The sequence below is a fragment of the Enterococcus sp. AZ091 genome, from assembly GCF_051714805.1.
GTDB classification, from domain to species: domain Bacteria; phylum Bacillota; class Bacilli; order Lactobacillales; family Enterococcaceae; genus Enterococcus_D; species Enterococcus_D gallinarum.
Window position 1 is genome coordinate 435,001 of record NZ_JBIOSO010000001.1, and the last position, 115,343, is coordinate 550,343.

The 115,343-nt window shown below is 38.5% G+C and carries 99 protein-coding genes, 1 tRNA gene, 2 rRNA genes and 2 other annotated features (2 of these 104 only partly in view); of the genes, 66 read left to right on the forward strand and 36 right to left on the reverse strand.

Going from position 1 to position 115,343, the window contains the following annotated elements:
- From IGJ28_RS02305 to IGJ28_RS02315, 3 genes are all read right to left on the reverse strand, one after another.
- A 23S ribosomal RNA gene (locus IGJ28_RS02305) occupies positions 1 to 1,098 on the reverse strand (it extends 1,817 nt beyond the left edge of the window).
- Between the two features lie 172 nt (positions 1,099 to 1,270).
- Positions 1,271 to 1,343 (reverse strand) — tRNA-Ala (locus IGJ28_RS02310).
- A 78-nt stretch (positions 1,344 to 1,421) separates the two neighbouring features.
- A 16S ribosomal RNA gene (locus IGJ28_RS02315) occupies positions 1,422 to 2,981 on the reverse strand.
- The 16S and 23S rRNA genes sit together here with 1 tRNA gene alongside, the layout of an rRNA operon.
- A 717-nt stretch (positions 2,982 to 3,698) precedes the next feature.
- Here IGJ28_RS02315 and IGJ28_RS02320 point away from each other — a divergent pair.
- The 4 genes from IGJ28_RS02320 (at position 3,699) to IGJ28_RS02335 (ending at position 8,813) form a co-directional block, all read left to right on the forward strand.
- A complete protein-coding gene (locus IGJ28_RS02320; protein WP_003129151.1) occupies positions 3,699 to 4,388 on the forward strand; it encodes a response regulator transcription factor in 690 nt (229 codons plus the stop codon).
- Positions 4,378 to 5,562 carry a sensor histidine kinase gene (locus tag IGJ28_RS02325; RefSeq protein WP_003129153.1) on the forward strand — a complete coding sequence of 395 codons (1,185 nt, stop codon included), beginning with the start codon at positions 4,378 to 4,380 and terminating at the stop codon, positions 5,560 to 5,562. Before IGJ28_RS02320 ends, IGJ28_RS02325 begins: the two co-directional genes overlap by 11 nt.
- Positions 5,563 to 5,603: 41 nt before the next feature.
- Positions 5,604 to 5,801: a binding site (T-box leader), on the forward strand.
- Positions 5,802 to 5,850: 49 nt separating this feature from the next.
- Positions 5,851 to 7,128, forward strand: a complete 1,278-nt coding sequence (gene serS / locus IGJ28_RS02330; protein ID WP_005473111.1) for a serine--tRNA ligase — start codon at positions 5,851 to 5,853, stop codon at positions 7,126 to 7,128.
- A 134-nt stretch (positions 7,129 to 7,262) separates the two neighbouring features.
- The gene (locus IGJ28_RS02335) at positions 7,263 to 8,813 is read left to right on the forward strand and encodes a polysaccharide deacetylase family protein (RefSeq protein ID WP_438845109.1); all 1,551 of its coding nucleotides are present in this window, start codon (positions 7,263 to 7,265) and stop codon (positions 8,811 to 8,813) included.
- 34 nt (positions 8,814 to 8,847) lie between these two features.
- On the opposite strand, the gene IGJ28_RS02340 is transcribed toward IGJ28_RS02335, so the two are convergent.
- Positions 8,848 to 9,396: a TetR/AcrR family transcriptional regulator gene (locus IGJ28_RS02340; protein ID WP_003129161.1), complete on the reverse strand. Its 549-nt coding sequence runs from the start codon at positions 9,394 to 9,396 to the stop codon at positions 8,848 to 8,850.
- Positions 9,397 to 9,542: 146 nt separating this feature from the next.
- Here IGJ28_RS02340 and IGJ28_RS02345 point away from each other — a divergent pair, with 146 nt between their 5' ends.
- On the forward strand, positions 9,543 to 10,244 hold the full coding sequence (locus IGJ28_RS02345; RefSeq protein WP_005473109.1) for an ABC transporter ATP-binding protein: 702 nt from the start codon (positions 9,543 to 9,545) through the stop codon (positions 10,242 to 10,244).
- Positions 10,245 to 10,254: 10 nt separating this feature from the next.
- On the forward strand, positions 10,255 to 12,957 hold the full coding sequence (locus tag IGJ28_RS02350) for an FtsX-like permease family protein (protein ID WP_308052721.1): 2,703 nt from the start codon (positions 10,255 to 10,257) through the stop codon (positions 12,955 to 12,957).
- An 85-nt stretch (positions 12,958 to 13,042) separates the two neighbouring features.
- Here IGJ28_RS02350 and guaB read toward each other — a convergent pair whose 3' ends face one another.
- The 11 genes from guaB to IGJ28_RS02405 form a co-directional block, all read right to left on the reverse strand.
- Positions 13,043 to 14,527, reverse strand: a complete 1,485-nt coding sequence (gene guaB, locus IGJ28_RS02355) for an IMP dehydrogenase (protein WP_003129164.1) — start codon at positions 14,525 to 14,527, stop codon at positions 13,043 to 13,045.
- A gap of 207 nt (positions 14,528 to 14,734) precedes the next feature.
- Positions 14,735 to 15,427 (reverse strand): DUF1129 domain-containing protein, encoded by a 693-nt coding sequence (locus IGJ28_RS02360; protein ID WP_003129165.1) that lies wholly within the window; start codon positions 15,425 to 15,427, stop codon positions 14,735 to 14,737.
- A 73-nt stretch (positions 15,428 to 15,500) separates the two neighbouring features.
- Positions 15,501 to 16,601, reverse strand: a complete 1,101-nt coding sequence (gene ychF, locus IGJ28_RS02365) for a redox-regulated ATPase YchF (protein WP_003129166.1) — start codon at positions 16,599 to 16,601, stop codon at positions 15,501 to 15,503.
- 8 nt (positions 16,602 to 16,609) lie between these two features.
- Positions 16,610 to 16,798, reverse strand: coding sequence for a DUF951 domain-containing protein (locus IGJ28_RS02370; protein ID WP_021148890.1), 189 nt, complete (start codon positions 16,796 to 16,798; stop codon positions 16,610 to 16,612).
- A gap of 10 nt (positions 16,799 to 16,808) precedes the next feature.
- The gene (locus tag IGJ28_RS02375) at positions 16,809 to 17,699 is read right to left on the reverse strand and encodes a ParB/RepB/Spo0J family partition protein (protein ID WP_003129168.1); all 891 of its coding nucleotides are present in this window, start codon (positions 17,697 to 17,699) and stop codon (positions 16,809 to 16,811) included.
- Positions 17,689 to 18,453, reverse strand: coding sequence for a ParA family protein (locus tag IGJ28_RS02380; RefSeq protein ID WP_003129169.1), 765 nt, complete (start codon positions 18,451 to 18,453; stop codon positions 17,689 to 17,691). Before IGJ28_RS02380 ends, IGJ28_RS02375 begins: the two co-directional genes overlap by 11 nt.
- Positions 18,454 to 18,464: 11 nt before the next feature.
- Positions 18,465 to 19,178 carry a 16S rRNA (guanine(527)-N(7))-methyltransferase RsmG gene (rsmG, locus tag IGJ28_RS02385; protein ID WP_003129171.1) on the reverse strand — a complete coding sequence of 238 codons (714 nt, stop codon included), beginning with the start codon at positions 19,176 to 19,178 and terminating at the stop codon, positions 18,465 to 18,467.
- A 443-nt stretch (positions 19,179 to 19,621) separates the two neighbouring features.
- Entirely contained in the window at positions 19,622 to 20,350 is a 729-nt protein-coding gene (locus IGJ28_RS02390; protein ID WP_005473101.1) for an Asp23/Gls24 family envelope stress response protein, read from the reverse strand.
- A 19-nt stretch (positions 20,351 to 20,369) separates the two neighbouring features.
- The gene (locus IGJ28_RS02395; protein WP_003129173.1) at positions 20,370 to 20,555 is read right to left on the reverse strand and encodes a DUF2273 domain-containing protein; all 186 of its coding nucleotides are present in this window, start codon (positions 20,553 to 20,555) and stop codon (positions 20,370 to 20,372) included.
- A gap of 11 nt (positions 20,556 to 20,566) precedes the next feature.
- Positions 20,567 to 21,136, reverse strand: coding sequence for an alkaline shock response membrane anchor protein AmaP (amaP, locus tag IGJ28_RS02400; RefSeq protein WP_257602814.1), 570 nt, complete (start codon positions 21,134 to 21,136; stop codon positions 20,567 to 20,569).
- A 28-nt stretch (positions 21,137 to 21,164) separates the two neighbouring features.
- On the reverse strand, positions 21,165 to 22,058 hold the full coding sequence (locus IGJ28_RS02405; RefSeq protein WP_003129177.1) for an SDR family oxidoreductase: 894 nt from the start codon (positions 22,056 to 22,058) through the stop codon (positions 21,165 to 21,167).
- A gap of 248 nt (positions 22,059 to 22,306) precedes the next feature.
- Between IGJ28_RS02405 and IGJ28_RS02410 the strand changes: the two genes are divergently transcribed.
- Entirely contained in the window at positions 22,307 to 22,759 is a 453-nt protein-coding gene (locus IGJ28_RS02410) for a DUF2188 domain-containing protein (RefSeq protein ID WP_308052719.1), read from the forward strand.
- Between the two features lie 14 nt (positions 22,760 to 22,773).
- Here the strand turns inward: IGJ28_RS02410 and mnmG are convergent, their stop codons facing one another.
- Positions 22,774 to 24,675, reverse strand: a complete 1,902-nt coding sequence (mnmG, locus tag IGJ28_RS02415; protein WP_308052718.1) for a tRNA uridine-5-carboxymethylaminomethyl(34) synthesis enzyme MnmG — start codon at positions 24,673 to 24,675, stop codon at positions 22,774 to 22,776.
- A 20-nt stretch (positions 24,676 to 24,695) separates the two neighbouring features.
- The gene (gene mnmE, locus IGJ28_RS02420; protein WP_003129182.1) at positions 24,696 to 26,093 is read right to left on the reverse strand and encodes a tRNA uridine-5-carboxymethylaminomethyl(34) synthesis GTPase MnmE; all 1,398 of its coding nucleotides are present in this window, start codon (positions 26,091 to 26,093) and stop codon (positions 24,696 to 24,698) included.
- 223 nt (positions 26,094 to 26,316) lie between these two features.
- Between mnmE and IGJ28_RS02425 the strand changes: the two genes are divergently transcribed.
- Entirely contained in the window at positions 26,317 to 26,646 is a 330-nt protein-coding gene (locus IGJ28_RS02425) for a heavy metal-binding domain-containing protein (RefSeq protein ID WP_003129184.1), read from the forward strand.
- 228 nt (positions 26,647 to 26,874) lie between these two features.
- Here the strand turns inward: IGJ28_RS02425 and jag are convergent, their stop codons facing one another.
- The 4 genes from jag to rpmH form a co-directional block, all read right to left on the reverse strand.
- Entirely contained in the window at positions 26,875 to 27,639 is a 765-nt protein-coding gene (jag, locus tag IGJ28_RS02430; protein ID WP_003129185.1) for an RNA-binding cell elongation regulator Jag/EloR, read from the reverse strand.
- A gap of 16 nt (positions 27,640 to 27,655) precedes the next feature.
- On the reverse strand, positions 27,656 to 28,480 hold the full coding sequence (locus IGJ28_RS02435) for a membrane protein insertase YidC (RefSeq protein WP_003129186.1): 825 nt from the start codon (positions 28,478 to 28,480) through the stop codon (positions 27,656 to 27,658).
- Between the two features lie 18 nt (positions 28,481 to 28,498).
- On the reverse strand, positions 28,499 to 28,834 hold the full coding sequence (gene rnpA, locus IGJ28_RS02440; RefSeq protein WP_003129188.1) for a ribonuclease P protein component: 336 nt from the start codon (positions 28,832 to 28,834) through the stop codon (positions 28,499 to 28,501).
- A 144-nt stretch (positions 28,835 to 28,978) separates the two neighbouring features.
- Positions 28,979 to 29,113 carry a 50S ribosomal protein L34 gene (gene rpmH, locus IGJ28_RS02445; RefSeq protein ID WP_002356012.1) on the reverse strand — a complete coding sequence of 45 codons (135 nt, stop codon included), beginning with the start codon at positions 29,111 to 29,113 and terminating at the stop codon, positions 28,979 to 28,981.
- A gap of 509 nt (positions 29,114 to 29,622) precedes the next feature.
- Here rpmH and dnaA point away from each other — a divergent pair.
- From dnaA to IGJ28_RS02515, 14 genes are all read left to right on the forward strand, one after another.
- Positions 29,623 to 30,960 (forward strand): chromosomal replication initiator protein DnaA, encoded by a 1,338-nt coding sequence (gene dnaA, locus IGJ28_RS02450; RefSeq protein WP_003129244.1) that lies wholly within the window; start codon positions 29,623 to 29,625, stop codon positions 30,958 to 30,960.
- A 159-nt stretch (positions 30,961 to 31,119) separates the two neighbouring features.
- On the forward strand, positions 31,120 to 32,250 hold the full coding sequence (gene dnaN, locus IGJ28_RS02455) for a DNA polymerase III subunit beta (protein WP_003129245.1): 1,131 nt from the start codon (positions 31,120 to 31,122) through the stop codon (positions 32,248 to 32,250).
- Positions 32,251 to 32,474: 224 nt separating this feature from the next.
- A complete protein-coding gene (gene yaaA, locus IGJ28_RS02460) occupies positions 32,475 to 32,714 on the forward strand; it encodes a S4 domain-containing protein YaaA (protein ID WP_003129246.1) in 240 nt (79 codons plus the stop codon).
- Positions 32,701 to 33,813, forward strand: coding sequence for a DNA replication/repair protein RecF (gene recF / locus IGJ28_RS02465; protein WP_003129248.1), 1,113 nt, complete (start codon positions 32,701 to 32,703; stop codon positions 33,811 to 33,813). The genes yaaA and recF overlap by 14 nt, the downstream gene beginning before the upstream one ends.
- Positions 33,814 to 33,818: 5 nt before the next feature.
- A complete protein-coding gene (gyrB, locus tag IGJ28_RS02470; protein WP_003129249.1) occupies positions 33,819 to 35,768 on the forward strand; it encodes a DNA topoisomerase (ATP-hydrolyzing) subunit B in 1,950 nt (649 codons plus the stop codon).
- A 23-nt stretch (positions 35,769 to 35,791) separates the two neighbouring features.
- Positions 35,792 to 38,269, forward strand: coding sequence for a DNA gyrase subunit A (gene gyrA / locus IGJ28_RS02475; protein ID WP_308052716.1), 2,478 nt, complete (start codon positions 35,792 to 35,794; stop codon positions 38,267 to 38,269).
- A 223-nt stretch (positions 38,270 to 38,492) separates the two neighbouring features.
- Positions 38,493 to 38,795 (forward strand): 30S ribosomal protein S6, encoded by a 303-nt coding sequence (rpsF, locus tag IGJ28_RS02480; RefSeq protein ID WP_438845110.1) that lies wholly within the window; start codon positions 38,493 to 38,495, stop codon positions 38,793 to 38,795.
- Between the two features lie 42 nt (positions 38,796 to 38,837).
- Positions 38,838 to 39,356 carry a single-stranded DNA-binding protein gene (gene ssb, locus IGJ28_RS02485; RefSeq protein WP_003129252.1) on the forward strand — a complete coding sequence of 173 codons (519 nt, stop codon included), beginning with the start codon at positions 38,838 to 38,840 and terminating at the stop codon, positions 39,354 to 39,356.
- A 23-nt stretch (positions 39,357 to 39,379) separates the two neighbouring features.
- Positions 39,380 to 39,616, forward strand: coding sequence for a 30S ribosomal protein S18 (gene rpsR, locus IGJ28_RS02490; RefSeq protein ID WP_003129253.1), 237 nt, complete (start codon positions 39,380 to 39,382; stop codon positions 39,614 to 39,616).
- Between the two features lie 258 nt (positions 39,617 to 39,874).
- On the forward strand, positions 39,875 to 41,326 hold the full coding sequence (locus IGJ28_RS02495) for a DHH family phosphoesterase (protein WP_003129254.1): 1,452 nt from the start codon (positions 39,875 to 39,877) through the stop codon (positions 41,324 to 41,326).
- Positions 41,327 to 41,339: 13 nt separating this feature from the next.
- Entirely contained in the window at positions 41,340 to 41,792 is a 453-nt protein-coding gene (gene rplI / locus IGJ28_RS02500) for a 50S ribosomal protein L9 (protein ID WP_003129255.1), read from the forward strand.
- Positions 41,793 to 41,913: 121 nt separating this feature from the next.
- Positions 41,914 to 43,284, forward strand: coding sequence for a replicative DNA helicase (dnaB, locus tag IGJ28_RS02505; RefSeq protein WP_003129256.1), 1,371 nt, complete (start codon positions 41,914 to 41,916; stop codon positions 43,282 to 43,284).
- Positions 43,285 to 43,486: 202 nt separating this feature from the next.
- Complete coding sequence (locus IGJ28_RS02510) at positions 43,487 to 44,779, forward strand: adenylosuccinate synthase (RefSeq protein WP_021148909.1); 1,293 nt, start codon at positions 43,487 to 43,489, stop codon at positions 44,777 to 44,779.
- A 152-nt stretch (positions 44,780 to 44,931) separates the two neighbouring features.
- Positions 44,932 to 45,807, forward strand: coding sequence for a DegV family protein (locus IGJ28_RS02515; RefSeq protein WP_060813749.1), 876 nt, complete (start codon positions 44,932 to 44,934; stop codon positions 45,805 to 45,807).
- Between the two features lie 62 nt (positions 45,808 to 45,869).
- Here IGJ28_RS02515 and IGJ28_RS02520 read toward each other — a convergent pair whose 3' ends face one another.
- Positions 45,870 to 47,492: an ABC-F family ATP-binding cassette domain-containing protein gene (locus IGJ28_RS02520; RefSeq protein WP_003129260.1), complete on the reverse strand. Its 1,623-nt coding sequence runs from the start codon at positions 47,490 to 47,492 to the stop codon at positions 45,870 to 45,872.
- 197 nt (positions 47,493 to 47,689) lie between these two features.
- On the opposite strand from IGJ28_RS02520, the gene IGJ28_RS02525 reads away from it, so the two are divergent.
- Positions 47,690 to 48,508, forward strand: coding sequence for a ZIP family metal transporter (locus IGJ28_RS02525; protein WP_003129261.1), 819 nt, complete (start codon positions 47,690 to 47,692; stop codon positions 48,506 to 48,508).
- 41 nt (positions 48,509 to 48,549) lie between these two features.
- Here IGJ28_RS02525 and IGJ28_RS02530 read toward each other — a convergent pair whose 3' ends face one another.
- Positions 48,550 to 48,753 carry a hypothetical protein gene (locus IGJ28_RS02530; RefSeq protein ID WP_003129262.1) on the reverse strand — a complete coding sequence of 68 codons (204 nt, stop codon included), beginning with the start codon at positions 48,751 to 48,753 and terminating at the stop codon, positions 48,550 to 48,552.
- Between the two features lie 144 nt (positions 48,754 to 48,897).
- Between IGJ28_RS02530 and IGJ28_RS02535 the strand changes: the two genes are divergently transcribed.
- The gene (locus IGJ28_RS02535; RefSeq protein ID WP_003129263.1) at positions 48,898 to 49,293 is read left to right on the forward strand and encodes a DUF4809 family protein; all 396 of its coding nucleotides are present in this window, start codon (positions 48,898 to 48,900) and stop codon (positions 49,291 to 49,293) included.
- Between the two features lie 88 nt (positions 49,294 to 49,381).
- Here IGJ28_RS02535 and IGJ28_RS02540 read toward each other — a convergent pair whose 3' ends face one another.
- Entirely contained in the window at positions 49,382 to 50,626 is a 1,245-nt protein-coding gene (locus IGJ28_RS02540; RefSeq protein ID WP_081131861.1) for a glutamate-5-semialdehyde dehydrogenase, read from the reverse strand.
- Complete coding sequence (gene proB / locus IGJ28_RS02545) at positions 50,623 to 51,432, reverse strand: glutamate 5-kinase (RefSeq protein WP_005473069.1); 810 nt, start codon at positions 51,430 to 51,432, stop codon at positions 50,623 to 50,625. The genes IGJ28_RS02540 and proB overlap by 4 nt, the downstream gene beginning before the upstream one ends.
- Positions 51,433 to 51,643: 211 nt before the next feature.
- On the opposite strand from proB, the gene IGJ28_RS02550 reads away from it, so the two are divergent.
- The 12 genes from IGJ28_RS02550 to IGJ28_RS02605 all read left to right on the forward strand — a co-directional run bounded on the left by IGJ28_RS02550 (position 51,644) and on the right by IGJ28_RS02605 (position 61,963).
- Complete coding sequence (locus IGJ28_RS02550; protein WP_005473067.1) at positions 51,644 to 52,153, forward strand: dUTP diphosphatase; 510 nt, start codon at positions 51,644 to 51,646, stop codon at positions 52,151 to 52,153.
- 52 nt (positions 52,154 to 52,205) lie between these two features.
- Positions 52,206 to 53,576 carry a DNA repair protein RadA gene (gene radA / locus IGJ28_RS02555; protein ID WP_003129268.1) on the forward strand — a complete coding sequence of 457 codons (1,371 nt, stop codon included), beginning with the start codon at positions 52,206 to 52,208 and terminating at the stop codon, positions 53,574 to 53,576.
- Between the two features lie 201 nt (positions 53,577 to 53,777).
- Positions 53,778 to 54,905 carry a PIN/TRAM domain-containing protein gene (locus IGJ28_RS02560; protein ID WP_103300719.1) on the forward strand — a complete coding sequence of 376 codons (1,128 nt, stop codon included), beginning with the start codon at positions 53,778 to 53,780 and terminating at the stop codon, positions 54,903 to 54,905.
- A 177-nt stretch (positions 54,906 to 55,082) separates the two neighbouring features.
- Positions 55,083 to 56,540 (forward strand): glutamate--tRNA ligase, encoded by a 1,458-nt coding sequence (gltX, locus tag IGJ28_RS02565; RefSeq protein ID WP_081131859.1) that lies wholly within the window; start codon positions 55,083 to 55,085, stop codon positions 56,538 to 56,540.
- Positions 56,537 to 56,732 (forward strand) — a binding site (T-box leader). It overlaps the preceding gene by 4 nt.
- A gap of 67 nt (positions 56,733 to 56,799) precedes the next feature.
- The gene (gene epsC / locus IGJ28_RS02570; protein WP_003129273.1) at positions 56,800 to 57,345 is read left to right on the forward strand and encodes a serine O-acetyltransferase EpsC; all 546 of its coding nucleotides are present in this window, start codon (positions 56,800 to 56,802) and stop codon (positions 57,343 to 57,345) included.
- Positions 57,329 to 58,738 carry a cysteine--tRNA ligase gene (cysS, locus tag IGJ28_RS02575; protein ID WP_103300717.1) on the forward strand — a complete coding sequence of 470 codons (1,410 nt, stop codon included), beginning with the start codon at positions 57,329 to 57,331 and terminating at the stop codon, positions 58,736 to 58,738. Before epsC ends, cysS begins: the two co-directional genes overlap by 17 nt.
- Positions 58,735 to 59,175 carry a Mini-ribonuclease 3 gene (locus IGJ28_RS02580; RefSeq protein WP_003129275.1) on the forward strand — a complete coding sequence of 147 codons (441 nt, stop codon included), beginning with the start codon at positions 58,735 to 58,737 and terminating at the stop codon, positions 59,173 to 59,175. The genes cysS and IGJ28_RS02580 overlap by 4 nt, the downstream gene beginning before the upstream one ends.
- Entirely contained in the window at positions 59,123 to 59,950 is an 828-nt protein-coding gene (gene rlmB, locus IGJ28_RS02585; protein WP_003129276.1) for a 23S rRNA (guanosine(2251)-2'-O)-methyltransferase RlmB, read from the forward strand. The genes IGJ28_RS02580 and rlmB overlap by 53 nt, the downstream gene beginning before the upstream one ends.
- Complete coding sequence (locus IGJ28_RS02590; RefSeq protein WP_005473058.1) at positions 59,947 to 60,465, forward strand: NYN domain-containing protein; 519 nt, start codon at positions 59,947 to 59,949, stop codon at positions 60,463 to 60,465. The genes rlmB and IGJ28_RS02590 overlap by 4 nt, the downstream gene beginning before the upstream one ends.
- Positions 60,466 to 60,559: 94 nt before the next feature.
- Complete coding sequence (locus tag IGJ28_RS02595) at positions 60,560 to 61,120, forward strand: sigma-70 family RNA polymerase sigma factor (protein WP_003128971.1); 561 nt, start codon at positions 60,560 to 60,562, stop codon at positions 61,118 to 61,120.
- An 87-nt stretch (positions 61,121 to 61,207) separates the two neighbouring features.
- The gene (locus IGJ28_RS02600; RefSeq protein ID WP_003128972.1) at positions 61,208 to 61,453 is read left to right on the forward strand and encodes a Veg family protein; all 246 of its coding nucleotides are present in this window, start codon (positions 61,208 to 61,210) and stop codon (positions 61,451 to 61,453) included.
- Positions 61,454 to 61,525: 72 nt separating this feature from the next.
- On the forward strand, positions 61,526 to 61,963 hold the full coding sequence (locus tag IGJ28_RS02605) for a GNAT family N-acetyltransferase (protein ID WP_003128973.1): 438 nt from the start codon (positions 61,526 to 61,528) through the stop codon (positions 61,961 to 61,963).
- Positions 61,964 to 62,092: 129 nt separating this feature from the next.
- Here the strand turns inward: IGJ28_RS02605 and mscL are convergent, their stop codons facing one another.
- Positions 62,093 to 62,536: a large conductance mechanosensitive channel protein MscL gene (mscL, locus tag IGJ28_RS02610; protein WP_005473052.1), complete on the reverse strand. Its 444-nt coding sequence runs from the start codon at positions 62,534 to 62,536 to the stop codon at positions 62,093 to 62,095.
- A gap of 149 nt (positions 62,537 to 62,685) precedes the next feature.
- Here mscL and yfmF point away from each other — a divergent pair, with 149 nt between their 5' ends.
- The 7 genes from yfmF (at position 62,686) to rny (ending at position 71,473) form a co-directional block, all read left to right on the forward strand.
- Positions 62,686 to 63,954 carry an EF-P 5-aminopentanol modification-associated protein YfmF gene (yfmF, locus tag IGJ28_RS02615; protein ID WP_003128975.1) on the forward strand — a complete coding sequence of 423 codons (1,269 nt, stop codon included), beginning with the start codon at positions 62,686 to 62,688 and terminating at the stop codon, positions 63,952 to 63,954.
- Positions 63,947 to 65,245 carry an EF-P 5-aminopentanol modification-associated protein YfmH gene (gene yfmH, locus IGJ28_RS02620; RefSeq protein WP_438845111.1) on the forward strand — a complete coding sequence of 433 codons (1,299 nt, stop codon included), beginning with the start codon at positions 63,947 to 63,949 and terminating at the stop codon, positions 65,243 to 65,245. The genes yfmF and yfmH overlap by 8 nt, the downstream gene beginning before the upstream one ends.
- A gap of 332 nt (positions 65,246 to 65,577) precedes the next feature.
- Positions 65,578 to 66,483 carry a helix-turn-helix domain-containing protein gene (locus IGJ28_RS02625; protein ID WP_003128979.1) on the forward strand — a complete coding sequence of 302 codons (906 nt, stop codon included), beginning with the start codon at positions 65,578 to 65,580 and terminating at the stop codon, positions 66,481 to 66,483.
- Positions 66,484 to 66,594: 111 nt separating this feature from the next.
- Positions 66,595 to 67,176: a CDP-diacylglycerol--glycerol-3-phosphate 3-phosphatidyltransferase gene (pgsA, locus tag IGJ28_RS02630; protein ID WP_156248273.1), complete on the forward strand. Its 582-nt coding sequence runs from the start codon at positions 66,595 to 66,597 to the stop codon at positions 67,174 to 67,176.
- An 82-nt stretch (positions 67,177 to 67,258) separates the two neighbouring features.
- The gene (locus tag IGJ28_RS02635) at positions 67,259 to 68,497 is read left to right on the forward strand and encodes a competence/damage-inducible protein A (protein WP_003128983.1); all 1,239 of its coding nucleotides are present in this window, start codon (positions 67,259 to 67,261) and stop codon (positions 68,495 to 68,497) included.
- Between the two features lie 103 nt (positions 68,498 to 68,600).
- A complete protein-coding gene (gene recA, locus IGJ28_RS02640) occupies positions 68,601 to 69,647 on the forward strand; it encodes a recombinase RecA (protein WP_003128984.1) in 1,047 nt (348 codons plus the stop codon).
- Between the two features lie 251 nt (positions 69,648 to 69,898).
- On the forward strand, positions 69,899 to 71,473 hold the full coding sequence (gene rny, locus IGJ28_RS02645; protein WP_029487351.1) for a ribonuclease Y: 1,575 nt from the start codon (positions 69,899 to 69,901) through the stop codon (positions 71,471 to 71,473).
- A 108-nt stretch (positions 71,474 to 71,581) separates the two neighbouring features.
- On the opposite strand, the gene treR is transcribed toward rny, so the two are convergent.
- From treR to IGJ28_RS02660, 3 genes are read right to left on the reverse strand one after another with little or no spacing between them, the layout of a single operon-like run.
- Complete coding sequence (treR, locus tag IGJ28_RS02650; RefSeq protein WP_003128986.1) at positions 71,582 to 72,298, reverse strand: trehalose operon repressor; 717 nt, start codon at positions 72,296 to 72,298, stop codon at positions 71,582 to 71,584.
- Between the two features lie 53 nt (positions 72,299 to 72,351).
- Positions 72,352 to 73,002 (reverse strand): beta-phosphoglucomutase, encoded by a 651-nt coding sequence (gene pgmB, locus IGJ28_RS02655; protein ID WP_438845112.1) that lies wholly within the window; start codon positions 73,000 to 73,002, stop codon positions 72,352 to 72,354.
- Positions 73,003 to 73,016: 14 nt separating this feature from the next.
- A complete protein-coding gene (locus IGJ28_RS02660) occupies positions 73,017 to 75,644 on the reverse strand; it encodes a glycoside hydrolase family 65 protein (protein WP_438845113.1) in 2,628 nt (875 codons plus the stop codon).
- Positions 75,645 to 75,975: 331 nt separating this feature from the next.
- On the opposite strand from IGJ28_RS02660, the gene treP reads away from it, so the two are divergent.
- Positions 75,976 to 77,955 (forward strand): PTS system trehalose-specific EIIBC component, encoded by a 1,980-nt coding sequence (treP, locus tag IGJ28_RS02665; protein ID WP_438845114.1) that lies wholly within the window; start codon positions 75,976 to 75,978, stop codon positions 77,953 to 77,955.
- Positions 77,956 to 78,035: 80 nt separating this feature from the next.
- On the opposite strand, the gene IGJ28_RS02670 is transcribed toward treP, so the two are convergent.
- Complete coding sequence (locus tag IGJ28_RS02670; RefSeq protein ID WP_029487350.1) at positions 78,036 to 79,406, reverse strand: MFS transporter; 1,371 nt, start codon at positions 79,404 to 79,406, stop codon at positions 78,036 to 78,038.
- A gap of 260 nt (positions 79,407 to 79,666) precedes the next feature.
- Here IGJ28_RS02670 and IGJ28_RS02675 point away from each other — a divergent pair, with 260 nt between their 5' ends.
- The gene (locus IGJ28_RS02675; RefSeq protein WP_103300712.1) at positions 79,667 to 80,140 is read left to right on the forward strand and encodes a DUF2798 domain-containing protein; all 474 of its coding nucleotides are present in this window, start codon (positions 79,667 to 79,669) and stop codon (positions 80,138 to 80,140) included.
- 381 nt (positions 80,141 to 80,521) lie between these two features.
- Here IGJ28_RS02675 and IGJ28_RS02680 read toward each other — a convergent pair whose 3' ends face one another.
- Together IGJ28_RS02680 and IGJ28_RS02685 are read right to left on the reverse strand one after the other, a co-directional pair.
- A complete protein-coding gene (locus IGJ28_RS02680; protein ID WP_005473031.1) occupies positions 80,522 to 81,112 on the reverse strand; it encodes a DUF1700 domain-containing protein in 591 nt (196 codons plus the stop codon).
- Position 81,113: 1 nt separating this feature from the next.
- A complete protein-coding gene (locus IGJ28_RS02685; protein WP_003128996.1) occupies positions 81,114 to 81,425 on the reverse strand; it encodes a PadR family transcriptional regulator in 312 nt (103 codons plus the stop codon).
- Between the two features lie 355 nt (positions 81,426 to 81,780).
- On the opposite strand from IGJ28_RS02685, the gene IGJ28_RS02690 reads away from it, so the two are divergent.
- The 7 genes from IGJ28_RS02690 to cydC all read left to right on the forward strand — a co-directional run bounded on the left by IGJ28_RS02690 (position 81,781) and on the right by cydC (position 93,044).
- On the forward strand, positions 81,781 to 82,380 hold the full coding sequence (locus tag IGJ28_RS02690) for a TetR/AcrR family transcriptional regulator (protein WP_003128997.1): 600 nt from the start codon (positions 81,781 to 81,783) through the stop codon (positions 82,378 to 82,380).
- A gap of 199 nt (positions 82,381 to 82,579) precedes the next feature.
- Entirely contained in the window at positions 82,580 to 84,589 is a 2,010-nt protein-coding gene (gene pulA, locus IGJ28_RS02695) for a type I pullulanase (protein WP_438845115.1), read from the forward strand.
- 409 nt (positions 84,590 to 84,998) lie between these two features.
- Entirely contained in the window at positions 84,999 to 86,441 is a 1,443-nt protein-coding gene (locus IGJ28_RS02700) for a glycoside hydrolase family 1 protein (protein ID WP_103300709.1), read from the forward strand.
- A gap of 712 nt (positions 86,442 to 87,153) precedes the next feature.
- On the forward strand, positions 87,154 to 88,572 hold the full coding sequence (locus tag IGJ28_RS02705; RefSeq protein ID WP_003129000.1) for a cytochrome ubiquinol oxidase subunit I: 1,419 nt from the start codon (positions 87,154 to 87,156) through the stop codon (positions 88,570 to 88,572).
- Positions 88,569 to 89,585 carry a cytochrome d ubiquinol oxidase subunit II gene (cydB, locus tag IGJ28_RS02710; protein ID WP_003129001.1) on the forward strand — a complete coding sequence of 339 codons (1,017 nt, stop codon included), beginning with the start codon at positions 88,569 to 88,571 and terminating at the stop codon, positions 89,583 to 89,585. The genes IGJ28_RS02705 and cydB overlap by 4 nt, the downstream gene beginning before the upstream one ends.
- Entirely contained in the window at positions 89,585 to 91,306 is a 1,722-nt protein-coding gene (gene cydD, locus IGJ28_RS02715) for a thiol reductant ABC exporter subunit CydD (RefSeq protein ID WP_003129002.1), read from the forward strand. The genes cydB and cydD overlap by 1 nt, the downstream gene beginning before the upstream one ends.
- Positions 91,299 to 93,044: a thiol reductant ABC exporter subunit CydC gene (gene cydC, locus IGJ28_RS02720; protein ID WP_438845116.1), complete on the forward strand. Its 1,746-nt coding sequence runs from the start codon at positions 91,299 to 91,301 to the stop codon at positions 93,042 to 93,044. The genes cydD and cydC overlap by 8 nt, the downstream gene beginning before the upstream one ends.
- Before the next feature lie 168 nt (positions 93,045 to 93,212).
- On the opposite strand, the gene IGJ28_RS02725 is transcribed toward cydC, so the two are convergent.
- Positions 93,213 to 94,193, reverse strand: coding sequence for a polyprenyl synthetase family protein (locus IGJ28_RS02725; RefSeq protein ID WP_003129005.1), 981 nt, complete (start codon positions 94,191 to 94,193; stop codon positions 93,213 to 93,215).
- A gap of 94 nt (positions 94,194 to 94,287) precedes the next feature.
- Here IGJ28_RS02725 and IGJ28_RS02730 point away from each other — a divergent pair, with 94 nt between their 5' ends.
- The 12 genes from IGJ28_RS02730 to IGJ28_RS02785 all read left to right on the forward strand — a co-directional run bounded on the left by IGJ28_RS02730 (position 94,288) and on the right by IGJ28_RS02785 (position 107,038).
- On the forward strand, positions 94,288 to 95,190 hold the full coding sequence (locus tag IGJ28_RS02730) for a prenyltransferase (protein WP_003129007.1): 903 nt from the start codon (positions 94,288 to 94,290) through the stop codon (positions 95,188 to 95,190).
- 31 nt (positions 95,191 to 95,221) lie between these two features.
- Positions 95,222 to 96,430, forward strand: coding sequence for an NAD(P)/FAD-dependent oxidoreductase (locus IGJ28_RS02735; protein ID WP_103300706.1), 1,209 nt, complete (start codon positions 95,222 to 95,224; stop codon positions 96,428 to 96,430).
- A gap of 290 nt (positions 96,431 to 96,720) precedes the next feature.
- Complete coding sequence (locus IGJ28_RS02740; RefSeq protein ID WP_311810984.1) at positions 96,721 to 98,808, forward strand: SH3 domain-containing protein; 2,088 nt, start codon at positions 96,721 to 96,723, stop codon at positions 98,806 to 98,808.
- 254 nt (positions 98,809 to 99,062) lie between these two features.
- Complete coding sequence (locus tag IGJ28_RS02745) at positions 99,063 to 99,944, forward strand: AraC family transcriptional regulator (protein ID WP_103300704.1); 882 nt, start codon at positions 99,063 to 99,065, stop codon at positions 99,942 to 99,944.
- Between the two features lie 210 nt (positions 99,945 to 100,154).
- The gene (locus IGJ28_RS02750) at positions 100,155 to 101,486 is read left to right on the forward strand and encodes an ABC transporter substrate-binding protein (protein ID WP_171917819.1); all 1,332 of its coding nucleotides are present in this window, start codon (positions 100,155 to 100,157) and stop codon (positions 101,484 to 101,486) included.
- Between the two features lie 141 nt (positions 101,487 to 101,627).
- Positions 101,628 to 102,518, forward strand: coding sequence for a carbohydrate ABC transporter permease (locus tag IGJ28_RS02755; RefSeq protein ID WP_176333591.1), 891 nt, complete (start codon positions 101,628 to 101,630; stop codon positions 102,516 to 102,518).
- A gap of 12 nt (positions 102,519 to 102,530) precedes the next feature.
- Positions 102,531 to 103,388 (forward strand): carbohydrate ABC transporter permease, encoded by an 858-nt coding sequence (locus tag IGJ28_RS02760; RefSeq protein WP_172461408.1) that lies wholly within the window; start codon positions 102,531 to 102,533, stop codon positions 103,386 to 103,388.
- 4 nt (positions 103,389 to 103,392) lie between these two features.
- Complete coding sequence (locus tag IGJ28_RS02765; protein WP_021148958.1) at positions 103,393 to 103,806, forward strand: RDD family protein; 414 nt, start codon at positions 103,393 to 103,395, stop codon at positions 103,804 to 103,806.
- Positions 103,794 to 104,948 carry a glycoside hydrolase family 88/105 protein gene (locus IGJ28_RS02770; RefSeq protein ID WP_438845117.1) on the forward strand — a complete coding sequence of 385 codons (1,155 nt, stop codon included), beginning with the start codon at positions 103,794 to 103,796 and terminating at the stop codon, positions 104,946 to 104,948. Before IGJ28_RS02765 ends, IGJ28_RS02770 begins: the two co-directional genes overlap by 13 nt.
- A 158-nt stretch (positions 104,949 to 105,106) precedes the next feature.
- The gene (locus IGJ28_RS02775; protein WP_438845118.1) at positions 105,107 to 105,607 is read left to right on the forward strand and encodes a general stress protein; all 501 of its coding nucleotides are present in this window, start codon (positions 105,107 to 105,109) and stop codon (positions 105,605 to 105,607) included.
- A 227-nt stretch (positions 105,608 to 105,834) separates the two neighbouring features.
- Positions 105,835 to 106,452, forward strand: coding sequence for a hypothetical protein (locus IGJ28_RS02780; RefSeq protein WP_005473007.1), 618 nt, complete (start codon positions 105,835 to 105,837; stop codon positions 106,450 to 106,452).
- Between the two features lie 172 nt (positions 106,453 to 106,624).
- Entirely contained in the window at positions 106,625 to 107,038 is a 414-nt protein-coding gene (locus IGJ28_RS02785; protein ID WP_081131849.1) for a phosphate-starvation-inducible PsiE family protein, read from the forward strand.
- Between the two features lie 58 nt (positions 107,039 to 107,096).
- On the opposite strand, the gene IGJ28_RS02790 is transcribed toward IGJ28_RS02785, so the two are convergent.
- The 3 genes from IGJ28_RS02790 to IGJ28_RS02800 are packed head-to-tail and all read right to left on the reverse strand — an operon-like array spanning position 107,097 to position 110,421.
- Positions 107,097 to 108,971, reverse strand: coding sequence for a fructose-1,6-bisphosphatase (locus IGJ28_RS02790; RefSeq protein WP_103300703.1), 1,875 nt, complete (start codon positions 108,969 to 108,971; stop codon positions 107,097 to 107,099).
- Positions 108,955 to 109,773 carry a pyruvate, water dikinase regulatory protein gene (locus IGJ28_RS02795; protein ID WP_003129026.1) on the reverse strand — a complete coding sequence of 273 codons (819 nt, stop codon included), beginning with the start codon at positions 109,771 to 109,773 and terminating at the stop codon, positions 108,955 to 108,957. Before IGJ28_RS02795 ends, IGJ28_RS02790 begins: the two co-directional genes overlap by 17 nt.
- Positions 109,774 to 109,785: 12 nt before the next feature.
- A complete protein-coding gene (locus IGJ28_RS02800; RefSeq protein WP_438845119.1) occupies positions 109,786 to 110,421 on the reverse strand; it encodes a helix-turn-helix transcriptional regulator in 636 nt (211 codons plus the stop codon).
- A 180-nt stretch (positions 110,422 to 110,601) separates the two neighbouring features.
- Here IGJ28_RS02800 and ppdK point away from each other — a divergent pair, with 180 nt between their 5' ends.
- Together ppdK and IGJ28_RS02810 are read left to right on the forward strand one after the other, a co-directional pair.
- Entirely contained in the window at positions 110,602 to 113,214 is a 2,613-nt protein-coding gene (gene ppdK, locus IGJ28_RS02805) for a pyruvate, phosphate dikinase (protein ID WP_438845120.1), read from the forward strand.
- 354 nt (positions 113,215 to 113,568) lie between these two features.
- Positions 113,569 to 115,343 carry the 5' portion of a methyl-accepting chemotaxis protein gene (locus IGJ28_RS02810; RefSeq protein ID WP_438845121.1) on the forward strand. Its footprint extends 268 nt past the window's final position, so 1,775 of the gene's 2,043 nt are visible here — the first part of the coding sequence; the start codon lies at positions 113,569 to 113,571; the stop codon falls past the right edge of the window.

Sequence of the window (115,343 nt, forward strand, 5' to 3'; positions counted from 1 at the left end):
CATCCTAGTTGTCTGTGCAACCCCACATCCTTTTCCACTTAATAGTTATTTGGGGACCTTAGCTGGTGGTCTGGGCTGTTTCCCTTTCGACTATGGATCTTATCACTCACAGTCTGACTCCCGGATATGAATGAATGGCATTCGGAGTTTATCTGAATTCGGTAACCCGAGATGGGCCCCTAGTCCAAACAGTGCTCTACCTCCATCATTCTCAATTCCGAGGCTAGCCCTAAAGCTATTTCGGAGAGAACCAGCTATCTCCAAGTTCGTTTGGAATTTCTCCGCTACCCACACCTCATCCCCGCACTTTTCAACGTACGTGGGTTCGGTCCTCCAGTGCGTTTTACCGCACCTTCAACCTGGACATGGGTAGATCACATGGTTTCGGGTCTACGACAACATACTCATTCGCCCTATTCAGACTCGCTTTCGCTGCGGCTCCGTCTCTTCAACTTAACCTCGCATGCTATCGTAACTCGCCGGTTCATTCTACAAAAGGCACGCTATCACCCATTAACGGGCTCTAACTTGTTGTAGGCACACGGTTTCAGGATCTATTTCACTCCCCTTCCGGGGTGCTTTTCACCTTTCCCTCACGGTACTGGTTCACTATCGGTCACTAGGGAGTATTTAGCCTTGGGAGATGGTCCTCCCGGATTCCGACGGAATTCCTCGTGTTCCGCCGTACTCAGGATCCTCCTAGGTGTGAGCCAGATTTCATCTACGGGGTTTTTACCCTCTTTGACATACTTTTCCAAGTATTTCGACTATCTGTTTCAACTACCATATCGGAGTCCTACAACCCCAACAAGCAAGCTTGTTGGTTTGGGCTTTTCCCGTTTCGCTCGCCGCTACTCAGGGAATCGAATTTTCTTTCTCTTCCTGCAGGTACTTAGATGTTTCAGTTCTCTGCGTCTACCTCACAGCTGCTATGTATTCACAACTGTGTAACATCCTATAAAAGATGCTGGGTTCCCCCATTCGGAAATCTCTGGATCATAGCTTACTTACAGCTCCCCAAAGCATATCGGTGTTAGTCCCGTCCTTCATCGGCTCCTAGTGCCAAGGCATCCACCGTGCGCCCTTATTCACTTAACCTTTGACCTTACGGTCGATGAGTACTTCTTCTAGCGATAGAAGGTTGCTCAAGAAAATAAGCGTTGAACTTATTAAAAAACTCTTTAACTTGTCAACTCGGTGTGTGTTACTTGTTTTGATTTTCTTCGATATCCAGTTTTCAATGAACAAACTTAACGACCTCTGTCGTTAATGGAGCCTAGCGGGATCGAACCGCTGACCTCCTGCGTGCAAAGCAGGCGCTCTCCCAGCTGAGCTAAGGCCCCGGGTATTTATCTTTGAGAGTAAACCTCTCAAAACTGAACAAAGGCAAACGATGTGTAGTCTTCCGTACTATTCCTTAGAAAGGAGGTGATCCAGCCGCACCTTCCGATACGGCTACCTTGTTACGACTTCACCCCAATCATCTATCCCACCTTAGGCGGCTGGCTCCAAAAAGGTTACCTCACCGACTTCGGGTGTTACAAACTCTCGTGGTGTGACGGGCGGTGTGTACAAGGCCCGGGAACGTATTCACCGCGGCGTGCTGATCCGCGATTACTAGCGATTCCGGCTTCATGTAGGCGAGTTGCAGCCTACAATCCGAACTGAGAGAAGCTTTAAGAGATTAGCTTAGCCTCGCGACTTCGCAACTCGTTGTACTTCCCATTGTAGCACGTGTGTAGCCCAGGTCATAAGGGGCATGATGATTTGACGTCATCCCCACCTTCCTCCGGTTTGTCACCGGCAGTCTCGCTAGAGTGCCCAACTAAATGATGGCAACTAACAATAAGGGTTGCGCTCGTTGCGGGACTTAACCCAACATCTCACGACACGAGCTGACGACAACCATGCACCACCTGTCACTTTGCCCCCGAAGGGGAAGCTCTATCTCTAGAGTGGTCAAAGGATGTCAAGACCTGGTAAGGTTCTTCGCGTTGCTTCGAATTAAACCACATGCTCCACCGCTTGTGCGGGCCCCCGTCAATTCCTTTGAGTTTCAACCTTGCGGTCGTACTCCCCAGGCGGAGTGCTTAATGCGTTTGCTGCAGCACTGAAGGGCGGAAACCCTCCAACACTTAGCACTCATCGTTTACGGCGTGGACTACCAGGGTATCTAATCCTGTTCGCTCCCCACGCTTTCGAGCCTCAGCGTCAGTTACAGACCAGAGAGCCGCCTTCGCCACTGGTGTTCCTCCATATATCTACGCATTTCACCGCTACACATGGAATTCCACTCTCCTCTTCTGCACTCAAGTCTCCCAGTTTCCAATGACCCTCCCCGGTTGAGCCGGGGGCTTTCACATCAGACTTAAGAAACCGCCTGCGCTCGCTTTACGCCCAATAAATCCGGACAACGCTTGCCACCTACGTATTACCGCGGCTGCTGGCACGTAGTTAGCCGTGGCTTTCTGGTTAGATACCGTCAAGGGATGAACGTTCTACTCTCATCCTTGTTCTTCTCTAACAACAGAGTTTTACGATCCGAAAACCTTCTTCACTCACGCGGCGTTGCTCGGTCAGACTTTCGTCCATTGCCGAAGATTCCCTACTGCTGCCTCCCGTAGGAGTCTGGGCCGTGTCTCAGTCCCAGTGTGGCCGATCACCCTCTCAGGTCGGCTATGCATCGTGGCCTTGGTGAGCCGTTACCTCACCAACTAGCTAATGCACCGCGGGTCCATCCATCAGTGACGCAAAAGCGCCTTTCAACTTTCTTCCATGCGGAAAATAGTGTTATACGGTATTAGCACCTGTTTCCAAGTGTTATCCCCTTCTGATGGGCAGGTTACCCACGTGTTACTCACCCGTTCGCCACTCTTTTTCTTTCGATGGAGCAAGCTCCGGTGAAAGAAAAAGCGTTCGACTTGCATGTATTAGGCACGCCGCCAGCGTTCGTCCTGAGCCAGGATCAAACTCTCATAATGATTTGTTTGAACGATCCATAGGATCGTTAAGCTCAAATAAAATTAACTTTGCTAGCTATTGCTTGCATGTATTTTGCTTCATATAATGAAGCGCCCTACACATTGGTTCGTTTGCTTGCTTTGTTCAGTTTTCAAAGGTCTACTGCGCTGCGTTAGCAACTTTTAAATCATATCAGACCGACAAGTGAATGTCAACTCTTTTTTAAAAGTTTTTTTCGAAAATGTTTATTCAACAACTTCCTGTGCGTCATCAGCGACTCAATTAGAATAACAAATGGATTGTTATTTGTCAACAACTTTTTTCAATCTTTTTTGTTGCTGCATCAGCATCAAATTGATTTCTTAAATTTGCGACTTCGTTATAATATCATCTGTTGGTTCTGGCGTCAACAACTTTTTTCATTTTCTTTTAGAAATGATTTTTGTCATTTGGCACATGTAATAATATAGCAACTATCTTGCCATTCGTCAACAGTAAAATCATTGATATTTCAACGTTTCTAAATACTGCGGTTCCATCATATATTTTAGTTAATTCTATGGAATAATCTCTCCATTTGGAAACTATGATGATTATTTGAATTCTCAATGTTCGGTTTTTATTCTTGTTGTAAGTATTATTTCCTATCATTCTTATAAATTTAAGTATGATTTTATCAATTTCCTAGAATATTTGCTAAAATAGGAGAAAAGAATATTGTTCCTAGGAGGATTTATATGAAAATACTTGTTGCTGATGATGATAAAGAGATTGTTGAACTATTAAGTATCTATCTTCATAATGAAGGTTATGAAGCCGTCAAAGCTTATGATGGTAAAGAAGCTTTAACAAAAATTAGAACTACTCCAGATATTGAATTACTGATCTTGGATATCATGATGCCTGAAATGGATGGCATGCAGGTTGTAAAAGAGTTGCGAAAAGAATCTCAAATTCCAATCATCATGCTAACTGCTAAGACTACTGATATGGATAAAATACGAGGTCTAGTTGCTGGTGCAGACGACTATGTAACAAAACCATTCAATCCTTTGGAAGTGATGGCTCGCGTCAAGTCTCTGCTCCGTCGAACAAAAATGCAAGCTCCCTCTAATCAGCCAGATATCTTAGAAGTTAGCTCATTGATCATTAATCGTGATTCTCATGAAGTAAAAACAATCACCGGAAATGAGATCCAATTGACCGCTCTTGAATTTGGTATTCTCTACCTATTAGCATCCCATCCGAATCGTGTATTTAGTGCTGATGAAATTTTTGAGCGTGTGTGGAAGCAAGAGAGTGTCGTGTCAGCCAAAACCGTAATGGTTCATGTGAGTCATCTGCGTGATAAGATAGAAGAAGCAACTGATGGCGAGAAAGTCATTCAAACAGTGTGGGGAGTTGGCTATAAAATAGATGCGAAGTAATCCAATAGAAAAAAAGAAACGTATCACCCTCACTTCTAAAGAAATCAGTGAATTATTTGCAGAAGGAATCGTTACTGTAATCCTTTTACTTCTATTAAATGTCGCGATTTTAGTCATTTTGACTTCTATAAGAGAGAATTCACCGTTGTTAGTGGAGGCGATCTATGAGTCAAAAAACGCTTTTACTTCTGCTTTTGACACGGATATTTTTCAAAGTGGCCGCAATTTCATTATCCCTTTGTTCTTTTTATTAGATGTGATTGTTTTGTATTGGCGTTTGATTCGTCGATACCGTCAAATGCAGCTACGGCATATTATTAGTGAGCTTCATTATATTGCAGAGGGAAATTATGATCATCGTATTCCATTTGAACTGCGTGGTGACCTCAATCGGATTGTTTCAAATATTAACGGCTTGGTAGATAGTACCGTCGCCGCCATTGAAGATGAACGAAGGATCGAACAGTCGAAGGATGAATTAATTACAAATGTTAGTCACGATATCCGAACCCCTTTAACTTCTATTATTGGTTATCTAGGCCTGATTGAAGATCGTCAGTATCATTCTGAAGAAGAGTTATTGAAATATACTCATACCGCTTATGTCAAAGCAAAGCAAATGAAATCTTTAGTAGACGATCTTTTCGAATACACAAAAGTAAGACAGCCTAGCGTCCCAATAAATGTCATTTCTTTTGATATGGCGCAATTAGTCGAACAACTAGCTGCAGATTTTGAATTAGAAGCATCTCGTAAAGGAATAAAGATTGAGACTCACACTCGCCCAGAGCACATTATTATGGACGGTGATACTGAGAAGCTTGTACGAGTTTTCAATAATTTATTGTCTAATGCTTTAAAGTATGGAAAAGGCGCTGACAAAATCGTAATGGAAGTGGAAAAAGTAGGAACAGAAGCCATTCTAACAGTTAAGAACAATGGACAAATGATTCCCAAACATTCATTAGACTCCTTATTTGACCGCTTCTATCGAGTGGAGGAATCACGTTCGCAGGAAACTGGGGGAACTGGACTTGGTCTTGCCATTGCTCAAAGCATCGTTGCCTTGCATGGTGGCTACATTTTTGCAAAATCTACTCCGGATTGGACCTCCTTTATTATCCATCTCCCATTAAAGAGAAATGATTTATCAAATACCCAAAACTATGGTTGACGAACTAACGCTTTTTCGCTATTCTAGAGAAAATACTTACTAATAAAGCATAGAACCTAGTACATTTTTTACTTTTTCAGAGAACTGATGGTTGGTGAGAATCAGTAATGGAAAGAATGGAATCCAGTTCATTAAAAGTGTATCTTTTGAAAGAAAGATCGTGTGCTCACGTTACGGGCAACAAGGGCAGCGTTATGCTGAACTCGGGTGGTACCGCGAAAGATCTTTTCGTCCCAAGAATAGGGATGAAAAGGTCTTTTTTTATATGAAAAACAAGGGGGAAGAATTATGTTAGATATTAAAATGATTCGGCAAAATTTTGACAAAGTCCAAACAAAATTACAGACTCGCGGAGTAAAAAAAGAAGTATTAGAAGAATTCTTAAAGTTAGATGAAAGGAGACGACAACTCCTAGTAGAGACAGAAGAATTAAAAAAAGTTCGAAATGAAGTTTCTGCAGAAATAGCTCAACTAAAACGAGCAAAAAAAGCAGCAGATGATAAAATTACTGAGATGAAAGAAGTCGGTACTAAAATCAAGTCTCTTGATGACGAGATTGCAAAAATTGATTCAGAAATCAAATTGATCGCAACGACATTACCTAATCTGCCTCATGACTCTGTCCCAGTTGGAAAAGACGAAGATGACAATGTTGAAGTAAGACGCTGGGCTACACCAAAAGAATTTGATTTCGAAGCAAAGCCTCATTGGGATATTGCCGAAAACCTAGGAATATTAGATTTTGAACGAGGTGCAAAGGTAGCCGGTAGCCGGTTTGTCTACTATAAAGGATTAGGTGCCCGTCTTGAACGAGCTTTATATAACTTTATGCTAGACCAACATGTTTATGAACATGGGTACACTGAGATGATTACTCCATATATTGTTAATAGCGATGCAATGTTTGGAACTGGACAGTTTCCTAAATTCAAAGAAGATGTTTTCCAATTAGCGGAAACAGATCTTACCTTGATTCCTACTGCTGAGGTTCCTTTAACGAATTATTATAATGGAGAAATATTGGATCTTGACCAACTACCGGTTTACTTCACAGCATTAAGTCCTTCTTTCCGCTCAGAAGCTGGAAGTGCTGGTCGTGATACTCGCGGATTAATTCGATTACATCAATTCAACAAAGTTGAAATGGTCAAACTAAGTGAAGCAGCACACTCTTATGAAGAATTAGAAAAAATGACTGCAAATGCAGAAGACATTTTACAAAAATTACAACTTCCTTATCGAGTAATGGCATTGTCTACAGGTGACATGGGCTTCTCTGCTGCTAAAACGTATGATTTAGAAGTATGGATTCCAGCACAAGAAACATATCGAGAAATCAGTTCGTGTTCTAATTGTGAAGATTTTCAAGCACGTCGAGCAATGATCCGTTATAGAGATAACGATGGCAAGATTCATTACATGCATACATTAAATGGTTCAGGACTAGCAGTCGGTAGAACTGTTGCTGCCGTATTAGAAAACTATCAAAATGAAGATGGTAGTGTGACTATACCAGAAGTACTAGTTCCTTATATGGGTGGAGTTACCCGAATTGAAAAAAATTGAAGAACAAGATAGGATGAGAATTCCTACCTTTTTTCTTTAAATATTCTAAGAAATACCCCCCTATTGTTGAAACTATATTACAGTTATGTTACGTTTATTTTACTTTATGATGATAAATGGAGGGATAAAGTCATATGTCTGACAAAAATACCTATGCACGTCGTAGCCAACGTCACAAACAAGAACCTGATACCTGTGAAAATACAAATCAATTGAATGAAGCTGTAAAGCCCAAAACCGGAAACGAAAACAAACAACCAAAAATACCGAAGAAAAAATCTAATTATAGCAAGTATATATTCGCATTGTTTACCGCACTTATTCTAGTAATTGTCGCTACTGGCGGCTATATTGTTTATACATTAAAACAGCAAGAAGCAGAAGCTCAAGCCAAATATGAAACTGCTGCAAAAAATCTCATGGCTTCAATCCAAGAAGAGCAAGACCAAAGTGGAATTTCAACGAAAATAGATACTATAAATGACGGAGAAAATAAGTGCCTTGTTTACCGTCCAGTTGATGAAAATACTGTTCCTTTCAAAAATGCAAACCAGCTCTTAGACGAGCTTGCTCAAAAGCAACAAAAAAAGCATCGTGAAAAAGAAGTGCTTACAGTTGCCAGAATAAAAGCAACAGCAATATCTTCTAAAATTGGTCAGTATAGAATTGAAGCAGATAGTTTTATCTGGGATCGCAGTAAGGAAAATTTTAAAAAGCCAGACAGTATTTCTGAGAAAGCCATTTATGTTTCCGAAAAAACTGGCAAAGAAATCACAAATAAGGATTTGATTCCAGATGAAGGAAGTCTCTTAGGTATTCAACAGGTGATTCAGCAATCCTTACTTGATCAAGCTAAAGAACCTGAAAAAATCATTGATGCTGTATTAACAATGGATAGAATTTCTTATGATAGTAAAATGACTTATACACCTGATGAATTGACTATCGTCTTACCAAAAAATTCAACTGGAACTTCTAAAGTCACTCTAAAATATAAAGATATTGCGCCATTCATTGATACAGATATGGTTTCGCAAGAAAGTATAAAAGATACATTACCTGCATTAGATGAAAATAAAAAGTACGTCGCTCTTACTTTTGATGATGGTCCAAATAATAGCTCAACACTTGATTTGTTGAATATACTAAAAACAGATAACGTGAAAGCTACTTTTTTCATGTTAGGACAGATGGTGGATCAAAATCCAGATGTTGCAAAACAAGTCCACGACGAGGGTCATGAGGTAGCAAGTCACTCGTATTCTCATCCACAATTGAATACACTTTCGACAGATGAATTACAAAGTGAAATAAATAAAACCAACAAAGCTATTTTCAAGGCTACAGGCGTCTTGCCTCGCAATATCCGTCCCCCTTATGGCGCTATTGATAAAAAAAGTGCTGAAACAATTGGCATGCCAATTATTCAATGGGATATTGACTCACAGGATTGGAAATCAAAAAATCCTGGAACAATCAATAATATTGTTGAACAAAATATCTATAGTGGAGGAATCATCTTGATCCACGACATCCATCCTGAATCAGTCAAAGCTGTACCAGGATTGATCACAATGTTAAAAAATAAAGGATATGAATTTGTGACGATCGATCAACTATTGTCAGGAAAACAAAAACCATTGCATCAATATTTTGGTATGAATGATGAACGACTAGTAGAATAAAAGAAAAGCGAACGTATTGGCGTTCGCTTTTCTTTTATTCATAAACATTTGTAGTAAATATTTGAATAAGTAAATGAGAAACTGCTTTAGGCTGCATCTCAGAAAAATCTTTTAGCCAGCGTTCAATCAACCCGATCGAGCCACAGACAAAATAACTCAAACATAACTCTAATTCTTCTCTTGTTGCATCTTCGAAATAAATAGTAAAGCGTTTAAACGTTTCCGGTCTGATTTTTTCCAATAACAAATCTAATAAATGACTGTTATTAAGCAGAATCAAATGACTTACACTAGGATTTTCTTGCAGTATAAGTAATAATTTTTCTAGCCATAGATCTAATGGGAGATTTTCTTGTTGCAAATTATCTGCAATTTGTTCAACGATTTCTTTCTCAATCTCCTCTAAAAGGTCTGCAGTATCTTTGTAATACTTATAAAAAGTTCCTCGATTGATATCAGCACGCTGGGCAATCTCTGTAATTGTGATTTTTTCAAATTCTTTTTCCATCAAAATCTCTTGAAATGCTTTTCGAATCACTTTTTTTGTATATTGTGTTCGGCGATTTCCAACTATTCCTACCATAACTTCAATCCTTTCTATACAAAAATAACTTAAATGTTTATTTAATAACAGATGAATAAGATTTGAGGATTGCCCCTTTTTTTCTTTCTTAGTATACTAACGCTATGTGATTAAATCAACAGGTGTTCAAAATATGGAGGCGTTATATGAGTTATGTAGAAGTAAAAAATACGTATAAAAGATATAAAATGGGCGAAACCACGATTACCGCTAATGAAGACCTATCCTTTTCAATTGAAGAAGGAGAACTAGTCGTTATTTTAGGTCCAAGCGGAGCTGGAAAATCGACTATTCTAAATATATTAGGTGGGATGGATTCACCTGATGAAGGTCAAATCATTATCGATAATATTGATATTGCACAATTTTCGGATAAACAACTTACAGAATATCGGCGCAAAGATGTAGGCTTCGTTTTTCAATTTTATAATTTAGTCCCAAATCTAACAGCAAAAGAAAATATCGAGTTAGCAACAGAGATATCACCGAACGCACTTGACCCAGATGCTGTGCTTAAGCAAGTAGGATTAGAAAATAGGTCCAATAACTTTCCTTCTCAATTATCAGGTGGCGAACAGCAACGAGTGTCCATTGCCCGAGCGCTAGCAAAAAATCCGAAATTACTTCTTTGTGACGAACCAACAGGAGCATTAGATTTTGAAACCGGTAAACAAGTATTGAAGCTGTTGCAAAGCGCAAGTCGTCAAGCTGGAAATACTGTTTTAATCATTACGCACAACAGTGCCATTGCTCCCATTGCTGATCGCGTGATTCGTATTAATGATGCTACAGTGCGCTCTGTAGAAATTAATGAATCCCCTATTTCAATCGATGAGATCGTTTGGTAGGAGGAAACAAATGAAAAATAAGACGTATTTAAAAGCAAGCTTACGAGAAATCAAACAGTCTAAAGGAAGATTTATCGCTATTGTTTTAATCATCTTTCTAGGTACTTTTTTGTATGTAGGTGTCAAAGCAACTGGGCCTATTTTGAATCATTCTGCAAGTACTTATGTTGATGAACATAACTTAGCTGATATGCAGGTTACATCAACACTAGGTATCACCGATCAAGATCTTAAAGTAGCTAAAGAGTCAGGGATTCAAGTGGAATCAGGCTACCAATTTTATTATGTAGCAGAAGCAGATGAAGTTGTCCAAATCAATTCTTACAACAAAAACCAAAAACAAAACGCATTAATCCTTGAAGAAGGCCATTTACCAAAGAATAGCAATGAAATTGTCTTAGATACACAAGCGAAAGAATATGGCTATCAGTTAAACGATACTTATACTATCGACTCGCAGGATACTATAAAGGATAAAAACTTCAAAATCGTTGGTTTTGCCAACTCGCCCCTATTTATCAGTAAAGCTGAACGAGGCTATGCGAATGTTGGCAGTGGTACAGTAACATATTTTGCTTACCTTCCCGAAAATCAATTTCTGAGTGATGTACAATCGGTGCTCTATCTGTCTTTTGATAATGTGAAAGATTTAGAAACTTATTCTGATTCCTATCAAGAAAAAATGGAAAAGAATCAAGAAAAAGTAGAAACGCTTTTTGCTGATCGTCCACAAGAACGTGTAGCAGAAATCAAACATGACGCAATGGAAGAATTGAAACCTGCTAAGGAAAAAATTGAAACTGGAAAAGCACAGCTATTAGATGCACAAACAGAATTAGATGCTGCTAAAGCTCAGATTGAACAACAAAAAAGTGCAACCCTTCTGTTACCGTCTCAACAACAAGCTGGTGCTATTGAACAGCTGAAAACTGCTGAATCGACATTGACTAAACAACAAAATCAAATCAATGAAGAAAAAGAGAAGTTAGCTGATGCAGAGTCTACATTACAAAAAAAAGAAAATGAAATAAATGAAATGAAAGAGCCTACTTATTTATTTAATCTAAGAAAAGATAATCCTGGGTTTCAAGAATACGGCGGTTTATCTGATCGTATAGCGGCAATTGCAAATGTCTTTCCAGTATTCTTCTTTTTTATAGCAGCTTTAATAACTTTTACCACCATGACTAGAATGGTAGAAGAAAATCGAAAAGAAATTGGCACATTAAAGGCTTTGGGATATGCAAAAAGAGAGATAGCTCGAAAATATATCATCTATGCTCTTTTATCATCTAGTATAGGAATTCTCTTAGGAGCTGTACTAGGTATCGAATTTCTACCTCGATTAATCTATTTTCTTTCTAGTGAACGGTATCTTTTAGGTGGTGTCCGGGTTTACTATGTTTGGGGGCCAATCATTCAAGCTACAGTCGCCTTTATTCTTGCTACTTTAGGTGCAGCCCTTGTTGTCCTCTATCGTGATTTGCGAGAAAAACCAGCGCAACTATTGCAGGCACGTGCACCAAAGCCAGGGAAAAGAATTTTTCTAGAATACATTCAACCACTTTGGTCACGCTTGAGCTTTAATCAAAAAATCAGTTACCGAAACATTTTTCGCTATAAATCACGAATGATTATGGCAATAATTGGGATCGCAGGATGTGCAGGACTTATGGTCGCTGGAGTGGGTCTAAAAGATTCATTAAGTGCTGTTTCGCAAAAACAATTTGGTCCTATCACTGATTATCAAGCAATCGTCACATTAAAAGATAGTAAAACAAACAATACCGAAGTTTTTGAAATATTAGAAGAAGATCCAACAATTCAACAATCCCTGCTTGTACTGAATGAAACAATAGAGTTACGGTCCAAAGAACAAGGAAAGCAAAGTCTGTCTTTAGTGGTACCTTCTGATACTGACTCATTCTCGAACTATATGCATCTACACTCTACCGATGGAAAAAAAATGTCACTAGATGATGGGGCCATCCTAACGATGAAATATGCGGAGCTTTTTGATATTCACATTGGAGATGAGCTAACCTTTTATGATAAGGATCAAACAGCTGTAACAGTGAAGATAGCTGGTATCGCTGAAAATTATTTAGGTAACTCACTTTATCTTTCTAGAAACGACTATGAAAAAGCAACAAATACGAACTATCAGCCTACATCGCTTCTTATCAAGAGTAAAAAGATGGAACAAAAGCAAGAAGACGCATTAGCTAAAGAACTATTGAAAACAGACCAAGTTCAGAATACTACCTTCCTGTCTAGTCAAATCAAAGCGCAAAATGAGTCCATGGGGAATCTGAATTCCATTGTTCTTATCTTGGTCATTTTATCTGGCGCCTTGGCATTTGTTGTTCTATACAATTTAACAAACATTAATGTATCGGAAAGGATTCGGGAACTCTCTACAATTAAAGTTTTAGGTTTTTACGACAAAGAAGTTACAATGTATATTGTTCGTGAGAATGTTGTCTTTACTTTGCTAGGGATACTAGCTGGTTATGGAGTCGGATACTTACTGACTGATTTTATTCTCCGACAGGCATCGATGGAAAACATGGTTTTTCCATTAGTGATTAGTTGGGCTGCTTATGCGTTAGCCGGCGGCATGACCATTTTATTTACAATCATTGTTATGTTGGTTACTCATTATAAATTGAAGCATGTTGATATGATCGACGCATTGAAATCAAATGAATAATTTTCTCATACAAAAAATGGCGGTCAGTGTCTTATTAAGACTACTGGCCGCCATTTTTATTTAATGTTTTCACGTGAAACAATTTCTAAGACTTCACAGAATAGTTTGGTGCTTCTTTAGTAATTTGCACATCGTGAGGGTGAGATTCTTTCAACCCATTTCCGCTCATTTGGATAAACTGTGCTTCATCTCTTAGTTGTTTTAAGTTCGCTGCTCCAACATATCCCATCCCTGATTTTAGACCGCCGATCATTTGGAATAAAATATCTGCAACACTGCCTTTATAAGCCACTCGGCCTTCAATTCCTTCTGGAACAAGTTTATTTGCTTCATTAACTCCACCTTGGAAATAACGATCACTTGAACCTTTTTCCATAGCTCCTAGTGACCCCATTCCCCGATAGGTTTTGAAACGTCGACCTTGATAAATTTCAAATTCCCCTGGAGATTCATCCGTTCCTGCCAACATACTTCCTAGCATAACTGCATGTCCGCCAGCAGCCAAAGCTTTGACAATATCACCAGAATATTTGATACCACCATCTGCAATAATGGCTTTTCCATATTGTCGAGCCACTGAGGCAGCATCATAAATAGCCGTTAACTGAGGGACACCTACACCAGCGACAACACGTGTCGTACAGATGGAACCAGGACCAATACCAACTTTAACGACATCTACACCAGCGTCGTATAGAGCTTTTGTTCCCTCAGCAGTTGCGACATTCCCTGCAATTAATGTTGCTTCAGGAAAATGTGCTCTGATTTCAGAAATTTTACGCAGTACGCCTGCACTATGTCCATGAGCAGTATCGATTACGATCGCATCTGCTCCAGCATCTAACAATGCTTGTGCTCTTTCAAAGGTATCACTGGTCACACCTACAGCTGCCGCTACTAATAAACGGCCATGAGTGTCTTTAGCCGCGTTGGGGAATTCAATGACTTTTTCAATATCTTTGATCGTAATCAATCCACTTAAAATACCTTCATCATCAACGATCGGTAATTTTTCGATCTTATGTTTTTGCAAGATTTTCTCTGCATCTTTCAAAGAAGTACCAACCGGTGCCGTAACTAATTTTTCTTTGGTCATTACATCAGAAATTGCGATTGAATAATCCGTAACAAAACGCATATCTCGATTCGTGATGATTCCAACTAGTTTACGATTCTCCATTGTTTCAACAATAGGGACACCGCTGATTCGGTATTTACTCATAAGGTGTTCTGCATCTGCTACTAGATGACTAGGTGTTAAGAAGAACGGATCAATGATTACGCCACTTTCAGAACGTTTTACTTTCCGCACTTCATCTGCTTGGGCAGCAATACTCATATTTTTATGAATGACCCCTAATCCACCTTGACGAGCCATTGATATTGCCATTTTACTATCAGTTACTGTATCCATACTGGCACTCATGATCGGTATATTTAACGTAATATTTTTTGCAAGCTGCACATGCATATCCACATCATTTGGCAACACATGACTTTCTGCAGGTATCAATAATACATCATCAAACGTTAACCCTTTTTTTACAAATTTGGTTTCCCAGTTGGACATTTTTGTAACCACTCCTTAAAGTTAATATGTATTTTTAAAAAAATAGCAAATATTTTTTCATAAGTCAACTATTCGGAAAGCTTTCTTATTTATTCCTGTGTAATCTGAGAAAACAGCCAGAATCACAAAAGATTTCTATTTTCTCCCTCTTGTATGACACATAATAAAAAAGACCCACACGCATGAATGACATGTGGGAACTTATTATTATCCTCTAGGAACAGATAAGCTACTAATAATATTGTATTTCTTCTTCAAGTAATATTTAGCTGCTAGTGCCACAGCCCCAATCACAATTTCGATTAATGGGTCGACCTGTGGATTAAGTGGTGGTTGAAGCATAGCAGAAAGTGAGATAGTCACGATCCATACTAAGAAAGCTCCAACTAAAATCAAAATAATTTTCCACATTTTCGGACGTTTACTTTTATCTGCGCCTGGACGTTCATATTGATACATGTACTTGTACATTAAGTAGAAGACCCAACCAGCTAACATGGCCATTAAGAAGAGGGTCAACAATCCGTAAGGCTGTGCTTGACCTTTTGTAAATACCCCCATCACGCCGAGCATTAATCCAAAAATACCTAAAATAAGCAACGTATTGTCTAACCACATCAAGAATGGACCTGATTCTTTTTGTTCAACTGGCTTCGTGATGATTGCTTCCGTACGTTCAGAGACTGTCCCAAAAAGTTGTCTAGCGGTTTTACCACCTTTTTGTTCTTGAACAAGAATCGGTAACATCTCATGTAATGCGACAGTTTTTTCTTCTTCAGAAAGATTAGCTGCCTCCAAAGATTTTTTTAAATCAAAAATATATTGTTGGTTACGTTTTGTTAGTTGTTTTTCTAATTCACGATTTTCGGAAACATACGAGCGCAGAGTTTCTGGTTCCATAAATCATTTCTCCCTTCTGCGTGATTTCTTCACAAAGGACATTTTACCATATTTTTTTTTGGAAGAAAGCCTTTTATACATTAAAACGGAATAACATAACATCGCCGTCTTGAACGACGTATTCTTTTCCTTCTAAACGAACACGCCCAGCTTCTTTTGCTGCATGCATATTGCCATACTTATCCAAATCTTCAAAGGAAACAGTTTCTGCACGTATAAACCCTCGCTCGAAATCTGTATGAATAATTCCTGCAGCTTGAGGCGCTTTGATTCCTTTTCGGAAAGTCCATGCACGAACCTCTTGTTCCCCAGCTGTAAAGTAAGTGGCTAATCCTAATAAATCATAGGCCGCACGAATCAGTTGATCTAAACCAGATTCTTCAATGCCTAAAGCTTCCAAAAATTCTGCTTTATCTTCATCATCCAATTCAGCGATTTCTTCTTCTGCTCGAGCACTAATGACGATCACTTCCGCATGTTCACTCTCGGCAAATTCTTTCACACTTTTAACATATGGATTCTCTTCTGCATTTGCCACATCATCTTCTGCAACGTTTGCTACATATAGAACAGGTTTTGTTGTCAGCAAAAACAATCCTCTAACGATTTTTTGTTCTTCTTCAGTAAATTCGATAGAACGTGCGGATAGACCTTCTTCTAAAACAGGTTTAATTTTATCTAAAACTGCTAATTCAGCTACAGCATCTTTATCTTTTGTTTTCGCAACTTTAGCAACACGTGCATAACGTTTATTGATAGATTCTAAATCAGCCAAGACTAATTCTAAATTGATAGTATCGATATCTGCTAGTGGGTCTACCCGTCCTTCAACGTGCGTAATATTGTCATCATCAAAACAACGGACTACATGGCAAATAGCATCTACCTGACGGATATGACTTAGAAATTGATTTCCTAGTCCTTCTCCTTTACTAGCTCCGCGAACGATTCCTGCGATATCCGTAAATTCAAATGTTGTCGGTACAGTTTTTTTAGGATGTACTAATTCCGTCAAACGTTGTAAACGCCAATCAGGGACTTCCACCATCCCTACATTTGGATCGATCGTAGCAAAAGGATAGTTTGCTGCTTCCGCTCCAGCTTTCGTTATAGCATTAAATAAAGTAGATTTACCTACATTAGGTAGTCCAACGATTCCAGCAGTTAAAGCCATTTATTATTTCACTCTTTCTCTTTTTTTTCTAGGATTTTTTTCATTTTTTTGTCGAACTCACGGCGAGTAAGCATAACAATATGGCCACAGTTCGTACATTTTATTTTGATGTCCGCACCCATACGGATAATTTCCCAACGGTTTGCTTTACATGCATGGGGTTTTTTCATTTCAACAATGTCACCAAGATCATACATATTTATCACCTCAAGCTTCATCAAATTGAATATTCAATAAATCAAGGATTCGTGTCAAATCTTTCTGTGAAAGGTACTCAATCTCTATTTTCCCCTTACCTTCCTTTTCATGGATTTCAACATTTGTCCCAAACTTGTCCATTAGTCGTTCTTCACTTTCCCGCAAATAATAGGGTTTTTCACGAATCAAACGAGGAATTTTCTTCTTCTCATTTTTAGCATCATTCATTTCAGACACTAATTGTTCTAATTGGCGAACAGTAAGATTTTCTTTCACACATCGATTGGCTAATTTTAAAATCAGATCTTTGTTTTTTAACCCTAGCAGTGTGCGCGCCTGTCCCATTGATAAGCGTTCATCTTGTACCATCTCTTTTACCAACTTTGGCAATGATAATAGACGAAGATAATTTGCAATATAAGGACGACTTTTGCCTAATCGTGTTGCCACTTCTGCTTGTGTTAATTTAAGATTTTTCATCAGCATTTCATACGCTTCAGCTTCTTCTAAAGGATTTAAATCTTCTCTTTGCAGATTCTCTAGAACAGCTACTTGCATCATTGCTTCTTCATCAAAATCACGGATAATTGCAGGTATCGTTTCTTTTTTTGCTAACTTGGATGCACGAAAACGTCGTTCACCAGCAATGATTTCATAGCCCTTTACAGTAGATTTTCTAACAATAATCGGCTGAAAAACACCTGCGTGTTGAATTGAATTAGCTAGTTCTTGAAGTGAGACTTCATCGAAGGTTTTACGTGGCTGGTAAGGGTTTGGTCTTAATTCATTTAAAGGGAGCTCAACCACTTCCTCTGTTTTGATATCTACTTCTTCTAAGCCTTGAAGATCTTGAAATAGTGCATCGATCCCCCGTCCTAAACCTTTCCCTTTATTTTTCACGAGTTAACACTTCCTTTGCTAATGTCTGATATACTTCAGCACCCTTTGAACGTGGATCATAATCAATAATAGATAGACCATGACTTGGGGCTTCTGATAAGCGTACATTACGTGGAATAATTGTCTCATAAACTTTTTCTTGGAAATAACGACGAACTTCTTCTACTACTTCAGCACCTAGATTTGTCCGTGCATCGTACATTGTCAACAAAACACCTTCAATTTCTAATTCAGGATTAAAGTGCTTTTGAACTAGACGCACGGTATTCAATAACTGACTTAGTCCTTCCAATGCGTAATATTCACATTGAACGGGTATTAAAATAGAGTCGCTGGCTGTAAATGCGTTGATCGTCAAATGTCCAAGAGAGGGGGGGCAATCAATAAATATATAGTCATATTGATCTTTAATTTCATTCAATGCCGATTTCAAACGAGATTCCCGAGCCATCATTGAAGTTAATTCAATTTCAGCACCAGCTAATTGAATCGTCGCAGGAACAATATCTAAATTCTCACGACTACTTGGCAATATTGCCTCTACGATTGGTGTTTCATTCACCAATACATCGTAGATATCTTTATCAACATCTGGTTTACGAATCCCTACTCCACTTGTGGCGTTTCCTTGAGCATCAATATCTACTAGTAAGACTTTTTTTCCTACATAGGCCAAACAAGCACCCAGGTTAACTGTAGTTGTTGTTTTGCCTACGCCGCCTTTTTGATTTGCCACTGAAATAATACGTGCCATTCTGCTTCCTCCTACTTGATTGGTTGTTTCGCCGGCAAACCAGGTTTGCGCGGGTATTTTTTTGGCGTTTCTTTCGTTTTTTTGATGATCAAAAGATGCCGTTCATCATTACTAACAGGCAATGTCAATTTTTTTTCTTCAATAAACTTACCACCAAGTAATGCGATTGCTGATTTTGCTTCTATTAATTCTTCTTCGCTTTTTGCTGCTTTTAAGGCAAAGAAATACCCGTTCTTTTTAACGAGAGGCAAGCATAGTTCCGTTAAAATATTTAAACGAGCTACTGCTCGAGCAGTGACATAATCAAAGGATTCTCGGAACTCTTTTTGACCAAATGTTTCTGCTCGATCGTGAAACAAGTAAACATCTTTTAAACCTAAATCTGCCACTAAAGTTTGTAGAAAAGTAATCCGTTTATTCAGTGAATCAACGATTGTTATCTTTAGTTGTGGGAAGATGATTTTCAATGGAATACTAGGAAAACCTGCTCCAGAACCGACATCACATAAATGTGCATCTTCTTTGAATGCTGTCACAAAAGCTAAAGAAATCGAATCATAAAAGTGTTTCAAATATACTTCTTTTTGATCGGTAATTGCAGTGAGGTTCATTTTTTGATTCCATTCAATCAACCGATCATAGTAAGTAGCAAATTGCTTGAGCTGTTCAGATGACAACTCAATTCCTTGAATAGATAATTGTTTTTGAAATTCTTCTGGCAGCATAATGAATCCTTTCTATTTTTGTGAAACAGAAAAATGTTTCACAGACTAATTCCTACTTTAACGCAAAAAGTTTTGAGATGCAATAGGAATACATTGCTTTCAAAGAGATTTTAATTTTTCCACGACGGTTTTTATTTAATTGTTTGTGGTTAGTTTATGGCAAAAATTTGAACTTGTACTCAGACAAAAAAATGCATCATTTTCCATGACCGGTAAATACTAACTCACTAGACTTAAAAAATACAATTACAAAATTGTATCTGTATTCTGATGAAATTGTTACTTGTATGAATAGTCAGTAAGCAGCTGTAAAAGTGTATTATCAGTTCTATCAATTTTTTAGTTAAATAATATAGAAAGAATCTATTTTTCAAAAAAATTGATCGATAAAATAAGAGCTACCCTTCAACATGAAGGATAGCTCTTATTTTTTCTATTATTAATTAATGAACGCGAGGTTCATTATTTTCTTGCATACGATCAGATGTTCGTTCTACTGCACCTTTAGCTTTTTCTGTTTGTCGAGAAGCAAAATCTCCTGTTTTTGATGCCGCGTTGGAGACTTTATCTTGAACTGTCTCGCTATCTTCTTGATACTCAGCTTCTGACTTAATGTCGACCACATTGATATTGACTTCAATTACATCTAGTTGAGTCATATTGGCTACTTCTCTATGAATCACTTCTTTAACTCTCTCAGCAACTTCTGGAATATTTCGTCCGTACTCTACCACAATATCCATATCAACAGCGACTTGTTTTTTGCCAACTTCAGTATTGATCCCAGAGGTTACATTATCTGTATTTACTAATTTCTCTGCAATATTTGAGAAAAACCCTCCATCAACTGTTAACAGACCATCAACATCTTCCAGAGCGATACCAATAATTTTTTGAATAACTTTATCATCATAGGTCAAAGAACCATTTACGGATGTTTCTCCAGTAGGACCTTGAAATCCACTAGGTTTTTCTGTCTGATTATGATGTTGGTTTCCAACTGTTGCTTGGTGCTGTTCAACCGCTTCTTGCGCATGAGGTACAACTGGGTCTGGTGCTTCTGTCATCGGAATATCGTTTTCTTTTGTCGTATGATCCGTGTTTGGTACGACTGGATCTGGATGTGCACTTACTGGTTTTTCATTTTTTAATTCGTTTTTTTCGTTATTCATTTAAATTCCTCCTGAGTTCTTATTGTTTTAGAAATTGATCTAACATTCCCGTTCTCTGTACGTACATCCCTAGGGCAAAGCCTAATCCTGTGAGCACAATGATCAGTAGTGTTTTGAAAAAGCCAATGCTGACAAATAGTAAAGCTAACACTAATCCAATCGCTCCAAAGATAATAGGGATCTTATATTGTTCAAGCTCTTTCATTGATAGACCTCCTATTCTACACGTGGATTTTCTGTAGTGTTCTGTTCTTCGTAGTTCGTATAAGAAACATCGACTTTGACTTTTTCACTTGATCCTAACGTTCTCTGCAAATCTTGCTGGATCTCAGTCATCAAATTCTCTGTTTTACCTACCAATGCAGAAGTACGTTTTAATTTTCCTTTGATTTTTACGCTGATTCGATTTTTAGTTGCTTTAACATTCACTTTAGGTCCATCAACGAATTCTTTTTCACTAACCTTTGTTCGTACTAAACCTTCAATTGCTTTTTTATCGATCGACAATGTTCCTTTATCCTCTTTCAAAACAAAAGTAGCTTTTGTTCTAGGATAGAAGATAATAACTAGAATGATACAAAGGAAAAAGATAATTAGAACTGCTGCTGCCCAAAAAAGATATTGTTGTAGGAAATAATTCGTGAAAAAGAAGGAAATAAATCTTTCTTTTCGATCTAAGCCAAACGGTAAACTAAAATAAGGATTGCCCAATAATAATATTGGCAATAACACAGTAATAAAAATCAATGAAACTACAATCGCTAAAGTTTTCCATCCTTTATTCATAAGACACCTCCTAATATTTGATCACTTCTTATAGATTGATTGCTTCTCCACCAGTTACTCCATAAATTTGAGCTGTTACATAGCTTGCTTTGTTCGACGCCAGAAAAACATACACAGGTGCTAACTCGGCTGGTTGTCCTGCACGTTGTAACAACGAATTTTGGCCAAATTCAGGTAACTGATCCTGTGGTTGTCCATGATCCAACTGTAGAGGTGTCCAAATTGGGCCTGGTGCTACACCGTTTACTCTAATTCCCTTTTCAGCAAACTGTTTTGCCAAACTAACTGTGAAACTAGCAATAGCAGCCTTAGTTGCAGCATAATCCATTAAATGAGCACTTGGACTAAAAGCTTGAACAGAAGTCGTTGTCACAATGGCCCCACCTGCTGGGAGATGAGGTTCTGCAGCTTTAACTAAAGCAAACATGGATAATATATTCACCATGAACGTATCTTTTACTTGCTCAAAGGGTAATTCTGAAATAGAGGGACGTGTGATTTGTTGAGCAGCGTTCAAAACAAGCGTATCCAAACCGCCTAGCCCTTTTACTGCTTTTTCAACGATTTCTTGAGGAGCTGCTTCATCTCTCAGATCATATGGTAATAGGATAGCTTTACGTCCAGCTTGTTCGATATAGTGAGCAACTTCCTCGGCATCTTTTTCTTCTCCTGGAAAAAAATGTAAGGCGATATCGGCCCCTTCTCGTGCAAAAGCAATGGCTGCCGCTCGACCAATTCCTGAATCTCCACCCGTAATCAGTACCCGTCGATTTTCTAATTGATTTGTTCCTTCATACGTTTCTTCTCCACAATCCGGCTCAGGCATCATTTCTTCTTGCAAAGCAGGAGTATCTTGATCCTGTTTTTTAAATTTACCTGTTTGATAAAGTTCGCGCGGATCATTCAAAATAGGTTCACTCATCTTACATCCTCCTTTTGTCTATAACAAAATTCTAAACCATTAAATTTTTTTTTGGAAATATAACGCTTATTTAATTTTAAAATCAAAAATAATTTCAATAAAAAATGAGCAAAGAAAGCGCACGCAAAGAGGGTTTTAATAAGGATATAGAAGGTAAAATAATTTATTACTCTTTCCGTACTGAAATTCAATTTTTTCCATATTTTGGCAAAAGTGGGTAAACTAAAAGAAAAAAGGAGGAGTACAAAATGCCTTGGAATATGAAAGATTATCCTGCTTCAATGAAAAACTTGGATCCGTTGGTTCGAAAAAAAGCAATTGATATTGCAAATGCTTTGTTGAATGATGGCTATACAGACGATCGGGCAATTCCTATTGCTACTAGCCAAGCGGAAAAATGGCTAGAAAATGCCAGTGAAGAAGAAAAGAAAGAATTTCGTAAGGAAAAAAATCCTCAAAAAGATGATCCGCATACCAAAAATAAAAATGCAAAAAAGCTTCTGACAGCCAATGTTCAAGTAAAATTTGAAGAAGATAAATGGGTTGTTTTATCTGAAGGCGCTAAACGAGCTAGTGATCATTTTAATATTAAAGAAGATGCCATTGCTCGGGCAAAAGAAATCGCTGAAAATAAAAAAACTGGTGTAGAAGTATTTAAAAAAGACGGTAGTCACCAAAAAGATTACGACTTTTCCGAATAAAAAAACCAGCCTCTTTAGGCTGGTTCAGTTATTTTCGTAATCTTTCCTTGTTCGATATAAACCATCAATATACTTATGTCGGCTGGATTTACGCCACTAATTCGGCTGGCCTGAGCGATGGTTTCTGGTTGTATTTTTTTTAGTTTTTGTTTTGCTTCAGTTGCAAGACCATTGATTGCTTCATAATCAATGTTTTCAGGAATCCGTTTTGCTTCCATGCGTTTTAGTTTTTCCACTTTTTCAAGGGCTTTTTTGATATATCCTTCATATTTGATCTGAATCTCTACTTGCTCAATTTCCTTCGGCTTTAATGCAGGGTTTGCTTCGATAAACTGCAAGAGTTCTTGATAATTTACTTCTGGACGGCGTAGAAATTCATTTGCTAGAACACCATCTTTTAATGGAGCGGTTCCTTTCTCTTTGAGGAAAGTTTGAACAGATGGTGTTGGTTTGATACGTACTTTTTTTAGACGTTGGATTTCCTCTTCTACAGCTGTTTTTTTCGTTAGATAGGCCTGGTATTGTGGCTCTTCCACTAAGCCAATTTGGTGTCCGACTTCTGTTAGACGAAGATCCGCATTATCGTGACGCAGCAACAACCGATATTCTGCTCTCGATGTCAATAGACGGTATGGCTCATTAGTCCCTTTTGTTACTAGATCATCGATCATTACTCCGATGTATCCATCACTACGTTTCATAATAAAAGGCTCTTTTCCTTGAATCTTAAGAGCAGCATTTATGCCAGCAATCAATCCTTGACCCGCTGCTTCTTCATATCCGCTCGTTCCATTTGTTTGTCCTGCTGTAAAAAGGTTAGCGATGACTTTTGTTTCTAACGTTGGTCGTAACTGATGTGGTACTACAACATCATATTCAATAGCATAACCCGTACGCATCATCTCAACTTTTTCAAGCCCGGCAATCGAATGGAGCATATTGACTTGGACGTCTTCTGGAAGAGAAGTTGAAAGTCCTTGGACATACACTTCTTCGGTATCTAAACCTTCTGGCTCTAAAAATAATTGGTGGCGTGATTTATCGGCAAAACGTACGATTTTGTCCTCGATCGAAGGGCAGTACCTTGCTCCAACCCCTTCAACGATTCCAGTAAACATTGGTGCACGATGAAGATTATCATTAATGATTTGATGTGTATGTTCATTGGTATAGGTTAACCAGCAAGGTTCTTGATTGGTTTTGTATTGGCTATCAGGTGTACTGTAACTAAAGTGATTAGGGGCTTCGTCACCGGGTTGGATCTCAGTTACATCATAGTTGATGGTACTTGACTTCACACGTGGCGGCGTACCAGTTTTGAAGCGCGCAATTTCTAAACCTAACTCTTTTAAATGATCAGCAAGTCCAATGGATGGTTGAGAATTATTAGGTCCCGAAGAATATTTTAGTTCACCAATAATAATTTCCCCACGTAGCGCAGTTCCAGCAGTAATGATCACCGATTTTGCTTGGTAACGAGCTCCAGTTGCAGTAACAACGCCTTTACAAATACCATCCTCAACAATCAATTTCTCTACAATACCCTGGCGTAATGTCAAATTTTGCTCCATTTCAATGGTTTTTTTCATTTCAGAAGCATAGGCATGTTTATCTGCTTGTGCACGCAATGCACGCACAGCCGGTCCTTTACCTGTATTCAACATTCTCATTTGAATGTATGTTTTGTCGATGTTCTTCCCCATTTCGCCCCCGAGAGCATCAATCTCTCTAACAACTACACCTTTAGCAGGACCTCCTACTGATGGATTACAAGGCATAAATGCAACCATATCTAAATTGATGGTTAACAATAATGTTTTACACCCCATACGGCTAGCTGCAAGAGCAGCCTCTGATCCAGCATGACCTGCACCAACTACTATGACTTCATATTCTTCTGCTTGATATTCTTGCATCGTATTCTCCTTTGGTAATTTTATTTTCCTAAACAAAATTGACTAAATAACTGCGTAATTAATTCATCTTGAACACTATCTCCAACAATTTCGCCTAAATAATCCCAGCAACGAGTCATGTCGATTTGCACAAGATCAACAGGCATCCCACTTTCAATTCCTTGAATCACTTCTGCTAATGAATGTTCTGCTTTTTCCAATAATGCAATATGACGAGTGTTTGAGAGATAAGAGGCATCTTTATCTCCTGTATTTCCACCAAAAAACAAGTCAGCTATTGCTTGTTCAAGTTGATCCAATCCTTCACTCGTTAATACCGAAATAGGAAGAGCAGGCTCATTCTCTAAATAGGGCACTAAATCTTCTTGATTGATTCTTGAAGGTAAATCTGTTTTATTTAGCAAAATGATTCGTTTATTTCCAGATGTAATATCCAATAATTGTTTATCTTCTGTCGTGAGTGACTCACTTTGATTTAGTACTAATAAAATCAAATCCGCTTCACTGAGTGCTTTGCGACTACGTTCAACACCAATTTTCTCAACGATATCTTCTGTTTCACGAATTCCTGCGGTATCAACTAACTTTAAAGGCACACCACGTACGTTTACATACTCTTCAATAACATCTCTAGTAGTACCTGCAATATCTGTTACAATTGCTTTCTCTTCCCGTAATAAGTGATTTAGCAGACTTGACTTGCCTACGTTTGGCCGACCAATAATTGCTGTACTGAGACCTTCTCGTAAAATTTTTCCTTGCTGTGCTGTCTGTAAAAGAGCTTGTATCTGTTTCTGGACTTGATTTGCCTTTTCTAATAATAAACGTGTTGTCAATTCTTCGACATCATCATATTCTGGATAATCGATATTTACTTCTACCTGTGCCAATGTCTCTAAGATCTCTTGCCGTAGTTGTCGGATCAATCTTGAGAGGTTACCATCTAATTGGTTGATAGCGAGATTCATTGCTTTATCAGTTTTTGCACGAATCAAATCCATCACTGCTTCAGCTTGAGATAAATCAACACGCCCATTAAGAAAAGCACGCTTTGTAAACTCTCCCGGTTCAGCCAACCGTGCTCCTTGACGCAAAACTAATTGCAAAATTTGATTAACGACAACAATCCCGCCGTGACAATTGATTTCTACTATATCTTCTCTAGTAAAAGTTTTTGGTTTTCTCATGATCGATACCATAACTTCATCCATCATTTGATACTTCTCAGGGTCAAAAATATGGCCATAATGTATCGTGTGGCTACTCACATCTATTAGTTTTTTCTTTCCTGATTGAAAGACAGCATCTGCTATGGAAATTGCTTGTTCACCACTTAATCGAACAATACTGATTGCTCCTTCACCAGGGGGCGTAGATATTGCTGCAATCGTATCAAATTCCTGCGTAATACTCACCATACTAAAGCTCCTCCTAATTTTTCGCATAAAAAAAGCGCCCACTCCACCCGTCAAACTCATAACGGATAGACTTAGCACTTTGACTGCTTGTCATATAAAATTCTGGGAATAGATTAGCATACTTTTTATTTTGTCGCAAGTCTACTTGGTAAACTTTTAATCTTTTGCATCAAACACTAAAAACATTTAAAATAAAGGAAACAATAAGAAATGAGGGATTTTTATGGATACGTCCAAAAAAATAGATACTTCTTCTCGCATCAAGGAAATCATTCTTTCTACCGGAAATGTCAATCGGCCATACATTGTTCGCGATATTGTCTTTGCCGCAGATAAAATTGAAGTAGATTTATTTGATCCTGAAATCGATTTGAATGCGCTTCTCTCTGATGTTGCTTTTCGTCTGAAAGAAAAAGCGCACAGTTATGGTGCTAATGCTGTAATCAACTGCCATTTTGAACATGATCGAATCGTAGAAAACGGGAAAACTTTTTTAGAAATTTTTGCTTATGGAACAGTTGTACAGTTTACACAATCTACAATCGGCGGCTAATTTCCCTCAACAGTAAACTGCTAAACCTCGATACTACCAATACAATTAATATAAAAAAAGAGTCCGTGGCAAACGGACTCTTTTTTTCACCAAAGTAAGAACTACTCATCGTATGTTTACTTTGATAAGAATGATTTCTAATCAAGAATACTTGGTTTCAAATATCTTGTCAATTCCTTTTTCTCCACGATAAAAGGAATGACCTGAAATCAGGTCATTCCTTTAGACTTAAAAGTTTTTTTTCGCTGGTTCAACCACCAAGTACCGATAAGGCTCGTCACCTTCAGAGTGTGTTTGTATTTGGGCATCCTTACTTAATGCAGAATGGATTTGCTTTCTTTCAAAAGCTGGCATAGGTTCTAAAAAGACTGGTCTACCTGTGCGTTTAACTTTTTCTGCTGTTCTATTGGCCAGACGCTCTAAAATTGCCTGACGCTTTTCACGATAATCACCTACATTAACAACCACAGATAGCTTATTTGCTGCGATTCGATGAATATATACTTGTGCCAGATATTGTAAAGCATTTAGTGTTTTTCCATGTTTTCCAATCAGGAGTCCTTGCTTTTGTGTATCTAGATGAAAAACGATCAAGCCATCTTCTCGTGCTGTTTTTACAAGGGCTGGTGCATTCAATGCTTTAGAAATGTTAGTCAAATATAAAGCAAGATGAGTAAGTGCTTCATCATCAGAAAGATCCTTTGCGTTAGGTTTTTCTTCCGTATCTGCTTGCGATTTTGCAGTAAGCACTGATTCCTCAAGTTCAGGTTCTAAGATTTCTTCAATTATTTCAGTTACTGATTCTGTGATGATTTTTGATTCATCCGCAGCACTTCTTTCAATTGATACGCGGGCATTCTTTTTACCAATACCCAAAAAACCTTTTTTCCCCTCATCCAAAACATCGATCACTGCTTGATCCTTGTTTAAACCTAAAGCATGCAATCCTTCTTGGATAGCTTCATCTACTGTAAGACCTTCATAAATCGGCATTATCTGCAACCTCCTTTTATTTCTTACGTTTTTTCTTAGGACTCATTGCTTTCTTCAGCGCTCTTTCTCGTTCTCTTTCTTTTCGAGCAGCTTCTTCTCTTTCTTGACGAATCTTGAATGGATTATTCAAAATCAACGTTTGTACTACTTGGAATGCATTGGATACAACCCAGTATAAAGATAAACCACTAGCGATATTGATCCCCATCAATAAAATCATCAATGGCATTGCAAAATTCATTATCTTTAAACTAGCATTTGATTCTATTTGACTCATACTAGACAAATAAGTACTTGCAAATGTAAATAGTGCAGCTAATATAGGTAAAATAAAGTAAGGATCTCGGTCCCCTAATTGTAACCACAAAAATTTTCCTTCTTGTAAAGCTGGAACCCGCGAAATCGATTGCCATAATGCCATCAAAATTGGCATTTGGACAAGTAGCGGCAAACATCCGGCATAAGGATTCACATTATTTTCTGCATAAAGCCGTTGCGTTTCTGCACGTAATTTATTTTGTGTTTCACTATCTTTCGATGCATATTGTTGTTGCAGAGCTTTTAATTTTGGCTGCAATTCTTGAGTTTTTCGCATACTCTTTGTTTGAAAATGCATTAAAGGCATGAGAATAATCCGAATGATCAAAGTAAATAGAATGATCCCAATCCCAGCATTGCCAAAAGATAGCATCTTGATCGCTTCAGCAAAGTAATAAACGATATAACGATCCCATAATCCTGAACTTTGCGCATTCACTTCCCCAGTTGCGCTACAGGCAGACAAGACAACTACCAATGAGACGATCCCCAAAAATAGTAAGATACGTTTTCCTTTTTTCACTTAAATAATTCCTTTCCGTTAGTTAATGATTTTAGCAAGCTTTAACACATGCTCTAAATTCGAGTATACTTCTTGAGAAGAGCAATTCGAAACACTTGGACGAGCAATTACGATGAAATCGAGTGTAGGTTTGATTCTAGGTTGCATATCCGTGAGACTTGCTCTGATTTTTCGTTTGATCTCATTTCGTTTAACAGCATTTCCTACTTTTTTTCCTACAGATAATCCGACACGAAAATGTGGCTGATCTTTCTGCAGAACATAGACAACAAATTTACGGTTTGCAAAAGACTTTCCTTTCTGAAAAACCTTTTGAAAGTCTTGTTCTGTTTTTACGCGGTATGCCTTTCTCATCTTGGTTCCTTCATTTCTTTCTACTTTGGTTACTCACCTGTTTCTACTTTGGTTACTCACCTGTCAATAATACCATATTTAGTAAAAGGGATTCACTATATTCCTTAAAAAACGGCATAAAAAAAACCACTGGCATTCAGTGGCTTATGCAGAAATAACCTTTCTGCCTTTACGACGACGACTTGCTAAAACACGACGTCCATTTTTTGTACTCATACGTTTACGGAATCCGTGAACTTTTTGACGTTTACGTTTATTTGGTTGATAAGTTCTTTTCATTTAGTGACACCTCCATCAAAATAATGATTATGCGCATAGACATACTTTGATAGTATAACGAGTCAGACAGTGTTTTGTCAATATAAAATTCACCCACTTTACTGTCTTGTTTTCCACATAAACGAAATGAACTGTGTGTTACTTGTGGATTTTGCATTTTTGTGGATAACTTATTTCCACAAGTTTTTCCTGCTTTTTCCACAAATAAACACCCTTCTAAAAAGTTATCCACATACACTTTTCTGGCTGTGCATAAATCAGGAAAATGCTTTTACATCAACGTATTTGATTAACAGTTACTTGTGGATAAACAAGAGATTATTGTAACAATCCACAAACACTCCTCCTCTGTGGATAACCGTAAATTTGATAAGTTAATTTCTCCTGTTCTTTTTTTCATAAATGTGGAAAAGTATTTTTTTCTAACCTTTTTTATTATAATCTGTGGAAAACTTCTTCCATCCGTGCTAAATTAGTATTATCTATTCTTAGCTATAGGAGGACAATTTATGTCATCTGCTGATTCCATTTGGCGAGATCTTCAGAAATCTTTTAAAGAAGAACTTAATCCAGCAAGTTACAGTGCTTGGATCGAAACAGCCAACATATTATCTTTTGAAAAAAATCAGTTATTGATTGAAGTACCCAGTGATCTTCATAAATCTTATTGGGAAAAAAATCTAGCTGCAAAAATTGTTGAGATGGGCTTCATGAAGACCGGTGAAGAACTAATTCCTAGTTTTGTCACTGCTGAAGAAGCAGAAGCTCTGCAAAAATCGCCTTCTGTTGAACAAACAGTTACTGAAAAAGCAGAAAAAAAAGGAAAAACTATTCTAAACGAAAAATATACTTTTGATACATTTGTTATAGGTAAAGGAAATCAGATGGCTCATGCTGCAGCTTTAGTTGTAGCTGAAGATCCCGGTTCTATCTATAATCCGTTATTCTTCTATGGTGGTGTGGGTCTAGGAAAAACTCACTTGATGCATGCTATCGGACATCAAATGCTGTTAAAAAGACCAAATGCAAAAATCAAATATGTGAGCAGTGAGAACTTCACTAATGATTTTATTACTTCGATCCAAAAGAATAAAATGGAAGATTTTCGGAATGAATACCGAAATGTTGATCTCTTACTTGTTGATGATATTCAGTTTTTGGTCAATAAAGAAGGGACACAAGAAGAATTCTTTAATACATTTGAAGAGCTTTATCGAAATAACAAGCAGATCGTTTTGACAAGTGATCGCTTACCAAATGAAATACCCACGTTACCTGAACGATTGGTTTCACGTTTCGCATGGGGGTTATCTGTAGATATTACACCTCCAGATCTAGAAACTAGAACAGCGATTTTAAGAAAAAAAGCAGAAGCTGAACGCCTCGAAATCCCTGACGATACACTGAGTTATATCGCAGGACAAATTGATTCGAATATTCGGGAATTAGAAGGCGCATTAGTGCGTGTACAAGCATTTGCAACTATGCAAAATTCGGATATTACAACAAGCTTAGCTGCAGAAGCAATCAAAGCATTAAAGTCAAGTCATGGAAGCACTCAAGTTTCTATATTGCAAATCCAAGAGGAAGTTGCAAAATACTACCATATCCATATAAATGATCTCAAAGGAAAAAAACGTGTCAAAGGAATTGTCGTACCTCGGCAAATCGCCATGTTTCTTTCTCGTGAACTAACGGATAACTCTTTACCTAAAATTGGAGCTGAATTCGGAGGTAAAGATCATACTACAGTCATTCATGCTCATGAAAAAATCCAACATCTCTCAGAAACGGATCCTACCATTAAGAATGAAATTTCAGAAATCAAAAACATTCTCTTTAGTTGAGTTGTGGATAAAGCAAAAACATGCCAAAAAGTTATGCACAGGTTATACACAGGCGTTTTCGTTGACGTCTCAATGATATTTTCTAGTTATCCACAATACTAACAAGCCTATTACTACTATTACTTTATTTAATAACTATAAATAAAAGGAGTGCTCCTAATGAAAGTAACTTTAAATCGAACAGAGTTCATGCAAGAATTACAAACCGTTCAACGTGCCATTTCATCAAAAACAACCATACCGATCCTTACAGGTGTTAAATTAGTTCTAACTGATAAAGGTTTAACTCTGACAGGAAGTAATGCTGATATTTCAATTGAGACTTTTTTAAGCGTAGAGAAAGAAAAAGTTCAAATGAAAATTGAACAAACAGGAGCAATTGTTTTACAAGCACGATTTTTTAGTGAAATCATTCGTCGCTTACCGGATAATACTGTTACGCTGGAAGTGATAGAAAATAACCAAGTAGCAATAACTTCAGGGAAAGCTAACTTTACTGTAAATGGATTAGATGCTGATAGTTATCCACATTTACCAGTTGTCGAAAGTCAAGATCGCATCGAAGTTCCTGCTCACATTCTAAATAAAATTGTTAACGAAACAGTTTTTGCTGTTTCACAGCACGAAAGTCGTCCAATTCTAACCGGTGTTCATTTTGTTCTTGAAAATAAGAAATTATTAGCTGTAGCTACAGATTCCCATCGATTAAGTCAACGAGTAATTCCATTAGAAAGTGGGGAAGCGAATTTCAACATCGTTATTCCTGGGAAAAGTTTGACTGAATTGTCCCGTTCTTTAACAGATGAAGAAGAAGCTATTCAAATCAGTATCATGGATAATCAAGTATTGTTCCAAACCAATACAATGAAGTTCTATTCACGCCTATTAGAAGGGACTTACCCAGATACAAATCGATTGATACCATCAAGCTTTAACACAGAAATTGAATTTTCAGTTCCAGAATTGTTGTCAGCCATCGAACGCGCATCTTTACTTTCACATGAAGGAAGAAATAACATCGTTCGTTTGTCAATAAATGAAGATTCTGTTATTTTATATGGGAATTCTCCTGAGATTGGTAAAGTAGAAGAAGATCTATCCTACGAGCAAGTTTCAGGAGAACCATTGGAAATCTCTTTCAATCCTGATTACATGAAGGCGGCTCTAAGAGCTTTTGGAGATACAAGCATCACGATTCGCTTTATTTCTGCTATCAGACCATTCACTTTGGAACCAACTGAAAGTCAAGGAAGCTTTATTCAATTGATTACACCAGTCCGCACAAATTAGAATTTTTCATGTTTATTGTAAATGCATGAAACAAACGTCTGAAAATACAAAAATAGTTTAGAAGGGCTTAAAATCGATTTTAAGCCCTTCTTTTTGTTTTTGCTTATTTTTTATCTAAAACAATCAAAACTTCTCAGAATGAAAATTATACGGATAAATTTGTTTTATTCCTTAAAAAAGAGTATAATAATGGTATACGTTCTTCTATAGAATCGAGGGATAATATGAAAATGCAAATACCTTTAGAAACTGAATATATGACGTTAGGACAAATGTTGAAAGAAGTCAGCGTAATCAGCAGTGGAGGACAAGCAAAATGGTTCCTAGCTGAACATACGGTACTTGTAGACGGAGAGCCAGAGAATAGACGAGGCCGCAAATTATATGCGGGAATGAGGATTGAGATACCTGATGAGGGTACTTTTTTTATGGTAAAGAAGGAAGCCTCAGATGCGTCTGAATAATCTTCAGCTAAATAATTATCGCAACTATGAATCTTTGGAGTTATCTTTCGATAAAAATCTTGTCATTTTTTTAGGCGAGAATGCTCAAGGAAAAACCAACGTTTTAGAAAGTATTTATGTTTTAGCGATGACAAAAAGTCATCGAACTACAAGTGAACAAGAGTTGATTCGTTGGGATACAGCTGGGGCTCAAGTTAGCGGAGCTGTGTCTCGAGGGCATTCTACCATACCATTAGAATTATTTTTAACTAAAAAAGGTCGTAAAACGAAAGTCAATCATATTGAGCAAAAAAAACTTAGTAGTTACATAGGGCAATTGAATGTAATTCTTTTTGCCCCCGAAGATCTTTCACTTGTTAAAGGAAGTCCTCAAGTAAGAAGAAAATTTATCGATATGGAAATTGGACAGATTGATCCGATTTATTTGTATGATCTTGTGCAATATCAAAGTGTTTTGAAACAGCGAAATCAGTATTTGAAGCAATTATTTGAAAAAAAGCAAAATGATGAGCTCTATCTCACTGTGTTGACTGAACAATTGATTGAATTTGGCAGCAAGATCATTTTTGCACGACAACGTTTTGTAAAACGATTAGCATTTTGGGCCAATCAACTCCATCAAAAAATAAGTGATGAAAAAGAAGTTTTACAAATAGAATACTTGTCTAGTGTTGGTACTGTAAGTGCATCTCTAGAACAAGTTCAACAACAATTCAAAGATGCACTGGATCAAGTGAAAACACGTGAAAAAATGAGACAGATTTCTCTAGTGGGTCCACACCGAGATGATCTCAACTTTTTAATCAATGATAGGAATGTTCAAACATTCGGATCCCAAGGTCAACAGCGAACCACTGCATTAAGTGTAAAATTGGCAGAGATTGATTTGATGAAAGAAGAAACGGGAGAATATCCGGTTCTTTTGTTAGATGATGTCATGAGTGAATTAGACGATTCTCGTCAGTTACACTTACTAGAAACAATTGAAGGAAAAGTACAAACATTTATTACTACAACCACACTTGAACATGTAAAAGATAAAATGTCTGTTGAAGCAGAGATTTTTTACGTAGACAAAGGACACATAAAAGGAGAATAGACTGAATGACAGAAGAAGAAAAAAGTTTAGTTGAACGTGCCAAAGAATATGACGCCAGTCAGATTCAAGTCTTAGAAGGTTTAGAAGCGGTACGCAAGCGTCCAGGAATGTATATCGGATCGACCAGTTCAGAAGGGCTCCATCACCTTGTGTGGGAAATCGTAGATAATTCGATTGATGAAGCACTTGCTGGTTTTGCTACAGCGATTCAAGTAATTATCGAAGAAGACAATAGTATTACTGTTGTCGATGACGGTCGGGGAATTCCTGTAGATATTCAAGCAAAAACTGGCAGACCTGCTGTTGAAACCGTATTTACTATTCTTCATGCAGGAGGAAAATTTGGCGGTGGCGGATATAAAGTTTCAGGAGGCTTGCATGGGGTAGGTTCTTCAGTGGTAAACGCATTATCTACCACATTAGATGTTAAAGTATTCAAAGAAGGCAAAGTTTATTATCAAGAATACCATCGGGGAGCTGTTGTCGAAGATCTAAAAGTGATTGGTGAAACAGATCGTCATGGGACCACTGTTCACTTTGTACCGGATCCTGAAATATTTACAGAAACTACTGTTTTTAACTTTGATAAGTTGGCTACACGTGTTCGAGAATTAGCTTTTCTGAATCGCGGCTTAAAAATTTCAATTGAAGATAAACGAGAAGAACATCCTGTTCTGAAGGAATATCATTATGACGGCGGAATTAAAAGCTACGTTGAACACTTAAATGCAAGTAAGACAGTTATTTTTCCTGAACCAATCTATCTTGAAGGGGAACAACAGGGCATCACGGTTGAAGTTTCTCTACAATACACAGATAGCTATCATAACAATTTGCTAAGTTTTGCTAATAATATTCATACGTATGAAGGTGGTACACATGAGTCTGGATTCAAGACAGCTTTGACTCGGGTTATCAATGACTATGCACGTAAATCTAAGCTAATGAAAGAAAATGATGAGAATCTAACAGGTGAAGATGTTCGAGAAGGTCTTACAGCGGTTATTTCCATCAAACATCCAGATCCTCAGTTTGAAGGACAAACAAAAACAAAATTAGGGAACTCAGAAGTGCGGACTGTAACTGATCGTTTATTTTCAGAACATTTCACAAAATTTTTGATGGAGAATCCAGCAGTTGGGCGCCAAGTAGTTGAAAAAGGACTGCTAGCCTCTAAAGCACGTCAAGCAGCTAAGCGTGCGCGTGAGATGACTCGACGTAAAGGTGCTCTTGAAATTAGTAATCTGCCAGGTAAGCTAGCAGATTGTTCAAGTAATGATCCTGAGAAATGCGAATTATTTATTGTCGAAGGAGACTCAGCTGGAGGATCAGCTAAACAAGGACGAAGTCGTGAATTCCAAGCGATTCTGCCTATTCGAGGGAAAATTTTAAATGTCGAAAAAGCAAGCATGGATAAAATTTTGGCAAATGAAGAAATCCGTTCACTATTTACAGCGATGGGCACAGGATTTGGAGCAGACTTTGATGTTTCTAAGGCACGTTATCATAAATTAGTAATTATGACTGATGCCGACGTTGATGGCGCACATATCCGAACATTGCTATTAACTTTATTCTATCGCTATATGCGACCAATTGTTGAAGCTGGATATGTTTATATTGCTCAACCACCACTTTATGGGGTAAAACAAGGAAAAAATATCCATTATATCCAACCAGGCAAAAACGCAGAACAAGATTTGAAGAATACAATCGAGTCATTGCCTGCAACGCCTAAACCAAGTGTTCAACGATACAAAGGTTTAGGTGAGATGGATGACCATCAGCTTTGGGAAACAACAATGGATCCGGAAAACCGGATGATGCTCCGTGTAAGTGTAGACGATGCAATTGAAGCAGATCAAATTTTTGAAATGCTAATGGGCGATCGTGTAGAACCAAGGCGTGCCTTTATTGAAGAGAATGCACATTATGTTAAAAATCTTGATATCTAGCCAATCGTAAAGGAGGAAATAGCTTGAGTGAAGCAAAACAAAATATTCATGATGTCAATCTGACAAGTGAAATGCGTGAGTCCTTTATCGATTATGCGATGAGTGTTATTGTTGCAAGGGCCTTGCCAGATGTTCGAGATGGACTAAAACCAGTTCATCGTAGAATTTTATATGGAATGAATGAATTAGGGGTTACACCAGACAAACCTCATAAAAAATCAGCCCGTATCGTCGGTGATGTAATGGGTAAATATCACCCTCATGGTGATAGTGCGATTTACGAATCAATGGTGCGGATGGCGCAACCGTTTAGTTATCGTTATATGTTAGTGGATGGTCATGGTAACTTTGGTTCAGTCGATGGTGATGGTGCTGCCGCGATGCGGTATACTGAAGCCCGCATGAGCAAATTAGCAATGGAAATGCTAAGAGACATTAATAAAGATACCGTCGATTTTCAAAGTAATTACGACGATACTGAAAGAGAACCTGCAGTATTGCCTGCTCGTTTTCCTAATCTCTTAGTCAATGGTACAACAGGTATTGCGGTAGGTATGGCAACGAACATTCCACCACATAATTTGAATGAAGTAATTGCGGCTATTGAGCTGCTAATGGAAAATCCTGAAGTAACAACGAATGAATTGATGGAAGTTTTGCCCGGACCTGATTTTCCAACGGGCGGCCTAGTTATGGGTAAATCAGGTATTCGACGGGCCTATGAGACAGGTAAAGGGTCCATTACGGTACGAGGAAAAGTTGAAGTTACTGAGATGCCTAATGGTAAAGAAAGAATTCTAGTCACCGAATTGCCGTACATGGTCAATAAAGCAAAATTAATTGAGCGGATTTCAGAACTTCATCGAGACAAACGAATCGAAGGTATTACGGACTTGCGCGATGAATCTTCTCGAGAAGGTATGCGTATTGTGATCGATGTTCGTCGTGACGTTAGTGCTTCAGTTATTTTGAACAACCTTTATAAAATGACGGCTCTTCAATCATCTTTTGGCTTTAATATGCTGGCGATTGAAAAAGGCGTACCAAAAATTTTAAGTTTGAAACGAATTTTAGAAAATTATATCGAGCATCAACAAGAGGTAGTAACGCGTCGTACTCAATTTGATAAAAACAAAGCAGAAGCACGTGCTCACATCTTGGAAGGATTACGGATTGCTCTTGATCATATTGATGAAATCATTGCATTGATTAGAGCATCTAATTCAGATGATGAAGCAAAAAACACAATGATGGAACGTTTCAGTCTATCAGATCGACAAGCGCAAGCGATTCTAGATATGCGTTTGCGACGTTTAACAGGATTAGAAAGAGACAAGATTGAAAATGAATATCAAAGTTTGTTGGAATTGATTGCTGACTTAAAAGATATTTTAGCTAATCCTCAGCGAGTTTTAGAAATTATCCAAACAGAATTGCAAGAATTAGGTCAACGCTTTGGTGATGAGCGCCGAACAGAATTACTTGTTGGAGAAGTATTGAGTCTTGAAGATGAAGATTTGATTGAAGAAGAAGAAATTGTCATTACGCTGACAAATAATGGGTATATCAAACGAGTAGCAAATTCTGAATTTCGGGCTCAACGTCGTGGAGGTCGTGGTGTTCAAGGCATGGGGATTCACGATGAAGACTTTGTTAAAACGTTGATTTCTTGTTCAACTCATGATACTTTACTTTTCTTTACTAACATGGGGAAAGTTTATAAAGCTAAAGGATACGAAATTCCTGAATACGGACGAGCTGCTAAAGGTATTCCTGTGATCAATCTTTTAGGTATTGATTCAAACGAACGCATCGAAGCGATTATCTCTGCTTCTGGAGGACCTCAAGAAGGACGTTATCTGTTCTTCACGACACGGCTAGGTATAGTAAAACGTACATCAGTTACTGCTTTCTCCAATATTCGGGCCAATGGATTGATTGCTATTGGGTTACGCGAAAATGATGAATTAGTTAATGTAGTAGAAACCAATGGGCAAGATGTGATGATTATTGGTACACACAATGGCTATTCAGTTACATTTAAAGAAGAGCTGGTTCGAGATATGGGACGAACTGCTGCAGGCGTTCGAGGCATCCGTTTAAGAGAAGATGACTATGTTGTCGGCGCTTCTGTGATCAAAGAAGATAGAGAAGTATTAGTTATCACAGAGAATGGCTACGGAAAACGTACAAAAGGTTCAGAATACCCAATAAAAGGGCGTGGTGGTAAAGGAATAAAAACTGCGAATATTACTGCGAAAAATGGACCGTTAGCTGGATTGACTACAGTTTCAGGCAAAGAAGATATCATGCTAATTACAGACAAAGGTGTCATTATCCGATTTAACGTTGAAACAGTATCTCAAACTGGACGTGCAACTTTAGGCGTTCGCTTAATGAAGATGGAAAACGGAGCGAAAGTAGTCACGATGGCCACTGTAGATCCGGAAGTTTCTGAAACAGAAGAAGAAATATCTTCTGAAAGTCAGAATGATGAATAGTAATGTAACTCCAACACGATGTTGTTGGAGTTTTTTTAATAAATGAAAATATTTTGTGCGTACTTATTGATGCAAGCAATTTTACTGTCAAAAGTCAAAAAATTAATCTTGTATTATGGATGAAAAAAATGTATAATTGGTATTTGTGAGTAGTCTAATCAGGCGACTCTCTCTGCTCCTAGAATATACTAGGGGCCTAAGACCACAGGGAGGTGAATAATCAATGGAAAATACGAAATATGAGATCTTATACATCATTCGTCCAAACATTGATGAAGAAGCAAAATCTGCATTGATCGCACGTTTTGACACGATCTTGACAGATAACGGAGCTGAAGTTATCGAGTCTAAAGATTGGCAAAAACGCCGTCTAGCGTATGAAATGGATGGATTCCGTGAGGGTATCTATCACATCGTTAAAGTTTCTTCTCCATCAAATGCAAGTGCAATCAATGAATTTGACCGTCTTGCTAAAATCAATGACGATATTATCCGTCACATGATTGTCAAAGAAGAAGAAGAATAAAATTGTTTCACATGAAACAAAGCGATGAGGAGATGATGAACTTTGATTAATAATGTTGTATTAGTAGGAAGATTAACCAAAGATCCTGATTTACGATACACTGCTAACGGCACTGGCGTCGCGTCTTTTACATTGGCTGTAAATCGTAATTTTACAAACCAAAGTGGAGAACGTGAAGCTGATTTCATCAATTGTGTGATTTGGAGAAAACCTGCAGAAACACTGGCTAATTATGCTCGTAAGGGTACATTACTTGGTGTGACTGGAAGAATCCAAACACGTTCTTATGACAATCAACAAGGACAACGTGTATATGTAACTGAAGTTGTAGCAGACAATTTTCAATTGTTAGAATCTCGAAATGCTTCTGAACAACGACGCACTACCGAAAGCGGTGGAAATACTTCGTATAATACTAGTGGTTCTTCTGGATTCGGAAATAATAGCACAAATCAAAATCAATCCTCTCAACCATCAGGAATGCCTAACTTTGATCGAGATAATTCTGATCCATTCGGAAACTCGTCAATTGACATTTCAGACGATGATTTACCATTCTAATAAATTGATAGGAGGGAAATAGAATGGCACAACAAAGAAGAGGCGGACGTAAACGTCGCAAAGTAGACTATATTGCTGCAAATCATATCGAACACATCGATTATAAAGATACAGAATTGTTAAAACGTTTCATTTCTGAACGTGGAAAAATTTTGCCACGTCGTGTAACAGGTACAGGGGCTAAAAACCAACGTAAACTAACTGTTGCAATTAAACGCGCACGTATCATGGGATTACTTCCATTTGTAGGCGAAGAATAATTTTTACTATTCAAAAGTTGACAACTGTTTTTGACAGTTGTCAACTTTTTTTGTATATACTATTGCTAAAAAATTTAGTATATTCGTTATTTAATTCTATCTTTAAATAACGAAAAAATCTTTGCTGGTATTTGATTTGTGGTTTCCTAAATAAAGTTTCACGTGAAACTTTATTTAGGAAATCGCTTATTCGTATAAGATGTGGTAAAATATAAAAGTGTTTAATATTTCTATAGCAGTTTATTGAGGAGTTAAATTATGTCAGCAATCGGACTTATTTCAATTGATAACTATGATGATCTAATTGACAAAAAAGATGACAAACAAATATCCTACTTGAACTCTTTGATCACGACGCTGATTTCAGATTGGGCCAGTGAAAATCATATCTTTTATAAGCGGATTAATTCTGAACGCTTTCTTTTTGTTGCCAAGATTGAAGATATTGAGAAGATGAAAAAAGGGAATTTTGAATTTTTGACACGTGTTCGTAATATTGCTGAAAAGAATGACTTAGCCTTAACCATTAGTATGGGAATCTCTTACGGAGAAGAATCGCTAGAGACAATAGGCGAAGTAGCTCAAAATAATTTAGATATCGCCTTGGTACGTGGTGGGGATCAAGTGGTACTGAAGAAAGCTGATGAAGAAGCAAAACCACAGTTTTTTGGGGGGAATACAGATGGTACGCCTAAGAGAACTCGTGTTCGCTCTCGGGCTATGAGTACTACATTAAAAAAAATATTTGCTGATAATAAAAAGGTATTTATCATGGGACACAGGTACCCTGATATGGATGCTTTAGGTGCAGCCTTTGGAGTTGCTTATATGGCAATGATGAGTGAACGTGAATGTTACATCATTTTAAATCCTAAAGAAATTACTGCGGATATTGAACGGGTATTAGAAGAATTGAAGAAATATCCTGATTTAGAACGAATTGTTATTTCAGGTGAGGAAGCTGTAACTTTATCCAATGAGGAAAGTGTCTTAGTAATGGTTGATTATCATAAACCGTCTATGTCAATCTCACAAAAAGTTTATGATGTATTTGATAAAATTGCTGTAATTGATCATCACCGTCGCGGAGATGAGTTTCCAGATAAGCCGTTATTGACTTATATTGAATCAACAGCATCTTCGGCATCAGAGTTAGTCGCTGAGTTGATACAATATCGTTCTACTCGCAAAACACAAATTCCCAAATTTATCACTACTTCTTTATTGGCGGGAATTTATGTCGATACAAAGAATTTCTCTGTTCGAACAACTGGTAGAACTTTTGATATAGCTGGATACCTCAAAAATCAAGGTGCGGATACTTCGCTTGTTCAATATATGCTTAGTACGGATTTAGATTCCTATTTAATGATTAGTGAACTAGTTTCTAAAAGCAAACATTACAAAGAAGATATCGTTATCGCAGTAGCTGATGATAAACGAGTATATGACAGTGTGACAGTCGCTAAGGCAGCGGATACGCTTTTATCAATCAATGGGATTCATGCTGCTTTTGTGATCACAAGGCAGCCTAGTAAGTTGATCGGTATTAGTGCTCGAAGCACTGGCAAAATCAACGTGCAAGTTTTAATGGAAGCACTTGGTGGAGGAGGCCACTTCACAAATGCAGCTACTCAAATCAAGGATAAAAGCTTGGATGAAGTCAAAAAAATGTTAATTCAAGAACTTAACAAGTTAGAAAGAGAATGAGGAGTGACCACAGATGAAAGTTATTTTCTTGCAAGATGTTAAAGGAAAAGGAAAAAAAGGAGATATTAAGGATGTACCAAATGGGTATGCACAAAACTTCTTAATTAAAAACAACTTAGCTAAACCAGCTAATAATGAAAGCATGGCCGAATTAAAAGGAAAACAAAAAGCACAAGAAAAACATGAAGCGGAATTACTGGCGGAGGCTGAAGAACTAAAAACAGTCCTTGAAAAGGAAGAAACAGTTGTTAGAATTAAAGCGAAAGCAGGAGAAGATGGTCGATTGTTTGGTTCTATTCCATCAAAACAAATTGCTGATGCTTTGAACAAACAATATAGTATAAAATTGGACAAGCGGAAAATTGAGTTAGAACAACCCATTCGGGCATTAGGTTATACAAAGGTGCCCGTCAAATTACATTCTAAAGTAACTGCTACAATTACCGTCCAAACGGTACAAGAATAAAAAGTTTCCCAACAGTAAAATGTTGGGATTTTTTAAGCGGATATTTTTGTAATCGAGGTTCTCTTGTGCTTTGATTTGATATCCTGTAGAATAAATGAACACTAGATTAGGAGCGAAAGTCATGAATGAAGTATGGCAAAATCAAATTCCGCCTCAAGACATTGAAGCTGAGCAAGCGGTTTTAGGAGCAATCTTTTTAGACGCGGATTCAATTATTGATGCGATGGAAATTATTGAACCACAAGATTTTTATCGGCGCAGCCATCAGATTATCTTTCAAGCGATGATTCAACTCAATGATCGTAATGAATCCATCGACCTAATCACATTGAAAGCAGAAATAGAAAAAAGTAATAGTCTGGAAGATATCGGCGGGCTTACTTATTTAACAGAACTTAGCCAAGCTTCTCCTTCGGCCGCTAGTATTGCTTATTATGCAAAAATCGTGGACGACAAAGCGACTTTACGCAACTTGATTCAAACCGCTAGTCGTATCGTGACAAAGGGGTTTGAACAAGATGAAGATGTTCAATCGATTGTCGATCAAGCAGAGAAAAGCATTTTAGAGGTTTCAGAAAAAAGAAATAGCAACGGATTTCAGTCTATTGCTGATGTGTTAAATCGAACAATTGAAAATATTGATCAGTTAGCGCAAAATAACGAAGAAATTACCGGATTGCCTACTGGCTATGCAGCTTTAGATAAAATGACAGCTGGACTTCAAAAAGAAGAGCTAATTATTTTAGCAGCACGTCCTGCTGTTGGTAAAACAGCTTTTGCACTAAATATAGCACAAAATGTAGGAACAAAAACAGATCGTTCTGTCGCCATCTTCAGCTTAGAGATGGGTGCAGAATCATTAGTCAATCGAATGCTATGTGCGGAAGGATCTATTGAAGCCAGCCATTTACGGACCGGTCAACTGTCAGAAGAAGAGTGGCGCAATTTGATCGTGGCCATGGGAAGTTTATCGAATGCTAGTATTTATATTGATGATACACCTGGAATCAAAATTTCCGAGATTCGAGCACGTTGTCGTAAATTAGCACAGGAAAAAGGGAATTTGGGTTTGATATTGATTGATTATTTGCAATTGATTGAAGGTACAGGAAGAGAAAACCGTCAACAAGAGGTCTCTGAGATTTCTCGGCAATTGAAGAAATTAGCCAAAGAATTAAAAGTTCCAGTTATTGCGCTTTCTCAATTATCACGAGGGGTGGAACAACGCCAAGATAAACGTCCAGTTTTAAGTGATATTCGTGAATCTGGATCTATTGAGCAAGATGCAGACATTGTTGCATTTCTCTATCGAGACGATTACTATCAACGTGAAGGTGACGAAGAGGATGGCGGTGAAGAGCCGCAAAACAATAATGTCATTGAAGTGATTATTGAAAAGAACAGAAGTGGAGCACGGGGAACAGTTGAATTATTGTTTATCAAGGAATACAATAAGTTTTCCTCTCTATCTCCAAGAGTTGAGTTTGCATAGGATAGGTTGCGACTGGTACTATTGCCGGTCGCTTTTTTTATTCGTATTTAGCTTTGTATAAAAAAAATAAATAAAATATAGTTCGTTTTTTTCTGCTTTTTTTCATTTTAATCGATTCAATCATTCGATTTTAGATTGAATCCATGATCGAATACTGGTACAATACTTATGGAGTGCAATATATAAAGAAAGAGGTCATTAAATGTCATCTGTAGTAGTAGTAGGTACCCAATGGGGCGATGAAGGAAAAGGGAAGATTACCGACTTTTTGAGTGAAAATGCGGAAGTGATTGCACGTTATCAAGGTGGAGACAATGCAGGACATACTATTAAGTTTGATGGAGTGACATATAAATTACACTTGATTCCATCCGGTATTTTTTATAAAGATAAAATTAGCGTGATCGGAAATGGCGTAGTTGTGAATCCAAAATCTCTTGTTAAGGAACTTGCCTATCTAAAAGAGAATAATATAATAACAGATAATTTGAAAATTTCTGACCGTGCCCATGTTATTTTACCGTATCATATCAAATTAGATCAGTTACAAGAAGATGCTAAAGGTGACAATAAAATCGGAACAACGATCAAAGGGATTGGTCCAGCTTATATGGATAAAGCCGCTCGTGTAGGTATTCGAATTGCTGATCTTCTTGATAAAGAAATTTTTGAAGAAAGATTACGTATCAATCTTGAAGAAAAAAATCGTCAATTTGTTAAAATGTTTGATGATGAGCCGATTGCTTTTGAAGATATTTTTGAAGAGTATTATGAATATGGTCAACAAATCAAGAAATATGTAACGGATACTTCAGTTATTCTAAACGATGCGCTAGATCAAGGAAAACGCGTACTGTTTGAAGGTGCTCAAGGAGTTATGCTAGATATTGATCAAGGAACATATCCGTTCGTAACATCCTCAAATCCAGTAGCTGGTGGAGTAACCATTGGTAGTGGAGTGGGTCCTTCTAAAATCAATAAAGTAGTTGGTGTTTGTAAAGCATATACTTCAAGAGTTGGTGATGGCCCATTCCCAACAGAACTTTTTGATGAAACAGGCAATCAAATTCGTGAAGTTGGCCGTGAATATGGTACGACAACTGGTCGTCCACGTCGTGTTGGTTGGTTTGACTCTGTTGTCATGCGTCATTCAAAACGTGTTTCTGGTATCACGAATCTGTCTCTAAATTCAATTGATGTTTTGAGCGGCTTGGAAACTGTAAAAATTTGTACTGCTTATGAATTAGATGGAGAATTGATTTATCATTATCCTGCAAGTCTAAAAGAATTGAATCGTTGTAAACCAGTCTATGAAGAGTTACCAGGCTGGTCAGAAGATATTACTGGATGCAAAACATTAGCTGATCTTCCTGAAAATGCACGTAACTATGTACATCGTATCTCTGAATTAGTTGGGGTTCGTATCTCAACATTTTCAGTAGGGCCAGATCGTAATCAAACGAATATATTAGAGAGTGTTTGGGCACAAATCTAATCAGTGGGTAGAATTAATTAGTAGAATTGAATAGTAGAAAGAACAAGGCAGAGTATTTTAGAAGAAAATCGATGATTTTCCCGTCTTCAAGTATGATTTCTTCTGCCTTGTTCTTTTTTTGCTATAATAAGGTTATCAAAGGGGGTGTACCTATGTATCAAATCATTACAGATTCATGTTGTGATCTACCAGCAAAAAGATTAGCTGAATTGGGTGTTCAATATATATCTATGACAATTGAACTTGAAGGAAAAGAATATATCGATGATATGGGTGAACAATTTGATGCCAAGTGGTTTTTAGAAAAATTAAAAGAAAATGCACAACCGACAACTTCTCAAATCAACGTCGGACGTTATGTTGAATTTTTTCGTCCATATGTAGAATCGCACACACCGATACTTTATCTAGGTTTTTCGTCTGGAATGAGCGGTTCTTTTCAAAGCGCTGTTCAAGCTGTTGCTATTCTTAAAGAAGAATACCCTCATGCTGAAATCACACTCATTGATACAAAATCTGCTAGTTTGGGAGAGGGTTTTTTAGTAGCGGAAGCAGCAAAAAGACAAAGTGAAGGTTGGTCTCTTCATGAGGTCAGCCAGTGGGTAGAAGAACATAAATTATCTCTAGATTCTTGGGTGACAGTTGATGATCTTCGACATCTTGAAAGAGGCGGTAGAATATCTAAAACAGCAGCGGCCATTGGCGGACTATTAAATGTTAAACCAATTATTACTGTAGATACAGAAGGAAAGTTGAAAAATGTCGATAAAGTGAGAGGTCGAAATAAATCAATTCAAAAAATTGTTGATAAAACAGTAGCGAATCTGCGTGAATCTCAAATAGAGACGGTTTATCTTGCAAATGCAGGTGATGACGAAGCAGCAGAAAAAGTGTTAAGACTCTTGAAAGAGCAATTTCCAGCATTAATTATTTATCATTATCCTTTAGGACCAACAATTGCCAGCCATACAGGATATGGTTGTTTGGCACTTTTTTCATTCGGAAAAACACGTTTGATCAGTGATTGATTTTCTCTTAAATATAAAAGCCAAATGCAAGAGTTCTTGCATTTGGCTTTTTCATTTGGAGATCAATTATATAATTCTTGAATTCTTTGTTGTACATCTTTGTTGTCTAAGAACTCATCGTAGGTAGTCTCTGCACGATCAACAACACCTTTATTTGAAACGGCGATAATTCGATTTGCGAGCGTTTGAATAAATTGATGATCATGAGAGGCAAAAAGTAAAGAGCCAGTAAAAGCCATAAGGCCATCATTCAATGCAGTGATCGATTCTAAATCTAAGTGATTTGTTGGATCGTCTAAGACAAGAACATTAGCTTTTGATAGCATTAGTTTTGATAACATACAACGAACTTTTTCGCCACCCGATAGAACATTGACTGGTTTTAAGACTTCATCACCTGAAAACAGCATCCTACCTAAGAAACTACGTAAGAATGTATTATCATCCTCTTCTTTACTAGCATACTGACGCAACCAATCAACAATTGGTGTATCCGTATCAAATTCACCAGTAGTATCTTTTGGCAAGTAAGCGTGTTGTGTTGTAACACCCCAGCGTACACTACCAGTATCTGGCACGATCTCGCCCATAATAACTTTGAATAGTGTAGTCGTTGTGATGTCGTTGTTGGCAATAAAAGCAACTTTGTCATCTTTATTCAAAGTGAATGAGATATTATCTAAAATCTTTTTACCGTCAATAGTCACACTGACATTATCTACTTGCAACAAGTCATTCCCAATTTCCCGTTCTGGTTTAAATCCTACAAAAGGATAGCGGCGTGAAGAAGGTTGAATATCATCAAGTGTGATTTTATCCAACATTTTCTTTCGAGAAGTGGCTTGCTTTGATTTTGACGCGTTTGCACTAAAGCGGGCAATAAATTCTTGCAGTTCTTTGATTTGTTCTTCTTTTTTCGCATTTGATTGTGATTGCAATTTTGCTGCTAATTGACTTGATTCTAACCAAAAATCATAGTTTCCGACGTACAGTTTGATCTTCCCAAAATCTAGATCTGCCATATGGGTACATACTTTATTTAAGAAGTGACGGTCATGGGAAACTACGATAACGGTATTATCAAAGTTGATTAAAAATTCTTCTAACCAGTTAATAGATTGGATATCCAATCCATTAGTCGGCTCATCCAAGAGCAAGACGTCTGGTTTTCCGAAAAGAGCTTGTGCTAACAACACTTTCACACGTTGACCAGCTGTTAATTCTTTCATTTGGACATGGTGTAATTCATCAGGGATATTCAACCCTTGTAAGAGAACTGCGGCTTCAGGTTCAGCTTCCCAACCATCCAGTTCAGCAAACTCTCCTTCTAGTTCAGCAGCACGGATACCATCTTCGTCACTAAAGTCTTCTTTCATGTAGATCGCATCTTTTTCTTTCATTACGTCGTATAATCGTTTGTGACCCATGATAACAGTTTCAATAACTGGGTATTCTTCGAAGTCAAAATGATTTTGTTTCAAAACAGCCATTCGTTCATCGGGTCCTAATGAAACATTTCCTGTAGATGGTTGGATTTCTCCAGATAATATTTTTAAGAAAGTTGATTTACCAGCACCATTTGCACCAATCAAACCATAGCAATTGCCAGGCGTAAACTTAATATTAACATCGTCGAACAGTTTGCGATCTGAAAAATGCAAACTTACATCACTTACTGTAATCAATTCTTTTCCTCACTTTATATATATTGACATTGAGTCTCCTAGCATTATAGCGATGAATGTTGAAAGTTTCAAGTAAACTCAAGGATTTCCCTACAATCAAACAAGGAGCTTAGAATTATTTTGAGTAAAACAAAAGGCTAGAATCAAGCGTTTTCCTATGCTAGAGTAAAGGGAGAAGATAGGAGGAGAGAAATGTTTTGGTTGAATGGTTAATGCAACTGTCCCCGTGGCAGCAGGCTTTGGCTGGTACTTTATTTACATACGCCATGACTGCTCTAGGTGCGGCACTTGTTTATTTTTTTAAGGATATCAATAAAAATGTTCTTAATACGATGTTGGGATTCGCTTCCGGTGTAATGATTGCTGCGAGTTTTTGGTCATTACTAGACCCTGCTATCGCTCGTGCGGAAGAAAATGGGGATATCCCATGGCTTGTGGTTAGTATTGGTTTTGGATTGGGTGGACTATTTTTATATGCTGCAGACAAAACATTACCGCATATGCACTTTGGTCCTAACCATGAAACAGAAGGCTTTCCAAGCCATTTAAAACGAACGATTCTGTTGGTCTTCTCCATCACATTACACAATATTCCTGAAGGCTTGGCAGTTGGTGTGGCTTTTGGAGCAGCCGCCAGCTCGGAAGATCCTCGGGCAGCAGTTTTGGCAGCTATTTCAGTAGCTATAGGTATTGGGATCCAAAATTTTCCCGAAGGAGCTGCTGTATCCATTCCTTTAAGACAGGAAGGATTGAGTCGTAATAAGGCCTTTGTCTATGGACAAGCTTCTGGGATCGTTGAACCGATTGCCGGTGTTATAGGCGCTTTGCTGGTAACAAGTATGACAGCCGTTTTGCCATATGCTTTAGCATTTGCAGCGGGAGCGATGATTTATGTAGTGGTAGAGGAACTAATACCTGAAGCACAACAAACAGCTAGTAGTCGACGGCATTTTGCAGTTTTTGGTGTTATGACAGGCTTCATTCTGATGATGGTTTTGGATGTTGCTTTAGGATAATCAAAAAAGACTTGGAACAGATAATGCTCCAAGTCTTTTTGTTAGTTATAGTATTTTTTTGGTCGTTGTCGAACGTTTGTCAGCCACCGAACAATTAGAACAGCTAACAATAAAGGAATACCAAAACGAAAAATTAAACCAATCAATCCGCCAATTAATCCTAAGACGAGAGATAAGAGCAATGAAGCCAGAACTAAAACTGCTACAACAGTTACGATTTTACCTAACAAACTTTGTGTATTCATAATAAATCCTCCTATACCTTTTTCTTAAATTTATTTTATCAAGAAAGAAGAGGTGGAACATCCATCTTAAGGCGGAATTTTTTCTCCGTCGGTAGTCAAAGAGATGTTAGTGAGGTAAACTGGTAAAAAAAAGCAGGTGAGAACATGAAAGCAATTATCAAAAGTAAACATTTTATTACGGAAGGAGGGTGCAATGCTTGCCAGGCCTTTGAGTTAGAAACGTTTACGATGCACTTAGAGAATGGTAAAGAAGTTTCTGTAGAAAATCTGGACGTAGCATCTTTAGTAATGCCACTTATCCAAAATGAGCATTGGCAGACAGCGCTATTATTAGACGAAGAAGAGGGCTACATTTTTCGAAAAGAGAATCAAGAAGTGAAATTTGTGGATAATGATGCTACACAAGTATTTGTTTCAAAAGAACAAAGAATTGTTTGTCAGAAAAAAGCCTGTGATCAGGAATTGTTTACAGAAGCAAATGCAGTTTTACAGCAACTCTTCGCTATGGAACCAGTTGAATTTGTAATTGAACAAGCATAATCAATCAGAAAAGCAGCTTGAAAAAGAAACTTTCAATCAAAAGTGAAAATCACTTAAAGATTGAAGTCTCCGGAATCAAGCAGCTTTTTTATTTACGTATTTGACCTTCTCCATAGATAATATATTTGGTGGAAGTCAGAGCTTCAAGTCCCATTGGGCCTCTAGCATGCAATTTCTGAGTTGAAATGCCGATTTCTGCTCCAAAACCAAAAACAAACCCATCCGTGAATCGTGTAGATGCATTGACATATACTGCAGCAGCATCTACTTCTTGTAAGAATTTCTGAGAGGCAAAGTAGTTATCCGTGACGATAGCTTCAGAATGCTTAGTGTTGTAATGATTGATGTGGGCAATTGCTTCATCGATGGAATCTACAACTTTGATGGCTACAATATAATCTAGAAATTCGGTTTGCCAATCTTCTTCAGTAGCAGGTTGCGCATTTATTAAATAGTTACGCGCGTTAGTATCAGCACGCAACTCTACTTTATTTTTCAGTTCTTTTTCTAGTAAAGGTAGAAATTCTGCTGCACAACTTTTATGAACGAGGATCGTTTCGATTGCATTGCAAACAGAAGGTCGCTGAGTTTTGGCATTGACAACAATGTCGACAGCCATCGGAAGCTGTGCATCTTTGTCAATAAAGATATGGTTGTTACCTGTTCCTGTTTCAATGACAGGAACTGTTGCTGTTTCTTTGACACGACGAATGAGGTTAGCACCGCCTCGTGGAATCAGTACATCCAAGTACTTGTTCAAGCGCATCATTTGATCAGCCACTGCATGACTGGTGTCATCAACAAATTGAATAGAATAGGGTGAATATCCATTGGCGCTTAATGTTTCTTGCAAAAGATTTACAAGGATTTGATTTGAGTAGAAGGCTTCTTTACCTCCTCGCAAAATGACAGCATTCCCAGATTTGAAACATAGACCGGCAGCATCTGTTGTAACATTGGGTCTTGCTTCATAAATAATTCCCACAACACCTAATGGTACACGTTGTTTACCAATTAAGAGATTATCACTATTGCGCCACATTTTGTCCACGATTCCAAGTGGATCAGGGAGCTGAACGATTTTTCGAATACCAGTTGCCATCTCCTTGATTCGTTCATCAGTTAATTCTAGGCGATCAATTAAAGTTGAATTTAATGCATTTTTTTTTGCAGCAGCAAGGTCTTTTTTATTTTCTGTTAAAATTCGTGAACGATTTCTTTCAAGTGTATCGGCCATAGCTGATAGTAAGTGATTTTTCTCAGTAGCGGTTAGTAAGCTAAGTGAGGCCGCACTTTTTTTTGCTTGCTTTCCCAATTGCATTAAATCGATCATAATGTTTCCTCCTTGTAAAAGTAAGTGCCAACCTTTTTGCCAGCTAAGATATCAAAAATGATTTTAGGCTGTTTCCCATTCGCCAAGATCATTGTGGCATCTGTTTTGAGAATACGATCCGCAGCTTTTAATTTGCTTGACATGCCACCAGTTCCATACGGACTTCCTTTTCCGGTTGCTTGTTTCATTAAATCAGGTGTAATCTCAGTAATTTCATCATAAAGTTTAGCAGTTTTATGATGTAGCGGATTAGCAGTATAAAACCCATCGATGTCGGATAGCATAATCAACAGATCCGCATGGACTAACTGCGCTACAATTGCAGATAATTGATCATTATCACCAAATTTAGTAAGATGGTCCAACTCATCTATGGCAACTGTATCATTCTCGTTGATTATTGGGATAATTCCCATCGCTAAGAGCTGCTCCAATGTATTACATACATTTTCTCGACTTTGAGGAAACTCAATAATATCTCGAGTCAACAATAATTGAGCAGTTTTTTGATTGTAAACTTGAAAACGGTGATTGTAAATATTCATTAATTCGGCTTGCCCCACGGCTGCAACAGCTTGTTGCTGGGGGATTTCTACAGGACGTTGTGGAATGTTTAGTTTATTCATCCCTACACCAATAGCACCAGAAGAAACGAGAATAATCTCTTTGTTTTGATTCTTTAGATCGGACAGAACAAAAGCCAGTTCATCAATACTCGAGAAGTTGATATTTCCATTGGGATAGACGAGGGAACTGGTCCCAATTTTGATAACGACTCGATTCGCTTTTTTTAGTTTCTCTCGCATGGATGTAACCACCTCTTCTGAATTCAGTAAATAATATTTTTTCTATTGTACTAGCAAAATAGCCTTTCGTCATGTCCTTTTTCTATTTTCTTCGTTTTTTTGACTGCGGAAGCGAAGAAAATATAAAGAGTTTCTGATAATTTTGTTTTCATTAAAGAAAACAAGGGTTACTATGCTAAAATGACTATATGTTTATTAATTGGAGGAAAAGATGAAGACACGTGGATTTGAGATTGTTTCAACATATGCAGATAAGGATATAGCTCTTCCGCAACGCGCAACACACCATGCGGCAGGGTATGATTTTGAAGCGGCAGAAGAAGTCGTAATACCTAGTATATGGAAAGCGGGGTTGATGAATGGCATCCAAGCGTTGACAGCTAAAGATGTTCAAAAAGCAATCAAACCGACACTGGTTCCGACTGGAATCAAATCATATATGGGAAAAGAAGAGTATTTACAATTAACGAATCGTTCGAGCAATCCTCTCAAACGTTTTTTGTTACTAACAAATGGTGTCGGAGTAATTGACAGTGATTATTACAATAATTCTGATAATGAAGGGCATATCATGTTTCAATTTACGAATTTTGGTCCCAGTGATTTAACCATCAAAAAAGGTGAACGAATTGGTCAAGGGATCTTCTTGCCGTTTTTAAAAGCGGATCAAGATGTAACCAGTCAATCACGCTCTGGAGGATTTGGTTCCTCAGATCTGTGATTGTTCGATATACGCATGCAGTCAGTCCTAGATAACGAATTGGAGGTTTGCAATGGCTAAGAAAGCAAAGAGTCAGTTTGTCTGCCAAAATTGCGGATATTCTTCACCAAAGTATTTAGGGAAGTGCCCTAATTGTGGTAGTTGGAATTCGATGGTAGAAGAAGTGATTCAAGAAACAACGGATCGGCGAGTACGGACCACTCTTACGGGACAACGGATGCAACCAACAAAAATTGCTGATGTCATACCAAAGAAAGAACCACGAGTACAGACCAAACTAGCAGAGCTAAACCGAGTTTTGGGTGGTGGTGTTGTTCCGGGATCATTGATTTTGATTGGTGGTGATCCAGGGATCGGCAAGTCGACTCTTTTACTGCAAGTCTCACAGCAGCTTGCAGCTATTGGCGGCAAAGTATTGTATGTTTCGGGTGAGGAAAGTGCAGAGCAGATAAAAATGCGTGCCCAGCGTTTAGGAGCCATTGATACGGAATTTTATTTATATCCAGAAACGGATATGTCTGAGATAAGCAAGGCAATCGAAAATCTAACACCGGATTATGTCATCATAGATTCGATACAAACGATGACACAACCAGATATCACTAGTGTGGCAGGAAGCGTGAGTCAGGTTCGAGAAACGACTGCCGAACTTCTAAAACTGGCTAAAACCAACGGGATTGCTATTTTTATTGTGGGACATGTAACCAAAGAAGGTTCAATTGCTGGTCCACGAATGCTAGAGCACATGGTGGACACCGTTTTATATTTTGAAGGTGAAAAGCATCACAGCTTCCGTATTTTGCGTGCCGTCAAAAATCGATTTGGTTCGACAAATGAGATTGGGATTTTTGAAATGGAAGCAGGCGGATTGAAAGAAGTAGCCAACCCCTCTCAAGTCTTTCTTGAGGAGCGATTAGAAGGCGCTACGGGTTCTGCCATCGTTGTTGCAATGGAAGGCAGTCGACCGATTTTAGTAGAGATCCAAGCTTTGGTGACACCAACTATGTTTGGTAACGCTAAACGAACGACTACCGGATTGGATTTTAATCGTGTTTCATTAATCATGGCGGTCCTTGAAAAACGGGCTGGGTTGCTTCTACAGAATCAAGATGCTTATTTAAAAGCAGCTGGTGGTGTAAAATTAAATGAACCTGCAATCGATTTAGCAATTGCAGTCAGCATAGCCTCAAGTTATAAGGAAAAAGGTACGAGTCCTACGGAATGTTTTATCGGTGAAATTGGGTTGACTGGTGAGATTCGACGTGTCAATGCGATCGAACAACGGGTAAAAGAAGTGCAAAAATTAGGATTTACTAAAGTATATTTACCTAAAAATAATCTTACTGGGTGGCAACCGCCCAAAGGTATCGAAGTAGAAGGTGTGTCAACTTTATCGGAAACTCTACGAAAAGTTTTTCGTTAATTCTGATAAGGTGTTAGTTAAAAAAAGAATAAATTCGAAGATGAGACGAAAATAACGAAATTATCAGAACAAGAATGAATGAAGACTGTTTATTGAGAACTATTTGCATCAGAAGGTGCTATCTTTGTCCAGCTCTTTCTAAAAAAGATTTTTTCGTTTATGAGTCTCAGCTTCGTACTAAATTAGTTTGGAGGAACGTGTATGCAGAAACGAGTCATTACTGCGCTAATGGTTCTTGCTGGAGCAAGTTTAGGTATCTCATTAATGCCTGTTGCATGGCAAACCATTGGTCAATCAAAAAATGAATGGCTGAACAATAATATCACTAATAGCTTGCTTGGAGCCCTTATTTTCTTTTTATTATCTTTGCTATTAGCGAAATATATTGCAGCTGGAATTCGTAAAATTGAAGAAAAATTGAGTGAATTGAGTCTAACTTATTTATTATTTGGAGCAATCGGATCAATTATTGGTTTAATGATCGGGGTCATTGTATCGATTCCTTTTTATAATTGGGATATTCCTTTTATTAACGGAATCGCGCCTATTTTAGTAATGGCGTTGTTGGGATATCTTGGCTTTCAAATTGGCACGACTCGAATCGAAGAATGGAAAAAAATCTTTTCTTCTAAAAGCAAGAAAACAGAACCTGTTGAAGAACAACAGATGCTTGATCGTAAAATAGCTGATCATTTTCATAAGTATAAAATTCTCGATACGAGTGTTATCATCGATGGACGTATCTACGACATTGCTAAGACAGGTTTTCTTGAAGGGGTCCTATTAATTCCCAATTTTGTTTTATATGAATTACAATATATTGCAGATTCAGGAGACAGCTTGAAACGTGTACGAGGTCGACGTGGATTAGATATTTTGAATGCTTTGCAAAAAGAAGAAGGTATCGCTGTTGAAATGTATGAGGGTGACTTCGATGATATTTCTGAGGTCGACAGCAAATTGATCAAATTAGCAAAGATCCTTGATGGTATTGTGGTTACAAATGACTATAATTTAAACAAAGTTTCAGAATTTCAAAATGTTCCTGTGTTAAATATCAACGCTCTTGCGAATGCAGTTAAACCAGTAGTGATTCCTGGAGAAACAATGAATGTACTTGTTGTAAAAGCTGGAACGGAAAGACAACAAGGTGTCGCTTATTTGGATGACGGAACGATGGTTGTTGTTGAAGATGGACAGCATTACATGAATGAACATATCCAAGTAGTTGTTACGAGCGCACTGCAGACAGCTGCGGGACGAATGATATTTGCTAAACCGGCTCATTCAAGTCGTGGAATCGATAATCAGGAAGACACAAAAAATTAGCAATAATCAATGGCAATTGGCGGATTTTACGCCGGTTGCCTTTACTATTTTGCTTAATGATTGTACAATTCTAGCTGAGCGAACTATTTTATTATCGGAGATTTTCCCTATAAGCTAGAAGGTAAGAACCGAACAGCAAAGGATTGTTTGCAAATCAGATGAAGGAAGAGGAAAAAGATGACTAAAGTGCGAGTACGTTATGCTCCAAGTCCAACTGGACATCTACACATCGGAAATGCCCGAACAGCATTGTTTAATTATTTATTTGCACGTCATAACGATGGCGAATTTATTATCCGTATTGAGGATACGGATCAAAAAAGAAACATTGAAGATGGTGAGAAGAGCCAGCTAGAGAATCTCGCTTGGTTGGGTATTGATTGGGATGAATCCCCTGCAAACCCTGGAGAGTACGGACCGTACCGCCAATCAGAACGCGGTGAGCTGTACCAACCATTGATTGATCAGTTGCTAGCAAGCAATCGTGCCTATAAGTGTTATTGTACAGAAGAAGAGCTAGAAGCAGAGCGTGAAGAACAACGCGAACGTGGCGAAATGCCTCATTATGGCGGAAAATGCGCTAATCTAACACCAGAGGAGCAATCGGAAAAAGAAGCACAAGGCATCCAACCAGTTATTCGTTTCCGAGTTCCTAGAAATACAGAGTATAAGTTTCATGATATGGTAAAAGGTGAGATCGTTTTTGAGTCAGATAATGTAGGCGGCGATTTTGTCATTCAAAAGCGCGATGGGATGCCAACATATAACTTTGCAGTGGCAGTTGATGATCATCATATGAAAATCACACATGTATTGCGGGGCGATGACCATATTGCTAATACACCAAAACAATTGATGATCTATGAAGCATTTGGTTGGCAAGCGCCACAATTTGGACACATGACACTGATCATCAACAGCGAAACTGGTAAAAAGCTAAGTAAACGCGATGAATCAATTTTACAATTTATTGAGCAGTATCGTGAATTAGGATACTTACCAGAAGCAATGTTCAATTTTATCGCATTGTTGGGTTGGTCCCCAGTAGGAGAAGATGAGTTATTTTCTCAATCTGAATTGATCCAAATGTTTGATCCAGAACGCTTGAGCAAATCACCAGCGGCTTTTGATGCCAAAAAATTGGAGTGGGTCAACAACCACTATATGCGTCAAATGGACCTGGATCAGTTGACAGAAATGTGTTTGCCATATTTAATCAAAGCAGGTCGAATTGAAGAAGAGCCTTCCGCAGAAAAAAGAGAATGGCTGAAAAAAATCGTCTCACTATATCAACCACAAATGAGTTATGCTGCACAAATTGTGGAAGTTTCTGAGTTATTCTTTAATGAACATCCTGAATTGGATGCTGCTGCGCAAGAAGTCTTGGCGGGTGAAACTGTTCCAACTGTACTCAATGCCTTTAAAGAAAAATTGACTGCAATGACTACCGTTGACGCACCAACAGTAAAAGCTGCAATCAAAGAGATCCAAAAAGAAACAGGGATCAAAGGTAAAAACTTGTTTATGCCAATTCGTGTTGCTGTCTCAGGACAAACGCACGGACCAGAATTACCAGATACAGTAGAATTACTAGGAAAAGAAAAAGCACTTGATCATTTAAATAATGTATTATAAACACGAAGAATAGACGAAGTACTTACCTTTTTTTTGAAGAGAGATCACGGGTGGTGAGAGTGATTAAAAAAAGTAAGGAAATGCACCTAGGAGTGGTTTTGGCGCAAGTCAAAAACGGCAGCAGACGTTACCTGCACCAAGGCAGAAAATTCTGTGAACAAAAGTGGAACCACGTGGTTGAGCGTCTTTTGAATAAGGAAACTTATTTGAAAGATGCTTTTTTGTATGTAAGTAATCAATAGGGGAAGCAGGTGAGAAGATGACTTGGACCCAAAAAGCAATTGCAGCAGCGAAAAAAAATGACCCTTCAGCTCGATCAACGCTGGAAATCGTATTGTCTTATCCGGGCTTTCACGCATTGTTTTGGCATCGCTGGTCGCATTTTTTATTTCAAAAAAAACTCTTTCTTCTAGCTAGACTCACATCCCAGTTTTGGCGTTTTCTGACAGGCATCGAGATTCATCCTGGTGCTCAGATTGGCGAAGGGGTATTTATCGATCACGGGATGGGTGTTGTAATTGGAGAAACAGCTATTATTGAAGATGACGTCGTATTATTTCACGGTGTAACACTAGGCGGGACAGGTAAAGAAAAAGGGAAACGCCACCCGACCATAAAAAAAGGGGCATTCATTTCAGCTCATGCACAAATTCTTGGCCCTGTCACAATAGGGGAAAGCGCCAGAATCGGTGCTAGTGCAGTGGTTCTTAGTGATATCCCAAATGAAGCGACTGCTGTAGGAATACCAGCCAAAGTCGTAAGAATCAAAGGAAAGAAGGTTAGCCAAGATGATCAAAATTTATAATACGTTAACACGTAAAAAAGAAGTTTTCCAACCTCTCGAACAAGGTAGGGTGAAAATGTATGTTTGCGGGCCAACAGTTTACAATTATATCCACGTCGGCAACGGACGTAGTGTAGTATCTTTTGACACGATTCGCAGATACTTAGAATATAGAGGGTATGAAGTCGATTACGTAATGAACTTCACCGATGTTGACGACAAAATTATTCGGACCGCCAAAGAATTGAAAACTTCTGCTCCAGAAATAGCAGATCGTTTTATCGAAGCATTCAATAAAGATACTGCGGCTTTAAATGTTCAACCAGCTACATTAAATCCGCGAGTAATGGATCACATCGAAGACATTATTGCGTTTATTCAAGTATTAGTAGATAAAGGATACGCCTATATGGCAAATAATGATGTGTATTACCGTACACGTAAATTCAAGCACTATGGTCAGTTAAGTGATCAATCAATTGATGAATTAGAAGTTGGGGCCAGTCAACGAACGGGTGAAGAACAAAAGATCAAAGAAGATCCGTTAGATTTTGCTTTGTGGAAAGCGGCTAAGGAAAACGAAATCGCTTGGGATTCACCATGGGGACTAGGACGTCCCGGTTGGCACATCGAGTGCTCCGTTATGGCAACCAAACATTTAGGAGAAACAATAGATATTCATGGAGGTGGACAGGACCTGACTTTCCCTCATCATGAAAATGAAATTGCACAGAGTGAAGCGAAAACGGGTAAGACGTTTGCTAATTATTGGATGCACAATGGTTATGTCACGATTGGTGAAGAAGAAGAAAAAATGAGTAAATCTTTGGGCAATTTCGTTACTGTCCATGAAATGGTTCAAAAAATTGATCCTCAAGTTTTGCGCTTCTTTTTGGCTACTACCCAATATCGGCGTCCAATCAAATACAGTGAAACGACATTGAAAGAGGCAGAAACAAATCTGCAAAAATTGAGAACAGCCTTAGAAAATGCACAATTTCGTTTGCAAAATAGTAAAGAAGGATCCCCAGAAGGAACCGACCATGCCATCTTAGCAGAATTTGAACAGCGTTTTGTACAAGAAATGGATGACGATTTTAATGCAGCAAATGGTATCACAGTAGTATATGAACTTGCAAAATGGTTGAACACTTACAGCGAAAGTGCTTCAATCGATATAGAATTATTGACTGCTGCAGTTGAAAAATTCAAGGAATGGCTAGCCATCTTTGGGATTTACTTTGTGGGTGAGGAACTTTTAGATGAAGAGATCGAACAACTAATCGAAGAACGTATCCAAGCAAGACAAGCAAGAGATTTTGCCCGAAGCGATGAAATCCGGGATGTGCTAAAAGAAAAAGGGATTATCTTGGAAGACACAGCGCAAGGTACCCGGTGGAGAAGAGACGCATGAGAGATTACAAACAGTTGAACGGACTAGCGTTAGCCTATATTGGGGACGCGGTCTATGAAGTATACATTCGGGACTATTTGATTGAACAAGGACAAACAAGACCTAATCAGCTTCATCATATGGCGACACACTATGTATCAGCAAAAGCTCAGGCGGCATTGATCCAAAAGATGCTTGATGAAGAAATAATGACTGAAGAAGAATATGATTTTTACCGTCGTGGACGAAATAGTAAAAGCCATACCAGTGCAAAAAATGCTGATGTAACCACCTATCGCATTGCTACAGGCTTTGAATCCTTAATTGGGTATCTACACTTAACAAAGCAACAGGATCGTTTAGACACGCTCGTAGCTTGGTGTATCAAGAAAGTAGGGGAAGAAGATGAGGGAAAAGAAACAAAGAAAACCGTCGCGTCAAAACACGGTAAAAAATAAACAGCACACTAGAAAGAATTTTCGTGAAGAAACAACTGAATTGATAGATGAGAATTTTGTATTCGGTTATCATGCGGTAATTGAAGCGTTGAAAGAAGGACGCGGGAATAAATTATTTATGGCAGAGGATGCCAGAGGGGAAAAAATCGATGGGTTAAAAGAAGCTGCTCGCGCACAGTCTGTCCCAGTCAAGTGGGTGCCAAAACAAAAGCTCGATCAAATGAGCAATCAAGGCGTCCATCAAAGTGTGATTTTAGCGATCACCCCTTATGAATACCTATCTCTGGATGAATTATTGGCACAAACAAAAGAGCAGTCATTCTATTTGATTTTAGACAATTTAGAGGATCCACATAATTTTGGTTCAATCCTGAGAACAGCGGATGCTAGTGGGGTAGACGGAATCATTATTCCGAAACACCGTGCAGTAGGAATCACTCCTGTAGTCGTGAAGACTTCTACTGGTGCTGTAGAACATATTCCGATTGCTCGTGTCACCAATTTAAGCCAAGCGATTCAACAACTAAAACAAGCTGGTTTTTGGATTTTTGGAACGGATATGAAAGGAACTGATTACCGTTTGTGGAATGCTCAAGGGGCAGCGGGATTGATTATCGGCAATGAAGGTCGAGGAATGAGTGAAGGATTGAAAAAAGATGTTGATGAGATGTTGACTATTCCGATGACTGGTCATGTACAAAGTTTGAATGCTAGTGTGGCAGCTGGGTTATTAATGTATCAAGCTTTTACTAGTCGAAATGGGGCGCCGCAATGAAAACGCCCCTGCTAATCGTCGATGGCTATAATATGATTGGTGCTTGGCCTGAATTAGTCTTATTAAAAAACCAAGATCGTTTAGAAGATGCAAGAGAGGCGTTATTGCATCGATTATCCAATTATTCAAAATACGAAGGATTAAAGATTATTGTTGTATTTGATGCGCAATTGGTTCCCGGTGTTACTCAAAGCTATAGTAAATATCAGTTACAAGTCATCTTTACTGAAGAAGGTGAAACTGCTGACAGCTATATCGAACGCATCGCTGGAGAATTGAATGACCGTTTGACTCAAGTAACAGTTGCAACGAGTGACTTAGCAGAACAATGGGTTGTGTTTTCTCAAGGTGCGTTGCGAACTTCTGCTCGAGAGCTTTATAAAAGTATTGAAAAAACAGAAGAAGCAATCCATCAGCATCAAACAGACATCAAATTTGAAAATTTTCGCAGAAACTCTCCTTGGACGCCTGAACAATTAGCTGAATTAGAAAAAAAACTGCATGATTTGAGTTAGGGACAAAGATGGTTCGTTAAATGAGAAACTAATGAACAAGAATATGTTACGCTCTTTTTGTACCAAAAATTAAGCATAAAAGGAGCGTAACAAAATGAAATCAAACGAATCAATCAGTAGGAGTTCAGAAGAATTTGAAGCAATGTTTTTCAAGTATCGCCCTATCGTCGAGATTATGTACAAAAAATATTATCTCAAAGATTATGATTTAGATGATTGGATGCAAGAAGGCCGTATTGTTTTTAACAAATGTCTGCAAGCTTATGATGAAAACCGTGGAACAACACTAGGAGTTTTGTTCAAACGCTCGTTTGAAAATCGCGTCTGCAGTTTATTACGGTTGCAACAAGCACAAAAAAGAAAAGCACAATTAAATTCTTCTTCTCTTGAAGAAAAAATTTCTCATGAAGGACCAAATTTTCTCTCCGATCAAAATGAACAAACTGAAAAAGCGGAGAAGTATTTAATGCTTCAAGAAACTATGAATAAATACGATTCGCCATTTTCGAAGTTAGAGCAAATCGTTATAATGAATTACTTGAAAGGATTAGAACTTGAACAAATTGCAGAACAAACAGAACTTCCACTGCAACAAATTAAAAGCGCTTACAACCGCGGCAAAAAGAAATTGAGAGCGCTTCTTATGAACCCTTAGAGAAAATCTTATTGAAAGAATAATTATTTTATGGTAAACTTGAAATTTTCTGTAAATTATAGTATACTGTTGCTTGAGGTGAATGCGATGCCAACAACTTTAGCAACAATCAAAAAAGATTTAGAAGGTCGTATAGGCAGTGAAATCATGCTAGTTGCTCAAACTGGGCGTAAACGTCAAACGGAACGCCGTGGTGTTTTGACAGAAACATACCCTTCTGTGTTTGTCGTGGATTTAGATCCAAACGAAAATTCGTTCGAACGTGTTTCCTATAGTTATTCGGATATTCTTACTCGAACGGTTGAGATTGAATTTTTAACAAAAGCTGTTTGATCAGAAAAGGGCTGACAAAATGTTAGCTCTTTTTTTGTATTTTTTATTATTGATTAGTTAGGAGATAGTAGAATGATTGTTATGATAAAAGAGTTGCATGAGATGACCGGATTAGAATTTCACCAAATCGCTGCTTTACGTACTCAAGTGTTTGTCGTAGAACAAAATTGCCCCTATCAAGAAGTAGATGCAATTGATTTGATTGCTAAACATCTTTGTATTTTTGATGAACAGCAACAACTTGTTTCTTATGCAAGGATATATTTTATCGAAGGTACGGTTCATTTTGGTCGAGTTTTAGTAAATCCTCTGTTCCGTGGACAAGGGCATGGGGATCAATTGCTACAAGAAATCATCAAACAACTAAATCGTTTCTATCCAAATGCTCCGATTGAAATCGAAGCTCAAGCGCATTTGCAGAAATTTTACGGGAAATATAATTTTGTCACTGTTTCCGATCCTTTTGATGAAGATGGAATTTTACATGTGGTTATGAGAAAAGAGAAATAAAAGCAGTCATTACTTATAAAAAAAAAGATGAACAAATCATGAATAACTCTCTGCTCTGACATGTATTTGCCAGAGCTTTTCTGATTTCAAGAGCTATCCATTATTGTTCGAATCATTCTAAAAAACTATCTAGTTAAAAGGATCACGGTTTATATCATTAGTTGTGATATTGGTGCGGGATTCTGTTTGTACTTTCAATAAGTCACGAATTTCTTGAAGATAGTCTTCGGCAGTAACTTCTGGTTCTTCTTCTTCAACTGGTTTTTGATGAAGATTGCGCAATTTATTCACAGCTTTAACGATTAAGAATAGAACAAAAGCAGTAATCAAGAATGTAATAATTGCAGTAATCACTTGACCGAAATTAAAGACGACATTTTTTTTAGGCTCCCAAACAAGCCCTGAAAATGCATCTTCGCTGCCGAAAAATGAAAATACCAGCGAAACTAATGGTGTTAAAAGACCTTCTACCAAACTGGTGACAATCGCTGTGAAGGCACTCCCGATGACAACCCCAACAGCTAAGTCAATCACATTTCCGCGCAAAATAAATTCTTTAAATTCCTTGATCATAAACAAACCTCCTTTAAATTTATTCTTAGTATAACGAATAAACGATGATTTATAAAAATATACGCCCGTAAAATGAGTAATTTTTCTGGAAAAATTCTGCATTATGCTATAATTGAAGAGATGATTTTTGAGAGGATAAGAGGTGCATTATGGCAATTGAACTAAAAAAAAATGTTCGACTTACGGTTTTGCCGACTAAAAAATATAAAACAATCCGTGTTTTTATTCGATTTACTTCGCAATTAGCGGCTGAAACGGCTGCGAAACGCACATTATTGACGAGTTTATTAGAGACAACTAGTTTGCGTTATCCCACTCAAACAGCCTTTAGTACGCAACTGGCAGAATTGTATGGAGCAAGCTTTGGCATGAATGTTAATAAAAAAGGGGATCTTCATCAAGTCAATGCAGCAATGTCGTTCGTCAACGGAAAATATGTTGCTGATGAAGAACTATTTACCCAAGCTGTTTCTTTTTTGAAAGAAGTGCTTTTTTTCCCAAATATTGTTCAAGATGAATTTGAATCAAAAAATTTTACGATCGAAAAAAGCAATTTGATTGCTTATATGAGAAGTATTGCTGAGGATAAACAGGCGTTTGCTTCATTAAGCTTACAAGAATTATTTTTTTCAAAAAGTGACAATCAAAAATTTCCAAGTTTTGGTCGTCCTGAAGATTTGGAAGATGTGACGGCAAAAGAACTAACAGAAACATATAGTTCTATGATTAAAGAAGATGCTGTAGATATTTTTGTGATTGGGGATGTCGAAGAAGATCAAGTAATTGAAGTTATGAAGGATCTCCCCTTTGAAAATCGTCCTGAAAAAGATCTTTCTGTTTTTTATCGTCAAGATTTGGAAAATATTATCCGCGAGAAAATCGTCAGAGAGCCTGTGACTCAGGCAAAACTGAACTTAGGTTATCGTACGGGTGTTTATTATAATCAACCGGAACGTTTCTCTCTCATGGTTTTTAATGGATTATTTGGCGGATTTCCTCATTCAAAACTATTTATGAATGTTAGAGAAAAAGAGAGCTTAGCTTACTATGCATCAAGTAATGTGGATACATTTCGAGGTTATTTATCTGTTCAAACAGGAATTGATGGCAGTAACCGGGATCAAGTCTTTACTTTGATTGAACAACAACTTCAAAGTTTACAAAGAGGAGAAATTACAGAGGCTGAATTGGCACAGACAAAAGCTATGCTTAAAAATCAGTTTTTGTTATCGTTGGATAGTCCACAGTCTTTGATTGAAACAGAATATCTTAATCAGTGGGTACCGAATACTAAAATGAGTGAAGAGCAATTTATACAGCGTTTGGAAGAGGTATCGGTCACAGATGTTCAAAAAATTGCTCAAAAGATCGAACTTCAAGCCGTATTCTTTTTAGATAAGGAGCTTGATCATGAATAAAAAACATTATAATCAAATAAATGAAGTCTTGTATAAAGAGATATTACCCAATGGATTAACAGTTTATTTATTACCTAAAGAAGGGTTTCATAAAACATACGGTCTTTTTAGTACAGATTATGGTTCTATCGATAATCATTTTGGTTATGCGAATGAAACGATGCATACTGTACCAGATGGTATTGCCCATTTCTTAGAGCATAAACTTTTTGAAAAAGAAGACGGTGATGTCTTTCAAAAATTTGGGCAACATGGAGCATCAGCCAATGCATTTACTAGCTTCACAAAAACGAGTTATCTTTTTTCGGCTACCAATCAAATTCAAAAAAATTTAGAAACCCTTTTAGATTTTGTACAGATGCCTTATTTTACGAAAGAAACGGTTGAGAAAGAGAAAGGGATCATTGGGCAAGAAATTCAGATGTATGATGATGATCCTAACTGGCAACAATTTTTTGGTGTCATTAAGAATCTATATCCAAAGCATCCGCTTCACATTGATATTGCTGGGACTGTTGAAAGTATAGCAGCCATCACAGCAGAAGATCTTTATCTGTGCTACCATACATTCTACCACCCAAGCAATATGACTTTGTTCATAGTTGGAAACATCGATCCAGAAGAGACAATGAACTGGATCAGAGAAAACCAGGCAGAAAAAACTTTTTCTGCAGCAAAAGAAATTAAGCGTCAATTTCCGGAAGAAACCGTTCAAGAAATTATTCCAGAAAGTATTATGAGGATGCCCGTTACGCGACCAAAAGGTGTTTTGGGTATCAAAGGGAATATGGAGAAACGTCCGACGGAAGGTCGGGAGTTGCTACGATATAAACAATCTTTGAATTTATTGTTCCAATTACTTTTAGGTAATACTTCAGCTAATTACTTAAGGTTGTATGATCAAGGAATTATTGATGATACGTTTGGTTTCGAAGTAAGTTTGGATCGAAGTTTTTACTTTGCTGATTTTTCTGGAGATGCAGAAAACCCTGAAGAGATGCTTCAAGCGATTGAAGAAATTTTATTGAACTATGAAAATGATCCTGAAATGAACGAGAAGAATCTTGAGTTACTTAAGAAAAAAATGCTGGGTAAATATTTTCAATCTCTCAATTCATTAGAATTTATTGCTAATCAATTTACACAAAGCTTATTTGGCGAAACAACACTCTTTGATTTGCCAGATGTTATACGTTCAATCACGCTCAATGATGTTCGATCTGCTGCTAAAGTATTCATTGATCAAAAAGCATTCAGTCGGTTTTACTTGCTACCAACTAAAACTAACTGATTAATCGTCATTGTGTAAGATGCCGTCTATGCATTTTCTGATAGATGGCTCTTGTTTTTGTAGAAGAATGAGTAATGAGATCAAAAAGTATTAAATTTTGTTTGCGACTTGTTTGAATGTTATCCTCAGTCAATTTTTTTTATGGTATTCTTTAAATGATACTGATTGAACAATTTTCATTTATGATGAAAAATCAAGAGTAAAAATGTTATATTTAATAAACAACCTATCAATTAAGCAATCCAAGGATGACAAGGAGAAACGAAGTGGATTTCCGATCCAAGTGTTTGCCTTCCATAAAATGAATAGTAAAGACTGGAGTAGATGATCGAGTGGCCAACGAAACTACGATTGGAGCAAAATTACGGCAAGCCCGTTTAGATAAACATATTTCATTAGATGAATTACAGCAAATGACAAAAGTTCAAAAAAGGTATTTGGAGGCAATCGAAGCCGATCGTTTTGAACAATTACCAGGAACTTTTTATGTTCGTGCATTTATTCGTCAATATGCCGCCGCTGTAGGTGAGGACGGAGATAAGTTAGTTTCTGTATTTGATGGAAAAGATACATTGGCAGAACCACTGCCTAAAAGACCTCAACCTGAGACCGTAAGCGGATCGAGAAAAGCTTTGCATGTAGAGGAAAAAGGCGGAACGTTTTTATCCCGCTACTTACCAATGATTTTATTAGGATTAGTAGCAGTCACTATTATCTGTATTGTTGGGTATATGGCTTGGCAAGACAGACATTCAACCCCTATGATTCAAGGTAGTTCGGCACCGGTGGTTGAGAATTCAGCCTATACATCAACCTCAAGCACGGTGGAATCGACAGCAAGCAAAGAAACGAGCGAGTCAGAGACTCAATCTTCTAGCAGCACAGAATCTAGTGAGAAAGAAATGACTATGACCAAAGGGGAATCTTCCCAATCAGATATCAGCATTTCAATTAAAGATGCGACGAATCCAATTAAATTAGAGTTAACTGGATTAGATGCCTCGTGTTGGGTAGGCATTCTTGTAGACAATGCGTATGTCTACCAATATACTTTACAAGCGGGCGAAGTCCAATCGACGACATTGCCAGAAAATGCAACCAATGCAACCATTGTACTTGGTGCAAGTCAAAATATCCAGATTGCGGCAAACGGGCAAAAAATTGATTTCGATGATCCTCAGTATAAATTGCTCCAAAAAAATGTGCATTTAGCGATTGAGTATCAAGAAACAAACTGATCAGAAGAACGATTAATTAGTTAGAAAGATAACATTGTTCCTATGGCAAGTGCTGTAGTAGCATGGTTTCCGTTTTTTTCGTACAATATTTGTCAGAGAGGAGCAAATTTTTTGAATTTACCTAATCAATTAACTGTATTACGCATCATAATGATTCCTATATTTATTTTAGTTTTGGCGTTGCCAATCGATTTAGGAACATTGGACGTTGGAGGCGTCGATTTACTCACAACACATCTGATAGCAGCCATTCTATTTGCTGCTGCAAGCATTACGGATTGGCTGGATGGTAAGATTGCTCGTTCCAGAGGATTGGTTACCAATTTTGGGAAATTTGCCGATCCCTTAGCGGACAAAATGCTGGTAATGACTGCATTTATTATGTTAGTCGAATTGGATAAGGCTCCAGCTTGGGTAGTCTCTATCATCATTTGTCGAGAGTTAGCAGTCACCGGTTTAAGGCTCTTGTTAGTAGAGCATCATGGTGAAGTTCTTGCTGCTGCTTGGCCTGGTAAAATCAAAACAGCAACACAAATGGTTGCCATTGTTTTCTTATTTATTAACAATCTTCCTTTTTCACTCATAGGCATTCCATTGGATCAAATCATGTTGTATGTATGTTTGATCTTTACAATTTATTCTGGAATCGATTATTTCATTAAAAATGCCAGTGTTTTTAAAGGTTCAATGTAATTTCTAAAAGTTCAGAGGAATTCTGAACTTTTTTTGTAAAAAAAATCAATTACAACGTAGTTGATAATGAAGGAGTAATGAAATGAAGGCAGAGATTATTGCAGTAGGGACCGAATTGCTTTTGGGACAGGTGGTGAATACCAATGCAACTTTCTTATCAGAAGAATTAGCTAGTTTAGGAATCGAAGTTTACTATCATAGTGTTGTAGGGGACAATCCAAAGCGTTTGGAAGAGCTAGTAACACTTGCCGAGAATCGCAGTGACTTGATCGTATTTTGCGGTGGTCTCGGACCTACAGAAGATGATTTAACCAAACAAATCGTTGCACAGCATGTCGGTCAAGAGCTCGTTCGTGACGAAGCAGGGTATGAGCAAATGCTGACCTTTTTCAAAAATGGTCAGCGTTTTATGACAGAAAATAATTTGAGGCAGACGTTGGTATTCAAAGATGGTACAGCGTTACCTAATGCAACTGGGTTAGCAATCGGTATCTTCTACCGAACAGCTACAGCGGCATATCTCCTGTTGCCTGGACCACCAAGTGAACTGAAACCTATGTTTATCCAACAAGCCCGTCCAATTTTGCAGACAGAGTTTTCATCAGAAGAACAGTTGATTTCTCGAGTATTGCGATTTTATGGAATTGGAGAATCCGCACTAGTAACTGAACTTGCCGATCTAATTGATTCTCAGAAGAACCCAACGGTCGCACCGTATGCTAAACCCAATGAAGTAACCTTGCGTTTGACGGTGAAAACTACGGATGAATCGGCAGGACAAGCCAAACTAGATGAATTAGAACAACAAATCCAAGCAAGAGTGGGCGAATATTTTTATGGATATGGAGAGCATACTTCATTAGCTGAAGTAGTCGTTGATATGTTGAAAGAAAAGAAAAAAACCGTGACGGCTGCGGAGAGTTTGACAGCGGGACTCTTTCAAGCGACGCTGGGAGACATCTCAGGCGTGTCCCGTGTATTTTCTGGTGGTTATGTGACTTATGCTAAAGAGACAAAAAGTAAGATGCTAGGAATCAATGAAGACTTGCTAACAGCTTATGGAACTGTCAGCAAGGAATGTGCAGAAGCGATGGCGCTTGCTGCCCAAGCCAAAGAAAAAGCGGATTACGCCCTTTCTTTTACCGGGGTAGCTGGACCAGATGAGCTTGAGAATCAACGCCCAGGAACGGTCTGGATTGCTTTAGCAACCAATGAAGGTGTGAAAAGCAAGTGCTATCATTTTTCCAGAGATCGTGCATACGTTCGTCATAGTGCAGTAATGGCAGGATTAGATCTATTACGTAAGGAATTGTTAAGATAATGCGAATGTTTGTTCGTTTTTTCTTGCATTTTTTTAAAAGAAGGACTATTATTAACATAGTAATTGACACACGAAAGTGAAGAAAATAAGGGGGATTATCCGTTTGGCAGATGATCGTAAAGCAGCTTTAGATGCTGCACTGAAAAAGATTGAAAAGAACTATGGTAAAGGTGCCATTATGAAACTTGGTGAGAAAGTCGATCAACAAATTTCGACGATTCCAAGTGGTTCATTGGCTTTGGATGTTGCTTTAGGTGTGGGTGGTTATCCACGTGGACGTATTGTTGAAGTATATGGACCAGAAAGTTCTGGTAAAACGACAGTTGCTTTACACGCAATCGCTGAAGTTCAAAAAGGTGGCGGAACAGCAGCCTTTATTGATGCAGAACATGCATTAGATCCTCAATATGCACAAAAATTGGGTGTAAATATCGATGATTTGCTGCTATCTCAGCCCGATACAGGTGAGCAAGGTCTTGAGATCGCTGATGCTTTAGTATCAAGTGGAGCTGTCGATATTGTTGTTATCGACTCGGTTGCCGCTTTGGTACCAAGAGCTGAGATCGATGGTGAGATGGGTGATACCCACGTTGGTCTTCAAGCCCGGTTGATGTCTCAAGCATTGCGTAAATTATCTGGATCAATCAATAAGACCAAAACAATTGCGATTTTTATCAATCAAATTCGTGAAAAAGTTGGGATCATGTTCGGTAATCCTGAAACAACTCCTGGTGGACGTGCGCTTAAATTCTATTCGACGATTCGATTAGAGGTACGACGTGCAGAACAATTAAAATCCGGGACAGACATTATCGGAAACCGGACAAAAATCAAAGTTGTCAAAAATAAAGTAGCGCCACCTTTTAAAGTTGCTGAAGTAGACATGATGTATGGACAAGGAATCTCTCAAGAGGGAGAGTTGCTTGATATGGCAGTAGAGCAAGACATTGTTGATAAGAGCGGTGCTTGGTATGCTTATAAAGGAGATCGCATTGGTCAGGGGCGGGAAAACGCGAAAAACTATATGCGTGAACATCAAGAAATGATGATGGAAGTTTCTGCTCGTGTTCGCGATGCGTACGGCATTGGTACCGGAGAAACGGTCATTGAAACAGAAGATGCGCAAGAAGAACTACCATTAGACGAATAAGATCGTTTAACGATAAAGAAGAAGCCAAACATTCAAGTGTTTGGCTTTTTTTGTACAGTAATAACAGATCTGCTCATAAAAACTGCACGTTAAAATGAAACCTACATGAGGTGATATACATAGGATTTAAAGTTGACACTCTTGTGTACAAACATTAGAATAAACTTATGTGGGTTTCCACATAGCAGTAGGCAACTTGATAATTTATTTTAATTTGTTTATCAAAACTACAAAATATTGTAAAAGATAGTATGGAGGTGGATTCATTGGAACTACTTTACATTCTCCTCGCTATCATCGGTTTAATTGTCGGTCTTGGATTAGGAGTTTTTGTGACCAAATCTCGTCACGAAAAAGAGATCAATGGCGCGCAAAATTCTGCAACTGGAATTATCGAAAGCGCTAAAAAAGAAGCAGAAACTCTAAAAAAAGAAGCATTGTTAGAAGCTAAGGAAGAAAATCAGCGTTATCGGTCAGAGATTGAAAGTGAGTTGAAAGAAAGCAAACTTGATTTAAAATCACAAGAAAATCGCTTGCTCCAAAGAGAACAAGTACTTGATCGCAAAGATGATTCTTTGGAAAAACGAGAGCACTCACTGGAAGAAAAAGAAAACAGACTTAGTGAGAAACAACAATTAATTGACGAGCGAGAAAAAGAAGTAGAAAAACTAATCGATGGGCAACAGCAAGAATTAGAGCGTATTGCGGCTTTGTCTAGAGAGGAAGCCAAAGAGTTGATCATGAAATCAACGGAAGAAGAATTGAATCATGAATTAACGATTATGGTAAAAGAATCAGAGCAACGTGCAAAAGAAGAAGCAGATCGTAAAGCGAAAAACTTATTGTCACTAGCAATTCAACGTTGTGCTGCAGATCAAGTATCAGAAACAACAGTATCTGTCGTATCATTACCAAATGACGAGATGAAAGGTCGAATCATTGGACGAGAAGGACGCAATATTCGGACATTGGAAACATTGACCGGTATTGATCTGATTATCGATGACACACCAGAAGCAGTTGTACTATCAGGATTCGATCCAATCCGTCGAGAGATTGCACGAATGACATTAGAGAAACTGATCCAAGATGGAAGGATCCATCCTGCACGTATTGAAGAGATGGTTGAGAAATCCCGCAAAGAAATGGATGAACACATCCGTGAATATGGGGAACAAGCAGCCTTTGAAGTCGGTGCACATACCCTACATCCTGATTTGATCAAGATATTGGGACGTTTACGCTTTAGAACCAGTTATGGACAAAACGTATTGAATCACTCAATTGAAGTGGCAAAACTTTCGGGTGTTCTAGCTGCTGAATTAGGTGAAGACATTCAGTTAGCAAAACGTGCTGGACTGCTGCATGATATTGGGAAAGCACTTGATCATGAAATTGAAGGCTCACACGTTGAGATTGGTGCTGAACTTGCTGCCAAATATAAAGAAAATCCTGTAGTCATTAACGCAATTGCATCCCACCATGGAGACGTAGAAGCTACTTCAGTTATCTCTGTGCTGGTAGCTGCAGCAGATGCTTTATCCGCTGCTAGACCAGGTGCACGTAGCGAATCGTTGGAAAACTATATCCGTCGTTTACAAAACTTAGAAAATATTGCGAATGGCTTCAAAGGTGTAGATTCAAGTTTTGCTGTACAAGCAGGTCGAGAAGTACGAGTTATGGTTAAGCCAGAAGAGATCTCCGATTTAGATGCGGTTCGTCTAGTACGTGATATCCGTAAAAAAATTGAAGATGATCTTGATTATCCAGGACATATCAAAGTAACGGTTATTCGTGAAACGCGAGCAACTGATTACGCTAAATAGCATAAAAAAGAACCTTGGCTTTTAAAGCCAAGGTTCTTTTTTATCAAATAGTTTAGCCCTCGTTAGCAGGATTAAAATTAATCAAAGCCGCCTAGTACTTAAGAGAGGTTAGATTTTTCTTCTGCGCGCAAAGTCTACAAATCGAAACTTATCTAAGCGATGTATCGATTCAGTGTATTCAAAACAGCGTGTGTCTTCAAGATAAACCAAACTACGTACAGTAACAACATGTTGATCATCAGGATGAAGGTCCATTAAATCTCTTAATTCTTTATTGACTGGATCCACGGTAATTTCTTTTTGTGCATAGGCAATTTCAAGTCCAAGATCATTTTCAAAGTAATCATAGATCGAGTCTTGTGCTCGACGTTCAGGCAATTCTTCAATAATCGAAGCATCTAAATAATCTTTATCTAGAATGACAACTTCACCATCAATCTTTCTTTGACGTACCAATTTCCAAGCTTCAGAAGCAACTGGCCAATCAGTAATACCATGTAATTTTGGTGAAACGGCGATCTTACGAATTTCAACTACTTTTGTTTCACTAGGAATACGTTGAGTATCTTGTAATTCTTTAAAACTAGTTAGACCAGAAATAGGAAAGTCAAAACGATTCAGATCTAAAACGATTGAACCTTTTCCTTGTTTTTTTTGAATGTAGCCAGCATTTTTTAAAAGATTCAAGGCTTTTCGAACCGTTTCACGAGAAACACTGTACATTTTGATTAATTGGTTCTCACTAGGTAAAAGAGAGTGTGGCGGGTATTCGTTTGACAGTATCTTTTGTTCAAGATCCAAAAATATCTCTTTGAATTTATTCATGGGATTGCCTCCTCTTGCCTATTATAGCGAGGGCATTTTTGAAAAGCAATCGGCTATTTGGCCAATAATTCATCAATTGAAAGATCCGTCAGTTTTTCGACGATTGTGTCAGCTCCATGCAGTTCTTCACCAGAATAGACACCAACTGCATACATGCCAGCTGCCTTAATGCCATCAATACCTGCTTGGGCATCTTCAAAACCAACTGTATCACTAGGTTTAATGTTCAGCCCTTTTGCAGCTTGGATAAAGATTTCTGGATCTGGTTTACCTTTAGAAAGTGTGGCTGGGTCAACGATTACATCAAAATCCTGCATGACACCCAATTTATCTAAAATAAATGGCGCATTTTTAGATGCCGATGCGATAGCACAAGGAATCCCCTTGTGTTTTGCTTCTTCTAGAAAAGTTTTGACACCCGGAAGAAGGTCATCCGGAGTCAGACTTTGAAGTAATTGAACATAGTGAGTGTTTTTTTTGCTTGCTAAAGCCTCTTTTTCTTCTGAACTATAAGCATCATTTTTATTTCCTAAGGTTAAAATACGCTCTAAGGAATCCATACGACTAATCCCTTTTAGTTGTTCGTTGAATTTTAAGTCGATTTCAATACCGATTTCAGCGGCTAGTTCTTTCCATGCGATATAGTGATATTTGGCTGTGTCTGTAATCACACCATCTAAATCAAAAACAAACCCTTTTTTCATTATGTTACTCTCCTTTAATAGTTGATAGATTGTTCTTTATTGGCTTTTAATTCATGAGTAGCGCCAGAAAGAATGATCGTTGTATTTTGGTCAGCTACAACTGTCAATGTTTCATGTGTAACATTAAAGTGATAATTAATACCTCTGACTTGAATATTAAATTGAATATTTTGCCATTGCTTAGGCAGATTTGGATCAATACGCATCACATCTTCCCGAAAATCGATTCCCGCAAATGTCGTTAGCGGAATATAGAGAGTTGCCGCCATTACACCCGCATGAATTCCTTCAGCAGTGGTTCCTCCTTGAATATCGCGGTAATCTGAATAGAGAGCCTCTTGATATAAAGACCAAGCGAGATCTTGCTGATCAACCATTGCTGCCAATTGAGAATGTACAACTCGAGAGAGTGTAGAGCCATGAGAAGTTCTGGTCAAATAATAATGCAAGTTTTTTTCTACATAATCTTCGGGTAAGCGGTAAGTAAGATCATCTAAGATTTGATGCACTTGCGCTGTTGAAAAATTGTAAAAAATCATTAGGCTGTCAGCTTGTTTGGCAACTTTGTATGCATCGGCGCTTTTTCCTTCAGCATTTAAAATACGATCCATACGATAAATGTTCCCATATTTTTCTCTATAATGATCCCAGTCTAAGTCTTTTAAATCAAAATAGCCTTCAAATTGTGCAATAATTCCTTCGGGATTAATTTCTAAACTTAAATTTTTACGAATATCGGACATTTGTGAGAAATTGTCCTCTGAAAGCTGCACTTTAGCTGCTACACTTTGAAAGATTTCTGGTGAAAGTTGGTTGCGTAATTTTTCCACTTCTTCAAACAACCACACTACCATCATATTGGTATATGCATTATTTTTCAACCCACCTTTTTGACTGTTGGGATAGCTTTCATGAAATTCATCTGGTCCCATGACACCTTCGATTGAGTAACGGCCTGTGACAGAATCCAAAGTAGCAGCACTCTGCCAAAAATGAGCAATTTCTAAAATTAATTCTAAACCGTATTGCTCCATAAAAGATCGGTCACGAACGTTATGCCAGTACTGCCATACATTATAGGCAATCGCTAAAGAAACGTGACGTTGCAATCGGCTATGGTCTTCTTTCCACTCACCACTGATAGGATTCAAATGAAGTTCTTGTGACTGTTCTGTTCCATCTAAACCAGATTGCCATGGAAACATTGCGCCTTGGTATCCGGCTTCTTTGGCTGCTTTTTTGGCTGCCGTTAAGCGCTGATAGCGGTAAAGCAAGATCTCTCTGGCGGTTTTAGGAAAATGAAGAATATAAAAAGGTAAGATGAATAATTCATCCCAAAAAATATGTCCACGGTAAGCCTCACCATGGAGACCACGGGCTGTGATACTAGCATCAAGAGATTGCTCATAGGCGTTGGGTGCTGCTGACACTAATAGATGGTATGTGTGAAGATTCAGCATTTTTTGTGACATGAGATCCCCATCAATGGTAATGGCTGCATTCTCCCATAGTTTGCGCCAAGCTTCTTTGGATTCAGCATACATTTCTTTAAACCGTGGTAGTGAAAGAAGTGCCAGCTTGCTAGTAGTTGTTTGTTCTCCCATTTGATATTTAGCAACAGTAACTGATTTTTCTAAAGTATAAGTTCTATTTTTCTCCGCAGAAATTGTTAATTTTTGAATTACTTTTTCTGCCGTTTTTTCTGATTTTAATGTTTCAAGAGAAAAGTCATCAGAAAATAATTGTGATGCTTGGCAAACCGTAATGTCAGACTGATTTGTACGGGCAATGAGCAGAGCTTTGCTCTTAAAATACTCCGTTGTTTGAATGGTCAAGTGCTTGTTTGTCAAGCTTCGATAGCGTGCGACATTATAATTATAGACTGAACCATCTGCTTCACTTATCACGTCGATTTCTCCGGTAAAATTAAGTGGAGTAAAGCGGTAAAGGATGGAGTAGTGATGACTATTTTCCATATTAACAATTTTTTGTGTTTCAATTCGTAATTGCTTTTTAGTTTGTGTTTCGATTTCAGCGAAGGAGGTAAATAATCCAGTTTTTAAATTTAATTGACGCTTAAAAGATAAAAGTGTATTTTTTGCGATATCGATTTTTTCGTTGTCAATGACTAAATAAATTTTTTGCAGATTTGGTGCATTGACGAAGTCCTCATTTGTAATGGTACGATCAGACACCTCTGACTCCGCCGTATTATAGAGACTTGCTAAATAAAGCCCAGGATAATTGGCATCGGAAATCTCCATTTCTGGTGTGGTACCACGCAACCCTATAAAGCCATTTCCTACTGTCAATAGTGATTCAACGGAGTACTCATCTTTGCCAGGAGCATAGCCATAATATTCTAATTGCCAAGGAATCTCCAAACGCTTCTCTTCAAAGCTTTCTTCAGTTCCACATACAAACGCTCGATTTAATTTTTCGGTTAACCATTGATCTAATGAAAAGGTTCCTTCTTCGTTAGTAAAGACGAATGAGTCGGAAAGGATTCCTCCCTCTTGATTCTTTTCCAATTGTTTCTTTAATGCTGCTATTCGTTCATTGGTGGTCCCTGTAAACGTGAATATATCACCCATGTGGTCGGCCAATAGCCATTGATCATTAGTGATCTCAATTTTGTTCACAGTATTCTCCCCTTTCTACTTGTCTATACATGCAAAATGATTATAACCGATATTGTAAGCTTTTTCAATTTAATAAAGCTGTTTTTTAAAATTATTGTGTAAAGTTAAATGAAACTGAATTGTTTTTTTTATTTGCTCAAAGTTTATTTTTTTAAATAAAAATCCTTTTGTACCAATAAAAATAAAGCGTGTTCTGAATGATTATTTTTCACAAATGTTTTTAGTGAAAAAAATATAGAATGAAACGCTTGCAATATTGTAAATATAAAGTTATGATTAGCATGAAATAAAAACATATATATACAAGTTTAAATGGAAGGGGTTTATTATTATGGGGAAGTATCGGGATGATGCTGAGAAATTGCTGGAGTATGTAGGCGGTAAAGAAAATATTGCAGCTGTGACTCACTGTGCGACGCGGATGCGATTTGTACTGAATGATCAGTCGAAAGCAAACGAGAAAGCCATTGAAGATATTCCAAGTGTTAAAGGGATGTTTACAAATGCTGGGCAGTTTCAAGTGATTATCGGAAATGATGTTCCAACGTTTTACAATGATTTTACAGCGGTATCTGGGATTGAAGGAGTTTCTAAAGAACAAAGTAAAGCGATTGCAAAAAATAACCAAAATATTGTTCAACGCGCCATTGGCACATTAGCAGAAATTTTTACGCCATTATTACCAGCAATTATTGTCGGTGGTTTAATGTTGGGTTTAAGAAATTTTCTAGAAGGTGTACCTCTCGAGGCTTTAGGTGGACAAACAATTACGCAATCCTCTACTTTTTGGAATGGGGTCAATGGATTTTTATGGTTACCCTGTGAAGCAATCTTTCACTTTTTACCTGTAGGTATTACTTGGAGTATTGCTCGTAAAATGGGAGCTACACAAATTTTGGGGATCGTTTTGGGGATTACTTTAGTATCACCGCAATTATTAAATGCTTATTCTGTAAGTTCAACCAGTGCTGCGGAGATCGCTCAAAATTATACATGGGATTTTGGTTTTTTCACAATTGACAAAATTGGCTATCAAGCTCAAGTTATCCCAGCTATGTTAGCCGGGTTCCTATTGGTTTATTTGGAAAGATTCTTTAGAAAATGGATTCCAGAAGCAGTTTCTATGATTTTTGTTCCTCTATTTTCATTGTTACCAACTATTTTAGCAGCTCATATGGTTTTAGGTCCGATCGGCTGGCAAATTGGTTCAGGAATCTCCTGGGTAGTAAATGCTGGTTTAACATCATCATTAAACTGGTTATTTGGTTTTATTTTTGGTGGTCTTTATGCGCCGCTCGTTATCACAGGCTTACATCATACTACGCTAGCAATTGATTCACAATTAGTAGCAGATTATGGCACAACAAATCTTTGGCCAATGATTATGCTATCAAATATTGCCCAAGGTACAGCAGTATTAGCTATTTGGTTCCTTCATCGTGGGAATAAAAAAGAAGAACAAGTATCCGTACCTGCAACAATCTCTGCATATATGGGTGTAACAGAACCTGCTATGTTCGGGATTAATTTGAAATATGTCTATCCATTTCTTGCAGCTATGGTTGGTTCTGCATTTGGCGGAATGTTGATCACTGCTACAAATACAAGAGCACTAGGTATTGGTGTCGGGGGACTTCCAGGATTCTTATCTTTCCAAATTGAAGATTACCCAATGGTTTTCCTTTCGATGGGTGTGACTATTGTAGCAACGTTCATCTTTACTTTTATATTTAGAAAAGTTAGTGTCTTAAATAAATTGGAACCAGAACTGGCTCTTGCAGACACAGGTGTTACTGATACAGGGACAACAGTAGACCCAATGACTTCTTCTGCGAATGCAGCAACTACTGTAACTGAGGAAATGCTTTATGCACCGGCAGATGGTCAAATCATTGCAATCGGTGAAGTGGAAGACCCTGTTTTTTCACAAAAAATGATGGGTGATGGCTATGCAGTTCGTCCAAGTAACGGAAAAATCTATGCTCCTGTTGCAGGGACGGTTTCAAGTATTTTTGAAACAAAACATGCAATTGGAATTTTGACTCCTGGTGGGGCAGAGGTCTTAGTTCATATGGGATTAGATACCGTTGAATTAAAAGGCGCACCATTCACTGTCAAAGTGTCGGAAGGTGATGCTGTCACAGTAGATACATTGATTGCTGAGATGGATCTAGAAGCTGTTACCAAAGCTGGAAAGAAAACAGATGTTGTTACGGTTCTTACGAACGCTGAAAAGATCAATCAGCTGACAATCAACAAAACCGGCAGTGTACACGCGCATGATCGAGTAGGGGCTGCTGAAGTCCGCTAAATAAAAAAGAGTAGGCTCATGAAAGGAAGCTATCATTCCATTCATGAGCCGTATTTTTTTGTTTTATTTTTCTTAAAGGGTTATTTTGTTTGGCGTACACGTTCTTTATAAAAGTAGCGCAAAGTTAGAAATACGACTAGCAATACTAGCACCCATAGGAAGAATAAAGCGATTTGTGACCCTAAAATTGTTCCGGAAATATAATCGGGACTTACTTTTTGAGCAAGGTCGATCATTGTCGCAACTAAAGCTGTTGCGACAGCGCCAGAAAATTGTTGCAGTGTGTTGAAGACGGCATTTCCATCGGCGGCCAAATGTTGGTCAATTTTACTTAACCCCATAGTCATCATATTGCTATACGAACAACCGATTCCGATCATATAAAAGACATGGGCAGCAATAAACGCCCACAAAAACGTCAGGTGCAATAGCAAGGCCAACGCTAACCAGCCAAAAGTAATCAATACAAGACCAATCATAATCGGTTTTTTAGGTCCGATGCTATCCAACATACGGCCTGAAAGAGGAGCTAGAACAGCACCTACAATCGCACCAGGCAACATAACCAATCCAGCAGTGAATGCGTCCTGACCAAGGACTATTTGAACAAAGTTTGGCAAGACAAATGAGATTCCAAGTAAAAGAAACTGACAGACAAGAAATCCGAATAAGAATAATCGGAAAGAACGATTTTTGAATACAGATAAGCGAATCAAAGGCTCAGATTGCAAGGAACGTTTATAGAAAAGAGCTGCACCTAAAATACCAAGTGCTAATGGAAATATGCTCGTAAGAGAACCAATTTGGTTTAAGAAAAGTAAAAAGCCACTAAACATAAAAGTGATACCCAAAACACTCCACAAATCCAGACGACCAGTTTTTTCAATTGCAATTTTAGGTATTGAATAAAGACCTAAAACCAATGAGACCAATAAGACGGGTATTAAGAAGAGGAAAATGTAGTTCCAGTTCAAGAGAGAAGTCAATAAACCTCCGTAAGTAGGACCAATCGCCGGTGCAATTGAAGTAGTTAAATTTCCGATTCCAATCATAGTTCCTCTTTTTTCCAAAGGAGAGTACGTAAGGATGATATGAAACATCAACGGTAAAGCAATTCCTGTACTTGCCCCTTGAAGTAAACGGCCAAGTAATAGGATAGCAAAGGAAGGGGAAAGGAAATCAATCAGTAATCCTGCTAAAAACAGCCCGTTGGCAGCCAAAAATAATGTTCGAATTTGAAATTGTTTCAACAGAAAAGTAGAAATTGGTACGATGATCGATATCACTAGCAAATAGATTGTTGTAACCCATTGCACATTTGAAGTAGAAAGATTGAATTGATTAATCAAAGTCGGAAATGTTACATTCATAGCTGTTTCGATCAATACCCCAGCAAATGACATAATACCGGTTGCTATAATAGCGCCTAACAATTTTATTTTTTTCTCCATATTATCACCTCAAAAAAAATTCATAAAAAAAGAGCCAGTTTCTAAATAAATAGAAACCGCCTCTCTCTCGACAAGCATTACTGCTTGTTATCTGTACGATTTAATCTAAAAGCTATTGTACTGACTTCTTTTTGAAGAGTCAATAGAAATGTTTGAAAAATAAAACTGAATTTTATTTGAAACTTTTCAAAAAAATCCTTACACCAAAATTTTTATTTTGTTAGAATAATCAAGTATGTAAAAAAGAAAGGAAGTTTTAAATGCCGATTAACAAAAAAGAAAGTTTGATCTATACGACATTTATGTGTTTTTTTATGGTGTACTTCATGAGTGTCTACAATTTAATGTATGAGGTGGGAATTACTGCAATAGCTTTTCAATTGGCTTGGAATGAACTGCCATTTGCTATATGTATTGCGTTTATTTTAGATTGGTTTATTGTCTCAGGTCCTGCGAAAGCATTTGCTTTCCGTTTTATTGAAAAAGATACCCCAGCTTGGAAAAAGATTGGTCTAATCTCATCAATGATGATTGCTGGCATGGTTTTCTTTATGTCACTTTTTGGTGCTGTAATGCATCCGAATGTAAATCAAGGACTATTAATGACATGGTTATCTAATATTGGTAAGAATGTAGTTGTTGCTTTACCGTTACAATTATTGATTGCCGGACCAATTGTACGACGATTATTTAGAAAATTATTTCCCATAGGTACGGTACAAGAAACTCAATAGAATTTATACAAAGGGCCACTTCTGAGGTTGAACTCAGAAGTGGCTTTTTATCTAAATATATTTGTTAAATAACAAACAAAAAACACCATAGGATGGTATGGCGTTTCTTGTTTACCCTATAAAATAGGATACAGGATGTACTTACATAATAGTATGCATAGGAAGAAAAGTATAGTTCAACAATTTCATTGCTCGGTGAAATCATTGCTTTGAACATATTTTAATCTGTAAAAAAATTGAAAAGTTGGTACCAAGGACGGTCAGATACGATGTATGCTTCAGGAGAAAACCCTGATGATGCATACCCTAAAAAACAAATGAATAGCCCTAGAAAAATGAATGCCCCGCCTATCATTAGTAGCAAACGTTTATTTATTTTGATCATCTTACCACCTGCTTTTGAAAGTTTTTGTATAACGCTTTAGGCAAATGAATAAACTGTTGCGTCCAACCTAAGATGGGTTTACTAAGCATATAAGTAAAAATCATACATACTAACCCTATTCCGAACATCGTGACGCCTAGACCTAGCTGGGTGATAGAAAAGTGAAGACCTTGAGATAGTAGTAAAGGGCTTAAAACAACACTTGCAATGCCGCCAATCAGTGAAGTTATGCCAATAACACTTGTACTGAATGGAAGGCACCAAATAACTATCAAACCACTAAGCATCAACAATAGAACGGTTAACAGTAAGCTTCCCCATAGAGGAAATCCTAGAAAAATTATCACTAATAAGAATGGATGAAAACGCCGAGGAACTTTTACGACAATTTCTTCGGCACCTAATGCACTTTGAGCAATACTTTGAGGAGTCCCTAATCTGGCTACAGCTTCAACTTCAGAGAGTCCCTCTTCCATCAAATCTTGGATCATTTCATCATAATAATCAATAAGATGATGAATCTCACTTGGTTTGGTCTTATAGGCTAATTCAGCTGCTAAACTTTTAATAAATGTTATGCGATCCATGTCAGTTGTCTCCTTTAATATAATGATGAATTTTTTCTAAATGAGGCCAATCAATAGTCAAAAATTCATGGATACTATTTTGACCATGAGCAGTGATTTGATAATATTTTCTCAGCCGGCCATTATGTTCTTTTGAATAAGTCGAAACTTTTTTATTTGCCTCTAAGCGTTTCAAGATAGGGTATAAAGTTGATTCAGAGATTGGCAATAGAGGAGAAATATTTTTAACGATTTCATATCCATAAGAGTCTCCTCTTTGTAAAAAAGCTAACACACAGAATTCGATAATCCCTTTTTTCAGTTGACTATCCAATGACTACACCACCTTATACATAATACTATATAAAACATAGTATAGTTTTGCAAGTCGATTTGTGGAAATCAGTCTCAAGACGTAGTAACTTCCAGGTTGTGCCTATTTTTTTTTGCTTCCAGTCATTTTTCCTTACTTAAAATTCATCGTACGGTGAAAATATTGATTATTTTATATTAGATTCTTTTGGTAAAGTATTACTAATAAAAAGTTGTTAGGATTTTAGACAAACGTATAGTTGTTGTGTTAGGTAATTGCTGTTGGAAAAGTTGCTTGATAAAAAACACACGATACTCAGTCCAGCTATGAAAGAAGTTAGTAAGAGAGAGTGTGTTTATCAGGAAAGGAGTTAATAATGAGAAAACAAACAATCACAAAGAAATATTTAATCAATAGGTTACGCAGTCATTTAGAAGAATATTTGTATACTCCCATCACTGTTAGAAAAATTGCGAAATATGCAAAGATTTCTACACAACCGATCTATTTGCAATTTTCGAATATGCAAAATTATAAACAGGCAATGATTGATGATGTTTTGGCAGAGATTCACGAGCTTTCTTTGAAAAAGGAGATAGAGGATGATCCATTGTATACGTTTTGGCTTAACTATTATTTGTTTGCCAGCCAAAATAGGAACTTATTTTTTGCGTTATTTTTGAATGATATAGGGTGTGGTTCCTATTTAAGAGATCAATCATTGTCATTGTTTATAGAGACAATGGCTGAATCCGAAGTATATCAAAAAGCAAATTGCGAAGACATTGAAAAATTGCATAATGAAAGTTTGATTTTCTTTTCTGGTCTCGTTCTTACTTATGTACGGGGAGAGAATATGCAAGCAATAGAAGAATTTTTACAAGATATTAAAGACTATTTTTATCGTACACTGATTGATCCTATGTATATTTATCGAGAAATATTACCACAATCAGTCATCGAAGCTGGTTTTTAAAATAACAATAAACTGTTTTTTTATTTTTTTCATTACTTGATAGGCTTCTTGCTTTATAAAAATTCTTGGCTCATTCATTTTCTTGTAAACGAATAGTATGGGTTTATTGTTGGCAATTTTCAAGAAATATGAGAAGGTAGAATTAGCAAAAAGTAAGGTGTTTTATGACTAAAGAGAAACAAGTGATGGAGGAATCTTGATGGGTCAAACAGATAATTATTCAGATAAAAAAGCTCAAATCGATCAGCGAATCTGTTTTTTGGAAGAGCATACTTACCAAGGAAACGACCTTGGCGTAACCTTTCAAGAGCATGCGATAACCTTTAAATGTTGGACGCCAGAGGCTGATGCAGTTTCAGTCATTATTTATCAAAGCGGAGAGGTTAAAGACAAGGATCGTGTGATGACAGTTCCAATGAAGCAAGAAAATAATTGTTGGAAGGTCACAGTTACGGATGAAGTCAAAGAAATGTTCTATACGTTTGAAATCCAGCGAGGACAAGAGAAGGTTGAAGTGGTTGATCTTTATGCGAAAGCTGTCGGTCTCAATGGGGATCGTGGGGCTATCGTTGATTTAAAAGAAACGGATCCTGAGGGATGGTCGCAGACAGAATGTGTTGGCCAAGATACGATTACAGACGCTTACATTTGGGAATTACATGTGGAAGATTTCAGTAGTTCTAAAACTAGCGGCATCTCAGAAAAAAATCGTGGAAAATATCTAGCGTTTACTGAAAAGAATACGCATCTTGAAGGAGATGAAAGGCAGCCAACAGGGCTCGCCTATTTGAAAGAACAGGGGATTAACTATGTTCATCTGTTGCCAATCTTTGATTTTGATAATGACGAGCTGTCTACAGCCTACAACTGGGGATATGATCCTAAGAATTATAACGTTCCAGAAGGAAAGTATTCTTCAGACCCGAAGGATCCCAAAGCCCGCATTCGGGAATGCAAACAAATGATTCAGTCTCTCCATGAGGAATCAATTGGTGTAGTAATGGATGTCGTTTTTAATCACACTGCAGTCACAGAATCTTCTTGGTTTAATAAGACTGTGCCAAACTATTACTACCGTCAGGATGAAGAAGGAAATTTCGCTGATGGCTCTGCCTGTGGCAATGAAATTGCCTCAGAACGTAAAATGATGCGCAAGTTTATTATTGATTCAATCCTTTATTGGGCTAAGGAGTACAAAATTGATGGATTTCGTTTTGATTTGATGGGACTGATCGATGTGGAGACGATGAATCAACTGCGTGCAAGCCTGGATTCGGAAGGTTTCTCTCATGTTATTCTATACGGAGAACCATGGGATGCCGGCAGCAATCGTATCATCCAGCCAAACATCCCAGCGAATAAAAGTAATGTCTGGGCACTGTCAGAAGGCGTTGCGGTTTTTAGCAATGATTTAAGAGACAGTATCAAAGGTGATGTCTTTGAAGAAACAGACGGAGCGTTTATTCAAGGAATGAATGGTCAGCCGCAAGTCAAGCAAACCTTTTATGCGGCAAATTTGGCAACGGCGATTCAAGGAAATACGAAAGTTGCTGGACAAGAAGGCGCCGAGCGCTGGGCAAAATCTCCCCGCCAAGTGATCGCCTATGCTTCAGTCCATGATAATTTGACCTTATGGGACAAACTGGTGGCAACCATGCAGGCTTCAGCGAAGGAAAGAAATTATGATTTTGATCTTGAGCTTTTAGCTCGCAACAAACTAGCAGCAGCCATTTTGTTTACTAGCCAAGGAGCAGTATTGACCCAAGCAGGCGAAGAGTTTGGCCGTACCAAACAAGGAGACGAAAATTCTTTCCGTTCACCGATAGAAATTAATCAGCTAGACTGGAAACGCGCACAAACTTTTAATGAGTTGCGGTCATTTTATCAAGGTATGTGGCAGATCCGTAAATTCTATCCGCCATTAAGAGATGCCACGATTCGAACAGCTGAAAGTATTCAGTTTATTGAGACTAACAATGAAAATTTCCTTGCATATATTATTCCGAATAATGGTTACAATGATACATGGCAATCATTAGCTGTTTTGGTGAACAGCAGCAATAAAGACATTTTGGTAAATAGGGAAGAATTCAAGCAAGAGAAATGGTGGATCGTTGCAGATAATTTTGGAGCAGGTATAGAGCCACGTGGAGAGATCGTGGGTGAAATCAACATCGCTGCCAAAAGTCTTTTACTTTTAGCTAAATAGTTATTTTATTTTTAAAATTTTTAAATTAAGAAGAAAGTTAAATTGTATTAAAATCCATTAAATATGGATTTTAATACAACTATTACGAATGTTTATAAAGCGATAGGAATAATTTTCTGTTATGAGAGAAGTACAGGTGGACCATAACATGAACGGTTTAAAAGAAACCGATTTTATGATGACAATCTGACTGCTTAATGCTATAGTAAAAACAGAAAAACCCAAGTTGGATTGTTACTGACTCGATCAGGCAAAACCTAAATGAGAAAACGCTTTTTGTAGCGGCTCTTATTTAGGTTTTTTATTTTTTTCGGGTATTTCTTAGAATGTTAAGCAGCAAAGTTATTGTTTCAGTTACTTGCAAACATATGACTTTGTTAAAATAAATTAGGCAAAGGAGAACGAGCAAATGGCAAAATTTCCAGAAAATTTCTTATGGGGCGGCGCGACCGCAGCGAATCAATTAGAAGGGGCGTTCGATCGCGATGGCAAAGGCTTGTCAGTGGCGGATGCAATGCCTGGCGGCAAACAGCGTTTAGCGATTTTAGGCAGTGATACGTTTGATTGGACGATCGATGAGGACAAATACACCTACCCAAATCATCGCGGGATCGACCATTATGACCGTTTCAAAGAAGACATTGCGTTGTTTGCGGAAATGGGCTTCAAGAGCTATCGTTTTTCAATCGCTTGGACACGTATTTTTCCAAAAGGTGATGAAACGACACCGAACGAAGCTGGGTTAGCATTTTACGATGCGTTGATTGATGAATGTTTGAAATACGGGATCGAGCCAGTGGTTACGATCTCCCACTATGAAATGCCCTTGCATTTAGCCAAAGAATACGGTGGCTGGAAAAATCGAGCATTGATCGATTTCTATGAGCGTTTTGCAAAAGTCGTCTTGGAACGTTTCCATAGTAAAGTCAAATACTGGATGACTTTCAATGAAATCAATTCAGCTTTTCATTTCTCCGCATTGAGCCAAGGAATGGTCAACAGTACGGGTGCTAGCGACTTTACAAACGTGATCCAAGCGTGGCACAACCAATTTGTTGCCAGCAGTAAAGCAGTCAAAATTGGGCATGAATTGAATCCTGAGTTACAAATTGGTTGCATGATCATTTATGCAACGACCTATAGCATTGATGCAAACCCAGTCAACCAAGTAGCAACAATGATCCATAACCAAGCCTTCAACTACTACTGTGCCGACGTGCAAGTACGTGGGAAATATCCAGCATTTACTGATCGCTTGTATAAAGAGCATGGGGTCAAGAAGGAAGATCTTGATATTACCGAAGAAGATTTAGCATTGATTGCTAAGTATACCGTCGATTATATTGGATTTAGCTATTACATGTCTTCTGCAGTGGATATCACAACAGAAGAAGCTGATGAAGTACAAGGTAACTTGTTGGGTGGTGTCCGCAATCCATTCTTGGAAGCAAGTGAATGGGGCTGGCAAATCGATCCAGAAGGACTGCGCATTGCGTTGAATGAATTGTATGATCGGTACCAGAAACCATTATTTATCGTGGAAAATGGTTTAGGAGCTATCGATACTATTAGTGAAGATGGCAAAATCGAAGACGATTACCGCATTGATTACTTACGTCGTCATATCGAAGCAATGGGTGAAGCGATTGAAGATGGTGTTGACCTGATGGGATATACACCATGGGGATGTATTGACCTCGTTAGCGCGTCAACCGGAGAAATGAGCAAACGCTATGGCTTTATCTACGTGGACTTTGATGATGAAGGCAATGGCACAATGGATCGATCAAAGAAAAAATCCTTCGATTGGTATAAACAAGTGATTGCTTCAAATGGAGAAGATTTAGCGTAAGATTAATACTCGTTTTTTTATAGCCGCACAACACGGATTATCGTTGTGCGGTTATTTTGCTGAAAAAATAGATTGTCTGAATAGAGTAAAAAATCTAAAAATAATAGATAACACATCATAAAAATTTTAATCAGAAAAACTTTAATAATTGCACTTGGTAAGCGGAATAAAACTAAATTTTCAAATAAATTTTTCAAGAATGGCTGACTCTTTCTTTCCAACTAAAAGGGGACCAACATATTTTTGATGATATGGAAAATTTTGCAAATTTAGAAGGGCGTTGTGGTTTTCTTCTGAAATGTTTCACGTGAAGCATTTTTACAGAAGATAGTTACATCAAATGCAATATTTTCGAAAATAGCGACTCTATTTTGTGAAGCGGATGAGTTTCTCTTAGAACGTTTGGATTAATAAAAATTATTTCGAGCCGATTAAAGAAGTAAGAGAACGGAGTATGAAAAATTGTTTCCCCTCATCTATTCGAATAATTGGTCTTTACCATATGATGGTGATAAGATTAAAACATAGAAATGTAGAGCATTTTGTTTGTGAAAACGTTTCAATTTTAAAGAATGGAGAGTAAGCGATTAAAAAATAAAAATAGTAGGCAAGTTGCTTCTTTTTTACTTAAGAGAGGAGTATATTCGTATTTGGAATTTTTCTTTATTTAGAATGATTTTAATGTATTTTTTTAGAAATAGGGGGATGTAAAATGGATATTGTAACATTAGCACGAATCCAGTTCGCGATGACGACGATTTTTCACTTTTTCTTTGTACCGTTTTCGATCGGAACTGGTGTCGTTGTTGCAATCATGGAGACACTTTATGTGATCAAAAAAGATGAAAAATATCGCCGAATGACAAAGTTCTGGGGAAATATTTTTCTATTAAGTTTTGTGGTAGGAGTGGTAACTGGGATCATTCAAGAATTTCAATTTGGAATGAACTGGTCTGATTATTCTCGTTTTGTTGGGGATATTTTTGGTGCTCCTTTGGCGTTAGAAGCATTGCTAGCCTTCTTTTTGGAATCAACTTTCTTAGGATTGTGGATTTTCACATGGGATAAAGTCAGCCCTAAACTGCATATGACGTTCTTTTGGTTAGTTACTATTGGCTCGATGCTCTCTGCTTTCTGGATTTTAGCTGCCAATAGTTTTATGCAACATCCAGTTGGATACACATTGAACAATGGTCGTGCTGAGATGACTGACTTCGGAGCCCTGTTAGCTAACCCGCAAGTCTGGTATGAGTTCCTTCATGTTATTACTGCAGCAATTGCCATGGGAGGAATTCTGATTGCAGGAATGTCAGCTTTCCAATTGTTGAAAAAAGACAAGAAAGTTGACCGTGATTTTTTCAAAAAATCAATGCGGATCGGTTTTGCAGTGGCTTTGTTTGGTTCAATTACGGTGTTGATCGCAGGTGACGAACAAATGAAGTATTTGGTTGAAGAACAACCAATGAAATTTGCAGCAATGGAAGGTACGTATGAAGATACCGGAGATCCTGCGGCATGGACTGTAGTTGCATGGGCAAATGAACGAGAACACAAACGGGTTTTTGGTGTTGAGATTCCTTATATGTTGAGTATCCTTGCATTTAACGAACCATCTGGTTCGATTGATGGAATGAACACAGTGAATCAAGATTTGATCGAACGTTACGGAGATCGGAACTATTTTCCTCCGGTCAACACATTGTTTTGGAGCTTCCGGATCATGGCAGGTTTCGGTGCATTGATGTTGTTGGTTTCTTCATTGGGGTTATTCTTTACGCGTAAGAAGAAGCCTTCGCTATTTGAGAAACGTTGGATGCTTTGGGTAGTGGCTATAACATTATTTACCCCATTCATTGCAAATACAGCAGGGTGGCTGATTACGGAATTGGGTCGCTACCCATGGACAGTCTATGGTCTATTTACGATTGAAGATAGTGTTTCGCCAAATGTATCGGCAACTTCGCTTGTTATCTCAAATATTGTTTACTTTGTTCTTTTCTCTGGTTTGGCATTAACAATGGTTTATTTGATTCGGCGAGAGTTAGGACATGGTCCTGAAAACAACCAGATGGAAGGAACGCTGCACGAAGCAGAAGAAGATCCATTTGATAAGGAGGCGTTTGAAGGATGACCGGATTGCAACTAATGTGGTATGTATTGATTGGCATTTTGTTTGCCGGCTTCTTCTTTTTAGAAGGGTTTGACTTTGGTGTGGGGATGTCTGTCCAGACATTGACCCATAATGAACAGGAAAAAGATCAGATCGTGCATACGATCGGACCAGTGTGGGACGGGAATGAAGTTTGGTTGATTACCGCAGGCGGCGCGATGTTTGCTTCTTTCCCTTACTGGTATGCCTCTTTGTTCAGTGGTTATTATTTGATTTTGTTATTGATACTAGTCGGATTGATTATACGCGGTGTTTCCTTTGAGTTTCGGGCAAAAATGCCTGAAGACCGTAAAAATATGTGGAATTGGACATTAACCATTGGCAGTACATTGGTGCCTTTTATGTTCGGACTCTTGTTTACAAGTATGGTCCAAGGCATGCCAATTGATGCAGAGGGAAATATGTCCGCGCACTTCGGTGACTACGTCAATCTCTTCTCTGTAGTTGGCGGGATTGCCTTAACTTTGCTTTGCTACTTACATGGATTGAATTATATTGCACTAAAAACTACTGGTCCGATCCGTGACCGTGCCCGAAATTATGCGAGTGCCTTTTATGGTGTGTTATATTTTGGTTTGGTGGCGTTTGCCGCGCTACTTTATTTCAAAACAGATTTCTTTGAAAAACATTTTGCTTCGACGCTTCTTTTGCTGATTGTGATTGTGGCTTTGACGCTGATAGCGAATATCTCTGTATTTAAAGGGAAAGAAATGGTGGCATTTATTGCTAGTGGTTTGACCATGGTGGCGCTAGTCGGATTGTTGTTCTCTGGTTTGTTCCCACGAGTATTGATTAGCTCAATCGACCCTAGTTATGATTTGTTGATTGCAGAAGCTTCCTCTAGTCACTACACATTGAAGATCATGAGTTATTTATCACTGACAATCTTGCCGTTTGTTTTGGCTTATACAGCATGGACCTACTATATTTTCCGTAAACGAATTAGTCATACTGAGCTGACGGAGGGTTATTAATGATCGACAAACAAATCATAGAGCTTCCCGGAATGAAACGGTTAATGGGATTGCTTGCAGGACTTTCTTTCCTGCAAGCTCTCTTCATCATTGGACAAGCCTATGGTCTTGCTAGTGGGATCACTGGATTATGGGAAGGACAATCGTTAGAAGAGCAGTGGGGCTGGATTCTACTGTTCTTTTGTTCGTTTTTAGGTCGCCAGGCTATTGTTTATTTTCGGACAAAGAAATTAGACAGCTATAGTTACCAGCAAGCTACTGAATTACGTAATCAACTGCTAGAAAAGATTTTTCGTGTAGGCCCACAAATCGTTCAGCAACAAGGTACCGGAAACATTACAACGATGGTATTGGAAGGCATTAGTCAGGTAGAAAACTATTTACAACTAATATTGGCAAAAATTATGAACATGTCGATCATTCCTTGGGTGATTTTGGCTTTAGTATTTTACTTGGATTGGATCTCAGGTCTGGTTTTATTGCTGGTTTTTCCACTGATCATTATTTTTATGATCATCCTAGGCTATGCCGCCCAAAGTAAAGCTGAAAAACAATACCGCACATTTCAATTATTGTCCAACCACTTTATTGATTCATTACGTGGAATCGACACCTTGAAACTTTTTGGGATCAGCAAAAAATATGGAAAAAGTATCTTCGCTTCTAGCGAACGTTTTCGTAAAGCAACGATGGGATCGTTGAGAGTCGGAATTCTTTCCACTTTTGCATTGGATTTTTTCACAACATTGTCCATCGCTGTGGTTGCGGTTTTACTGGGGCTGCGTTTGATCAATGAAGAAATCTTGTTATTTCCAGCACTAACGATTTTGATTTTATCTCCGGAGTATTTTTTACCAATTCGCGATTTTTCAAGTGATTACCATGCGACTTTAGATGGGAAAAATGCAATGACCGCTGTATCTACGATTTTATCTGAGCCAGAAGCAGCCATTGATCCAGTAAGTTTACCTCAATGGCAAGCTGATTCGGAACTATCGATTCATTCGTTATCTTTTGATTATGGAGAAAAGTCTGTTTTGAAAGATATTGCATTGGAGGTCCAAGGATTTCAAAAAATTGGGATCATTGGGATGAGTGGCTCTGGAAAATCAACGCTGATCAATAACTTAAGCGGCTTTTTGATTCCGAAAGAAGGCGAAATTACTTTTGATGGCCAAAAAATGACTGCATTAAGACAGTCGGATTGGCAGCAGCAATTAGTTTATATTCCCCAAAACCCCTATATCTATCGGATGACTTTGCGAGAAAATGTGGCTTTCTATCAGCCAAATGCTACTGAAGAACAAGTGTGGCAAGCAATCGAAGTTGCAGGTTTAACGAAATTAGTTCAAGAATTGCCGCAAGGAATCGATACAATGCTAGGTGAAGGAGAACGCCATCTAAGCGGTGGACAGGCGCAACGAATTGCGTTGGCTCGTGCTTTCTTAGACCAGCATCGAAAAATTTTATTATTTGATGAGCCAACTGCCCATTTAGATATTGAAACAGAAGTAGAATTGAAAGAACGAATGCTTCCGTTGATGGAGAACCATCTAGTCTTCTTTGCGACACATCGTTTGCACTGGATGGAAGAGATGGATCAAATCCTAGTAATGGATCAAGGCAGAATTGTTGAGCGAGGGACATTGGCAGAACTGCAAGCAAAGAATGGCGCTTTCGTTGCGTTAGTCAATGGGATGAGGAGGGAACAACTTGAATAAAATCGGTCTCTGGCGTTCGCTAAAAACAGATACCTGGGTCAAACCCTTTCTTTCAAAGTACAAAAAGGTTCTTGCAGCAGCGCTGTTTTTAGGATTTATGACATTCTTTTGCGGAGGCGCGTTAATGTTTAATTCTGGCTATCTGATTAGCCGCTCTGCCTCAATTCCAGAGAATATTTTGTTAGTATACATTCCAATCGTTCTGACCCGAGCATTCGGGATCGGCCGACCAGTTTTTCGTTATGTTGAACGACTGACAAGTCATAATTGGGTGTTGCGAATGACATCGAACCTACGCCTAAAACTATACAATGTTGTCGAAAAAGATGCCGTTTTCTTTAAGCAGACCCATCGAACTGGCGATATTTTAGGATTATTAGCAGAAGATATCAACCATATCCAAAACTTATATCTGCGAACGATTTTCCCTACGGTGATTGCTTGGTTATTGTATACTTTTCTGATTATCGGATTAGGGTACTTTTCGTTAGGATTTGCATTGGTAATGTTGCTGTTGTTGGGAATAAATGTGTTTGTGCTGCCGTTCTGGTCCGTTGTGATCAATGGCGCTCGTCAAGAAAAGCAAAAACAAATGAAGAATCAATTATATACAACATTGACTGATAATGTGCTAGGAGTTTCTGACTGGGTATTTTCACAGCGAGGAGCGGAATACGTCGATGAACACAAGCAATTGGCGGCAAATCTACGAAGCGTTGATGAGAAAATCAATCGTTTTGATCGAAAAAGAGATTTCCTTTTACAAGTGATCTTCGGGGTGATTACGGTTGCGTTGATTGTCTGGACAAGTCAGCGATTTCCTGGCGAGCACGGTGGCTTAGCTAATTGGATCGCAGCATTTGTCCTTTGTGTCTTTCCTCTGGTAGATGCTTTCGCACCATTGCCTTCAGCGGCACAAGAAACCAATATATACAAAGATTCGATTGATCGTTTTAATGCATTACCAGAAAAAGAGGAACAAAAACGGACAGCATCAGCTATAAGTGCACCGTTCAATTTAGAAGTGAATCAGGTTAGTTTCCATTATCCATCTGAAAAAGAGGTACTAAAGAATCTTAACTTAACGATTCCTGCGCATCAAAAACTGGCAATATTGGGACGTAGCGGTTCTGGGAAAAGTACCTTTGCTTCTTTGCTCAGGGGAGATTTATTGCCGACCCAAGGTAGTATTACCTTAAATGGTGAGCCGGTAGCAAGTTTTGGTGAAGATATTAGCGAATGGATTGGAGTCATCAACCAGAGTCCTTATTTGTTCCATACAACGATTTTAAATAATTTGCGGATTGGTAATGAAGAAGCGTCAGAAGAAGAAGTTTGGGACGTACTGAAACGAGTAGGCTTATCAGAGATGGTGACAGCTCTGCCAGAAGGTTTGCGAACCATGGTTGATGAAGCAGGGTTACGTTTTTCCGGCGGTGAACGCCATCGGTTGGCATTAGCGCGAATTCTTTTGAAGAAAACACCGATTATTTTATTAGACGAGCCAACTGTTGGGCTAGATCCAATCACTGAGCAAGCTGTTTTGGAAACTTTTTTCAATGAGTTGGAAGACAAGACGATTATTTGGATCACCCACCACCTGCAAGGAATCTCACTGATGGATCAGGTCATTTTTATTGAGGATGGAGAATTAACGATGAGCGGTACGCCTGCTGAGTTAGCTGTCGAAAACCAACACTTTCAACAGTTATTGGCTATTGATCAAGGGCGACTGTAATCAAACTGGGACCTTTGCCAAGACAACAAAAAAATCGGCTAGTGATCGACATGAATGTCGGCTTAGTTTTTGAGGAGCATTCGCTCCTCAAAACACTTCACTGTTTACCCGATTGGTTCGTTTATTTTCAGAATAGCTTTCAGTTGCGGAGGATAGAATAAAGAATGATCAATAATTTCGTTGCAAAAGCAGTTGCGTTAGCTCGCGAATTTTTTCTTTGCTAGGGGTGTTCGGCAGCAGTTCGATGTCGGCTAGTGCTTTTTCGGTATAAGAAACAGCAAAATCGGTGGCTTTTTCGACGCCATGATAACGGCGCACTAATTCAGCAACCTCTGTGGCCTCCTCGGTGGTCAACTCGCTTTTTTTGGACAGATAACTCTCAAATGCGGCAGGATTTTGTTCTTTAGCAAAGAGCAGAGGTAATGTATAGACACCTTGTGCCAAGTCTTCAAGAACGGGTTTTTTCAACGTTCCAGAATCTGCTGTATAGTCCAAAATATCATCAAAAACTTGAAAAGCGATGCCGATGTTTCGTCCGATCTCACCAGCCCGTTCTTGGTTTTCTAAGTCGAGACCGCCAAAATGAGCACCTTCGATGCAGGCCAGCCAGAATAATTCGGCAGTTTTACCATTGATGCTTTGTAAGTAATCAGCAATTGATTCATCTATATTGTAGCGTGTGTGCATTTGATCTAATTCTCCCAGCAAAAGGCGTTTCATTGCTTGGGCATTTGTAGCCAAAAAATGAGAGCCATTCATGCTCTCGATCAATAACTCAAAGAATTGGGTGAAGAGCAGGTCACCTGTGTAAACAGCGATATCTTTGCCATATTTTGCTTGGACAGTGATGCGTCCGCGACGCAACGGCGAATCATCAATGATGTCATCGTGAATCAAGGTTGCCATATGTAAGATTTCTAATGAAGCAGCAATTTTGGTTAATTGATCATTTCTTTCATCAATGGGTTCGCCTAGATCAGCGAATAAGAAAAATAATGCTGGACGCAGCATTTTTCCTCCAGAATAAGTAAAATCAACTAATACATCTTGTATTTCTTTGTTACGAACAGTTACGCGTTCTTCAATGATCGAACAGACAGTTTTTAGTCTTTGCTCGATCGAAGGATAATCGATCCAAAAATTCAACATATTAAAACCCTTTCTACCAGTCATTCAGCCCTTATTCTAACTTAAAGGGAGTCTATTGACTAGTTAAGTGCATTTATCAAAAGGAGATGAGTATTTGACACTCCCAGTATTTCTGGAGCTTGTGGAATTTAAAGCGAAAACAGCCAGTGTCCTCCCATTTTTTATCGGAATTTGTTACAGCTGGTATAACTACGGCTCAATTCATTTAGGTTATGTGGTGTTATACTTTATTGCTATGCTGATCTTCAACATGGCAGTAGATATTTTAGATAATTATAACGATTACCATCACGCAACAGAAGTTCATGATTACAAAGAAAAAACAAATATTATCGGACGCGAGCAGCTCTCGCTTCCATTCGTTTTTCGCTTAATGATCGGTATGATCGTCGTTTCGGCGGTGATGGGTATCGTATTGGCCTATTTCGTCGGTTGGCCCTTGTTTTGGATGGGACTTTATTGTTACTTGATTGGTATCTTTTACTCATCAGGTCCGCGGCCTTTATCGAGTTTACCGCTAGGTGAGTTTTTTTCAGGATTTACGATGGGCTTCATGATTTCGTTGATTTGTGTATATTTGAATACTTATGAAACCTTTCAATGGAATAGCGCGACCTTGGGTGGAATATTTCTAATCGCACTACCCAATACACTGTGGATCGCTAACTTGATGCTGGCCAACAACATTTGTGATTTGGAGGAAGATGAAAACAACAATCGTTATACATTGGTGCATTATTTAGGAAAGAGTCAAGGATTACGGCTATTTGTTCTTTTGAACATTATTGCATTTGTAGCGATCTTGACAGCAGTGGTTCTGCATTTAGCACCATGGACGATGTTGTTGACGTTTCTCGTCTTACCATTTGTCTGGAAACAGACAAAACTATTTATGCATAAACAAATCAAACGCGAAACCTTTGTCTGCGCTGTAAAGATCCTTGCGGTCGGAGCATGTGCGCAGGTCATTAGTTTTGCGATCGGTTTGATTTTATAATTTTTTGAAGGAAGAAAGGAAGTAATAGGAAATGAAGGAAGTTGTCATTTTAGGAGCAGGCTACGCAGGGTTGCGAGCATTGCATGTATTACAAGGAGCAAAAGGTGATTTTCATATTACATTAGTAGATAAGAATGACTACCATTATGAAGCGACAGATTTGCATGAAGTGGCTGCTGGAACGCAGCCAAGAGAGCGAATTAGTTACGATATCGCTGATGTGGTACGACCACAAAAAACAACTTTCCTACAAAATGAAGTTGCAACGATTGACCGTCAAAGTCAACGGATCATGTTTACGGATCAAACATCTCTTTCCTATGATTATTTGATCGTAGCATTAGGATTTGAATCTGAGTCATTTGGGATCCCAGGTGTTAATGAAAACGCATTGGAAATGGTAGATGTTGATTCAGCAGAAACTATTTATCATCATTTATTGAAACAAATGAAAGAATACAAAAAAACACAAGATCCAGATTTATTGAAAATCGTCGTATGTGGGGCGGGATTCACTGGAGTAGAACTCTTAGGTTCTTTAGTGGAAAATCGGAAGGAATTTGCTGAGATCGCAGGTGTCCAATCAGAAGAAATCAAACTCTTTTGTGTAGAAGCAGTTACACGATTATTACCGATGTTTGATGAAAATCTGTCTGCCTATGGAATCAATAACTTGGTAAAATGGGGTGTTGAATTTCTAACAGGAAAACCAATCAAAGAAATCAAGCCTGGAGTAGTTGTTTATCAAACGGATGCTGAAACGGGTGCTACAGAAGAATTGTCTGCTAAAACGATCATTTGGACAACAGGTGTCAGTGGAAGCCATGTCATGGCAGATTCAAATTATGCGGCTCGCCGTGGACGTGTGATGGTCAACCAAGATTTAAGTGATCCAGAGCACAGTAATGTTTTTGTAGTAGGGGATGTTTCAGCTGTGATGGATCCTGCAACAAATCGCCCTTATCCAACGACAGCACAGATTGCTTTGAAAATGGGGTATCAAGCTGCCAAAAACTGTCTACACTTGATTAAAGGTGAAAAAACGGAAGACTTTCATTTTGAATCTTTAGGATCTGTAGCCTCTATTGGGAACACGCATGCCTTTGGTTTGGTGGGTAAAATGCCTGTAAAAGGTTATCCAGCATCATTTGTCAAAAAAGCCATCATGGACCGCTCCCTGTTCCTAACTGGTGGGGTCAAAGAAGTGTTAGCAAAAGGCCGCTTTGATTTTTATCATTGAGTCGTGCGCTATTTTTTCAACTTAACATTAACAGAAGCAAGAAGAGAACATGTACCGATGGAGATAGTTTAATTATAAGTAAAATAGACAGAGATGCCCGATTCATGTTGGGTGTTTCTGTCTATTTACTACTATTTCAGTTTTTAACACCATAGGGCGTAAGGCCTTTATTGAATCTCTAGATAAATGATCAGGTTTTGAAGAGAAAACAGGGTGAGAAAAAACCCCCTTTTGTACCTTTATTAAAAAAATGTTAAAATAAAGAGACTATGTTTGTTGGGAGGCATGAAATGACGATTCGTAAAGAAAGACGCCGTTTAGAAAAACGATTGAAGCGTTCATTATTAGCAAAAAAAGGGTTGACGATGGCTACAACTGTGGTAGCCGGTTCAACGATTGCACCAAATTTGGTTTTAGCTGCAGAAACAGCGACTTCAGATGATGCAAAAAACCAAGCAGAGATCACAGAAAATCAAGTATCTGGAGGAAATAGCTCCACTGATTCAACTGAAGACAGCATTCAAAGCAGTGCTGACGAGACGATTTCGACAGAGGAAACAACAGAACCAACTGTTCCTATTGAAGAGCAGCCTGTTACAACACCTGAGGAAGCGGCAACGCCACAGGAAACTATCACGGAAGATACAGCGGTTGTTGAGACGCCAATTGTTGCTGCACCTGCGTTAGCAAGAACCTCGATCTTCTCAGCACGTGCTGATACGAGTGGATTTATTGCGAAAGCAAGTGGTTATGCAACAGAAGTAGCTGCCGCTAACGATCTCTATGCATCAGTGATGATTGCACAAGCTATCCTAGAATCCGGCTGGGGTACTTCGACTTTGACGACCCAAGCGAACAATATGTTTGGGATCAAAGGAAGTTATAATGGGCAGTATGTCGAAATGGCAACATTGGAAGATAATGGTTCGGGCAATTATTATCAAATTATAGCGAAGTTCCGCAAATATCCATCTTTAAGAGAATCTTTCCAAGATAATGCGTATGTCTTACGAAATACCAGTTTTGCTGCCGGTAGCTATTATTACAGCGGTGCTTGGAAGAGCAATACGAGATCATATACAGAAGCAACGGCATGGCTGCAAGGACGCTATGCGACTGATACTTCCTATGCCAGCAAATTGAACAATCTTATTGCAACGTATAACTTAACTCAATACGATAGCGGCAGTTCCGCTGGGAACGGTGACATGAATAATGTTGAGACCCCTGTAGGAGAAAACGCGATTCAAAAGCAAATGAAAACGACTGCATCTATGAATATCCGTTCAGATGCGTCTACTACAGCAGCAGTTACCGGCTCACTTACTGCGAATACAACCTTTACGGCAGTTGCGGTCAAAACAGGAACGAGCGTCAATGGCAATACAAATTGGTATAAAGTTTCTGGTAAAGGCTGGGTCAGTGGTGCGTATTTAACAGAAGTAAATTCTGGTTCAACATCAGGCAATGCAAATGATAATACTGTCAATACTGGAATCAACCAAAAGATGAAGACGACTGCGACATTGAATATTCGTTCTACAGCATCGACAAGTGGCAGCATCGTTGGCTCATTGAGTCAAGGCAGCACTGTGACAGCAACGGCAGTCAAAACAGGAACGAGCGTCAATGGTAATACGAAATGGTACTATGTTTCTGGCAAAGGCTGGGTCAGCGGCGCGTATTTAACAGAAGTAAATTCTGGTTCAACATCAGGCAATACAAATGATAATACTGCCAATACTGGAATCAACCAAAAGATGAAGACGACTGCGACATTGAATATTCGTTCTACAGCATCGACGAGTGGCAGCATTGTTGGCTCATTGAGCCAAGGCAGCACCGTAACAGTAACAGCCGTCAAAAATGGTACTAGTGTCAATGGCAATACGAAATGGTACTATGTTTCTGGCAAAGGCTGGGTCAGCGGCGCGTATTTAACGAGTGATTCTAGCTCATCGTCGAATACATCGAATACAGGTGATTCGATCAATCAAAAGATGAAAACGACCGCGACATTGAATATTCGTTCTACAGCATCGACAAGTGGCAGCATCGTTGGTTCATTGAGCCAAGGCAGTACCGTGACAGCAACAGCCGTCAAAAATGGTACTAGTGTTAATGGGAATAACAAATGGTACTATGTTTCTGGCAAAGGCTGGGTCAGTGGTGCCTATCTTACGAAGACCGCGACGAATGCTTCTTTAAGTAATAGTTCTGCCAATAATAGTTCTTCGACTAAATATCATACCGTTAAATCTGGGGACAGTCTGTGGTCTCTTGCGCAAAAGTATGGTAGTAGTATTGACCAAATCACTTCATGGAATCGCTTGTCCAATAATATCATTTATGTTGGTCAAAAATTGATCGTGAAATAGTGAGACACCTGATTTCATGCAACTCAAAAGAAAATCAATCAGCATTACCCGATACACATTCGTGATATCGGGTAATGCTTTTTTGCTGGTTTGTTCGTAATAAAAATCGCTGAAGATAGATTTATTTTTAAATGGTCTTTTAGAATCATTCTGTTTACCTCTGTCAAAGAATCCAAGCAGATTTTGGTTCCGTCCCCCCTATGGAGTTTCCTATTTTTTAGGTAAAATAGAAAACAAAGAAAGGAGTGGAGAGTATGAAGACGATTGTTTATAGTGGGATGATGAACGGATTGACGATTGATCGCTCACGACGAGATAGTATCTACAATATGGTGAAGCATTGGCATTCTGAATGCGAAATCCAATATTTTATAGAAGGGAACCGCTATTTTTTGATTGGAGAAAAAACCTATAAAGTCCAACCTGGTACATTGGTTATGATTCACCCCGACTGTGTCCACAATACATTCTCAGGAAAGTATATTTATCATGATCGTGTACTCGTTCTCTATGAAGCCAGCAAATTTCCAAGAATCGCTCAATCCATGGGAATAGATCTGGAGACCTTTTTTTTAAAACATCATGGTATCATTCAGATTCCGCCAGCGGATCGCTCTTACGTACAAACGCTCTTAGCGAAAATCGCAGATGAAGTGATCCACAAAGAATACAATTATCAGGTAATGGTCGAAACAAAATTAATCGAACTTTTTATTTTTATTCAGCGGATCAAGAACTTCAGGGGGCTTTCTGATGAACCGGCAGAAAGTTTGGGAAAACAAAGCGAGCTAGTTAATCAAATTGCAGCCTTTATTCGTCGGAACTATGCATCGATCCATTCATTGGAACAAATCGCTTCGTCTTTTTATCTCGACAAATCCTATTTATGCCGTATCTTCAAGCGTGCAACAGGCTACACCATCACTGAATATACCAACATTCAACGAATCCGTCAGTCTCAGCGATTACTGGAAGATACAGATTGGGATATTGCTGAAATAGCGAGAAAAAGTGGATACAGCAACATTACCTACTACAACCGTGTGTTCAAAAAATATACAGAGACATCCCCTTTGCAATACCGCAAGAAACAAATTGCATACAAAGAAAGTCTGCGAGAAAAAAATAATTTCTAAATAGTCACTCATCTTTGCACAGGCATGAAAGGGGGATTATTTTCCTGTTAAAAAAGTCAATATTGTACAAGTTCGCGGATATTACGTCACTTTTTTGTGCAAGTTTTGCTTGTCTATTGCTGCGACATTTTTTGTCCGATAAAATCAGTAAGCGGATACATAAATAAAAAATTGTAAACGTGTGCATTTTATGGAGGAGGAAATAATCAGATGAAAAAGAAGATATTGATTGCCAGTCTTTTTAGCACTTTAGTTCTAGCAGCGTGTGGATCTCAGCCTGACACTACTGGTTCAGGCAGCAGTGGTTCAACAAAAGATGCAGAAGCAGTGACGATTAAGTTTGCTTGGTGGGGAGCGGATAATCGTCATGATGCGATGCAAGATGTAGTGGCTCTTTTTGAAGAGGAATATCCGCATATCACGGTTAACACAGAGTATGGTGCGTGGGATGGATGGCAAGAAAAGACATTGACTCAGCTATCCGGTAAAACTGAAGCAGACGTGATGCAAGTGAATTACAATTGGCTCTTTTCATTCGGGAAGGGCAAGAATATCTTTATGGACTTGAATGAGGTCAGTGACTATTTGACGCTAGACAATTGGGAAAGTTCTTATTTAGAAGCGATGCAAGTGGGTGGTGAACAAGCCGCGGTTCCCCACGGAATGACCGGTCGGGTTCCTTTGATGAACCAAGCACTTTATGAAGCCAATGGGTTGGAACTGCCAACGACCTATGATGATCTTTTGGCAGCGGGAGAAGTCATTGCGAAAGGGAATACGCCAACTGGTGAAGACAATCAGTACGCATATCTCAATGTGGGAGAGTTCTCATTAGATCTATTTATTGCTCAGATGCTTTACAACTATACAGGGAAGATTATGCAGACCGATGGGACAGTCAACTATAGTGTGGCTGAAGTGAAAGAAGTGCTTGAAAGATATAAAGAATTGGAAGATGCTGGTGCACTGCCGACTTTTGAGCAAACAAGCCCAATCGATACGGAATCAAACCCTCAATGGGTAGAAGGCAATGCAGGCTCTGTTTATGAGTGGGCAAACTCACTGGCGAAATGGACAAACTCATACAAAGGCGGCGACGGGTTAGATGAGTTAGTTGTAGGAGATTTCTTGCAAGTCGATGCTGACTCTAAACCAAGTATCTATGTGAAACCAAACTTTGGCTACGCAATTTCAAAAAATTCGAAACATCCTGAAGCAGCAGCCACTTTTATTGAGTTCTTGTTTACCAATGAGCAAGCGGTGAAGGCTGCCGGAGATTCTTTGGGTATTTCAAGCAACACAGTTTGTTACGATCTGCAAGTAGCGAATCAACTAGTCGAAGGTGCTGTGGCTGAAGGGTACGCCAAATTGGATGACTATGAACAAACGGTGTTAGATCCATACTTTGAAGACGAAAATGTGCGGGGAGAAAGATATACGGTTTACGAGGCATTTCGGACAGGAAAGTTCACGTCAGAGGAAGCTGCGAAGCAATTCATTGAGAAACAGCAAGCAGCACTTGATAAGTATTACCAAGAATAGGAAGCAACAAGAAGGAATGCGAGACTTAGCTAAGTCCCGTACCCTTCTTTTTCCGAAATAAAATTGGACATGAGTGAGAATGTCTGGAAGTAACCCATTAGTATCTGGGCGTTCATTTAGAAGGTAAAGGAGTCAAATGCGATGTTGAAAAAAATGAAAAGAACAAATTGGGTGGTCTACTGCATGCTCATGCCATGGATCATTGGCTTCCTAGTCTTTAAAGTTTACCCAATCATTATTTCTTTTTACTACAGTTTGTTAGAATACCCGATTTTAGGTGATCCGGAGTTTGTCGGATTACAAAATTATCTTGAGATTTTTACAAAAGACGATACGTTTACTGCGAGTTTCTTTGCAACAATCAAATATGTGTTGATTGGTACCCCAGCAGTTATCATTGTCTCTTTTGCAGTAGCAGCCATCTTGAATTTTAAGCTTAAGGGAGTCAATTTCTTTCGTACCGCTTATTATATTCCTTCTATTTTAGGAGGAAATGTAGCTGTTTCAATTTTATGGACCATGCTTTTTGATGTCAACGGACCTGTGAATATGGTGTTGAGTGTTTTTACACTCGGAAACGATGTCGCCATTAACTGGACAAAAGATCCAAAGTTCGCGATTTTTACCCTGATTATTTTAAAAACTTGGCAATTCGGTTCGACCATGTTGATTTTCTTATCGGCATTGCAAGGTGTTTCTAAAACAGTTTATGAAGCGGCAGAAATGGATGGGGCTTCAAAAATAAGACAACTGTTCAATATCACTGTACCGATTATTACCCCCGTAATTTTGTTCAACGCCGTAAATGTATTAGTCAAAGCGTTTCAAGAGTTTAACTCCGCGTATTTAATCACTAAAGGTGGACCAAATAAGACGACTTATTTCTTGAATCTTTATATTTATGATCAAGCCTTTCAAAATGGGAATTATGGCTATGCGAGTGCACTAACATGGATTTTGTTGGTGATCATCGGTATATTTACGGTTATTATTTTCAAGTCATCTGATCGGTGGGTATTTTATAATGATTAAGGGGGCTGAATAATGGAAATGAGTAAATCTCGAAGACGGATGAATGAAATCATTCGTTATGGATTATTGATTGGTGTGGGGATTATCTTGATTTATCCGTTGTTTTGGATGATTGGTTCTGCGTTTAAAGAGAACCGGGACATTTTTGGTAGCTTGAGTATTTTCCCGCCAAGTGACCGTGTGGTTACAACGAATTTTTCCGATGCTTGGCAGTTGACGCGAGACCATTCTATCTGGTTTTTCTTTGGGAATACACTGAAATTTTTGATTCCAAAAACGATTTTTACAGTTTTATCTTGCGTGATTACCGCCTATGTGATTGCACGAAAATCGTTTAAAGGGAAAAAATTTGTCTTTGGTGCCGTGATCGTTACATTATTGATGCCAGAACTGGCTTTTCGCATTCCGCTGTATCTGTTGTACCGTGAGGTGGGACTTTTGGATAGTTTTGCCAGCCTTTATGTAGCGGATATTTTTGCTAGTTCTTCGTTTTTTGTATTTATGATCATTCAATTTATGCGAACAATTCCTAGAGAGTTAGATGAAGCGGCAGTGATGGACGGGTGTAATGAATTTCAGATTTTGTTCAAAATCATCATTCCCGTAATTAAACCAATTCTGATTACCGTTGCCTTGCTAAGCTTTATGTGGGGCATGAATGATTTCCAAGGACCATTGATTTATTTGAATAGTTCAGATAAAACGGTTCTATCAGTAGCATTGAAACAATTATTAGACGGTGAAGCAATGGTCTCCTATGGGAGAGTATTCGCTGCTTCTTGTTTGGGGCTGTTACCTATGATCGCAATTTTCTTTATGGGATCACGGTACTTTGTTGATGGCGTTGCTTCTACAGGAAGTAAAGAGTAGTCATATGTTGATCAGAAGAATTCTCGCACAAATCGTTGATTTTGTTTTAGGGATTTTAACCATATTTCTTATCTTTGTAGGAGGAATTCCGCTAATCGGTCGGGTCATCAATAATGACTTTGTTGCTGTTTTGACTGCGATTTGTTTGATGTGTGTTATGTATTTTGCACTGCAATATCCATTCATGCAAAATCAGCAGACGATCGGAAAAGCATTCTTTCAGCTGCAGATCGTTTCAACAGATAAATATCGCAAAAATGTTCCAGTGGCAGTCATTTTTCAACGAGAGATTTTATGCAAACTAGCCAGCTGTTTCTTCATTTGCCTGCCGCTACTGTTTGGCAAAGAAGGAGGGCATGAGGCATCTACACATACAAAGTTAAGAATTGGTAAAGGAGAAAATAGTTGGAAGAAATAAGACAATTTTTGGATCAAGTAATCGCACATTCTTCGCCAGAAGCACCTATTTGGAATCAAGAGGCTCGATTAGCCAATCATCCAATCCGTTGGAGTTATATCGATGGCTGCATGATTCTGGCGATCCAATACATGTTTAATGCAACACAAGACGAGAATTATCTTGCGTTTGTTGAAACCTTTATTGATCACTACATTGATGAGGCAGGGAATCCATTGGGGTACGATGAAAAAGAATATAACTGTGACGCAATCAATGAAGGAAAACTATTGTTTCAGTTATATGCAATCACTAAGAAAAGCAAATACCGCAAGGCTCTAGATAATCTGTATCGGCAAGTTTTGTTGCAACCGCGCACTAAGGAAGGAAGCATGTGGCATAAGCTGGTCTACCCGCAACAAGTTTGGCTAGATGGTTTATACATGGTTCAACCATTTGCGATCCAATACCAACTAACGTTTGGCAACTCCGCAGATGTTAGTGATGTGATTGGGCAATTCAAAAATGTCATGGAGTCAATGAAAGATCCGCGAACAGGATTGCTGTATCACGGATACGACTGTACGAGAACTGCATTTTGGGCGCATCCAAAGACAGGTTGTAGCGCAAACTTTTGGACTCGTTCTCTTGGATGGTATGCTATGGCATTAGTTGACACACTTGAAGTTTTACTGTCCCATGAAGGCTATCTCCAAGAAAAGCAGCAGTTGCAGCGCTATTTAACAGAACTTGTAGGTGCAGTAATGGCTTATCAAGATCCAAAAACGAGTCTCTTTTTTCAAGTAACAGATAGATCAGACGGTGAAGACAATTATTTAGAGACGAGTGGATCTGCTGCTTTGAGTTATGTGATGCTAAAAGCCAGTCGATTAGCTATTCTTCCTTCACAATATAAAATAATCGGCGAGACGATCCTACGCGCTCTTGTAAAGCACAAATTGGTTATTAAAAACGGAGAATTTACATTGAAAGATATCTGTTTAGTTGCTGGCTTAGGGGGGATGCCTGGAAAAGGCAACTACAAAATCAGAGATGGCTCCTATGAGTATTATATTTCAGAGCCAGTTGTCAACGATGATGCTAAAGGCATCGGTCCGTTCGTTTATGCTTACAGTGAATGGTTGCAACTGCAGAACCAATAAAGACAGTGATTCTTATCATTTTTGTAAGCGCAAACAAACCATTTGGTCTCCTTCGCAGAGTAAGATACAATGAAATGGTAGGCAACTTCCTTCAATGAAAAGGCAAGTGCTGAAAGATAGACCGATTTCATGCGTACACAAAATAAGGAGGCTTTCAAATGGATAAAAGAAACCTGACGATTATTGGCAGTTACGACACTCGGGCTGAAGCATTGACAGCAATTGATCAATTGCGAAACGAAGGGTACAACAAAGACGACATTGTTTTGTTTGCGAATGCAACGATCATCGAGCAGTTTGGCTTAGATACGTTAAGTAGTGCAGAAGTAGAAGCGACTGGAGGATCAGATGATGATCGTTCAATGTGGGAAAAAATCAAAGATGCTTTCTCATTTGGCGACTATGACCATCGGAAGATTGATGATGAGAGTGATCCTTTATTTGCCTATCGTGACGACCTTGAGCAGGATCGTTTAGTGGTAGGAGTCTACGATTATCACGCAACCGATCGAATCGAAGAAACAGATACAGCGATCATTGATCAGCCTGTTACAGGTGAGACAGCAATGCCTGATGAATCGGTTCATCCGACCCCTCGAATGGGAGATAGTGATATCGAAACACCAATTAATGACCCAAATCACTTGCGTAATTTATAAAAAAGATCCCATCCAGTAAATGGTCGGCTTATAATCAAAGAAATAGCAGCCCTGCAATGGCTGTTATTTCTTTGTATTTCAGATGTTAAGCTTGTAAAATACGGGACAATTGCTGCAACGAATTCTTAATTTGTTGCTCGTTTCTTTTTTTTGTATAATAGATGGAGAAAACCATTTCTTCAAAAAAATGCACGGTACTTCATATAAAGAGAAGGTGAGGGATAGCAATGAAGTTGAAATTTAATTTGCAGTCAGCACTCGTTAGTTGTTTTGTCACGATTATGTTGAGTATGGCAATTGATCAAGACGTAAATGCTTTTGTTGCGGCCCCGTTCCAGCGCAATTCTTCGGAGCCATCTTCTGAAGCACCAGTGCAGGTTGCCGAAACAAGTACGTCTGAAACGGAAACAACCAGTGAAACTTTTTATGAAGCACGGGTCAGTTCCTACTCCGAAACAACTGCACAGACCAGTGGAACAAAATCAAATGAAGATTCATCGGCCATTCCGTCTACAGAATCAGAAAGTATAGCTGACAGTAGTGAAGCAGTAGTGAAGGAGACAGATACAGCATCTAGCACTTCCAATAATGGATCAGCAAATTCTGATACTACGACTAGTACATCCGAAACGACGAGCTCCTCTAGCAGCAGCTCAAGTACGAGTAGTTCAACCTCTTCATCTAGCAGTTCAAGCAGTACAGACACAACTACTTCTGACGAAAGTGAAGAGAGCACAGAAGCTGGTGATACACCGATTGATAGTAATGATCCGGCCAATGCTGCGGATGGATCAGAACCATTAAAACTTCTTTTAGAAGAACCATTTGATGCCTTTTTTAGATAAGCGCTTCGGCAAAGATAGTCAGAGTTTTAAACCAGCGAATCCCTTACGACTATTCATCTATTTGCTGAAGTAGCGACTGATTATTTTGTGCAATAAAAGTGCACCTTTTTCAAGCATATCACAAAGTGATTTCATTAAATTCGCTTATAATGAGTTGAAAAGGGGGCGCGCTATGGGCAAATATTTCAGAAGCTTTGAAAAGCTGATCAGTGCTATTGTTGATATTATGTTAGCAATTTTAGTTGTATTGGTATTGGTTGTGATGGCAGAAGCAATTTATAAAATCATTACTTATGTCATTCCTTTGACAAAAGTCAGTGATCTATCCTTTTTGATCGAAGAGATTGCTACGCTATTTATTTTACTTGAAATCATTTTGATGTTACTGCGTTATGTAAAAGAAGGACATCATATTCCTGTTCGTTATCTGATTCTGATCAGTATCACAGCGATTTTGCGGGAGTTGTTGTTGGCACAAGGAAAAGGGCTAGAGACGTTGTTTCTGGCGCTGGCAATTTTAGTACTGATTTTTGTTTTACAAGCACTAGAGAAGTTGAAATCTTTTCATAGCTCCAAAGACATCTGAAAAACAAATCAGAAAGTTGCTTAGAAATAAAAATAATCCTATCAGTAAACTGAATGACTCAGTTATTGATAGGATTATTTTTTGCGAATAAACTAGCACTCTCTGCTTGAAGTTGTTTCCCAATATCCGTTTGACGCACAGTGATTCGTTCTGTTTGACGAAGAACGATTTTCTTTTGCGTCATTAGATCCTTCCGCTCCTTGATTGCTGTCTGACGATCTGTAAATGGTTGGTGAGCAGCAAGTGTCATCCCAAAAGAATTAGATAGCAGCGTGTAACCGGCGATACCGGTAACTTCCTGATAGGAGCGGGATAAGCCACCGTCAATTACCAGTAGGTGCCCATTGGCTTTGATTGGCGTCTCTCCTTTTTTCACTTTTACTGGTGTGTGGCCGTTAATGATGTGTCCTGTCGAGTCTAATCCAAACGCAGCGAATAAGCGACGGCAAAATGCTTCTTTTTCTCTTAGGGTATAGTAGGCGTTTTTTTCTTCAATATGCGTGTGTTTATTACTGATGAAATAGCGCTCGAAGGTTTTCATGGATTTTTTACCGAAAAGAGAAGACCCTTCTCCGCACCAGAGATACCAAAGGACATCGGTCGCCAGATCGTCGGTCCTTTCTGGTGTTGCGAAACTCTGTTTTACACATTCTTGAAAGAAATCCATCAATGCTTTGCCCTGATAAGAGGTTTTTCCAAAGGACACTGAAAGGAAGCGACCATCAGGATGACAGGGGATGCAACCGTGGTACAGTAGATTGCCATTATAAATTTGATAGATCGTGCCTTTTTCTACTAGAAAACGTACATGGGTTGCTAACCTTTCGGAGGATTGAAATTGTTTGAGAAGATCCTCCAGTACTTTTTGCTCTTCATCAGTCAAAAGATAGGGTGCTTCGGGATCAACCAATTGAAAGCAAGCATGGATCAGAGGCTCAAAGTGATCCTCTAGCTGAATCTGCAAATCCTTTGTGATTTTACCCAATAGCAAACGATCCGCTAATTGAAATTCGGGGCGTCGTTTGATCACAGCGGCCTCTACCTTGAATTGAATGATTGCAAAGGCTTGCTGGAGGAGCATTGCGTCGTGAATTTCCTCTTCGGAAAGATCATCAACAGTTTTCTTAGGATAAAACCCCTTATTTTCTTGATAATGTTTACGACTAAATGCTATGGCTTTAGAGAGGTCGATGCCATAGCCTTCTTTCAACAATGCTAAATTTCCATACCGTGCAGCGATCCGTATGGTACTTGCCAAACAAGGGAAAGAACCGCAGTAACTCCCGATCCACAAAATATCATGGTTCCCTAATTGGATATCCAAAGAAGGAAGCGCCATGAGCCGGTCGATGATTTTATCAGGTGCGGGTCCCCGGTCATAAATATCCCCAATAACATGTAGGTGATCAACGACAAAACGCTGAATCAAAAATGCTAGCTGTTCACAAAATAGAGGCGCTAAGGATAAGTCGATGATCTTATCAAAAATCGCTTTATAATAGGCTTCTTTGTTGAAGTCCGAGTCATATTGATACAGCAATTCTTCTAAAATATAAGCAAATTGTTTTGGTAAAGCTTTTCGAACTTTGGACCGCGTATATTTGCTGGAAGTAAAACGAGCCACTTTGACCAGTTGAGTCATTAATTGGATCCAATCCTCATGCGGATAGTCTTTTTCTTGCAATACTTCTTTTGGATAGTAAATCAAAAAACATAGCTCGGTCTTCTCAGCAGCTGTCAGTGAGTATTGAAACAATGTTTCGACTTTTTCCCGAATGCTGCCTGAACCATTGCGCAAGATATGATCAAAAGCTTCATATTCACCGTGCAGATCACTGACAAAGTGTTCGGTTGCTTTAGGTAACTGCTGGATCGCCTCTAAATTGATAATCTCAATGAAATCATTTAATTGATCTTCAGTGTGCATAGGCATTATTTTTGTAAAATTCTTCGATCAACATCGAACTTTCTTCGATCGACCGTTTGCTGACATCGATTACATTGATTCCTAGCTGTTGGAATAATTGATTCGCATAGGCTAGTTCATCATCGATCCGGCTTGGTTCTGTATAGTTAGTAGTTTCTTTCAACCCTAATGAAGCCAGTCGAGAACGGCGTATTTCGACGAGTGAGTCAGAATTTGTAGTGAGCCCGATCATTTTTTTAGGATCGATTTGATTGATCTCTTTGGGTAAAGCGACCTCAGGTATTAAAGGCAGATTAGCCACTTTGTAACCACGATTAGCCATATATAGACTTAACGGTGTCTTGGAAGTACGGGAAACACCGAGCAATACGATGTCAGCATCGAGAAAACCACGAGGATCCTTGCCGTCATCATACTTCACTGCAAACTCCATTGCAGCAACACGACTGAAGTATTCTTGATTTAAACGATGGATTGCGCCAGGTTCCTGAACTGCTTGTAGCCCGACGGTTGCTTCGATTACTGAGATCAATGGCGTCATGAAATCGACATGTTGAAGACCGGTGCGTTTAGCAAAGGCTTCGACAAATTTCACTAAATCTTTGTTAACAAGCGTCGTCACAACAATCGATTTATCCAGTAAAGCATCTTGTAAGATTTCCAATAAGCTCTCTTCATCATTTGTAAAAGGATACAGTTGAATATCGGATAGATCGATCGTAGGAAATTGTGCGGAAACTGCACTAATCAATTTTTGTGCTGTTTCACCAACGGAATCTGAAATCAAATATAGTCGAACATTCTTCATTTTTTTCGCTCCTTAGAATTGATTGTTTTCGATCGCATTGCCTGCTTGGATATAGTAGTTCATAATTTTAGACTTGGTTATTTTACCAATGACTTTTTTTGGATTCTCAGCATCAACAACAGGGAGTGTATCTATTTCATGCCTAGCTAATAAGGTACCTGAAGTCAAAATAGTTTGGTCGGCAGTAATCGTGACGATATTCGGCATTCGCGTCATGATCATTGCCACCGGTGTTTTTTCTGCTGCTGAATTGCTGATAGCGAAGCGCAGAAGGTCTTTGCGGGATAGAACACCAATTAGTTCCTCTTCTGCATTTTTCACATAAAGAGACCCGACATCATACATGAATAGGGTTGTCACAGCATCATATACCGAAACGGATTGCTCAATCATTAACGGTGGGATCATAATCTCTGCTACTTTTGCATGGTATAGCTTATCAAACAACAGCGGTTCTACGGTCTGTCCGGTATAAAAATAACCGACCTTGGGCCGGGCATCGAGTAATCCAGTCATTGTCAGGATAGAGAGATCATTGCGCAAAGTAGCACGGCTGAATCCTAGTTTTTTTGCGATGGTTTCACCACTGATAGGTTGATTGTCTTTTACGATTTCAATGATTTTAAGTTGTCGCTTTGTCAATTCCAATGTGTCACCTTCTTTAATTAAATGTGATATGCTATTTATTATATATTTTCCGCTTGGAAAATGCAATAAAGGATTTTGGCGCGAATCTTTCTTAAAAATTTCTTCTTGACGAATCAATGATGTACGCTATATACTTCGTTTTAAGTTTAATAGTATATCACATTAGGAAGGCGGAAAAAAATGAAGAATATCGTTTGGTTCTCAGAAGGTACGAAAGATCAAAAAGAGCTATTAGGGGGGAAAGGAGCAAATTTAGCTGAAATGACCAGTATCGGGTTGCCTGTTCCTGCGGGATTTATTGTTACAACAGATGTTTGCCGACAATTTTTAGAAAACCAGCAACTTACACAGCCGTTGGTAGAAGAAATTATTCGAGCAGTAGCTACATTGGAAGAACGAACCCACAAGTCTTTTGGCGGAAACCAGCAGCCATTACTGGTTTCTGTTCGCAGTGGGGCAAAGTATTCCATGCCGGGGATGATGGATACGATTCTCAACTTGGGGTTAACTGATCAAACGGTACAGACGCTGGCAGCGAATACAAAGAATCCTACATTTGCCTATGATTGCTACCGTCGCCTTATCCAAATGTATGGGGATGTTGTTAAAGGGATCGATAAGAGTCATTTTGAATCCTATTTAACGACCTATAAACATAAAAAGGGATATCCTTCTGATCAATCAATGGTCGCTCCAGACTGGCAAGAGATTTGCGAGGTTTTCAAAAGTATTTATATGGAACATACGCAAGAACGATTCCCTCAAGATCCGCTGGAACAATTATTATCAGCCGTTCAAGCTGTGTTTCGTTCGTGGAATAATCCCCGGGCTATCACTTACCGTAAAATCCACAAACTTGCTCATGATCTAGGAACAGCCGTGACTGTTCAGGAAATGGTTTTTGGCAATAGTGGTGCTGCAAGTGGAACTGGCGTTGCTTTTACTCGCGATCCGACGACAGGACACAGAGGATTATTTGGTGAATTTCTCGCTTGTGCACAAGGAGAAGATGTTGTCGCGGGGGTTCGTACGCCAAGACCGATTAGTGATTTAGCCAAAACACAACCAGAAATCCACGCGCAGTTTTCGGCGATTGCCGAGTTATTAGAGAATCATTACAAAGACATGCAAGATATCGAATTTACCCTTGAAGAAGGGCGATTATTTGTTTTACAGACTCGTAATGGCAAACGGACAGCCAAAGCTGCTGTACAGATTGCTATAGATCTAGTTTCTGAAGGAAAGATCACGAAGAAAGCGGCACTGCATCGATTGACACCAGACATGCTTGATCAGTTGCTGCATCCCATCTTTTCCCCGGAGTCACTTGCTAAAGCATCTCCTCTTAGTCAAGGGTTACCTGCCAGTCCCGGTGCAGCGGTAGGTCGAGTTTATTTTTCTGCAGAAGCAGCGGTCAATGCCCACCAAGCAGGAGAAAAAGTTATTTTGTTGCGACAAGAAACCTCACCGGAAGACATTGATGGGATGGTTGTTAGTGAAGCAATCGTGACTTCTAGAGGCGGCATGACTTCTCATGCGGCAGTCGTTGCCCGAGGACTAGGAGTTTGTTGTGTGGCAGGTTGTGATCAGTTAGCAGTCGATTCATTTTTGAAACAGGCTCGATGTGGTGAAGCAATCATTCAAGAAGGAGACTATCTATCAGTGGATGGGACGACAGGCAATCTGTATCAAGGTGCGCTATCACTGGTTGCCTCGCAGGATTTTGGTTTGCTGCAGACGATTTTAGACTGGTCTAAAGAAAGAGCAGACCTAGTAGTACGAGCAAATGCGGAAACCATCGAAGAAATCAAGACAGCAGCTTCTTTTGGAGCAGCAGGTATTGGACTAGCGCGAACGGAGCATATGTTTTTTGGTGAATCTCGGATCTGGCCGATGCGGCAAGTGATTTTAGCTGAAACGACTGAAGAAAGACAGGTAGCTTTGTCTCAGCTAAAAACGTTTCAGTTAAATGATTTTAAGGAGTTATTACTGCAGACAAAAGAACAGAAATGTGTCATTCGCTTGTTGGATCCGCCGTTGCACGAGTTTTTACCACGACCACAAGAATACGAAGAAATGGCCGAGCGCAGTGGCTATTCTCTAGAAAAAATCAAGCAACGAGTCCATGATCTACAAGAAGTAAATCCGATGATGGGGCATCGAGGAAGCCGTCTAGGAATTACTTATCCTGAGATTTATGAGATGCAGACAGCTGCAATTATCGAAGCAGCACTGCAAGTTTCTGATACAGGCAGTGTTGTGTATCCTGAGATTATGCTGCCTTTGATCAGTATGCCGGAAGAAATGCGCGTTTTGAAAGAACGTCTTGAAATGTACATCCGACAAATTTTTGCTCACTATCAGAAAGAAGTACCTTTCAAAATTGGGATGATGTTAGAAACACCAAGAGCATGTTTATTAACGAAAGAATTAGCTCCGCTAGCTGATTTCTTCAGTTTTGGGACCAATGACCTGACACAAATGACTTTTGGTTTTTCACGGGACGATGCTGCTGGATTTATTCAGCGCTATTTAGATCAAGGTATCTTGTCTGAGGATCCGTATCAACATCTTGATAAAGTGGGTGTAGGACAACTAATGGAACAAGCGGTAACATCCATTCGCCAGCTAACAAAGGAAAAAGCGATCGGTGTTTGCGGCGAAGTAGGTGGAGATCCTCAATCCATTGCATTTTTGCGGGAAATCGGTATTGACTACGTTTCTTGTTCTCCATATCGAATTCCAGCGGCTTGGTTAGCAATTGCCCAGTCTGCTCCGGATCCTCTTTCTTAACTATGGAACAAAAAGCGGCTTTTTCCGGATATTAAAACGAGCACTCCTTAAGTTTTAGCTGTTTCACACCTTCCAAAAGTAATCAATAAGCCTAAATAATCAGCGAGATCCTTCCCCAACGTTCAACGTTGCTGCTAGTGGTCGCGCTGATTGTTGAGGCTTTTTTGTTTACTCTAATGACTTTTTAATTGTTGTGTATTTTTTAGATACGAAAAAAATTTTGATGATTAAAAGAACAAGGAACTCTTAATAAAAGGAATACAATGACCGATTACGAAAGAGTAAGTCTGTTTGAAGAAGTTTCTTCGTTGCAGAAGTTAGAGAGAATTTGAAAAATGAAGGAGTGTCTCAAGTTTGAGAAAAAAGAAAAAGAGTATTGGGCTTTATGTTGGTTTGGTTATGATCTTAGTTGCAGTTATTCCAATTTTATTTTTAGTTGTGAGTTCGTATTTAACAACAAAAAAATCATTGATTGAACGAAATGACATCAACAAAGAAAGTGCTGTACGATTGATTATAGCGGAAGAAGATATGCTGCGAAAATCAACAGAAGATAAATTGAAGTCAATGGCAGAACTTCCTCCAATGAAAACAGAATACAGTATGGGGAGAATCCGTGACAGTCTCTCAACAGCGATTGCTGGTACAGATAGTTTTCGAGCAGTTGCTTTCGGAACTGAGGAGAAAGAATTTGTCTCATTCAATCCATTACCCGATGACTATGATCCAACCACTCGACCATGGTATAAAGGAGCAATCGAAGCAGGGGGAGAAGTTTATTGGACAGATCCTTATCTAGATACAGTAACGAATGAATTTGTGACGACAGCTTCTGTGATGATCACAAATTCAAAAAAAAAGATCGGTGTCTTGTGTGTCGACGTTTCTTATGAATCGATCCAAAAAATCTTGTCGTCTATCGACGTTGGTCGTACCGGGAATGTTTCATTGGTTTCAGAGTCTGGTGTAGTGATTACATCCAAGGAAAAATCACTGATAGGAACAAACATTCAAGAGAAAACAGTATTCAAACGAATTGCCGCTGCAGAACAACCAATCGGGAGAGTAAAGCCGGCAGATTCCAATGGAATCAATGATGTGATATACGATAAACCTGCTGGGTCAACGGTTTGGGCATTTTCAGAAGTAGAAGCAGATGATCTGGACAAAGAGCTACATTCTATTATTTGGATTTCTGTGGTCGTTGCCGGATTTATGATTCTTTTAATCGTTGCCGTGTCTATTTATACAACGAGGATCGTGAGCACGATCATGAACGTTTTCAATGAGAAATTTTCTAAAATGGGTGCCGGTCAATTGGAGTTGTTAAAACGACATCAAAAAGATCCAAACCAAAAATGGCGATTTGGTCAGTTCGCTGAACGAATCGTTTATCCAGATAAGGATGGCACAGAGATCCATCAGATGGCAGCTAATTATAATCAAATGGTTATAGAAACTGGGAAACTAATCAAAAATGTTCAAAAAGAAAGTGGCAATGTCGCTTCAATGTCTGATTCCTTATTAGAGTTGGCCAAACAAATCGGCGTGGCAGCAGAAGAAGTTTCAGAAACAATTACTGGAATTGCAGAAGTGACTGGCTCACAAGCACAGGAAACAGAACATAGTGTGGCGCAATTACAAAATCTTTCCCATGTAATCAAAGAGCTAAGCAATACCATCAATGAGATGAGCAGCAAGTCGCAAGAAGCGACAGACATCAATCAAGAGAGTTTAAATCTGATGGATAAAGTTGGTTCAAGCTGGCAAAATGAGCTGGAACAGATGGAAAAATTGATGACGAATATGACGAATATGAATGACAATATTCAGAATATCAATACCATTATTCGTGTGATCAATGACATTTCTTATCAAACCAATTTACTGGCCCTAAATGCTTCAATCGAAGCCGCAAGTGCGGGGGAATCCGGCAAAGGCTTTGCGGTAGTAGCAGCAGAGATTCGTAAGCTGGCTGAACAAAGCAAAGCTTCCACGAAAGAAATCGAATCAATCATTGAAGAAATTCGTACACAATCTGCTCAAATGGTAGAACAAACATCTGATTCGTTAAAAGGCGGCGAACGGCAAACGAATTTGATTCAACGGGTCATTGCTTCTTCAAAAGA

Coding starts and splice junctions, on each gene's coding strand:
- cydD (WP_003129002.1), top strand. CDS start 89,585: ATGATCGACAAACAAATCATAGAGCTTCCCGGAATGAAACGGTTAATG.
- IGJ28_RS02690 (WP_003128997.1), top strand. CDS start 81,781: ATGAGAAAACAAACAATCACAAAGAAATATTTAATCAATAGGTTACGC.
- IGJ28_RS02345 (WP_005473109.1), top strand. CDS start 9,543: ATGAGTTATGTAGAAGTAAAAAATACGTATAAAAGATATAAAATGGGC.
- IGJ28_RS02530 (WP_003129262.1), bottom strand. CDS start 48,753: ATGAATACACAAAGTTTGTTAGGTAAAATCGTAACTGTTGTAGCAGTT.
- IGJ28_RS02700 (WP_103300709.1), top strand. CDS start 84,999: ATGGCAAAATTTCCAGAAAATTTCTTATGGGGCGGCGCGACCGCAGCG.
- IGJ28_RS02510 (WP_021148909.1), top strand. CDS start 43,487: ATGTCATCTGTAGTAGTAGTAGGTACCCAATGGGGCGATGAAGGAAAA.
- IGJ28_RS02335 (WP_438845109.1), top strand. CDS start 7,263: ATGTCTGACAAAAATACCTATGCACGTCGTAGCCAACGTCACAAACAA.
- proB (WP_005473069.1), bottom strand. CDS start 51,432: ATGCGAGAGAAACTAAAAAAAGCGAATCGAGTCGTTATCAAAATTGGG.
- IGJ28_RS02705 (WP_003129000.1), top strand. CDS start 87,154: ATGGATATTGTAACATTAGCACGAATCCAGTTCGCGATGACGACGATT.
- IGJ28_RS02580 (WP_003129275.1), top strand. CDS start 58,735: ATGAGAGATTACAAACAGTTGAACGGACTAGCGTTAGCCTATATTGGG.
- jag (WP_003129185.1), bottom strand. CDS start 27,639: ATGCCGATTTATGAAGGTCTTACAGTAGATGAAGCTATCCAAGAAGGA.
- IGJ28_RS02495 (WP_003129254.1), top strand. CDS start 39,875: ATGTCAGCAATCGGACTTATTTCAATTGATAACTATGATGATCTAATT.
- IGJ28_RS02765 (WP_021148958.1), top strand. CDS start 103,393: ATGTTGATCAGAAGAATTCTCGCACAAATCGTTGATTTTGTTTTAGGG.
- amaP (WP_257602814.1), bottom strand. CDS start 21,136: ATGAATAAAGGATGGAAAACTTTAGCGATTGTAGTTTCATTGATTTTT.
- IGJ28_RS02410 (WP_308052719.1), top strand. CDS start 22,307: ATGCCTTGGAATATGAAAGATTATCCTGCTTCAATGAAAAACTTGGAT.
- IGJ28_RS02535 (WP_003129263.1), top strand. CDS start 48,898: ATGAAAGCAATTATCAAAAGTAAACATTTTATTACGGAAGGAGGGTGC.
- radA (WP_003129268.1), top strand. CDS start 52,206: ATGGCTAAGAAAGCAAAGAGTCAGTTTGTCTGCCAAAATTGCGGATAT.
- rnpA (WP_003129188.1), bottom strand. CDS start 28,834: ATGAGAAAGGCATACCGCGTAAAAACAGAACAAGACTTTCAAAAGGTT.
- rpsR (WP_003129253.1), top strand. CDS start 39,380: ATGGCACAACAAAGAAGAGGCGGACGTAAACGTCGCAAAGTAGACTAT.
- IGJ28_RS02755 (WP_176333591.1), top strand. CDS start 101,628: ATGTTGAAAAAAATGAAAAGAACAAATTGGGTGGTCTACTGCATGCTC.
- dnaN (WP_003129245.1), top strand. CDS start 31,120: ATGAAAGTAACTTTAAATCGAACAGAGTTCATGCAAGAATTACAAACC.
- IGJ28_RS02390 (WP_005473101.1), bottom strand. CDS start 20,350: ATGAATAACGAAAAAAACGAATTAAAAAATGAAAAACCAGTAAGTGCA.
- rpmH (WP_002356012.1), bottom strand. CDS start 29,113: ATGAAAAGAACTTATCAACCAAATAAACGTAAACGTCAAAAAGTTCAC.
- rsmG (WP_003129171.1), bottom strand. CDS start 19,178: ATGCTGCCAGAAGAATTTCAAAAACAATTATCTATTCAAGGAATTGAG.
- yfmH (WP_438845111.1), top strand. CDS start 63,947: ATGAATAAAAAACATTATAATCAAATAAATGAAGTCTTGTATAAAGAG.
- IGJ28_RS02595 (WP_003128971.1), top strand. CDS start 60,560: ATGAAATCAAACGAATCAATCAGTAGGAGTTCAGAAGAATTTGAAGCA.
- IGJ28_RS02775 (WP_438845118.1), top strand. CDS start 105,107: ATGGATAAAAGAAACCTGACGATTATTGGCAGTTACGACACTCGGGCT.
- IGJ28_RS02405 (WP_003129177.1), bottom strand. CDS start 22,058: ATGAGTGAACCTATTTTGAATGATCCGCGCGAACTTTATCAAACAGGT.
- IGJ28_RS02735 (WP_103300706.1), top strand. CDS start 95,222: ATGAAGGAAGTTGTCATTTTAGGAGCAGGCTACGCAGGGTTGCGAGCA.
- IGJ28_RS02670 (WP_029487350.1), bottom strand. CDS start 79,406: ATGGAGAAAAAAATAAAATTGTTAGGCGCTATTATAGCAACCGGTATT.
- IGJ28_RS02395 (WP_003129173.1), bottom strand. CDS start 20,555: ATGAAAGAGCTTGAACAATATAAGATCCCTATTATCTTTGGAGCGATT.
- IGJ28_RS02425 (WP_003129184.1), top strand. CDS start 26,317: ATGGATACGTCCAAAAAAATAGATACTTCTTCTCGCATCAAGGAAATC.
- rplI (WP_003129255.1), top strand. CDS start 41,340: ATGAAAGTTATTTTCTTGCAAGATGTTAAAGGAAAAGGAAAAAAAGGA.
- yfmF (WP_003128975.1), top strand. CDS start 62,686: ATGGCAATTGAACTAAAAAAAAATGTTCGACTTACGGTTTTGCCGACT.
- IGJ28_RS02370 (WP_021148890.1), bottom strand. CDS start 16,798: ATGTATGATCTTGGTGACATTGTTGAAATGAAAAAACCCCATGCATGT.
- IGJ28_RS02340 (WP_003129161.1), bottom strand. CDS start 9,396: ATGGTAGGAATAGTTGGAAATCGCCGAACACAATATACAAAAAAAGTG.
- treP (WP_438845114.1), top strand. CDS start 75,976: ATGGGGAAGTATCGGGATGATGCTGAGAAATTGCTGGAGTATGTAGGC.
- IGJ28_RS02790 (WP_103300703.1), bottom strand. CDS start 108,971: ATGCCTATGCACACTGAAGATCAATTAAATGATTTCATTGAGATTATC.
- IGJ28_RS02320 (WP_003129151.1), top strand. CDS start 3,699: ATGAAAATACTTGTTGCTGATGATGATAAAGAGATTGTTGAACTATTA.
- pulA (WP_438845115.1), top strand. CDS start 82,580: ATGGGTCAAACAGATAATTATTCAGATAAAAAAGCTCAAATCGATCAG.
- IGJ28_RS02550 (WP_005473067.1), top strand. CDS start 51,644: ATGAAGACACGTGGATTTGAGATTGTTTCAACATATGCAGATAAGGAT.
- IGJ28_RS02590 (WP_005473058.1), top strand. CDS start 59,947: ATGAAAACGCCCCTGCTAATCGTCGATGGCTATAATATGATTGGTGCT.
- IGJ28_RS02350 (WP_308052721.1), top strand. CDS start 10,255: ATGAAAAATAAGACGTATTTAAAAGCAAGCTTACGAGAAATCAAACAG.
- IGJ28_RS02380 (WP_003129169.1), bottom strand. CDS start 18,453: ATGGCACGTATTATTTCAGTGGCAAATCAAAAAGGCGGCGTAGGCAAA.
- IGJ28_RS02795 (WP_003129026.1), bottom strand. CDS start 109,773: ATGAAGAATGTTCGACTATATTTGATTTCAGATTCCGTTGGTGAAACA.
- IGJ28_RS02750 (WP_171917819.1), top strand. CDS start 100,155: ATGAAAAAGAAGATATTGATTGCCAGTCTTTTTAGCACTTTAGTTCTA.
- IGJ28_RS02785 (WP_081131849.1), top strand. CDS start 106,625: ATGGGCAAATATTTCAGAAGCTTTGAAAAGCTGATCAGTGCTATTGTT.
- IGJ28_RS02635 (WP_003128983.1), top strand. CDS start 67,259: ATGAAGGCAGAGATTATTGCAGTAGGGACCGAATTGCTTTTGGGACAG.
- IGJ28_RS02760 (WP_172461408.1), top strand. CDS start 102,531: ATGGAAATGAGTAAATCTCGAAGACGGATGAATGAAATCATTCGTTAT.
- IGJ28_RS02605 (WP_003128973.1), top strand. CDS start 61,526: ATGATTGTTATGATAAAAGAGTTGCATGAGATGACCGGATTAGAATTT.
- ppdK (WP_438845120.1), top strand. CDS start 110,602: ATGAAGAATATCGTTTGGTTCTCAGAAGGTACGAAAGATCAAAAAGAG.
- dnaB (WP_003129256.1), top strand. CDS start 41,914: ATGAATGAAGTATGGCAAAATCAAATTCCGCCTCAAGACATTGAAGCT.
- cydB (WP_003129001.1), top strand. CDS start 88,569: ATGACCGGATTGCAACTAATGTGGTATGTATTGATTGGCATTTTGTTT.
- serS (WP_005473111.1), top strand. CDS start 5,851: ATGTTAGATATTAAAATGATTCGGCAAAATTTTGACAAAGTCCAAACA.
- IGJ28_RS02515 (WP_060813749.1), top strand. CDS start 44,932: ATGTATCAAATCATTACAGATTCATGTTGTGATCTACCAGCAAAAAGA.
- IGJ28_RS02540 (WP_081131861.1), bottom strand. CDS start 50,626: ATGATCGATTTAATGCAATTGGGAAAGCAAGCAAAAAAAAGTGCGGCC.
- rlmB (WP_003129276.1), top strand. CDS start 59,123: ATGAGGGAAAAGAAACAAAGAAAACCGTCGCGTCAAAACACGGTAAAA.
- ychF (WP_003129166.1), bottom strand. CDS start 16,601: ATGGCTTTAACTGCTGGAATCGTTGGACTACCTAATGTAGGTAAATCT.
- IGJ28_RS02360 (WP_003129165.1), bottom strand. CDS start 15,427: ATGGAACCAGAAACTCTGCGCTCGTATGTTTCCGAAAATCGTGAATTA.
- mnmG (WP_308052718.1), bottom strand. CDS start 24,675: ATGCAAGAATATCAAGCAGAAGAATATGAAGTCATAGTAGTTGGTGCA.
- cysS (WP_103300717.1), top strand. CDS start 57,329: ATGATCAAAATTTATAATACGTTAACACGTAAAAAAGAAGTTTTCCAA.
- dnaA (WP_003129244.1), top strand. CDS start 29,623: ATGTCATCTGCTGATTCCATTTGGCGAGATCTTCAGAAATCTTTTAAA.
- recF (WP_003129248.1), top strand. CDS start 32,701: ATGCGTCTGAATAATCTTCAGCTAAATAATTATCGCAACTATGAATCT.
- IGJ28_RS02745 (WP_103300704.1), top strand. CDS start 99,063: ATGAAGACGATTGTTTATAGTGGGATGATGAACGGATTGACGATTGAT.
- mscL (WP_005473052.1), bottom strand. CDS start 62,536: ATGATCAAGGAATTTAAAGAATTTATTTTGCGCGGAAATGTGATTGAC.
- gyrB (WP_003129249.1), top strand. CDS start 33,819: ATGACAGAAGAAGAAAAAAGTTTAGTTGAACGTGCCAAAGAATATGAC.
- mnmE (WP_003129182.1), bottom strand. CDS start 26,093: ATGGTGAGTATTACGCAGGAATTTGATACGATTGCAGCAATATCTACG.
- treR (WP_003128986.1), bottom strand. CDS start 72,298: ATGAATAAATTCAAAGAGATATTTTTGGATCTTGAACAAAAGATACTG.
- rny (WP_029487351.1), top strand. CDS start 69,899: ATGGAGGTGGATTCATTGGAACTACTTTACATTCTCCTCGCTATCATC.
- IGJ28_RS02780 (WP_005473007.1), top strand. CDS start 105,835: ATGAAGTTGAAATTTAATTTGCAGTCAGCACTCGTTAGTTGTTTTGTC.
- epsC (WP_003129273.1), top strand. CDS start 56,800: ATGACTTGGACCCAAAAAGCAATTGCAGCAGCGAAAAAAAATGACCCT.
- IGJ28_RS02675 (WP_103300712.1), top strand. CDS start 79,667: ATGCCGATTAACAAAAAAGAAAGTTTGATCTATACGACATTTATGTGT.
- IGJ28_RS02325 (WP_003129153.1), top strand. CDS start 4,378: ATGCGAAGTAATCCAATAGAAAAAAAGAAACGTATCACCCTCACTTCT.
- IGJ28_RS02725 (WP_003129005.1), bottom strand. CDS start 94,193: ATGTTGAATTTTTGGATCGATTATCCTTCGATCGAGCAAAGACTAAAA.
- IGJ28_RS02560 (WP_103300719.1), top strand. CDS start 53,778: ATGCAGAAACGAGTCATTACTGCGCTAATGGTTCTTGCTGGAGCAAGT.
- guaB (WP_003129164.1), bottom strand. CDS start 14,527: ATGTCCAACTGGGAAACCAAATTTGTAAAAAAAGGGTTAACGTTTGAT.
- yaaA (WP_003129246.1), top strand. CDS start 32,475: ATGAAAATGCAAATACCTTTAGAAACTGAATATATGACGTTAGGACAA.
- IGJ28_RS02600 (WP_003128972.1), top strand. CDS start 61,208: ATGCCAACAACTTTAGCAACAATCAAAAAAGATTTAGAAGGTCGTATA.
- IGJ28_RS02740 (WP_311810984.1), top strand. CDS start 96,721: ATGACGATTCGTAAAGAAAGACGCCGTTTAGAAAAACGATTGAAGCGT.
- gltX (WP_081131859.1), top strand. CDS start 55,083: ATGACTAAAGTGCGAGTACGTTATGCTCCAAGTCCAACTGGACATCTA.
- rpsF (WP_438845110.1), top strand. CDS start 38,493: ATGGAAAATACGAAATATGAGATCTTATACATCATTCGTCCAAACATT.
- IGJ28_RS02680 (WP_005473031.1), bottom strand. CDS start 81,112: ATGGATCGCATAACATTTATTAAAAGTTTAGCAGCTGAATTAGCCTAT.
- pgmB (WP_438845112.1), bottom strand. CDS start 73,002: ATGAAAAAAGGGTTTGTTTTTGATTTAGATGGTGTGATTACAGACACA.